Genomic DNA, 112,321 nt, shown 5'->3' with positions numbered 1-112,321 from the left:
GCTATCCGCTCCCGATCATCCAGCAATATGCCATGTCACCGGCCGACATCACGCGGCTGGTGCGCACCGTGAGCCATGTCGACAAGAGCACGCTGAAGACCGTTCCCGGCATTTCGTCGCAGCGCGCGCCGATGCTCAACGACGCCGCGGCGTTGCTCGCGGCGCTGCTCCGCCACTTGCGCAGCGAGCGCACGATTGTGTCGAGCTTCGGCTTGCGCGAAGGGCTGCTCTACCAAGGACTCGACGGCGAAACGCGCAAAGAAGATCCGCTGATCGTCGCGACGCGCGCCGACGGGCAGCGGCTTGGACGGTTCCCGGAACATGGCGACCTGCTCGACGCGTGGATTTCGCCGCTGTTCGAGGATTCGCCGGCGATGGCGCGGTTGCGGCACGCCGCGTGCCTGCTCGCCGATGTGGGCTGGCACGCCAATCCGGAGTTCCGCGCCGAACGCGGAGTCGAGATCGCGCTCCACGGCAATTGGGTCGCGATCGACGCGCGCGGGCGGGCGATCGTCGCGCAGGCATTGTGGACATCGCTTGGCGGCGGGTCGACCGCGCCGGCCGGACTCGAACAACTCGCGGCGCCCGCGGACTTGAAGCGCGCGGTGCAATGGGGCCTCGCGATGCGGCTGGGGCAGCGCCTGTCCGGCGGCGTCGCCGGGCCGCTCGAACGCTCGAAGCTGGGCGAGGACGGTGCGGCGCTGACGCTACACCTCGCGGGCGATGACGTCGCGCTGTACGGCGAAGCGGTGCAGAAGCGCCACGCCGCGCTGTCCGCCGCGTGCGACCGCGACCCGGTGCTGACGAGCTAGCCCGCCGTCGCGGACGCCGCTTCCTCGGTGCGGGTCATCCGCAATTTGCCGTTGATCACCGCGAATGCCAGCCGCCCCTCGACCAGGTCCAGTGCGTCACGGCCGAACTGGTCGAACCGCCAACCCTCGAGGATCGACAGCCCGTCGCGATGCCCGGCGGCGAGCGCTTCGAGCTCCTCCGACCGCGCCAGCAATCGCGACGCGACGTCGATGTCGCGCGACCGGATCTTGAGCAGCAGCTTGAGCAGGTCGGCGACAAGCGACCCGTCCTTGCCCAGCCCGGGCTTGCGGTCGTCACGCGGCGGCATTTCGTCGCCGGTCATCGGCTTCGCGTCGGCAATCGCCGCCATCAGCCGCGCGCCGATATCGTTTCCCGCCCAGGTCGCCGACAGCCCGCGCACGCGCGCCAGATCGGCCTGCTTCTTCGGCGGGTGGCTGGCGAGATCGGCGAGCGTCTCGTCCTTGACGATGCGCCCGCGCGGCAGGTTCTTACCCCGCGCTTCCATCTCGCGCCACCGCGCCAGCGATTTGAGCCGGCCGAGCACGTCGGGCTTGCGCCCCGCGATCCGCACGCGCTTCCATGCCAGATCGGGGTCGTTGGCGTAATTGGCGGGGTCGGCGATCCGCTCCATTTCCTGGTCGAGCCACGCACCGCGCCCGGTGGTCTTGAGCCGCTCGAGCATCTTGGGGAAAATGCGCGCCAGATGCGTCACGTCGCCGATCGCGTAGTCGACTTGCCGATCCTCCAGCGGGCGCCGCGCCCAGTCGGTGAACCGCGCGCCCTTGTCGACCTGAATGCCGAGCCAACTGTCGACCAGGTTCGAATAGCCGATCTGTTCGCCTTGCCCCAGCGCCATCGCCGCGATCTGCGTGTCGAACAGCGGGTGCGGGGTTTTCGACGTCAGATTGTAGATGATCTCGATATCCTGACCGCCGGCGTGGAAGACCTTGAGCACGTCCTCGTTGTTGACCAGCAGGTCGAGCAGCGGCTGCATGTCGATCCCCGGCAGCATCGGGTCGATCGCCGCGGCCTCGTTCGTGTCCGCGATCTGGATCAGGCATAGTTCCGGCCAGAACGTGCTCTCGCGCATGAACTCGGTATCGACGCACACGAACGGCGATTGGGCGAGGCGGGTGCAGAGATTGGCGAGGGCGGCGTTGTCCTCGATCAGGCCATGGATATGCATCTTGACCCCATAGCGGCATGACCGTGCGGGGACAAACGAATGTGCGGTTGATCAGCGGTTGTTGATTATCGTGACCGGCGGCTTGGCCGGCGCCTGGTCCTCGGGTGGGTTGGCGGCCCAGGCGAACAATCCGAATCCGACGATCGCGAGCGGACCGCCGATCCACAGCGCGCGGATCAACGACCGGAACTTCTGCGTGACATGCTGAAATCCGGCTTCCGCCATGAGCTTGGGGAAGAACAACTTGAATTCCGCCAGAAAAAGTTTGTCGGCGTCGGTATGTTTGAGGCGCGCGTCATTCGCTTTTGCGAGCAATTGCTCCACACTCGTCACGTTGCCGGGAAACGTTCCCGCGTAGATCGTGGCCATCTTGTCGCGGACTTGAGCCAGCGTCGCCGTTTCGCCCGCGGCGAGCGCGGGCAGACCGACGCTTTCGACCGTCAGCACCGCGATCGCGCGCGACAATATCAGCGCCAGACCGACAAAACCCGCCACCCCGCCACCTATCGCCATCAGCAAGCGCTCCGCGTTCTGGTGAAGGTCGAGGCTGCCGAGGTGTGTCAATGAACTGCCGGCGAAAATTCCCGCGGCAGTCGCTGCGACGCCGCCGACGAGCCATTTGGCGGTGTCTCGCAGGCTCGCGCTGGCGGCAGCTTTCGCCGCAATGATCGAACGCTCCTCGCCCGAAGGCGTGGTCATCGTTGGCCGCTGTCGTTTGCAGTGCCTCGATCAAAATTCCGCGAAATTGTCATCCTCGACCTCGAAGTCCGGCTGCGGGTCGTTCCAGAAAGGCTCGGGAAGCGTCGGCTCGGTTTCCGGTTCGGTTGTCGGTGACGGAGGTGGCGGCGGCGGTGGCTCGTGATCGGCGTATACTGGTTCGAGATTTACGGACATGCCGATACCTCCTGTCTGCCAGCGTTTGGCCCACGCAGCGCGAAGCGGCAGCAAATCATCAAGTCGCACGCTTGACAACTGTCTAATGATCCGGTGTGGCGGCAACACACGCGCCTTTGCCCGTGCCGGTGGTAGCCGGCATGTCGGGTGAAGAGCGACCAATCCCCGTCATGCCGGTTTCAGCCAGGCCTGGTTCGACGATCGAAAGAATCGAGACATGCACGCCTATCGTACGCACACTTGCGCCGCCTTGACCGCCGCCGAGGTCGGGCAGGACGTCCGCCTGTCGGGCTGGGTGCACCGGAAGCGCGACCATGGCGGCGTGCTGTTCGTTGATCTGCGCGACCATTACGGGATCACGCAGGTGGTAGCGGACAGCGACTCCCCGGCGCTGCCGATCCTCGAGGGTCTGCGCGCGGAGTCGGTCGTGACGATCGACGGCACCGTGAAGGCGCGCGCCGAGGGCACCGCGAACCCGAACCTCACGACCGGCGAGATCGAAGTGTTCGCGCGCGGCGTGACGGTGCAGTCGGCTGCCGCCGAGCTGCCGCTGCCGGTCGCGGGAGAGGCCGAATATCCCGAGGACATCCGTCTCAAGTATCGCTTCCTCGACCTGCGGCGCGAACGGCTCCACGCCAACATCGTGCTGCGCTCGAATGTCATTTCGTCGCTGCGCAAGCGAATGATCGGGCAGGGTTTCACCGAGTTCCAAACGCCGATCCTGACCGCCAGCAGCCCGGAGGGCGCGCGCGACTATCTCGTCCCCAGCCGAGTCCATCCGGGCAAGTTCTACGCGCTCCCGCAGGCGCCGCAGATGTTCAAGCAGCTGCTGATGGTCGCCGGGTTCGACCGCTATTTCCAGATCGCGCCCTGCTTCCGCGACGAGGACGCGCGCGCCGACCGTAGCCCGGGCGAGTTCTACCAGCTCGATTTCGAGATGAGCTATGTGACGCAGGACGACGTGTTCGCCGCGATCGAGCCAGTGCTGCACGGCGTGTTCGAGGAATTCGCCGACTGGCAGGGCAAGGGCCGCACCGTCAGCCCGCTGCCGTTCAAGCGCATCCCGTACAAGGAATCGATGCTGAAGTACGGATCGGACAAGCCCGACCTGCGCAACCCGATCCTGATCACCGACGTGTCGGAACTGTTCAAAGGATCGGGCTTCGGCCGCTTCGCCTCGATGGTCGAGGCGGGCGATGTCGTTCGCGCGCTTCCCGCGCCGAACACCGCGGAGAAGTCGCGCAAGTTCTTCGACGACATGAACAGCTGGGCGCAGGGCGAGGGCTTCCCGGGCCTCGGCTATGCGACCCAGAAGGACGGCGTGTTCGGCGGCCCGATCGCCAACAACCACGGGCAGGAGGGCATGAAGGCGATCGCCGATGCGATGGGCCTCGGTCCGAACGACGGCATCTTCTTCGCGGCGGGCAAGGAAGGCCAGGCGGCCAAGCTCGCCGGCCTCGCGCGCACTCGCGTCGCCGAGCAGCTCGAGCTGATCGACGCCAAGCGCTTCGAATTTTGTTGGATCGTCGACTTCCCGATGTTCGAGTATGACGAGGACGCGAAGAAGGTCGATTTCAGCCACAACCCCTTCTCGATGCCGCAGGGCGAGCTGGAAGCGCTGGAGACCAAGGATCCGCTCGATATCCTGGCGTACCAGTACGACATCGTCTGCAACGGCGTGGAGCTGTCGTCGGGCGCGATCCGGAACCACCGGCCGGAGATCATGTACAAGGCGTTCGAGATCGCCGGCTATTCGCAGGCCGACGTCGACACCAATTTCGCCGGCATGATCAACGCGTTCAAGTTCGGCGCGCCGCCACACGGCGGGTCGGCGCCGGGGGTCGACCGCATCGTCATGCTGCTCGCTGACGAGCCCAACATTCGCGAGGTCATCGTCTTCCCGATGACGCAGAAGGCGGAGGATTTGATGATGGGCGCGCCCAATTTCGCGACCAACAAGCAACTGCGCGAGCTCAACATCCGGCTGGTCGAACAAGCGGGCACGGCGAAGGCCGGCGTTGCGGAAGCGGTCGCGCCCGACGCGGGCTGATCCTTTTCCGTCACCCCGGACTTGATCCGGGGTCTATCCCTCCACAAGCGGGCCGCTTGCGGCTCCATGGATCCCGGATCAAGTCCGGGATGACGGGTAAAACGACGAGGCGGGGCAACGCTCCGTTTACCTCGGCCCGTTAGCACCGGCCTATGTCGCTCGCTTCCGCCATCCGCCTCGGCCTGATCAACGCGATCCTCTCCACTTTGCTGTTCGGGGCCGTGCTGTTCGGGCTGACCGTGCTGTTCGATCCGCGCGCGATTCCGCTGACCTGGCCGTTCCTCGCGACCATCATCCTGACGCTGGTCGGGCCGGGGATGCTGGTCATCGATCTCGTCGCCGCGGCGGTCGCGTCGCTGGCAAAGAAGTCCGCCGCGTCGGCGCACCTCGTCGCGCTGATCGTCGCGACGTGTCTGGGCGTCGGCTATCTCGGCACCGGCCGCGCCGCGATACTGCGCCCCGATATCGTCCTGCTGATCCGCGCCGCCTTCGTCGCGGCGATCGCGTTGCCATGGCTGGCGAGTGCCGGGATCGTGAAGGTCGCGCGCAAGGCCTGAGGTTCACTTCGCGGCCGTCCGGCGCTAGAACGCCGCCATGATCGACCGCCTCTTCCTCCGCCACCCGCGCAGCGTCGGTGAGACCTATGCCCAGCACGCCGGAGTCGCCTTCGGGTTCGGCGCACGCATGATCGTCGGGGGTGTCGCGGCGATGGTCCATGGCGTCGTCCCGGTGCTGTGCACGCGCACCGCGAGCAACACCGTCAAGGCGCTCTACGGCCGGATGAAGTCGCGCCAGCCCAATTTCGCGGAGCAACCGCCCGCCTTTACCGAGCCGAAGTGGCAACTCGAATACGAGATTTAGCCACATGATTCGCCACGTCGCGATCATCGGCGCGGGGTTTTCGGGCACGCTCCAGGCGATCAACCTGCTGCGCCACGACGGCCCTCGCGCGACGCTGATCGAGCGCGCGCCGGAGCCGGGCAAGGGGCTGGCCTATGGCGCGGCGTACGAGGATCACGTCCTCAACGTCCGCGCCGCGAACATGAGCGCACTGCCCGACGACCCCGGGCATTTCGTCCGCTGGCTCGCGACGAAGGGACGCGAGGATGCCGGCGCGGCCTTCGTCCAGCGCGTGACCTATGGGACGTATCTGCGCGATCAGTTGAACGAGGCGTTGGCGCAGTCGAGCGATCGGCTGACGGTCGTGCAGGGCGATGTTGCCGATGTGCAGCAGGCCGGGGAGGGGGCGACGGTAACGCTGGCGGATGGCCGCGCGATCACGGCCGACGCCGCGGTACTAGCGGTCGGCAATTTGCCACCGCACGACCCGCCGGGGTTCGGGCGTGCACTGTCGGCCGAGCGCTACAAGCGCGACCCGTGGGACCGCAGCGTGCCGCTGGGGCTGAGCGACGACGACACCGTGCTGTTGGTCGGCACCGGGCTGACGATGGTCGATATCGCGCTGTTGCTCGAATCGAGCGGGTTCAACGGGCGGATCGTCGCGCTGTCGCGGCGCGGGCTGCTGCCGCACCGGCATGACGCGCCGGGCCCGATGCACGAGAAGCTGGCGGAGCGGCCGGTCGCGACGCCGTCGGCGCTTGTGCACATGGTACGCGAACGCGGCGACTCGATCGGCTGGCGCAACGCGGTCGACGAACTGCGCGCCTATACGCAAGCGATGTGGGCCAACGGCACCGACGCCGAGCGTCAGCGTTTCCTACGGCATCTGCGCCCATGGTGGGACGTCCACCGTCACCGTCTCGCGCCGCAAGTCGCCGACCGGCTCGCAGCGATGCAGGCGAGCGGGCAGCTCGAAGTCGTCGCGGGCAAGACGATCGCCGCCGAGGAAACGCCCGACGGCATCGTGGTGACGTGGCGCCGTCGCGGCAACGACTCGCCCGAAACGCTGGTCGTGCAGCGGATCATCAACTGTACCGGGCCGCAGGGCGACCTGACGCGCACGACCGAACCGTTGCTCGCGACGCTCCAGCAGCGCGGCGTGGTGCGGGCCGACCCGGCGCGGCTGGGCCTCGACGTCGACGGATGCGCGCGGACGATCGCGGCGGACGGCGAGCCCAACGAATGGCTCTACGCGCTCGGCCCGATGACTCGCGGCGCGTTCTGGGAAATCGTCGCGGTGCCCGACATCCGGCAACAGACGTGGAACCTCGCACGGCGCCTGTCGAACGCGCAATGGGTCGGGGGCGAAGGCCTATAAATCTACTGGAAATGTTGGATTTCGTCTGACACACCTGCCAGTGCCGACATCCGCCAGAACCAGCGGCATGCGCCCGACCAAACGACCGCGATAGTGTAAATCTAGTGTCAACTTCCGCCGCTCAGGCCGGCGCGAACTCGCCCGCTTCGTCCATGACGTAGAGCACGCCTTCCGCGATCGCGAAATAAGCGCCTTTCAACTTGAGCTTGCCCGCCGCGACGCGTTTTTCGATCTGCGGGAAGGTGAGCAGATTGCGCAAGGATACGCGTACCGTCTCCAGCTCGAGCGCGCGCACCGCCTCCGGACCTGTCCCTAGGTCGGCGACGATCCGATCGCGCGCTTCATCGAGAATGTCGACCCAATGGCCGATGAACCCGCCATCCCCAGGTGCTGCGCCTTCGAATCGCTTGGATAGCGATGCCGCGACGCCGCCGCACGAGCCATGACCCATCACCACAATCTCGGGCACTTCGAGCTGGTTGACCGCAAATTCAAGCGCCGCCGACACACCGTGCCGCCCGCCGCCGGTCTCGAACGGCGGGACCAGGTTGGCGATGTTGCGCACGGTGAAAATCTCGCCGGGCACGGTGTCGAAGATCTGCGCCGGATCGACCCGGCTGTCCGAGCAGGCGATCACCATGACGCGCGGGCTCTGGCCTTCGCTCAACTCGTCCCAACGCTCGCGGTGGCGGCGATATTCGCTGGTGCGGAAGCGGTGGTAGCCGTCGATCAGGTCGGTGAAGTCGGTCATGGGTTCGTCTCTGCCAAGCACGGGAAGGGGTGGCAACCCAACGCACGGATCGCTATCTGCGCCGCATGAACGAGATTTCGCCCGTCGCTCGCGAGCCGCGCCAGCGCAAGCCCGACTGGATCCGCGTCAAGGCGCCGGGCGGCACCGCGTTCGCCGAGACCAAGGCGCTGATGCGCCGGCTCAACCTGGCGACAGTGTGCGAGGAGGCGGCGTGCCCGAACATCGGCGAATGCTGGACCAAGAAGCACGCCACGGTGATGATCCTGGGCGACACCTGCACGCGCGCCTGCGCGTTCTGCAACGTCAAGACGGGGATGCCGCGTGCGGTCGATCCGCTCGAGCCCGAACATGTAGCGGTCGCCGCGGCGGAACTGGGGCTGGAGCATATCGTGGTGACGTCGGTCGACCGCGACGATCTGCCCGATGGTGGTGCCAGCCAGTTCGTGAAGGTAATCGAGGCGCTCCGCCGCAACACGCCCAACACGACGATCGAGATCCTGACGCCCGATTTCCGCAACAAGGCGCAGGCAGCCGTCGAATCGATCGTCGCCGCGCGGCCCGATGTCTATAACCACAACCTCGAGACGGTGCCGCGGCTTTATCCGACGATCCGCCCCGGCGCGCGATATTACGCGTCGCTGCGGCTGCTGGAGAGCGTCAAAAGCCACGATCCGTCGATCTTCACCAAATCGGGCGTGATGCTCGGGTTGGGCGAGGAGCGGCTTGAAGTGCACCAGGTGATGGACGACATGCGCTCCGCCGACGTCGATTTCCTGACGATGGGGCAGTACCTCCAGCCGACGCCACGCCACACCAAGGTGATGGATTTCGTCAGCCCGCAGGCGTTCGACGCCTATGCCGCGATCGCGCGCGCGAAAGGCTTCCTGCTGGTCGCGAGCTCGCCGTTGACCAGGTCGAGCTATCACGCGGGCGACGATTTCGCGAAGATGAAGGCGGCGCGGGACGCGAAGATTGCCCAGACACGCTGAGACGCGGCGGCTTCCCTATACGCCGGAGCAGATGTTCGATCTGGTGGCCGACGTCGGCAGCTATGCCGATTTCCTGCCCTGGGTTGCCGCGGTTCGCATCCGCGCAAACAGTCCGACCGAAATGGTCGCCGACCTGATCGTCGGGTTCAAGGGATTGCGCGAGACCTTCACGTCGAAGGTGCAGAAAGCCCGGCCGGCCACCATCCATGTCGATTACCTCGACGGCCCGCTCAAATACCTTACCAACGACTGGGCGTTTCGCGCGGCGCCCGGCGGGTGCGACGTCGATTTCGCCGTCGACTTCGCGTTCAAGAATCGCGTGTTCGAGATGATGGCCGGACAGGTCTTCGGTCAGGCGCTCAGGAAGATGATTGGCGCGTTCGAGGAGCGCGCCGCGGCGCTCTACTCGCCGTCCGACTCGCGCGGCATCAGCAGTTCGAGCGCGCACAGCGCTGCCTGAAGCCGCACCCCGCCGCGCCCCAGGTCGCCGAAATCCTTGCGGTCGGCATGCACGTCGGACGGATCGGTATCGCGCTCGGCACGGGCGAACACGACCGTGCCGACCGGTTTCTTGTCGCTGCCCCCGCCGGGCCCCGCGACACCGGTAATTGCCACCGCCACATCGGCGTCGGTCACCGCGAGCGCGCCCTGCGCCATGCTCCACGCGGTCGCGATCGACACCGCCCCGAACGTGTCGAGCACGTCGTGGCTGACCTTGAGCAGGCCGTGCTTCGCGTCGTTCGAATAGGTCACGATCGCGCCGAGCAGCACCTCAGACGATCCCGGAATCTCGGTGATCGCCGCCGCCACCAGTCCGCCAGTGCAGCTTTCGGCGAGCGCGAATCTGCGGCCGAGCGCGCGGTTCGCCTCGACCACGCGCCGCGCGGCGTCGACCAGTTCGGCCGGCAAGACGGTATCGATACTCACCTGGACGCCCTTACACCCTAACCGTTACGACCGCTTGTGCAGCGATCCCCTCGCCACGGCCGGTGAAGCCCAGCCGTTCGGTGGTGGTCGCCTTGACGCTAATTTGGTTCGGCGCAAGCCCCAACAGCGCGGCGATGCGATCCCGGATCGGCTCGCGCGACGGTCCGATCTTCGGCGCTTCGCAAATAATCGTCAGGTCGACGAAATCGATCACGCCGCCATGCGCCGCGACCAGCGACGCGGCGTGCTGGAGGAATTGCCCCGATTCCGCGCCGCGCCATTGCGGGTCGCTCGGCGGGAAATGTGTCCCGATATCGCCCGCCGCGATCGTGCCCAGCACCGCATCGGTGATCGCATGGAGCGCAACATCGGCATCGCTGTGCCCCGACAGCCCCTTGTCGTGCGGGATCAGGACGCCGCCCAGCCACAACTGTTCGCCCGCGACCAGCCGGTGGACGTCGTAGCCGCTTGCCGTCCGGACGCGCATCATTGCCCCCAATCGAGCCTCGGCGAGTGCGATGTCGCCAGGATAGGTGATCTTGTCGAGCATCGGATCGCCCGCGACCATCGCTACATCATGGCCGGCACGGCGAAGGATCTGGGCATCGTCGGTTGCTTCCTCGCCCGCCGGCCATGCCCGGTGCGCGGCGAGGATCGCAGCGAAGTCGAACGCTTGCGGGGTTTGCACACGCACTAGAGCTGAGCGATCAGCGACGTCGCCCAGCGCGTCGCCGGTTGCGGCTAGCGTATCCGTGACTGGAAGGGTAGGGACGGCACCCTTTTGGCGATCGAGTGCGGCCAACAGCCGATCGATCACCGCGCTCGGCACCAGCGGACGCGCCGCATCGTGGATCAGCACGCGCTTCGCATCACCAATTGCCGTCAGCCCATTACGCACTGATTCCCGCCGGGTCGCGCCGCCTGCAACGCTCTCGCCCTCGACCGACCGGTCTTCCGCAATGACGGTGACGACGCGATCGATCTCCGGATGCGTCGCCAACGCCCGACGCGCATGTTCGACCAGCGGCAGCCCGCCGAGTAACTGGAACTGTTTGGGCACATCGCCCCCAGCGCGCTCGCCTTTGCCGGCGGCTACGATCAGCGCAACGGTGTCAGTCGAACCCATGCCGAGCGCCTAGCGCAGGCGCGCAAACCTTGCCAGCCGCAACCCGATCCGCTAGGCGCTGCTCAAATTTTAGGCACATGAGCAAACTCGCCCCCATCCAGGTCGGTCCGGTCCGGATCGAGACCCCCGTGATCCTCGCGCCCATGACCGGTGTGAGCGACTTGCCGTTCCGTCGGCTCGTGCGGCGCTTCGGCTCGGGGCTCAACGTGACGGAAATGATCGCTAGCCAGGCCGCGATCCGCGAGACGCGCCAATCGATCCAGAAGGCGATGTGGGATGCGATCGAGGAGCCGGTGTCGATGCAGCTGGTCGGCTGCACGCCCTACGAAATGGGCGAGGCGGCGAAGCTGGCAGAGGACAAGGGCGCGGCGATCGTCGACATCAACATGGGTTGCCCGGTACGCAAGGTGACCAACGGCGATGCGGGGTCGGCGCTGATGCGCGACCTGAAGCTCGCGCGCGCGATCGTCGAGGCGTGCGTGAAGGCGGTGAAGGTGCCGGTCACGCTCAAGATGCGGATGGGCTGGGATCACGACAGCCTCAACGCGCCCGAGCTCGCGCGGATCGCGCAGGACATCGGGTGCCAGATGGTCACCGTCCACGGCCGCACGCGCAACCAGATGTACAAGGGCGAGGCGGATTGGGCGTTCGTGCGCTCGGTCAAGAATGCGGTCAGCATCCCGGTGATCGTCAACGGCGACATTTGCTCGCCACAGGACGCCGATACCGCGCTCGAACAGTCCGGCGCGGACGGCGTGATGATCGGCCGTGGGTCGTACGGCCGGCCGTGGTTGCTCAACCAGGTGATGGCGCACCTTTCGTCGGGTCGCCGCATCGACGACCCGACGATCGGCGAGCAATATGACGTGATCGCAGGGCATTACGACGAGATGCTGTCGCATTACGGCAACGAAGTCGGCGTCAATATGATGCGCAAGCATATCGGCTGGTACACCAAGGGGCTCGATGGCTCGGCGGCGTTCCGCAACACCGTCAATCAGGAAGCGGACCCCCACCGGGTCAAGGCGATGCTGGCCGAATTCTATGCGCCCTGGCGACACCGCGCCGCCGCCTGAGGCCCCCAGTTATGGGGAACTGTTCGCGGGGTTGCCGATCGCGATCCTGGTGATCGATCCGGCGGGGCACGTGGCCAACGCCAATAGCGAGTGCGAATTGCTGCTGAACTTGTCCGAGCGCGCGATGCGGGGATTGCCGCTCGCTGCCATATTCACGTCGCCGCCCGGAGCGGGGGACGAACAGGGTCGCGCGGTGTCGGCGTTCGATTTCGACATCGGGACGGAGCGCACCGGGCGCTTGCGGGTCGATTATTACGAGACGCCGATCGCCGACCGCCCGGGCTGGCGCGTGATCGCGCTGCACCCGTCGGGCGAGTCGCGCCGCGTCGGGCAGTCGGCCGAGCGCGGCGGTGCGCGCGCGGCGATCGGTGCCGCGGCGATGCTGGCGCACGAGATCAAGAACCCGTTGTCGGGGATTCGCGGCGCGGCGCAATTGCTGGCGGGCGAGGGGGCGGGACCCGAGCTGACCACGCTGATCACCGACGAGGTCGACCGCATCGCCGCGCTGATCGACAAGATGCAGGACTTCACCGATCAGCGGCCGCTCAATCCGCGGGCGAGCAACATCTATCCCTTGCTCGACCATGCCCGGCGCGTCGCGCAGGCCGGTTTCGCACAGGGGATCGCGATCGAGGAAAGCTTCGACCCGTCGCTGCCGCCGGTGCTGGCCGACCGCGATGCGCTGCTCCAGCTCCTGATCAACCTGTTGAAAAACGCAGCAGAAGCGCTCGATGACGTCAAGGCGCCGCGCATTCTGCTCCGTACTGCCTACCGTCACGGGCTAGCGGTCGATGCCGGTCCGGGTCAGGCCCGTCGTCCCTTGCCGATCGAACTGTGCGTGATCGATAACGGGCCGGGCGCACCGGCCGACATCGCCGATCACCTGTTCGATCCCTTCGTGTCGGGCAAGCCGGAGGGGCAGGGGCTTGGCCTGGCGCTGGTCGACAAGCTCGTCCGCGACATGGGCGGGGTGGTGCAATATGCACGCGAAGGGGCGCCCGAAATGACCGTTTTCCGCATCCTGCTGGCGAGGGGTGAATGAGCCGCACGGGCACTATACTGGTCCTCGACGACGATGCCGCGATCCGCACCGTCGTTGCGCACGCGCTGCGCCGGGCGGGGCATGCGGTTACGACCGCCGCCAGCCTGGGCGAGTTCAACCGCGCGCTCGCCGCAAGGATGCCCGATGTCGTGATCAGCGACGTCGTGCTCCCCGACGGCAACGGGCTCGACATGGTCTCGGGGCTGGCCGAGGCTTATCCGCAGCTCGCGGTGATCGTGCTGTCGGCGCAGAACACGTTGACCACCGCGGTGCGAGCGGCCGAGGTGGGCGCGTACGAATATCTGCCCAAGCCGTTCGATCTCGACGATTTGACCCGCGCGGTCGATGGCGCGCTCGCGCGGCAGGGGCCAGGGGATGGCGACACGGTCGATGCAGAGGATCGCGCGCTGCCGCTGATCGGGCGCTCGCCGGCGATGCAGGACGTCTATCGCGTCATCGCGCGGGTGATTTCGACCGACCTGACCGTGCTGATCTCGGGCGAATCGGGGACGGGCAAGGAATTGGTGGCGCGCGCGATCCATGACCTCGGCCCGCGCCGCGACGCGCCGTTCCTCGCGATCAACATGGCGGCGATCCCGCGCGAGCTGATCGAGGCCGAGCTGTTCGGGCACGAACGCGGCGCTTTCACCGGGGCGCAGGCGCGCAGCGCGGGCCGTTTCGAACAGGCGAGCGGCGGCACGCTGTTCCTCGACGAAATCGGCGACATGCCGATCGAGGCGCAAACGCGGCTGTTGCGCGTCCTGCAATCGGGCGAGTTCACCACTGTCGGCGGCACGCGGACGATTAAGGCCGACGTGCGGATCGTCGCGGCGACCAATCGCGACCTCGACTCGCTCGTTCGGTCGGGCCAGTTCCGCGAGGACCTGTTCTATCGCCTGAACGTCGTTCCGGTGGCGCTGCCAGCGTTGCGCGAACGACGCCAGGACATTGCCTTGCTCGCGCGCCATTTCCTCGACCGCGCGGCGGAACATGGGCTGCCGCGCAAGCGCCTCGCCGAGGCCGCGGTGCTGGCGCTCGAAGCGCACGACTGGCCGGGCAACGTCCGCGAACTCGAAAACGTCATGCGCCGGCTCGCGGTGCTAAGCCGCGACGAGGTGATCGGCGCTGCCGAGCTTGGCGTGACCCTCGGCATGCCACCCGGCCCGGCAACGCCCACCAACCTTGGCCTCGACTCTGCGGTGCGCGCGCACATCGAGCGCCTGGCGCGCGACGATCCGCACGGGATCGACGACGGCACGCTCTACGAACGAATCATCGCCGAGGTCGAACGCCCGCTGATCGAAACGATGCTCGCGCGCCACGGCGGGAACCAGTTGCGCGCCGCGCGCGCGATGGGGATCAATCGCAATACGCTGCGCAAGCGGCTCGATACGCTTGGGATCGACCCCGACGGTACGACGGATTGAGGCGGAGCCGCGACGGCTGGCCGCAATTATGTGTTTTCCTCGCCACAATGGCGTTGTAATCCTGCAACGATGAATGGTGAGGCGACCCGCGCCGAGACCCCGCGTTTCTGGGATCGGCGGCCGACGATCAGCCCGGCGATCGAGCTTGGTTTGCTCGCGCTGGCGATTGCCGTCGCGGTCGCAACCTATTTAATTATCCGCAGCGGTCAGGCGCCTCAGCAACTGTTGACGCCTCCACTCGTCGCCGGCCTGCTTGTGGCCAATCTGGCGTGTTGTGGCAGCCTGATCGTGCTGTTCGGTCGCCGGCTGGCCAAACAGCGGGCAGCGCGATCCGAAGCCGGCGGGCGCGCTCAGCTCCACGTTCGCCTGGTCGCGATTTTCTCGATCCTGGCCAGCGTTCCTACCGTCTTGCTGGCGGTCATCGCCTCATTGCTGTTTCAATACGGCGCCGATTTCTGGTCGTCGGGCCGGATGCGCAGCGTCATCGACAATAGCAAGACGCTCGCCGAGGCGTCGTACGATGAGCTGCTCAGCTATGTCGACCGCGAAAATGTCGCCATGGCGAACGACGTTCATAAGATGGTTTTCGATCTCAAGTGGACAGTCGGTAGTCCGGAATTCCACGACACCTATGCGCGGGATGTGCTTGGCCGCAGCCTATCCAATTCCCTGATCTTTTCGGTCGACGCTGATGGCAAGATCGTTTTCCGCGATCGCGTGCTCAATTCGGATTCGTTCGAAGACAGGATTCTGCCGGAAGACATCAAGAAGATTGCCGCCGGACTGCCGGTGCGTGGCACCAACAGCAAGCGAACCTATTCGCTAACTCCGATTCCCGGCACCACGATGTTGCTTTATTCGACGCGAGAGGGCGGCGCAGCGGAGATGGCGCAGCGCCTGACTATCGCCAACCAGACCGTCGCCGATTACAATGGGCTGCGCGCGCGTTCCCGCGCCATCCAGCTCCAGTTCAATGCCGCATTGCTGGCCATATCGTTGCTGATCATCGCGATCGCCGTGTGGATCGCCCTGGTCGTTGCCGACCGCCTCGTGCGGCCAGTCAACGAGTTGGTCGGCGCGGCGCGGCGCGTCGCCGACGGCGACCTGACCGCGCGCGTGCCCGATCCGCGCACCGACGACGAGGTCGGTACGCTCGCCAATGCGTTCAACGCGATGACCGGGCGGCTGGAAGAGCAGACCGGGGCGCTGGAACGCCGCCGCGCGCTGATCGAGGCGGTGATGACCGGGGTCAGCGCGGGCGTCATTTCGGTAGCGAGCGACGGGACGATCCGGCTGATGAATGCTTCGGCCGCCGAGTTGCTGCGCGTCGACGCGGGCGACGCGGTCGGCGCGCCGGTGACGACAATCGCGCCCGAATTGGCCGAGACGCTTGGTGCGGAAACGCGAGAGTCGATCGTCGAGCTGACGGCGGGCGGGGAGAAGCGAACGCTCGCGGTGCGCATCACCGCCGACAATGACGGCCGCGTACTGACCTTCGACGACATCACCCAGCAATTGCTCGATCAGCGCCGCGCCGCCTGGTCCGACGTCGCGCGGCGGATCGCGCACGAGATCAAGAACCCGCTGACGCCGATCCAGCTGGCCGCGGAGCGTCTCCAGCGGCGTTACGGCAAGACGGTCGAGGCGGGCGACACGATCTTCGGGCAACTGACCGACACGATCGTCCGCCAGGTCGGCGACTTGCGCCGGATGGTCGACGAATTTTCGTCGTTCGCACGGATGCCCAAGCCGGTGTTCCACGAGGAATCGCTGATCGACCTCGCGCGTCAGGCGCTCTTCCTACACGAGGTCGCGCATCCGGCGATCCGATTCTCGCTCGACGCGCCCGACGTGGTGCCCTTGGTGTGTGACCGCCGCCAGATCGGGCAGGCGCTGACCAACATCGTCAAGAACGCGGTCGAGGCGATCGAGGCGCGCGGCGAGGGGTTGGCGGGCGAGGTTATCGTGACGCTGACACCGGGCGAGCATCAGACGAATGTGACGATCGCCGACGATGGCATTGGCCTGCCGCTTGAGCGCGACCGCATCGCCGAGCCGTACATGACCACGCGCGCGCGCGGCACCGGCCTCGGCCTCGCGATCGTCAAGAAGATCATCGAGGAACATTGCGGCACGATCGCCTTCGCCGACCGCCCGGGCGGCGGTACGGTCGTCACGATCGCGTTCGACACGGCGGCGCTCGACGCGTTGCTCGATGAGGGTGGGGAACCAACGACGACAAACCAGAGCGAGGGGGGTCTCGCCATGCTGACCAGGACTAAATCATGAGCCTCGACATCCTCGTCGTCGACGACGAACGCGACATCCGCGAACTGGTCGCTGGGGTGCTCCAGGACGAGGGGTACGAGACCCGCGCCGCCGCCGACAGCGATGCCGCGCTCGAGGCAATCTCGGCGCGGCGCCCGAGCCTCGTGCTGCTCGACGTCTGGCTGCAAGGGTCGCGGCTCGACGGGCTCGACCTGCTCGACGAGATCAAGCGGCGCGATTCGTCGATCCCGGTGCTGGTAATCTCGGGTCACGGCAACATCGACACCGCGGTCGCCGCGATCCGGCGCGGCGCGGTCGACTTCATCGAAAAGCCGTTCAATGCCGACCGCCTGCTGCTGATGGTGAGCCGCGCGACCGAGACCGAGCGGCTGCGTCAGGAAGTAGCATCGCTGCGCGCCGCGACCGGCCGCGACACCGACCTGACGGGCAATTCGGGCGCGATCAACGGCGTCCGCGCGACGCTGAAGCGGGTCGCCGGCACGGGCAGCCGCGTGCTGGTGATGGGCGCGGCCGGCGTGGGCAAGGAAGTCGCCGCGCGGCTGCTCCACAGCTGGAGCCAGCGCGCGCAGGGCCCGTTCGTCATTGTCAGCGCCGCGCGCATGACCCCCGAACGCGTCGAGGAGGAATTGTTCGGGATCGAGGAAGGCGGCGACCTGGTCCGTACCGGCCTGCTCGAACAGGCGCACGGCGGGACGCTGTTCCTCGACGAGATCGCCGACATGCCGATCGCGACGCAGGGCCGCATCCTGCGCGTGCTGACCGACCAGAGTTTCACCCGCGTCGGTGGCCAGCGCACCGTAAAGGTCGACGTCCGCGTCGTCTCGGCGACCGCGCGGGACCTGACCGAGGAAATCGCCGAGGGGCGCTTCCGCGAGGACCTCTACTACCGCCTCAACGTCGTCCCCGTCGCGATCCCGCCGCTGACCGAGCGGCGCGAGGACATCCCGTCGCTCGTCGAGCATTTCGTCGCGCATTACGCCAACGAACGCCGCGTGCCGACCCCCGAAGTCGCCAACGACGCCATGGTGGCGCTGCAAAGCTATGAGTGGCCGGGCAACGTCCGCCAGCTCCGCAACGTGGTCGAGCGCACGATCATCCTCGCGCCGGGCGACCGGATCGGGCGGATCGACGTCGACCTGCTGCCCGCCGAAGTGCTTGGCGGGAACGGCGACGGGGCAGGGGCCAGCGCGATGATGGGCGCGCCCTTGCGCGAGGCGCGCGAGACCTTCGAACGCGAGTATCTGCGCGTCCAGATTCGGCGTTTTTCGGGCAATATATCGCGCACCGCGACCTTCATCGGGATGGAGCGGTCGGCGCTGCACCGGAAGCTCAAGCTGCTCGGCATCACCGACAGCCGCGAGGAGTAGGTCCGCGCTGGACGTAACCCCCGCGCTACCATACATTGGCGGCGCGCAGGCCGCGTGGGCGCGCGCTTCAGACGCCGGAAAAACGGCGCCTTGCGGGGGAGGGCCCGCCAAGACCAGGACCGAATAATGGCCGACAAGCAAACCTCGCTGCAGGACCTGTTCCTCAACGCACTGCGCAAATCCAAGACGCCGGTGACGATGTTCCTCGTCAAGGGCGTCAAGCTGCAGGGCATCGTCACGTGGTTCGACAACTTCAGCGTGCTGCTGCGCCGTGACGGGCAAAGCCAGCTGATCTACAAACACGCCATCTCGACGATCATGCCGTCCAACCCGATCGACGTCGCCGCGATCGTCGATGCGGTGGGGGAGGCGCAGAAGAAACAGCCGCTGCTCCAGGAAATCTTCCTCAACGCGGTGCGCAAGTCCGAAGACAGCGTGACGATGTTTCTGGTCAACGGCGTCATGCTGCAGGGACACATTGCCTCGTTCGATCTGTTCTGCATGTTGCTGGAACGCGAAGGGATGGCGCAATTGGTCTACAAACACGCCGTCTCCACCATCCAGCCGGCGCGGCCGCTGAATTTGGCCGAGGATTCAACGGATAACGGCGAAGATTGACCACCGGTTTCGAACGTGATCGCGACGACTTCGCCCGTGGGGCGAGGGCGATCGTCGTGCTGCCCGATCAGGGCAAGGCGAGCCGCGACGCCGAGGCTCGGCTGGCGGAGACGGCTGGCCTGGCGCTGGCGATCGGGGTCGAGGTGGTCGAAAAGATCGCGTTCCGCGTCCGTACGCCCAAGCCCGCCACGCTGATCGGGTCGGGTCAGGTCGAACAACTCGCCGCACAGGTGCGGATGGAGGAGGCGGGGCTGGTCGTGGTCGATGCGTCGCTGACCCCGATCCAGCAACGCAACCTCGAGACCGCGCTCGAGGCCAAGGTGATCGACCGCACGGGACTGATCCTCGAAATCTTCGGCGAGCGCGCCGCGACCGCGGAGGGGCGGTTGCAGGTCGAACTCGCGCACCTCGATTATCAGGCTGGGCGGCTGGTGCGGAGTTGGACTCACCTCGAGCGCCAGCGTGGCGGGTTCGGCTTTCTCGGCGGCCCCGGCGAAACGCAGATCGAGGCCGATCGCCGCCTGATCCGCGACCGCATGGCGCGGCTGCGCAAGGAACTCGACCAGGTGAGCCGCACGCGCGGGCTCCACCGCGACCGGCGCCAGCGCGCGCCGTGGCCGATCATCGCGCTCGTCGGCTATACCAACGCCGGAAAATCGACGCTTTTCAATCGCCTGACAGGCGCTGACGTCATGGCGGAAGATCTTCTGTTCGCGACGCTCGACCCGACGCTGCGGCAGGTGTCGCTACCGGGGATCGACAAGGCGATCCTGTCCGACACCGTCGGGTTCGTATCCGAGCTTCCCACGCAATTGGTCGCGGCATTCAAGGCGACGCTCGAGGAAGTGGTGTCGGCCGACCTGCTGATCCACGTCCGCGACATCGCGCACCCCGACAGCGAGGCGCAGCGCGCCGATGTCGAAACCGTGCTGCGCGAGATCGGCGTCGCCGACACCACGCCGCGGTTCGAGGCGTGGAACAAGCTGGATTTGCTCGACGGAGACGCCCGTTCGACGGCGCTAACAGAGGCGGCGCGCCGCGCCGACGTCGTGGCGATTTCGGCGATAAGCGGGGAAGGGGTCAACGATCTGGTCGACCAGGTGGCGGCCAAGCTTACCGCCGGTCATCGCCGCTATTCGATATCACTCGATGCGGCCGATGGGGCCGGCGCGGCGTGGCTGTACCAACATGGCGAGGTGTTGAGCCAAGTAATCGACGGTGACCGGACTATCTATGACGTACGCATGGCGCCGCGCGACTACGAGCGGTTCGAGACGCGCTAGGCGCCGGCCTTCACGCGCTGCCACAGCGCTTCCTGCTCGTCGAGGCCGCGGGACGAGAATTGGTGGTCCGCCTTCTCCATCGCCTTAAACCGCCGCTCAAACTTCGCATTGGCAGCGCGCAACGCGGTTTCGGGATCGATTCCCAGCTTGCGCGCCCAATTGACCATCGCGAACAGCAGGTCGCCGATCTCTTCCTCGCGCTCGGCCTCGGTGGCGGCTGCTTCGACCTCGGTCAGTTCCTCGTCGATCTTCGCGCGCGCCCCGCTCGGGTCGGGCCAATCGAACCCCGTCTGCGCCGCGCGCTTTTGAAGCTTTTCGGCGCGGAGCAGGGCCGGCAACCCGATCGCCACGCCATCCAGCGCGCTCTCGGCGCCCTTCGCGTTGCGCTCGTCGGCCTTGATCTGTTCCCACAGATGATGGCCGCCATCGGCCGCATCGCCGAAGATATGCGGGTGTCGGCGCTCCATCTTGTCGCAAATCGCGGCCACGACGTCGGCCAGCGCGAAGTCGCCGGCTTCCTCGGCCATGCGCGCGTGGAACACGACCTGGAGCAGCAAGTCGCCGAGTTCGTCCTTCAGATCGGCCATATCCATGCGATCGATCGCGTCGGCGACCTCATAGGCTTCCTCGATCGTGTATGGCGCGATCGTCGCGAAGGTCTGCGCCGTATCCCATTCGCAACCGCGCTCGGGATCACGCAGCCGTGCCATGATCGCGACGAGGCGGTCGATATCGGCGTGATTCACGAGAGAGGGGCCTTCCCGACAACAGCATATGCAAGATTGATAATATACATTATGTAAAACTCATTTGGCGTTGGGGACGAGTACGAGCGTCTTCCCCTCCACCCGCCACGATTCGAGCTTCGACAGGAAGTTCATTCCCAGCAGGTTCATCTCACCGAGTTCGGGCGAAACGTCCACGCTCAGATCGGTCGCGGTTATGCCGCCGACCTTGAGCGACTTCGCCACCGCCGGGTGCGCCTGAACCGTGCCGTTGGCGGTGATTACGGTCATTGGCGGTGCGGACTTATCAACCTCGATGCTGGCGGCGACCGCTGCAGCGCTGGACAAGGCCGTGTCGGTCGCGCCGCTGTCGACCAGCATCATGGTCTCGACGCCGTTGATCGTCGCGCGCGCGTAGAAGTGCCCGTCATCGGCCATCGGGATGCGCACTTCGCTGCCGACCACCGACTGGTCGCGGCCGTAGAACAGCTCGCGCGCGCCCGACACCAGCCAATCGTTGCGGTTGACCAGCGCGACGATAAGCAACCCGGTCGCGAAAATGCCGATCCACGCCAGCGCCATCACCGCCACGCGCCCGAGCGGCAGCCGGCGCGCGAACAGCGCCGACAGCGGCAGCACGAGCAGCAGCACGTAGAAGATCGCGTTGCCACCGTCGCTCATGTACCCACCTCGATTTCCAGCCCGTCATAGCCCGGCTCGACGCCCGGCGGGAGCTCGCCGAGCAACGTTGCATAGTCCATCGACTGGTCGAGATGGGTCAGCAGCGTCCGGCGCGGCGCCAGTTGCGCGATCCACGGGAGTGCTTCGGCGAGATGCGGATGACTGGGGTGCGGCTTGCGGCGCAGGACGTCGACGATCCATGTGTCGAGCCCTTGATATAACGTACACATATCGACAGTCATCACATTGAAATCGGTGGCATATCCGATCGTGCCGCCATCGGCTTCGAACCGTAATCCCGCCGATGCAATCGTGCCGTGCGGCTGATCGGTGACGCCGATCGCGATGTCACCGATCGTCAGCCGGTCGGGCAATTCCTCCAGCTCGACCGTCGGCGGATAACCGTCCAACCCCTCGAAGACGTAGGCGAAACGATCGCGGAGCACGGCGGCGGTCGAGGCCCGCGCGAGCCCCCGCACCGGCTTTCGCATCGCGTGATAAATCTGCCGCAGATCGTCGATGCCGTGGGTGTGGTCGGCATGATCGTGCGTCCAGATCACCGCATCGACGCGATCGACGCCGGCCGTGAGCAATTGTTCGCGCATGTCCGGGCCGGTATCGACGAGGATGCGCGTAGTCGCGGTCTCGATCAGGATCGACGCTCGCATCCGCCGGTTGCGCGGGTTGCCTGGATCGCAGGCGCCCCAATCGTTGCCGATCCGCGGCACTCCCGACGACGTTCCGCAGCCGAGAATGCGGACCTTCATGCCGTGGTTTTGGCGAACAATGTGTGGAAGTTGGCGCGCGTCGTTTCCGCCAACTCTTCGGGATCGTCGCCGCGCAGGTTTGCTAGGAAACGGCATGTGTCGGCGACGAACGCCGGCTCGCCGGTCTTGCCGCGGTTCGGGACGGGGGCAAGGAAAGGCGCGTCGGTTTCGATCAACAGCCGGTCGAGCGGCAACCGCGCGGCAGTTTCCTGCAGATCCTTCGCGTTCTTGAACGTCACGATCCCTGAAATCGAGATATACAGGCCTAGATCCAGCGCCTTGTCGGCGAAATCGCCACTCGCGGTGAAGCAGTGGATGACGCCCGAATAGGCCCCATTCCCCATTTCGTCGCGCAGGATTTGGATCGTGTCGTCCTCGGCGTCGCGCGTGTGGACGACGATCGGCAGCCCGGTGTCGCGGCACGCGGCGATATGCGACCGAAAGCTAGTGCGCTGACGGTCGCGATCGGAATGATCGTAGTAGAAATCGAGCCCCGACTCGCCGATCCCGACGACGCGCGGGTGCCGGGCGCGCTCGACCAGCTTGGCGGTGTCGACGTCCGGATGCTGGTCGGCCTCGTGCGGGTGGATGCCGACGGTCGCCCACACGTCGGGCTGCGCCTCCGCGACGGCGATCACGTCGTCCCATTCGCGCTCGCGGGTCGAGATGTTGAGCATCGCCACCACGCCGCTCGCCCTCGCGCGCGCCAGCACGTCGGCCTGCTGCTCGGCCAGACCCTTGTAATTGAGGTGACAATGGCTGTCGGCGAGCTTCATTCGGCGGCCATTTCAAGCCGCGGGAAGACCCCGCTAGGCGCCGGCAGCAGTGTCCCGGTCACGATCGGTCGGTTGAGTGCATCGAAGTCGCGTACGTCAGCCCCCTGTCCGAGCAAATCGAGCAACTTGTCCGCGCTTTCCGGAATCGCCCAGCGCGCCATGATGGCGATGCGGCGCACCGCCTCCGCGGCATAGTACAGGATCGTATCCGCCCGCGCGGGATCGGTCTTGCGCACGCTCCACGGTGCTTGGTCGGCGAAATATTGGTTGGCATCGCGCGCCGCGCCCCAGATCGCTTCCAGAGCGGTATGGATCGCGAGGTCGCCCATGGCGGCGTGCATCCCCGCCTCAGCCGCGCGCACGCTCTCGACCAGCGCTTCCTCGACCGCCGTCGCTTCGCCCGCCGCCGGCACCGCCGCGCCGTTCTTGGCGATGATCGACAGGCACCGTTGCGCCAGATTGCCGAGATTGTTGGCGAGGTCGGCGTTGCAGCGCGTGACGATCGCGTCTTCCGAATAGCTCCCGTCCTGCCCGAAACTGACCTCACGCAGCAGGAAATAACGCAGCGGATCGACCCCGAAGCGGTCGGCGAGCTCGATTGGATCGGTGACGTTGCCGACCGATTTCGACATCTTCTCCCCGCGGTTGAGCAGGAAGCCATGGCCGAACACCTGTTTGGGCAACGCGATCTTCGCGCTCATCAGGAAAGCTGGCCAGTAAATAGCATGAAAACGCACGATATCCTTGCCGATCAAATGCAGGTCGGCGGGCCAGTAATCGTTCAGCGCATCCGGATAACCAACCCCAGTCAAATAGTTGGTCAGCGCATCCACCCACACATACATCACGTGCCCCTCGCTGCCGGGCACCTTGACCCCCCAGTCGAAGCTGGTGCGCGACACCGACAAGTCGTTCAGCCCGCTCTCGACGAAGCGCAGGATCTCGTTGCGCCGCGCCTCAGGCCGGATGAAATCGGGATTGGCGGCATAATGGTCGAGCAACGGCTGCTGATATTTGGAGAGACGGAAGAACCACGTCTCCTCCGCGGTCCATTCGACCGGCGTGCCTTGCGGGGAGAGCTTGCCCCCCCCCCCGTCGACCAGTTCCTTCTCGTCGTAGAACGCTTCGTCGCGGACCGAATACCAGCCTTCGTAGCGGTCGAGATAGAGGTCGCCAGCCGCCGCCATCGCCTCCCAGATCGCCCGGCTCGCGGCGTGGTGACCGTCCTCCACCGTGCGGATGAAACGATCGTACGAAATGTTGAGGCGATCATCCATCGCCTTGAAATAGCCCGACATCTCGTCGGCCAGCGCGCGCGTTTCTACGCCGCGGTCGCGCGCGGTCTGGACCATCTTCAGTCCGTGCTCGTCGGTCCCGGTCTGAAAGCGCACGTCGCGCCCCGCCTGGCGGTGATAGCGCGCGATCGCATCGGCGGCGATCGCCTCATACGCATGCCCGATATGCGGGCGGCCGTTCGGGTACGAAATCGCAGTGGTGATGTAATAGGGTTCGGCCATGGCCTCCCCGTAGAATAGTCAGCGTCGCTCCGCCAGTGAGGCGACGATCCCGCCCATTTCGAACACCGTGCCCTGCGCGTCGAGCGACAGGCCGAGCGCGCTGGCGGCGAGATTACGCGCGGCGTCGTGCGCGTCGAGCGCGGCGCGCAGCGCTTCCCCGCTCCGCGCGCGCGCCTGGGCGGCGATGAAGCGCGGCGCGCGGTCGAGGAAGGCTTCGTAGCGCGGCTGCGCGGCCTTGAGCGACAGTTTGCTCGCCAGCTCGGAACGGACGGCGTTCGACGGATCCCCCTTGGCGAGCTGCGTCAGCGCGTTATCGAGACCCGCGATATCGAGCCCAGCCATCGCCAGCGCCTGCGCGGGCGACCCCTGTCCCACGCGCACCAGTTCGTCGATCTCGCTCGCCTTCGCGCCGGCGTGGGTCAGCGCCGCGCGCATGTCCGCATCATCGAGCGGCTCGAACCGCAGTAGTCGGCAGCGCGAGCGGATCGTCGGCAGCAACCGCCCCGGCGCGTGGCTGACGAGCAGGAACACCGTGCCCGCCGGCGGCTCTTCCAGATTCTTGAGCAAGGCGTTGGCACCGTTGCGCTCGAGATCGTCGGCCGAATCGATCAGCACGACGCGGCGCTCGGAGAAAGTCGGCTTGACCGAGAAGAAAGGCTCGATCGCACGGACCTGCGCGACGGTGATGCTGCGGGCGAGGCCCTGCTCGGGTTTCTTCTCGTCCTTCGGCAGGCGTTCGAGCTTCTTGAAATCGGGATGCGACCCGGCATCGATCAACTGCTGGGTGCGGTCACCCGGCGGGATCGCGTAATCGTCGGGTTGCCCCGCGCCGGCCAGAATCCGCCGCACCGCCAGCATCGCGAAGCTCGCCTTGCCAATGCCTTCGGGCCCGGCGAGCAACCAGGCGTGGTGCAGCGACCCGCCCTCGAGCGCGGCGGAAAACGCCTGTTTCGCTAGCGCGTTACCATACAGTGACGTCATGGCAGCAGATCAGCGATCTCGGCCAGCAGCGCCGCGGCGACCGTGTCGGCATCCCCGCTCGCATCGACCAAGCGCACGCGCTCCGGGTCGGCCTCGGCGAAGCGGCGGAAGGCCGCGGCGACGTCATCGTGGAACGCGCGTTCGCGGGCCGCGAACCGATCCGCCCCCGCCCCGTCGCGCGCTGACGCGCGATCCGCGCCGATCTCGGGCGGCACTTCGAGCACCAAGGTTCGGTCGGGCAGCAGGCCGCGCGACCCGAAGCCGTGCAATGCCAGCACCGCGGCATCGTCGATCCCGCCCGCCACGCCCTGATACGCGCGCGACGAATCGACATAGCGGTCCGAAATCACCCAGGTACCCACACCGATCGCCGGCTGGATCACCTTTTCGACGTGATCCGCGCGTGCAGCGGCGAATAGCAACGCCTCGGTATGCGCGCTCCATCGGTTCACCGCACCCTGCATCAGCAGATCGCGGATCGCCTCCGCCCCGTCGCTCCCGCCCGGCTCACGCGTGACGATCACCTCGATCCCGCGCGTGCGGAGCGTGTCGGCGAGGCGGCGAACCTGGGTCGACTTGCCGGCACCTTCGCCACCCTCGATCGACAGGAACCGCCCGCGGCTCACCTCAGCCGCCGAACAGCTGCATCAATCCGGCCCAGGCGCGCCCAAAGAACCCGGCCTGGCCGACATCCTTGTCGGCAACGAGCGGGAAGCTCTGGTCGGGCATGCCCGGCGTCTTGACGATCAGGTCGGCGACGTGGTCGCCCGCCTTGATCGGCGCCTTGAGCGGCCCATCATAAACGACGCTGGTGGTCATCGCCGGGTTGCTTCCCGACGGCACCGTGACGGCGAGGTTGTCGGCCGCGACCAGCCCCACGCTGCTCGACGATCCGAGCTGGACATCGGCGGTCGAGACTTGCCTGCCCTTTGCCACGATCGGCTTCGCGCTCCACGCGCCGAAGCCCCAGTTGATGAACTTGATCGATTCTTCCTTGCGGTGGCCGAAGCTGTCGAGTCCCGCGATCACCATGATCAGCCGCCGCCCGTTCTGCATCGCCGACCCGACGAAGCTGTAGCCGGCTTCGTCGGTGTGCCCGGTCTTGAGCCCATCCGCGCCGTTGACGTTGCCGAGCAGCGGGTCGCGGTTTGCCTGGTCGATCGTCGACCCGTTCATCCGCGTACCCCAGGTGAAATTGGGCAGCGCGTAATAGCGTTTGTAGAGATCGGGGAAATTGCGAATCGTCGCCTCGGCCAGCTTCTCCATGTCGCGCGCGGTGACATAGGTGACGCCGCCGTCGGGCCAGCCGTTCGACGTTCCAAAATGGCTGTTGGTCAGGCCGAGCTTCTTCGCCTCGTCGTTCATCCGGTCGGTGAACGCCTGTTCGGTGCCCGAAATCCCTTCCGCGATCACGACACAGGCGTCGTTGCCCGACAGCGTGATGATGCCCTTGAGCAAATTGTCGACGCTGACGCTCTCGTTGACCTTCAGGAACATGGTCGAGCCCTGGTTATTCCACTTCTTCCAGGTCTCGGGACTCATCGTGAACTGCTTGTCGGCGCGCAACTGGCCACTCTTGATCATGTCGAACACGACATAGACCGTCATCATCTTGGCAAGGCTCGCCGGCGGCATGCGGCGGTCGGCGTCCTTCGAATAGAGCACCGCGTTCGACGACAGGTCGACCATATAGGCGACCGGCGCGGGCGTATCGAACTGAGGATTGGCAGCGGCGGGAACGGCCATCGACGCGGCGGCGAGCAGAGCGGCAATCTTCTTCATGGGGAACGCTGATCCGTAACTGAGATTAGTCCTCGCGGACGACACGCGCATCGCCATAGCCGCGCGCCGCGGCGGCGTCACGCGCTTGTGCGGCCGATTTCGCATCGGCGAACGGCCCGGTGCGGACTCGCCACAGCGACTTGAACGGGCCCGCGCTGCCGCCGAGCGCCTTGGCGAGCGCGGCGGCGCGGTCGCGGCTGCTCAGCGTCGCGACCTGGACGTAATAGCTGCCCTTGGCGGGCACGACTGGCGTTGCCTCCGGGACGACGGGTGCGCGAGGCGCCGACCTGGGCGGACGAAGCACAACCGACGGCACGGTTGTGGTGTCGACCGGGGTGACGACGAGCGTGGGCTCGCCGTTAAGCTTCGCCCGCAGCCCCGCGAGCAACGCCGGCGGCGTATCGAGTCGCGGTGAGGCGGGCTGGCCGTTCTTCAGCGCGTTCCGGTCGGCGGGGTCGGGCACGACTCGCCGGACCCGCACGGCCGCGCGGCTCTTCACCCCGATCGCTTGCGCCGCGGCCTGCGACAGGTCGATCAGCAAGCCGGGGGTGAACGGCCCGCGGTCGGTGATCTGCACCAGCACGGTGCGCCCGGTGTCGAGCGCCGTTACTTCGACATAGGATCCCATCGGCAGGCTGCGATGCGCGGCGGTGAACGCCTTGGGGTCGAACGGCGCGCCCGACGCGGTCCGGCTGCCGGCATATTCCGGACCGTACCATGTGGCATAGCCGACCTCGTCGTAGCGGTCGGGCGACCGGTCGGAGGTCGCGCTCGGCCCATCCGATGGCGGCGGCCCGTCCTGTGCCGTTGCACCCGCACTCGCACACAGCGCCGCCGCGACGGCCAGCGCCCTATTGTTCCACCGCATCCGCCAACAGCCCCACGCTCAACGCATAATAATTCGAACAATTGTAATCGAGGATGACCCGGTAATTGCCGGTCAGCAAATACGCCGTCGCGCCCGGCCCATCCGGCTCGATCACTGTCGCCTGCACGTTGTCGGCGGGCCATGGCTTGCCCTGCGACAGCACCCCCAGCGCGCGCCACTCGCCGATCGAGCGCCACGCGCTCTGGCGCGCGAACACGCGCGGACAGCGCGGCGAGATCAGCTTGTTGGTGACCCCGGAGCGGTCGAACCCGGCCGGTAACGATACCGCCAGCCCCCACGGCTGCCCGCGCCGCCACCCGGCGTTGTAGAAATAATTGCCGATCGACGCGAGTGTGTCGGCATCGCTGTTCCAGATGTCGGCGCGGCCATCGCCATCGCCGTCGCGCGCGAGCCGAAGATAGACCGACGGCAGGAACTGCGGCCCGCCCATCGCGCCAGCCCAGCTGCCGACCAGCTGACTGCGGGGCACACCGCGGTCGACCATCTTCATCATCGCGATCAGCTCGCCTTCGAACAAAGTCCGGCGGCGGCCGTCATAGGCGAGCGTCGCGATCGCGCGCGGTAAGTCGAAATTGCCCATCACGCGGCCGTAGCTGGTCTCGTGCCCCCAGATCGCGACCATGATCGATTCGGGCACGCCGGTCTCCGCCTCGATCCGCGCGAGGTGACTGCGCTCGGCAACGTATTTGACGCGGCCCTGCGAAATCCGCGCGGCATCGACATGGCTGCGCAGATACGGCGCGAAGGGCGGGCTGGCGGTGTTGGTCGGATTGGCCGGGTTGCCGCCCGGCTGGGCATGATCGAGGTCGATCACGCGCTGGTTGAAGGTCAGGCCGGCGAGCACCTGGTCGGCCGCCGCGGGGCGCACGCCCTGCGCGATCGCGCGCGCGCGGACATCCTGCAGATAGGCCTGGAAACCTGTGTCGTCCTGCGCGCGCGCGGCGCTGACCGACAGCCAAGACGCGGCCGACAATGCAGCCACCGCTACCAAGATACTGAAAAGTCCCCGACCCCGCATCGGGCGACCGTCGCACAGTCAGAGCGCCGCGTGAATCCCCCTTCGTCGCACGGCTTGCACAAATCGCCGCCCTTCCCCTAAGCGCGTTGGCATGGGGAGAGGTGGCCGAGTGGTTTAAGGCAGCGGTCTTGAAAACCGCCGTGGGTGCAAGCCTACCGTGGGTTCGAATCCCACCCTCTCCGCCACCGCGCAGCGCGGAAACGATTTAGCGACGGCTAAATCGCACACGCGCCAGCGCGGCCGGCGCCGCTCAGCGGCGTCCGACGACGCGGCTTTGCCGCGGCGCGATCGAGCAGGATGAAGAAAGAGCGAAACCCCGGATCAAGTCCGGGGTGACGGGAACGCCTTACCGCCCAGCGGCGAGCAATGCCTCGAACTGTGCCTCGGCAATCGGCTCGTTGAACTGGCACCCGGCCTGGAAATCGTCCGCCCAGCGCACCGTAGCGGCCACCTGCCCCACTCCGGGCAAGGTCAGCCAGATCACCGAATCCTTCTTGAGCGTCGAGTAACTGCTGATCCGCGCGCCCTCGCGCGACAGATCGGTGATGCGGCACAAAGTCCGGTCGAGTCCCCCGCGCCCAAACTTCGCGTCGAGCGACACCGGCGCGCGCGGGCTCTTGCGGCGGCCGAGCACGGCGGGCTCGAATTCGGCGCGGATGTCGGTTTGCCGGGGTTCCATGGCGGGAAACCTAGGCGGGCGATGCCTAACAGCACGTTAAGAAACGCGAAAACGCCGCGCTCCCGGTTGGGGAACGCGGCGTTCGATCGGCGCCGATGGCGCGGCGATTACTTCTTGGTGAGGCTGAGCCCGCCGAAACGCTTGTTGAAGCGCGCGACCTGGCCGCCCGAATCGAGCATTTGCCCGCGGCCACCGGTCCACGCCGGGTGCGACAACGGATCGATTTCGAGGGTCATCGTATCACCTTCCTTGCCCCAGGTGGAGCGAGTCTCGTACACGGTGCCGTCGGTCATCTGGACCTTGATCATGTGGTAATCGGGGTGCGTATCGGCCTTCACGTCGAATTCCTTGAAAGAGAGCCGCCGGTTTCCGACCGGCAGCGAAGGGCGCGCGCCTAGCAGAGGGGCGGCGTCAGCGCAACACTAGGCGGCCCGGCGCAACCACCATTTGCGCACCGCGACGACCGTCCAGACGATTTCGACCACGCCGAACGGCCATGCGCCTTGCAGGAAGCCGTAAACCGAACTGAGCAGGCTCCCGATGGCGAAACCGAGCGTCCAGATCGGGCCACGGCTTTCTAGCGCGTAGCAGACCGCGGTAAAACCGACCGCGCACAAGCCGAAAACGGTCAGCGCGTCGATCGTGAAACCTGCGATGTCAGTCGCTCGGCGGGTCCGCGATCATCGCGGTGAATTCGCATTCGGTCGCGACATCGTCGCCCAGCATCGCCTTGCCGGCGAACTTGCATACGCGGCTGCGCTTCTGGACGAACTCGACCTCGAGCCGGAGGAGGACGCCGGGCTCGACGGGTTTGCGGAACTTCACGCCGTCGATCGACATGAAATAGACCAGCTTGCCCGACCCGGCGAGGCCAAGGCTCTCGACCGCGAGCACCCCCGCCGCCTGTGCCAGCGCCTCGACCTGAAGCACGCCGGGCATGATCGGCCTTCCCGGGAAATGCCCCTGGAAGAACTCCTCGTTCATCGACACGGCCTTGATGGCGGTGATTGACCGGTCGGGGATCAGCGCCTCGACCCGGTCGACCAGCAGCATCGGGTAACGGTGCGGCAGCGCCGCCATCACCCGCTTGATATCAAGCGGGCCGATGGATGTCGCTGCCGCGGCGTCGTCGCTCACCGGCCGCGACGCGGCGGTGTGGTCGGCGCGGGCACCGGCGCGACAGGGCCGGTCGTCGGAGCGGCCGTGCCGGCCGGTTGCGGCATTGGGGTCACGCTGATCGAGGGCAGCTGCGCGTTGATCTGGGCGAGCACGTCGGCCGAGACGTCGACCGCATCGGCATTGGCCAGCGTCGAATTGCGCGCCATCACGATCGACGCGCCGCGCGCCTTCAGGATCGCGTCGGTGATCGGACCGAGCTTCTCGAGGATTTGGCGGTTGATGTTCGCCTGGATCGACTGAAGGTTCTGCTGGCTGTTGGTCAGCTCGGTGTTGGCGTTGTTCTCCTGCGTCTGGAACGCCGTGATGCGCGCCTGCAGCGCGGCGTCGGGTGCCTTGCCGTTGAGCGCGTTGATCGCGGTCTGAAGCGGCGCGCCGGCGGTCTGCAACTGGGTGCGCAGCTGCTGCGCGCGGGCTTGCGCCTGGTTTACCATCGTCTGGAACTGGCCTGCGGCGACCTTGCACGCATTGCATTCGGAGCCGACGCGATCGATGTCGACGACGAGGACGGCCGGGCCAGTCTGCGCGAGCGCGACGGCGGGCGCGGTGATGGCGGTCGCGGCGATTGCCGCGCCGATAAGCTTCTTGGTCATCAGAATTGGGTTCCTACGTTGAAAGTAACAAGTTTGGTGTCGTCGCCCTTCTGGTGAAGGAGCGCCTTCGCGATATCGATGCGCAGCGGCCCGAACGGCGAATTCCAGTTCACGCCGAAGCCGATCGACAGGCGCGGCTTCGGCGAATCGCCCAGGAAGCGTTCGAGAAACGGCTGCGTCCCGGTCAGCGCGACGTTCGGATTGACGCCGTTGCACCCGCCATTGCCGTCGGGCAGGCCGGTGGGGCATGTCGTCTGGCCGCTGGTCCCGTCGGGCAGGACATAGCCGTACAAATTGTGACCCGACGAATCGGTGAGCGGCAGCGGCAATACTCGCCCAGTGACCGGATCGACCGGGAAGGTCGCGGTCGGCAGCGGGCGCTCGACCCCGAACACCGCGCCGACGTCCATGAAGATCGAGGGACGCAACCCGAGCTCGCGCACGCTGCCCGACAGCGGCGGCTCGAGTTCGAAACGGACGAGATAATAGGCCCGCCCGCCCAGCGCGTCGTCGATGATCTGCGCCTTGTCGGTCTGGAGGATCTGCTTGCCGTTGGCATCGTCGATATAGGCAATGCGCTGCACGCGCGGGCCCACGCCGCGGATATCGAAACCGCGGATTTGCGGCTCGCCGAGATAGAAGCGGTCGGTGATCCGGACCGGATCGATCCCCGGACCGCGGCTCTTTTCGAGCGACTTGATATATCCGCCCTCGGCGCTGATCGAGAAGATGAAGCCCTTGCCGAGGTTCATGTATTTGGCCGCCTCGATCCGCGAGCGGATATAGCGAACGTCGCCGCCCAGCCCGGCGAAGTCCTGACTGATCGTCAAGCGCGCGCCACCGGTCGGGCGAAGGCCGCCCCTTAGGCTGCTGTAGATCAATGAATAGCCGATTTGCGACGTGACGCGATTGCCGATCGCCTCGCAAAGATAGCGCCCCGCGACCAGGACATTGCAGGTGCCGTTGGTGAAATAGGTCGCTTGGTCGAGCCCGACCTGGTCGTAGGTCAGGCCATAGCGGCCGGACAGCGACCAATATTCGGTCAGCGGCACGCCGGCGCGCACCTGGAACCCGGTCGAGACCTGCGAATAGGTCGTCTGGCGCGTGTCGCCGAGATAGTTGAACGAATTATAGTCGCGACGGAAGATATCGACGCCCAGCGCGATGTTCTTGTCGAACAGATAGGGGTCGGTGAAGCCCAGCGATACCGATTTCGAATAGATCGAATAGTCGACGTTGGCGCGCAGCTCCTGACCTTTTCCGCGGAAATTGCGCTGCGTGATCCCGGCCTGGACGATGAACCGTTCGAGGCTCGAATAGCCCGCCGACAGCGACAATTCGCCCGTCGGCTTTTCCTCGACGTTCGCGGTCAGCACGACGCGGTCGGGCGCGGAGCCCGGATCCTGCTTGATCTCGAACTTTTCCTGGAAGAAGCCGAGGCTGTTGATCCGGTCCTGCGAGCGCTTGACCTGGAAACTGTTGAACGCGTCGCCTTCGGACAGGCGGATTTCGCGGCGCAGCACCTTGTCCTGCGTGTTGCGGTTGCCGGTCACGTCGATCCGCTCGACATAGGTGCGCTTGGCTTCGGCGATGTGGAAATTAACCCCCATCGTCAGGTTTTCGGCATCGCGCTGATAGTCCGGGCTGACGTCGGTGAAGGCGTAGCCGAACAAACCGGCCGCCTCGTTCAGCGAGGTGACCGAATCCTCGACCTTCTTGGCGTCGAACCACTCGCCTTTCTTGACCTGCAAGGTCTGCGCGAGCTTGTTATTGTCGAAATCGCGAATATCGCTGTCGACGGTAATGTCGCCGAACTTATAGCGCGGGCCTTCCTCCACCACATAGGTGATGATGAAGTTCTTCTTGTCCGGGGTCAGCTCGGCGACCGCCGACGTGACGCGGAAATCGGCGTAGCCCTGCGTCAGGTAGAATTGGCGCAGCTTCTGCTGGTCATACGCCAGCCGGTCCTGGTCGTACGACGTGTTGGACGAGAAGAAGCGGGTGAGTCGTGCCTGCTTCGTCACCATCTGCGCACGCAACTTGCCGTCGGAGAAGACGGTATTGCCGATGATGTTGATCGCCTGGACCTTGCTCTTGGGGCCTTCGTCGATCTCGAACACGACATCGACGCGGTTCTGGTCGAGGCTGACCATCTTGGGCTCGATCCGCGCGGCGAAGCGGCCCTGGCGGCGGTACAGTTCGATGATCCGCGCGACGTCCTGCCGCACCGCGGTGCGCGTGAAGATCTGGCGCGGCGCGAGCTTGATTTCCTTGGTGATCTTGTCCGACTTGAGGGTCTTGTTGCCCTCCAGCAGGACGCGGTTGATGATCGGGTTCTCGCGGACACGGATCGTGATGTCGCCGGTCTCGACCCCGGCGATCGACACGTCGGCGAACAGGTCGCTGGCGTAGAGATCGCGGATCGCCTGATCCAGCAGTTCGTTGGTGTAGGCCTGACCCGTACGCAGCTTGGTGTAGGACAACACCGTCTCGGGCTCGATCCGCTGCGACCCTTCGACGCGCAGCGACTTGATCACGCGTGTCGGCGCGACGGCGGGGGGCAACGGTGCCGCTTGAGGCGCGGCAGCCGGCGTCGCAGGAGCGGTCTGTGCGTTGGCGACGGACACACCCGACAGCATCGTCCCGGCGAGCAGCATGGTCGCGAGGCGCGTTCCGAACTTCGTAACCTTGATAACCTTCACCATTCCACCCCAACAGGAGACATTTGCCGTCGCGTAAAAACAGGCGCGCCCGCCCTGCCCTAACCGTGTCAGCCGATCAACCCGGCGAGATGCTTCCACAAACCCACCGCGCTCAGATCGTTGAACGTCACGACCATGAACAGCAACAGGATCGCCGCCAGTCCGCCGCGGAACGCCCATTCCTGAATCTCCGGGGTTACCGGACGCCGCCGTATCGCCTCGATCGCATAGAACAGCAAATGCCCTCCATCGAGCATGGGGACTGGCAACAGGTTGATGAACCCCAAGTTAATCGAGATGAGCACGGCAAGGCTGACGAACGAAACCCAGCCCAGGCTGAGCTGCTCGCCCGAAACCTTCGCCATGCGGACCACGCCAGCCATATCCTTGACCGAGCGTTGCCCGGTGAGCAGCTGGCCAAGCGTCGTACCTGTCATGGTCAACATATCGCCGATGCCGCGCAACGCGACGCCCGGTGCTTCAAGCACGCCGACCGGAGCGAACGTGATGGCGGCGGGTCCCACGCCCAACAGCCCGACATCCTGCTTGTTGCCGAACTCATCGGTCTGGTGATCGGTGCCGATCACGAGATCGCGTGACAAATGCTGGTCGCCACGGTCCAAATCGACATGGACACTCTGCCCGGCACGGATCCGGATGAAGTAGACGAGGTCTTCGAACCTGGCCATTTCGCGGCCGTTGAGCGCGGTGATGCGGTCGCCGGGCTGCAGGCCGGCGGCCGCCGCGGCGCTCTTGGGCTGGACCGACCCGATCTGGGTCGTGGTGGTGCTCTGCCCGTAGATCAGCGTGAAGCCGAAGATGATCAGGAACGCGAGCAGGAAATTGGCGAATGGCCCCGCGAGTACCACTAAGGCGCGCTTCCATACCGCCTTCGACTGGAAAGTCTTCGCGCGCTCCTCGGGCGGCAGCGCCAGCCAGTCGGGATCGCTCAGCCCGGCGGGGCTCATGTCGCCGGCGAAGCGGACGTAGCCGCCGAGCGGCAACGCGCTGAGCTTCCAGCGCGTCCCGCGCTTGTCGGTCCAGCCGGCGATCTCGCGCCCGAAGCCGATCGAGAACACGTCCGCCTTGATCCCGAACCAGCGCCCGACGAAATAATGCCCGAGCTCGTGGAAGAACACGAGCGGCCCGAGCATCAGAGCGAACGCCACTATGGTCAGAAAAAGGCCGGGGCTTTGAATCAATTCACGCAATCCTCTACTCGCGCCCCCGCGACGCTACGCGCTTCGCCGTCGATGGCCAACACGTCATCCAGCGTGCTCGGCGCCGCCGGATCGTAGCGATCGAGCGTATCGGCGACGATTGCGGCAATTTCGAGGAACCCGATCCGGCGATCGAGAAACGCCGCCACCGCGACTTCGTTGGCGGCGTTGAGGATCGCCGGGCGCGCGCCGCCGGCCTCGAGCGCGCGCCGCGCCAGTCCCAATGCGGGAAAGCGCGTTTCGTCGGGTGCTTCGAAATCCAAGCGCCCGACCGCGACGAGGTCGAGCGGCGCCATCGGCGTTGCCATGCGGTCGGGCCAGGCGAGGCAATGCGCGATCGGCACGCGCATGTCGGGCGGGCCGAGCTGCGCCAGCGTCGACCCGTCCGCATATTCGACCATCGAATGGATCACCGATTGCGGGTGGACGACGATCTCGATGGCGGAGGGCGCGACCGGGAACAGCCGCGCCGCCTCGATCAGTTCGAGTCCCTTGTTCATCAGCGTCGCCGAATCGACCGAAATCTTCGCGCCCATCGACCAATTGGGGTGCGCGACCGCCTGTTCGGGCGTCGCGCCGCGCATCTGGTCGAGACTCCAGTCGCGGAACGGGCCGCCGCTCGCGGTCAGGACGATCCGGCGGACGCGGTCGGTCTGGTCGGGCGCGAGGCACTGAAAGATCGCATTGTGCTCCGAATCGGCGGGGAGCAGCGTCGCGCCGTGCGCCGCAGCGGCGGCGAGGACGACCTCGCCTGCGGACACCAGCGGCTCCTTGTTGGCGATGATGACTGTCTTGCCGCCCTCGATCGCCGCCAGCGTCGGCGCCAGCCCGACACAACCGACGATCGCGCTCATCGTGACGTCGGCGCCCGACCGCGCCGCGTCGCACACGGCCCGCGTACCGCCTGCCGCCCCGATATCGGTACCGCGCAATGCATTCTGCAGCGCAGGCAGGCAGCGCTCGTCCGCTACGACCGCCAGCTCCGCTCCCGTGCGGATGGCCGCCGCCGCGAGGCCCTCGACATCGCAATTGGCGGTCAGCGCCTTGATCCGGAAATCGCCGGGCGCGCGCTCGATCAGGTCGAGCGTCGAGGTGCCGACCGACCCGGTCGCGCCAAGGATGGCGACGCTTTTCATCAGAACAGCGACAAAATCTTGGGTAGAACGACGACCAGCAACGCCGCGACAGGTGCCACCGGTACTAAGCCGTCGAGCCGGTCGAGCGCGCCGCCATGCCCGGGCAGCAACGTCCCGCTATCCTTCGCCCCCGCGCGGCGCTTGAGCCAGCTTTCGAACAGATCGCCGCCCTGCGCGATGACCGCGAGGAACGGCGTTGCCAGCACCGCGGCTTTGCCCAGCCCCCACCCATAATGCAGCGCCACCGCGAACAGGCTGGCCGCCACCATCCCGCCGATCAGTCCGGCCCAGGTCTTGTTGGGGCTGAGCATCGGCGCGAGCTTCGGCCCCCCGATCGCGCGGCCCGCGAAATAGGCCCCAATGTCGCACATCCACACCAGCGCCAGCGTCCAGACCGTATAGAGCAGCCCGATATCCTTCTGCTGCCGGATCAGCAGCAGCGCGAAGACGGGAACCGCGACATAGACCGCCCCCCACGCCAGCCAGGCGCTGCGCGTGGTCGCGCCGATGAAGAAGAACGCCGCGCCGATCAGCCCGGCCGCGATAAACCCCGGACCTGCCGCGAGCACCGGCGCCATGATCGCCAATGGGACGACAAGCGCATACAGCGCCAGCCGCTTATGTCCCGCCGACGCACCGACGAGATCGGCCCATTCGGCGACCATGACGAGCCCGAGCGCCACCGCGACCAGCCAGAAGACCAGCCCGCCGTACCAAAGCGCCACCAGCGCCACCGCGATCAGCCCGGCGGCGGTCACGATGCGTGTCACCAGTTCGGGCGGCTTCTTCTGCGTGGAAGGAACGCTCACAACCCTCCAAAACGGCGCTGCCGCCGTCCGAACGCATCGATCGCTTCCTGCAGCGTCTCCGCGTTGAAATCGGGCCATAGCGTGTCGACGAACAGCAATTCGGCATAGGCCGCCTGCCACAGCAGGAAATTGGACAGGCGTTGCTCGCCCGAGGTGCGGATCAGCAGGTCGAGCGGCGGTAAGTCGCTTGTCTCGAGCAAGCCGTCGATCGCCTCCGTGTCGATCGCTTCCGCCGCCATCTCGCCATCGCGAACACGCCGCGCGAGCTCCTGCGCCGCCGCCGCCAGTTCGGCTTGCGATCCATAGTTGAGCGCGATCACCAGCAACGGCCCGGTGTTGCCCGCCGTGCGCGCCATCGCGTCGTCGATCATCGCCACCGTATCGGCGGAGAATTTGCGATAGTCGCCGATCACGCGAAGCCGGACGTTCTCGCTGACCAGTTCGGCCAAGTCGCTCTTTATGAAGTGGCGCAGCAAACCCATCAGGTCGCCGACTTCCTCTTCCGGACGCCGCCAATTCTCCGACGAGAAGGCGTAGAGCGTCAGCGCCTCGATCCCCAACGCGCGCGCGGCGCGCGTGACGGTCCGGACCGCCTCGACGCCCTTCCGATGTCCGGCGATCCGCGGCAGATGCCGCTTCTTCGCCCAGCGCCCGTTGCCGTCCATAATGATCGCGACGTGGCGCGGCAGCGCCGCCGCCGCGACGGCGTTCGCCGTATCGCTGGCGGCCATGGGCTTCACTGGCCCAGGATTTCCTTTTCCTTGGCGTTCGCCGCGGCGTCGATGTCGGCGATCGTGCTGTCGGTCAGCTTCTGCACCTCGGTCTCGTGGCGCTTGCGCTCGTCTTCGGAATAGACGCCCTTCTTTTCGTCGGTCTTGAGGCTGTCCATCCCGTCGCGGCGCACGTTGCGCGCGGCGACGCGCGCCTTTTCGGCGTACTGCCCGGCGAGCTTCGCCAGTTCCTTGCGGCGCTCCTCGGTCAGGTCGGGGATCGGCAGCCGCAGCGTGTTGCCGTCGTTGATCGGGTTGAGCCCGAGGCCAGCCGAACGGATCGCCTTTTCGACCGGCCCGATGTTCGACTTGTCCCACACCTGCACCGACAGCATCCGCGGCTCGGGCGCCGACACCGTCGCGACTTGGTTGAGCGGCATGTGCGATCCGTAAACCTCGACCGTCACCGGATCGAGCAACGCGGTCGAGGCACGCCCGGTGCGCAGGCCCGCGAGGTCGTGCTTCAGCGCCTCGGTCGCGCCCGCCATCCGGCGTTCCAGGTCGGCCTTGTCGTATGCGGCCATGGCGGCTCTCCTTGTTCTTTTATGCGTTCGTGACGACGGTCGAGACGCCCTCACCGCGCAGCACCGAGGCGAGGTTGCCCGGTTCGCGGATGTTGAACACCACGATCGGAATGTTGTTGTCGCGGCACAGCGCGATGGCACTCGCGTCCATCACCTTCAGATTGTCCGCGAGGACCGTGTCATAAGTCACGGTATCATAGCGCTTCGCGTCCGGGTTCCTCTTGGGGTCGGCGTCGTACACGCCGTCGACCGAAGTCCCCTTGAACAGCGCATCGCACTTCATTTCCGCAGCGCGCAGCGCGGCGCCGCTGTCGGTGGTGAAGAACGGCGAGCCCACGCCCGCAGCGAAGATCACGACGCGGCCCTTTTCCAGATGCCGCTCCGCGCGGCGGCGAATGAAGGGCTCGCACACCGCCGCCATCGGGATCGCCGACTGGACGCGCGTTTCGACGCCGATCTGCTCGAGCGCATTCTGCACCGCCAGCGCGTTCATCACGGTCGCGAGCATGCCCATGTAATCGGCGGTCGCGCGCTCGAAGCCTTTGGCCGCCGCCGACAGCCCGCGAAAGATGTTACCGCCGCCGACCACGACGCAGAGTTCGTGTCCGGCGTCGCGCGCGTCCTTGATCTCGCCCGCGACGCGCGCCGTCACCGCGGGGTCGATCGCGAGCTTGCCCTCACCCATCAGGACTTCGCCCGACAGTTTCAGGAGGATGCGTTTGTAGGCGGGGCTGGTCATCGTCTCTCGGCGGTTCGTGGAGCGGCGCGGACCTTAGGGGCGCGGCTCCGCGATGCCAAGCAAAGATGCCCGCGATTTTCGGCGCAGTTTCGGGCTGGACCTGGCATTTGGCGCGCGCGAGAAGCATGGCGATGACGCCGCCCGACATCGCCACCCTCGTCGCCGATCCGTGCTGGCTCGCCTATCGTTATGATTGGCGGCGCGACGAGGTGCAGTTTGTCCGGCTGCCGCGCGAGGCGCACCGCACAGCGGTGTTCCTGCCGGGGCCGGCGGTGGCAAACGCCCCGCGCCACGCGGTGCCGCGTGCCTCGCTTCCGGGGTATCGCCCGGTGCAGGCGCCGCTTCACCTGATCCTTCATTCCGGGCTGACCGGGTCGACGCTGCTGGCCCAGGCGCTCGACCAGCCCGGCGTTGCGATGACGCTCAGCGAGCCGCCGATCCTGACCGATGTGATGAGCCATCGGTTGAGCGGTGTGACCCCGCAGCAATCCGCGGCGGTGCTTGACGATGTGCTGATGTTGCTCGCGCGCCCATTCGCACCGGGCGAGGCGGTGGTGATCAAGATGGGCAATATCGGCAATGCGCTCGGCGGCGACATCCTCGCGCGGCGGACCGACAGCAAGGCGCTGTGCCTCAACGCGCCGTTGCCGGTCTATCTCGCCTCCGCGGCGCGCAAGGGGCTGATGGGACGGATCTGGGCACGCAAGCTGTTCGTCGCGTTGCGCAGCGCGCGGCTCACCGAGCTCGGCTTTACCGAGGACGAAGTGTTCGAACACACCGACCTGCAGATCGCCGCCGATGCCTGGCTCGCGCTCCATCGCGTGATGGGGCAGACGAGCGCCCAGTTCGGCGCGCGCGTGCGGTCGATCGGCAGCGAAGCGTTGCTCGAGCGGCCATCTGCCGCGCTGACGGCGATCGCGGCGCATTTCGGTCTCGCGCTCGACGTGCCGGCGATTGTCGAGGGCCCGCTGTTCCAGCGTCATGCCAAGAGCGGCCAGCCGTTCGACGCCAATCGACGCGCTGACGAGCTCCGCGATGCCGCCGCGACACACCGCGACGAGATCGACATGGTCGTCCAATGGGCCCGCAGCGTCGCCGATACGCAGCGTATCGCGTGGGAATTGCTCAATTCACTCGCCGCGTGACGCAAAAAAGGCCGCGCTCCCTGACGAGAACGCAGCCTTTTCACGCCCGAAAGCCAAGCCTTACGCCGGCTGCGGCACGCCCGAGGCGGCGGCGACTTCGGCGGCGAAGTCGCTCTCTTCCTTTTCGATGCCTTCGCCGAGCTGGAAGCGGACGTAATCGACCAGCTTGATTTCGGCGCCGGCTTCCTTGCCCGCGTTCGCCACGACCTGCGCGATCGGCGTCTTGCCGTCCATCACGAACAGCTGGCTGACCAGCGCGTTTTCCTTGCGGTACTTGGCGATCCCGCCCTCGACCATCTTGGCGATGATGTCGGCCGGCTTGCCGCTCTCGGCCGCCTTTTCGGTCGCGATCGCACGCTCGCGTTCGATCAAAGTCTGGTCGAGCCCACTTTCGTCGAGCGCCAGCGGGAACGCCGCGGCGATGTGCATCGCCAGTTGCTTGCCGAGTTCCTGGAGCTTGTCGGCCGGCGCGGCGCTTTCCAGCGCGACGAGCACGCCGATCTTGCCCAGACCTGGCGCCTGCTGGTTGTGCATGTACGAGACGACCGCGCCCTGCGGCACTTCGAGCCGCTTCGCGCGGCGCAAATTCTGGTTCTCGCCGATCGTCGCGATGTTGTTGGTCAGCACTTCCTCGACCGTCTTCGGGCCGAGCGAAGCCGCCTTGATCGTCGCGAGATCGTCACCCAGCTCGAGCGCAACCTGAGTCACGTCGCGAACGAAGCCCTGGAACTGATCGTTCTTTGCGACGAAGTCGGTCTCCGAGTTCACCTCGACCGCAGCGCCGCGCGTGCCGCTGACCGCGACGCCCACCAGCCCTTCGGCTGCAGTACGGCTCGACTTCTTGGCGGCGGCCGCGAGACCCTTGGTGCGCAGCCAGTCCATCGCGGCTTCCATGTCGCCGCCATTTTCCTTCAATGCCTTCTGGCAATCGAGCATGCCCGCGCCGCTCTTCTCGCGCAGTTCCTTGACCATTGCTGCCGTGACATCGGCCATTTCATCTATCCTTCTAACAACATCTGTTCGTGCTGAGCCTGTCGAAGCACGTGTCCGGAACACGCCCTTCGACAAGCTCAGGGCGAACGGTGGGGTGGCGATGCGCTACCCCACCGGCATGATGGTTACGCGTCGAGCTGACGCTCGGCCTCGGCTTCCAGCTCGGCAGTTGCCGGAGTTTCCTCCGCCGGCGCCGGATCGGTGCCGACCGCTTCCTCGGTCGCTGCGGCGGGCTCGGCCTTGGCCTTCTTCGCCTTCTTCTCGGGAGCAGCCTCGGCAGCCGGGGCTTCCGGTGCTTCGACAGGCGTTTCCACCGCCGGTGCGACAGCAGCCTCGCTCGGCGCCTCGAACGCCGCCGCCTCGGCAGCGACCTCAGGCGTGGGCTCGGCCGCCGGGGCAGCGTTCAGCGCTTCCTCGCGCGGCGCTTCGACCTGCGCGCCGAGATCGACACCGGACGCTGCCTGACGATCCTGTCCGCCACGCGTCGCGGCGATCGCCACGGCTTCGCAATACAGGCGGATGGCGCGCGCGGCGTCGTCGTTCGCCGGCACCGGGAAAGCGATGCCGTCCGGCGACACGTTCGAATCGAGGATCGCGACGACCGGAATGCCCAGCGTGTTGGCTTCCTTGATCGCCAGCTCTTCCTTGTTCGCGTCGATCACGAACATCACGGACGGAACGCCACCCATGTCGCGGATCCCGCCGAGCGACAGCTCGAGCTTGTCCTTCTCGCGCGTCAGGTTGAGCACTTCCTTCTTGGTCAGCCCGGCGGTGTCGCCCGACAGCTGCTCTTCGAGCGTCTTGAGGCGCCGAATCGAGTTGGAAATGGTCTTCCAGTTGGTGAGCATGCCGCCCAGCCAGCGGTGGTTGACGAAATGCTGGCCAGAGCGGCGTGCGGCGTCGGCGATCGGCTCCTGCGCCTGGCGCTTGGTGCCGACGAACAGTACCTTGCCGCCGGCGGCGACCGACTGGCTGACGAAATCGAGCGCGCGCGCGAACAGCGGCACGGTCTGCGACAAATCGATGATGTGGACGCCGTTGCGATCGCCGAACAGGTACGGTTTCATCTTCGGGTTCCAGCGATGCGTCTGGTGTCCGAAGTGCGCACCAGTCTCGATGAGCTGCTGCATGGTGACGACAGGTGCCGCCATAGGGATAACTCCTTCCGGTTGAGCCTCTGGGAAGCGGGAACCAGACAGCTTGCCTGGCACCGGGTTATGATGCTTCCCATGCGGGTTGAGGGCGGGCCGTTAGCCGAAGCTCCGCGGGAACGCAAGTGCAGCAATCCCGTCAGGACGAAAACGCGCCGCAAGACAGCCGAGAGTTATCCACACAGCGACTTGGTTGCTCGTTTCGTCCGGCCAAACGCACTTTTTATCGTTACCCTGCCGATACATCGTGGCGAACGGCTGGTCGATTGGAGCGAAAATCGGCATTTTATTCCTGCTATGTTCTCGTTTTTCGCTTGACTACTAGAACATCAACAGAACATACAGCGATCATTCACAGGACGGGAACCTTTGGAATCGACGAACCGTTGATTCCATGTCGGTTCGGTCCGGCCAAAGGGGAATAGTCGCGATGATCACGCTGATTGCCATCCTGACCTTCGCCGGTGCGCTGAGCGCCGCGGGCTATGTCATCTACGCCACGGTCGCGCCCGCGCTGCCGAAGATCCAGGCGGCGCTGGCCGGTCAGGGCGGCGTGTCGAGCCTGCCGCCGCTGCCGATGCGCCGCGTGTCGACCTTGCGCGTTACGGTGCGTCCGGCGGCGCAACCGACATATTGGCGCGCAGCCGCCTGACCCGCGCATAGCCGGCGACGCTGAACGGGATCAGCGCCAGGTAGATCGCGCAGATCACGACGAGCGTGGGCCAGGGCGCGGAAATCAGCGCCGCGCCGATACCGACGATGACCACCAATGCCTCGAACCGGATCCGCCGCCGCAGCCGCATCGATGCCCAGCCATAGGTGGCGAGGCTCGATACCATCAGCACCGCGACGAACGCGACCCACGGCGCCACCAGCCAGGGCGAGCGGAACCGGTCCTCGCCGGTGATGAACCACAGGTACATCGGCAGCATCGCCCCGATCGCGCCCGCCGGCGCGGGAATGCCGGTATTGTAGCCCGCCGCCTTGCGTGGCTGATCGGTTGCGTCGATCGCCGCGTTGAACCGCGCAAGCCGCAACGCGCAGAACACCGCGAACAGCAGCGCGCAGATCCAGCCGAACTTGGGCGAGGTGTGCAGCGACCAGAGGTAGAGGATCAGCGCGGGCGCGACCCCGAACGAGATCGCATCGCTCAGCGAATCGAGCTCCGCCCCGAACCGGCTGGTCCCGCGCAGCATCCGCGCGACCTGTCCGTCCACGCCGTCGAGCGCGCTCGCGACCAGGATCATCACCACCGCAAGCTGCCAGTTCGGTCCGTTTACGTCGCCGATCGCGAACCGCACGCCCGTAAGCCCCGAGCAGAGCGCGAGCGCGGTCAGCGCGTTGGGCGTGATCGCGCGCAGCGGCAGGCCCTGTGGTGCGCGGTCGCGCAAGCGGCGCGGTGGCCTCATATTCCCTCTCCTACCGGAAGAGGGAGGGAGCGCCGGAGGCGCGGAAGGGTGAGGGCAGGTCGAAGCGGTTCGACCCTGCCCCCACCCCTCGCAGCTATGCTGCTCGACCCTCTCCCGATGGGAGAGGGTTGAAGGGCGCGACCTCTCACTGCGTAATCCCGTTCATCGCCTCGCCGCCGACCTTGCCCAGGATCGTCTCGCCAGCGATCGAGCGTTGGCCGAGGATCACTTGTGGCACGGTGTCGGCGGGCAGGAACACGTCGACGCGACTGCCGAACCGAATCAGCCCGACGCGCTGCCCGGCGGCGATCATGTCGCCTTCCTTGACGAACGCGACGATCCGCCGCGCGACGAGCCCGGCGATTTGCGTGAAGCCGATCAACCGGCCGTCTTTCCCCTCGACCACGATATGCTGGCGCTCATTCTCCTCGCTCGCCTTGTCGAGGTCGGCGCTGAGGAACTTGCCCGAAATATAGACGACCTGGCGGATCGTCCCCGCGATCGGGGTGCGGTTCACGTGCACATCGAACACGCTCATGAAGATCGAAACGCGGATCAGCGGCGCGGTGCCGAGGATCGCGAGCTCGGCCGGCGGCACCACCGGCTGGATCATCGTAATGAGGCCATCGGCGGGCGCCACGACCAGCCCGTCGCCCTTCGGCGTCACGCGGATCGGGTCGCGAAAGAACGCCGCGACGCCGAGTGTCAGGAACACCAGCGGCCAAAACAGGAAGCGCAAGGGCGAGAAGATCAGCGCGATCAGCACCGCCACCGCGACGATGATGACGTAACGCTGCCCCTCCGGATGCATGGCGGGAAAGCGCCACTTGATGGTGGGCGTGCCGATTTCCGGCGGGTCGATCGAAGGCATAGCGCGCCTCTAGGCCTTGCCGATGCACGCGGCAATGGCCGCCCGCAACATGCCGCTTTCCTACACGCAAACGTTTTTGATATGTTCCGATGATGGCATTCTACCTGGCCCGGCCCAACAGTTGCCAGTCAAAGGCCGCGTGCCGTACGTGCGCGGCCAGTCCATGGGCACTGCGAACATTGGGAACATTCGGCGAAGGCGGCCCCTGCTTGACCCCCTTCCCCGCTTCCTCCTAGAGCGCCCGCCAAACCTCCCATTCAGGAAACGAGCATGGCCAAGATCAAGGTGAAGAATCCCGTCGTGGAAATCGACGGCGACGAAATGACGCGGATCATCTGGGAATGGATCCGCGAGCGCCTGATCAAGCCGTATCTCGACATCGATCTCGATTATTACGACTTGGGCATCGAATATCGCGACCAGACCGACGACCAGGTGACGATCGACGCCGCGCACGCGACGCAGAAGTACGGCGTCGCGGTGAAGTGTGCGACGATCACCCCCGACGAGGCGCGGGTCGAGGAATTCGGCCTGAAGCATATGTGGAAGTCGCCCAACGGCACGATCCGCAACATCCTGGGCGGCACGATCTTTCGCGAGCCGATCGTGATTTCGAACGTCCCCCGCCTGATCCCGGGCTGGACCAAGCCGATCGTCGTCGGGCGTCATGCGTTCGGCGACCAATATCGCGCGACCGACTTCCGCGTGCCCGGCCCCGGCAAGCTGAAGATCAGCTGGGAGGGCGCGAACGGCGAGAAGATCGAGAAGGACGTGTTCGACTTCCCGTCGTCGGGCGTCGCGATGGCGATGTACAACCTCGACGATTCGATCCGCGACTTCGCGCGCGCGTCGATGCATTACGGCCTCAACCTGAAGTGGCCGGTGTATTTGTCGACCAAGAACACCATCCTCAAGGCGTATGACGGCCGCTTCAAGGACCTGTTCCAGGAAGTGTTCGACGCCGAGTTCGCCGACCGCTTCAAGGAAGCCGGCATCGTCTACGAACACCGCCTGATCGACGACATGGTGGCGAGCGCGCTCAAATGGTCGGGCGAGTTCGTCTGGGCCTGCAAAAATTACGACGGCGACGTCCAGTCGGACCAGGTCGCGCAAGGCTTCGGGTCGCTCGGGCTGATGACCTCGGTGCTGCTCTCGCCCGACGGCAAGACGGTGGAGGCCGAGGCCGCGCACGGCACCGTCACGCGCCACTATCGCCAGCACCAGCAGGGCAAGGCGACCTCGACCAACCCGATCGCGTCGATCTTCGCTTGGACCGGCGGCCTCAAGTATCGCGGCAAGTTCGACGGCACGCCCGACGTGACCCGCTTCGCCGAGGAGCTCGAGAAGGTCTGCGTCGAGACCGTCGAGAGCGGGAAGATGACCAAGGACCTCGCGCTGCTGATCGGCCCCGATCAGGCGTGGATGACGACCGAGCAGTTCTTCGAGGCGGTGCGCGAAAACCTCGAAACGCGGATGGCGAGTTGGGCCTAGTCCGGCCGGGCGTTCGGCGACCAGACATGCTCGCGCCGGACGCCCAGCCCGATCATCCGGCCGGGAATGCGGCGCAGGATCGGGAAGCGATTCAACAGCCGCAGGAGTAAGGGCGTGCGGCGCGGGGCGCGGTGCTGGTCGATCAGCCGCGACAGCAGATTGTCCTGCGCGAGCCGTTGCGCGCCCTGGATCACGCGCGTCGGGAACATCCGACGTGCCCGCACGCGATCAAGCAGCGCATCGATATCGCGGCCACGGGTCAGCGGTTCCGCCAGGATGTTGGCCGCGGCGACCGCATCCTGGATCGCCAGGTTGATCCCGATCCCGCCGATCGGGCTCATCGTGTGCGCGGCGTCGCCGATGACCAGCAAACCCGGGCGGCTCCATCGGTCGAGCCGGTCGAGCCCGACCGACAGCAATTTGATCGCGCCCCAGTCGGGCAGAATCTCGGCGAGCGAGCCGAGCTCGGGCGCCGCTGCCTCTACTTCGGCACGCAACGGCGCAATGCCGCGCGCTTCCAGATCCACCGCCGCGCCCTTGGCCACGACCATCGCGCATTGCCAGTAATCGAGCCGATCGATGAACACGAGCACGCGGCCCGGGCTGACGACCGCCCGCAGCCCCGGCTCGCTGTCGGGGTCGCGCGGCACGCGAAACCACAGCACATCGATCGGCGATCCTAGATCACGCAGCGGCAAGCCCGTCCGGGCGATCGACGTGCGGCCGTCAGCGGCGATCACCAGATTGCGCGCGGCGATATGCGATCCATCCGCCAGCGTCACGCCCGTCACGCGGCCCGCGCTTTCGACGAAGCCCTTCACCTCGGCCTCGCGGCGCAGGGTGAAGTTCGGCAGCTTTTCGGCATGATCGTCCAGAAAATCGAGGAAATCCCATTGCGGCATCATCGCGATGAACGGCGCCGCGACGGGCAAATGGCTGAGGTCGCCGATCACCAGATCCTGGCCGAACCAGTTGATCGTCGCGCGGTCGATCCGGTTGTGCGCCCGCGCCAGAAAGTCGTTCAGCAACCCAAGCTCGTCGAGGATTTCCATCGTCGAGGGGTGGACCGTATCGCCGCGGAAATCGCGGAAGAAGTCCTTGTGCTTTTCCAGCACGGTCACGCCGATCCCGGCGCGCCCCAGCAGGAAGCCGCACATCATTCCGGCCGGCCCGCCGCCGACGATCACGACATCGCTCGCTCCGCCATCCATGCCGTGACAAGTGCGCGGCCCGCCGCCAAGATGCAACCATGGCGATGGGGCTCGACAATACCGGATTCAGCGACGCGCTGGTGATATTGGGTGCGGCGGGAATCGTGATCCCGGCGTTCGCGCGGTTCCGGATCAGCCCTGTGATCGGGTTCATCCTGGTCGGGATGCTGGTCGGCCCGGCCGGGCTGGGCGCCCTGGTGGGCAAGCATCCCTGGCTCTACCACGTCACGATATCCGACGCGCACGCGATCGAGCCGTTCGCCGAGTTCGGCATCACCTTGCTGCTGTTCTCGATCGGGCTCGAACTGTCGCTGAAGCGATTGTGGGGCATGCGCGGCGCCGTGTTCGGGGTCGGCGCGGCGGAGCTGTTCGGATGCGCCGCCGTGATCGGCGGAGCATTGCTGGCGTTCGGCGATGGCTGGTCGGCAGGACTGGGGCTCGGCCTGGCGCTCGCGCTGTCGTCGACCGCGTTGGTCTTGCCGATCGCCGGGACCGAAACGGCGGTGGGGCGCAGCGCGTTCGCGATGCTATTGTTCGAGGATCTCGCGCTGGTGCCGATCATCTTCGTGCTCGCGGCGCTTGGCGGCGGTGCGGCGAGCGGCGTGCTCACCACATTGCTGTGGGGTGCGGTCAGCATCGCGGCGATCTTCCTGGTCGGGCGTTTCGTCTTGCCGCGCCTGTTCGCGCAAGCTGCCCGGACCAAGAGCCCCGAACTCTTTCTCGCAATCTCGTTGCTGGTCGTGATCGCCGCGAGTCTCGCCACATCGGCCGCCGGCCTGTCGCCGATCGTCGGCGCCTTGCTCGCGGGGCTGCTGATCGCCGAGACCGAATATCACAGCGAGGTCGAGGTCATCACCGCGCCGTTCAAGGGCCTCGCGCTCGGCGTGTTCCTGATCACGGTCGGCATGAGTCTCAACCTCGAGACGTTGCTCGCCAACTGGAGCGAGTTCGTGCTGGCGCTGGCGGGCGTCGTCGCGGCCAAGTCGCTCGTCACGTTCGGCCTGCTCCGCCTGTCGGGCGCGCGCAGCGGGACGGCGGCGGAAACCAGCCTGCTGATGTCGAGTCCATCCGAGACGACGCTGATCGTACTGGGAACGGCCGCGTCGGCGGGGCTGATCGCGGCGGGCGATGCCGCGTTCTGGCAGACGGTGACCGCGCTCGGCCTGACGATCACGCCCGCGCTCGCCGAGATCGGCCGGATGGTCGCGCGGCGGATCGAGGCGCGCGAGAAGCTGGCGCCCGACCTTCAGCTCGACGCGGAGGGACCGGGAACCGTCGTCATCGGCTTTGGCCGCGTCGGGCGCATGGTCGCCGACATGCTCAAGGAACACGGCCAGCCCTATATCGCGGTCGAGGCCGATATCGACGCCGCCAACGCCGCGCGGCGCGAGGGCTATCCGGTGATTTTCGGCGATGTCGCGCGCAGCGAACTGGTCGACCGCCTCAACCTTGGCCGGGCCAGGGCGCTCGTGCTGACGATGGACGACCCTGTGCTGACCGTTCGGATGACCAAGCGCGTGCGCGGCTGGGTGCCCGACCTGACGATCGTCGCCCGCGCCCGCGACGCGGCCCACGCCGCCGAATTGTACAAGGCCGGGGTCACCGACGCGGTGCCCGAAACGCTCGAAAGTTCGCTGCAATTGTCCGAAGCCGTGCTGGTCGACCTGGGCATCGCGATGGGCCCGGTGATCGCGTCGATCCACGAAAAGCGCGACGAATTGCGGAAAGCGATCCGGGACGCGGCAAAGCTCGACCGCGAACCGCGGATCAGGCGCGTGCGGCGCGCACCGTCATGACGGATGGAGAATACGCGACATGCTGACGATGATCGCCGCGATCCTGGCGGCAGCCACGGTCGGCCATGACGCGACCGGGCCCGACCCGATGGCCGCGATCCGGCAGGGCAAGCTCCGCTGCGGCTGGCCCGATGCCGCGCTCAAGACATGCAGGTCGATCGCACGCTACACCGCGCTGTCCGACGACACGTTCGACGTCTCGGTCGACGGATTGCCAAGCGAGGACGGGCTGGTGCTGCATTACACGTCGCGCGGGCGGGTCGCGCGCAACCAATTGTGCATCAGGATAACCGCTGACGACATCGCGCGGTCGACCTTCACCAAGGGCGGCGTGACCATGATCGGCACCGCGCTGGAAAACGCCCGCAACGCGACGCGCGCAGACTTCGCCCCGCTGTTCGGTCGCGAAATCTGCGACCGCGACGATCCGCCGGGCACCGACGGCGTTTCGGCGTCGGTGTCGTTCGTCGACGGGGTGCTGGCCCCCGCGCTCGACCGGACGGTGAAGTGGGTGGACGTCCGCGACGGCTATGCGCTCGGACCGTTGCCGGGCGGGATGATCTGACGCGACGTCGCGTCAGGCGGCTGCCAACGCCGCCCTGACCGCCGCAACCGCTTCCTCACCCTTGCCCCCCTCCGGCCCGCCGCCCTGCGCCATGTCGGGGCGGCCACCGCCACCCTGCCCGCCGAGCACTTCGACCGCCTTCTTCAGCAGGTCGACCGCGTTGAGCTTGTCCGTCAGTTCGTCGGTTACGCCGACCGCGACCGACGCGCGGCCATCGTTGACCGCGACGATCATCGCGACGCCCGACCCGATCCGTTGCTTGGCCTCGTCGACCGCGCCGCGCAGGCCCTTGGCTTCCAGCCCGTCGACCACCTGGCCGACGAAATTGACCCCGCCGACCTGTTCCGGACCGGCCGGCGCCGTACCGCCCCCGGCACCGAGCGCCAGCGCCTTCTTCGCCTCGGCCAGTTCGCGTTCGAGCCGGCGGCGATCCTCGACGAGCTGCGCGACACGCGCCGGCACTTCGTCGGGCGACGACTTGAGCGCCGCGGCCGCCTCGCGCAGTTTCTCGTCACGCCCGGCGAGATAGGCCCGCGCCGCCTCACCGGTCAGCGCCTCGACGCGCCGCACGCCCGACGACACGGCGCCTTCGCTCACGACCTTGAACAGCCCGATATCGCCAGTCGCGTTGACGTGGGTGCCACCGCACAACTCGAGGCTGTAGATGCCGTCGTCGCGTCGGCCCATCGACACGACACGGACTTCGTCGCCATATTTCTCCCCGAACAGCGCCATAGCGCCCTCGGCGATCGCTTCGTCGGGGGTCATCAGGCGCGTGGAAACCGGATCGTTCTGGCGGATGTAGGCGTTGACGTCGGCCTCGACCGCGGCAAGCGCCTCGGCCTCGATGGCGACGGGTTGCGAGAAGTCGAAGCGCAGCCGGTCGGGCGCGACCAAGCTGCCTTTCTGCGCGACATGCGTGCCGAGCCGCTCGCGCAGCGCCGCATGGAGCAAGTGCGTCGCCGAATGGTTCGCGCGGATCGCGTTGCGGCGTTCGCTGTCGACCACCATATGAACGGCGTCTCCGACCGCAAGGTCACCCGCCTCAATCGTCGTGCGGTGCGACCACAATCGCCCGAGATGCTTGGCGGTATCCGTAACGCGTCCCTTGAACCCCTTGTCGTTGCTCGCAAGGCCAGCATCGCCGACCTGCCCGCCGCTCTCGGCATAGAACGGCGTCTGGTTCAGCACGATCTCGACTTCGTCGCCCACGCCCGCGCGATCGACCCGCGCGCCATCCTTGATCAGCGCGACCACTTCGCCCTCGCCTTCCTCGGACGCATAGCCGGTGAACTCGGTCCCGCCCTTCTCCTCGGCGAGGTCGAACCACAATTCGTCCGATCCCTTGTCGCCGGACCCCTTCCAGGCGGCGCGCGCGGCGCGCTTCTGTTCGGCCATCGCCGCGTCGAAGCCTGCGCGGTCGACCTGCAACCCCTGCGCACGCAACGCATCCTCGGTCAGGTCGTAAGGGAAACCATAGGTGTCGTAGAGCTTGAACGCGGTTTCGCCCGCCAGCGTCGCCCCTGACGCCATCCCCGCCGTCGCTTCGTCGAGGAGCTTCAGCCCCTTGTCGAGCGTCTTGCGAAACTGCGTCTCTTCCTGCTGCAACGTCGCCTCGATCAGCGATTGCGCGCGGATCAGTTCGGGATAGGCCGCGCCCATTTCGGCAACCAGCGCCGGCACAAGGCGGTGCATCAACGGCTCCTTCGCGCCGAGCAGATGCGCGTGCCGCATCGCGCGGCGCATGATGCGGCGGAGCACGTAACCGCGTCCCTCGTTCGCCGGCAGCACGCCGTCGGAAACCAGGAAGCCCGAGGTGCGCAAATGATCCGCTATCACGCGGTGGCTCGCCTGGTTCGCGCCCGTCGTCGCCGTGTGCGTCAGCGCACCCGACGCGGCGATCAGCGCCTTGAACGTGTCCGTGTCGTAATTGTCGTGGACGCCCTGCATCACCGCGGCAATGCGCTCCAGCCCCATGCCCGTGTCGATCTGCGGCTTGGGCAGGCCGGCGACCTGGACGTCGTTTTCCTGCAGGAATTGCATGAAGACGAGGTTCCAGATTTCGACGAAGCGATCGCCGTCCTCATCGGGACCGCCCGGCGGTCCACCGGGGATATGGTCGCCATGGTCGTAGAAGATTTCCGAGCACGGCCCGCACGGCCCGTCGCTGCCCATCGCCCAGAAATTGTCCTTGGTGGCGATGCGGATGATCCGCTCCTCGGGCAGGCCGCTGATCTTGCGCCACAGGTCGAATGCCTGATCGTCGGTATGATAGACGGTCGCGGTCAGCCGGTCCGCCGGCAGCCCCCATTCCCTCGTCAGCAGCGTCCAGGCGTGAAGGATCGCCTGCTCCTTGAAATACTCGCCGAATGAGAAATTGCCGAGCATTTCGAAGAAGGTGTGGTGCCGCGCGGTGTACCCGACATTGTCGAGGTCGTTGTGCTTGCCCCCGGCGCGCACGCACTTCTGCGAGCTGGTAGCGTTGGCATAAGGCCGCGATTCCAGCCCCAGAAACACGTTCTTGAACGGGACCATCCCCGCATTGACGAACATCAGCGTCGGGTCGTTCTGCGGCACCAAAGGCGCCGAGGGCACGATCGTGTGGCCGGCACGCGCGAAATAATCGAGGAAACCGCGGCGGATGTCGTTGGTCGATGTCATGGTGGCGACTTAGGCGAGCGTCCTCCGCGGATCAACCGAACGGCTGGTCGATCGACGGTGGCGGCGTGCTGAACCACTTGGGTCCGGCTTCCGTCATGTGGAAGCAATCCTCCAGCCGAACGCCGAACTTACCGGGGATGTAGATGCCCGGTTCGTTGGAGAAGCACATGCCCGGCGCAAGCTTGGTCGTCTCGCCGCGCACCAGATTGACCGGTTCGTGCCCGTCGAGTCCGATCCCGTGCCCGGTGCGGTGCGAGCAACCGGGCAGCTTGTAGCCGGGGCCATACCCGAAACTCTCGTAGAGTTTGCGGATCGCGACGTCGACGCTGCCCGCCGGCACGCCGATCCGCGCGGCGGCGAGCGCGGTCTGCTGGCCTTGATGGACCTGCTCCCACACCGTCCGCTGGTCCTTGCTTGCCCTACCGAACACGAAGGTCCGCGAGATGTCGGACTGATACCCCTGCACCGTGCAGCCGCAGTCCATCAGCACGATCTCGCCGTCCCCCACGCGGTGCACCGCCTGGGTGCCGTGCGGATAAGCGGCCGCCTCGCCGATCAGGACCAGGCTGAATTCGGGGCTCCCGCCCAGCTTCGTCGTCGCGGCGTCCATCAGCGCGCCGATGTCGCGCCCGGTCATGCCCTTTTCGACGCGCGGATAGGTCCAGCGGTAGGCGGCAATGGTGATGTCGGTCGCGCGCTGCATCAGCGCGAGCTCGGCCACCGTCTTGATCATCCGGCACCCGCGCACCACCGGGTTGGCGGTGACGATCTTCGCAGCGGGCAAGGCATGCGCGAGCATGTCGGGGACGAAAAACCGCACCGTCTCCTCGATCCCGACCGGCCGCGCGGCGAGCTTGCGGTCGCGCAGGAACCCGGCGACTAGCTTGAGCGGATCCTCATCCTCCTGCCACACGCGCACCTCGGCGGAAATCGCGAGGCTCTCGCGCATCCGTGGTTCCTCGAAATAGGGCGAGACGATGCACGGCTCGCCCTCGACCGGGAGCACGGCAAGCATCGCGCGCTCGCTGCGGCCCCAGCGGATGCCGGTGAAATAGACGAGGCTCGACCCCGGCTCGATCAGCACCGCACCGATCCCGCTCGTGCGCATCAGCGCCTGCGCCCTGTCGAGCCGACGACGGCGCTCGTCGGCGCCGATCGGCACCACGCCAGCGGTCATGTCCTTGAGGCCGGAGAGATCGGACTCCGCCGCCCGCGCTGCAACCGAGGCCAAGGCGGGTCCCGCAGCCATCGCACCCAGCACGTTTCGCCGCGACAGCCGGGTCATTTGAGCATGTCGCGGCAAGACTGGTCCGCGACGCTCGCCGATACGCGGCCGGACGAGACATCGTCGTTGGTCACCGTTTGCATGTTCTCCGCGGTGATCTGATATTGGCCGGGTGCGACGCGGTACACCATCAGCATCCCGCAATAGGCGCGCATCCCGCTATATTGGCCGAGAAAGCCGAACATGGCGTAGGCGCCCGGGTGCGCCGCCTCGGTGGGGTTGAGGCGCCAGATCGGCCCTGCCAACCTGCGCGTGCCCCTCCCCAATCGGCCTTTGACATGATTGGGCTGGCCGACCCATTCTGTGATGGTCATCTCCAGCATCGGCTCGAACATCGTAACCGCCCGAACGTCGCCCGTCTGAAATCGATCGAGATAGCCGTTGGCGAATGCCGTCGCTTCCTTGGCATCGGCCTCGCTTGCTATCCAGTCGGCGGGGGCAGGCTTGAACGGGTCGTTCGCCGGATCGTAGCAGGTGAGCGCCTGGCGATAACCGATCACCCATGCCCCCCCGGCCGCACCGTTCGGATAGCCGGTCTTGAAAGAAAACCGCCCCCAGCGCGGCTTGAGCGCACCGCATTTCGCGATGCCTTTCTCGATCATCCTGGCGCTGACCTGCGGCTTGTCCTTCGCGGGAAACGATTCGATCGAAATACTGTAACCCTTGCCCGGGACGGGCGTAATCGTCATCGTCGGGTCATCCATCCCGCCGACTGCCAACATGATCGCAACCGTACCCAGCATACCCCTCTCCTACACCACTCCCGGGCTTCGATACGGCGCTTGACCCGGCGGCGACAATCCCCTTCCCTGTCCGCCGATTTGGGGAGAGTGATCTTGGCGAAGCGGCTGACGACCTTCATTCTGATCGGGCTGGTGCTCGGCATTGCAATCGGCTGGGCGATCAACGCGCATTTCGACGACGGCACGCCGGCGGCGGCGGACACGCTGAAGCATATCGCCGGCTATATTTCGATCATCACCACGATCTTCCTCCAGCTGATCAAGATGATCATCGCACCATTGGTCTTTTCGACGCTCGTCGTCGGGATCGCGCACATGGGGGACACCGGGGCGCTCGGGCGAGTCGGGCTGAAGTCGATCCTGTGGTTCCTCGGCGCCAGCCTGATGTCGCTGACGCTGGGCCTCGCGCTGGTCCACCTGCTGCAACCCGGCGTCGGGCTCAACCTCCCCCTTCCGCCAGTCACCGAGAAATCGGGGATCGACACCGCGGGGTTCGATCCGGCGAAGATCGTCAAGCACATCTTCCCCGCCTCGATCGTCGACGTCATGGCGACCAACGAAATCCTGCCGATCGTCATTTTCTCGTGCTTCTTCGGCGTCGCGATCACCGCGGTCGGCGAGAAGGCCAAGCCGATCGTGCGCGCGCTGGAAGGCGTGGTCGCCGTAATGCTGCAGATCACCGATTACGTCATGCGTTTCGCACCGTTCGCGGTATTCTCGGCAATGGCGGCCGCACTGATCGAGCACGGTCCCAACGTGATCGCCAAGCTCGCCTACTTCATGGGTAGCGTTTACGTCGGGCTGGGCACGTTGTGGCTGCTGCTGATCGGCCTTGCTTTCCTGATCATCGGGCGGCGCGTGATCAGTCTGCTACGTCACGTCCGCGATCCGGCGCTGCTTGCTTTCTCGACCGCTTCGTCGGAGGCAGCTTTGCCCCGGACGCTGGAAGCGCTCGAACGGTTCGGCGTGCCGCCGCGTATCGCAAGCTTCGTGCTGCCGCTGGGCTATTCGTTCAACCTCGACGGATCGATGATGTACATGACGTTCGCATCGCTGTTCATCGCTCAGGCATACAACATTCCGATGTCGATCGGCGCGCAGATCGGCATGCTGCTGATGCTGATGGTGACGTCGAAGGGCATTGCCGGGGTACCGCGCGCCAGCCTGGTCGTGATCGCCGCGAACCTCGACATGTTCCACTTGCCGGGCGCCGGCTTGCTGCTGGTGCTGGCGGTCGACAACTTCCTAGACATGGGGCGGTCGGCGACCAACGTGCTGGGCAATGCGATCGCATCGAGCGTCGTCGCCAAATGGGAAGGCGCGCTCGGCGCCGAGCAACCAGTGGTGATCGAGCCAGCGCATGCGCCCAGCCATGGGCTGAGCGGCAAGGACTAGCGCTCAGGCGTAAGCGTAGGGGCCGCCCTTCGCGAGCGCAGTCCGGTACGCCGGGCGCGCATGGACCTTTTCGACCCACGCGACGGTCGCGGGGCGCGAGGCGTCGAGCCCGGCGCGGCTCATCGCGGCTTCGAGCGGGAAGCTCATCATGATATCCGCCGCGGTCATCTCGTCGCCGGCGAACCACGGGCGCTGCGCGAGTTCGCTTTCGACATAGTCGAGATGGACGTCGATCATCGGCTGGATCCGCTTGGCGGCGGTCTTGCCCAGCAGCGGGATGCGGTTGACGACTAGCATCACCAGGAGCGGCGGCATCATCGACCCCTCGGCGTAGTGCAGCCATTGGCGATAGCGCAACGCAGCGTCGCGGTGCGCCGGCGGACCGAGCTTGCCGTCGGCCTTTTCGACCAAATATTCGCAGATCGCGCCGGTTTCGATGACGATCCGTCCGTCATCCTCGAGCATCGGCGACTTGCCGAGCGGGTGGACTCGCTTGAGTTCGGGTGGCGCGAGCATCGTCTTTGCATCGCGCTGATAGTGCTTGATCTCGTACGGGAGCCCGAGTTCCTCAAGCATCCACAGGATTCGTTGCGAGCGCGAATTGTTGAGGTGGTGGACGATCAGCGTCATGCGGTGTCTCCGGCGCGCGCGGTCCAGATCCAGGCAGCCGCGGGGAATTTGATCTGGCCCTCGCTTTCGTGGGCGGCAAGCGCCGTGTCCAGTCGGTCGAACAGGACCGCGCGCTGGTCGGGCGCCACGTCGGCCAGCGCGCGCGCGGCGGGGCCGATGTGCGAGAAGAATAGCCGGGCATCGTCGACCGGATTGTCACCCGCGCCGGCGATATAGGTGTAGTCGACCGGCACGGCTTCGGCATCGACCCAGCCGGCGCGGGTGAGGATACCGGCGGTCAGGTCGCGATCGGCGAACCCGAACGGGCCCGGGGCATAGACAGGGGATGCGGCTGGAGCAGGCGCGCCGGGGTCGTCGAGCAGGTGCGACCAAGGGTTGAGACCGGGATCGCGGAAACAGGAAAACACCAGCCGCGCGTCGGGCGTGCCGGCCCGGCGGATCGCCGAGAGCGCGGCAACCGGGTCGTCGAAGAACATGACGCCGTGACGCGACAGGAACAGATCGACAGCTGAAGCAGGCTTGAGCGCCGCCGTGTCGCCGACTCGGAAGGTCAAATTGGCGTGCCCCGCGCCGCGCCAGCGCGCGATCGTGATCAGGTCGGCCGACAGATCGACACCTGCAACCTCAAGCTTCGGCCGCGCCGACGCCAGCGCGATCGTGGTTTCGCCCGCCCCGCACCCGAGGTCGATCGCCTTCCCCTTCTCAGGCGCCAACGCCAAGGCGGCGCCGATCAGATGCGGCGTGAGCCCAGCGAAGCTGCGGTCGGTGCGTTGCCATTCGCGCGCCCAGACGTCGCCGACACGGCCAGCCCATTCCAAATTGCTCGTCATCGCCGCCGATCCCCCGTCCTGGAAGGTCACACTAAGGTCACAGCAAACGCAATGTCAGCAAACCCCAAATATGAAAGGCCCGCCGACGCGGGCGGGCCTTTCCGGGAAGTGCGGCGGAGGGGGGATCGCCGCGGGGGTAAAGCGTTAACGTGGATCAAGCGAATTGGTTGCAGCGCAGCAAAAATTATTTTTCGCGGCGATGGAACCTCAGAGATCGTCCTCTTCCGACGGACCCGCCATCATCTCCTCGGCGACAGCGTCGGTGCGGTTGCGGATCGCCCTTTCGAGGCGGTCGGCCATTTCCGGGTTATCCTTGAGGAACAGCTTGGCGTTCTCGCGGCCCTGCCCGATGCGGACACTGTCGTAGCTGAACCACGCGCCCGATTTCTCGACCAGCCCGGCCTTGACGCCGAGGTCGAGCACTTCGCCGATCTTCGAGATGCCCTCGCCGTACATGATGTCGAACTCGACCTGCTTGAACGGCGGCGCGACCTTGTTCTTGACGACCTTCACGCGAGTCGAGTTGCCGACCACGTCGTCGCGGTCCTTGATCGCGCCGGTGCGGCGAATGTCGAGACGAACCGACGCGTAGAACTTCAGCGCATTGCCCCCGGTCGTGGTTTCCGGATTGCCGTACATCACGCCGATCTTCATGCGCAGCTGGTTGATGAAGATCACCATGCAGCGCGAGCGGCTGATCGAACCGGTCAGCTTGCGCAGCGATTGCGACATCAGCCTGGCCTGCAGGCCGACATGGCTGTCGCCCATCTCGCCCTCGATCTCGGCGCGCGGGACGAGCGCGGCCACCGAATCGACCACCAGCACGTCGATCGCGTTCGACCGCACCAGCGTATCGACGATCTCGAGCGCCTGCTCGCCGGTATCGGGCTGCGACACGATCAGCTCGTCGATATCGACCCCGAGCTTCTTGGCATAGACCGGGTCGAGCGCGTGTTCGGCGTCGACGAACGCGGCGGTGCCGCCGTTCTTCTGCGCTTCGGCAATGACGTGCAAAGCGAGCGTGGTCTTGCCCGAACTTTCCGGCCCGTACACTTCGATCACGCGGCCGCGCGGCAACCCGCCGACGCCGAGCGCGATATCGAGCCCGAGCGAACCCGTCGAGATCGCCTCGACCTGCATCGCCTCCTTCGAGCCCAGCTTCATCGCCGAGCCCTTGCCGAACGCGCGGTCGATCTGCGCGAGAGCCGCTTCGAGCGCCTTCGCGCGTTCGCCGGAAGACTTGTCGTTGCTCAATGCCATGGGATTGTCGATGACCTTCAAAGATGCCGCCATTGGAGCCTCCATCGCGTAATGCGAACCACGTCCGCGTCAATCTGTGATCGAGCGTGTATCGTGTTTGTTCTCATGGAACAAGAGAGGAACAGAAATTATTTTGGCGCCGCCGAGTCGCCGCTCAGCGCGGCTCGATCAGCCCCGCCCGCTGGAGCAGTTCGATTAGCCCAGCCAGCGCGGGTTCGCCGAGTTGCGGGTAATGCGCCACAAGTTGCTGCGATGACACGATGCTCTGGCCGAGGAACCAGCGCGCGGCCGGCTCCGTCAACCCGAGCGCCGCCTCGCCGCCGTCCCATTGCAGCAAGGCGCCCCGCTCGTCGTCGACGATGCGCCACGGCCGGTCGCGCCGCACGAACATCGCCGGGCGAGGTCGTTGCGGCAGCGACAGCGCCCGAAACGGCTTGGCCAGTTCCAGCTGCTTGCCCAGCAAAGCGTGCGCGAACGCGGTTGTCCGCATCAGTTCGGCTGCGCGTACTGACAGCGCTTCGATCCGTTCGGCGAGCTGGCCCCCCTCTTCCGCGCGCCCGTCGGGAAGATAGGCGCGGAACTGCGGATCGCGCATTGCCAGTTGCTCGAGAACGCGAAACACGATTTGCCCGGTATGCCGCGCGACCGAAAAGGTGACGTGGAGCGATGCCGCCGACGACGCCAGCGCGTCGTGATAATAGCCGCGCGGAATGTACAGCAGGTCGCCGGGCCGCATGCGGACTTCCATCAGCACCGGCCCCTTGGCGCGATCGATCTCCGCCTGTGCGTCCGGTCCGGCATGCTGCTCGACCGGGTCGGGCGCCCGGTCGCGATAGATCCGCCAAACCTTCTCGCCCTCGCAATGAACCGCGAACACGTCGTGCAAGTCGCAATGGCTGCGGAACGCCTGAATGCCCTGAAACGAGCAATAGGCGTTCGCGCCCGACGTGCCGAGGAATTGCGCGCTCAGCATGGTCGTGATCTGCTTGAGGTCGGGAGATGCGTTCTCGACCGCATCGGCGACCAGGCTCGCGCCGAGTGCCAGCAGCGATTCGATCTTGCCCGGATCGGCGCGCCATACCGGTCCCGCCGATGTGGCGGTCTCGTCGAGATAATGATCGGGCGGCAACGGCGCGCCGTTCAGCAACAGCTTGACGTTCTCCTCGCGCCAATGGCCGGCGACGCCGAGCAGATCGTTCAGCCTGGACCAGGAAAGCAGCTTCCGGCGGCGTTCCGATGCCTCGCCCGGCGCCACGATGTGAAGCGGTGCCCGATCGTAGGTATCGCTCAGGAACGACTGGATGGGGAAAGGCGCGATGAAGTCTGCAAAATCCATGCAGCCGAGCTTACCCGCGCCCGACCTAGTGTCGAGTCTGGGACTGTCGCGGTGGTCATTGCGGCTTGCAGCCTTTCGGCGAAGCGGCGATGCTGCGCGCCATGACGACCGATCTCGCCACGTTCATCGCCGGCCTGCCCAAGGCCGAGCTTCATCTTCATATCGAGGGCAGCCTCGAGCCCGAACTGATGTTCGCGCTGGCCGAGCGCAACGGCGTGGCGATCCCGTTCAGAACCGTCGACGAGGTCCGCGCGGCGTATCAATTCTCCAACCTGCAGGACTTTCTCGACATCTATTATGCCGGCGCGAGTGTGCTCATCACCGAGGCGGATTTTCGCGACATGGCGCTCGCCTATTTCGACCGCGCGGCGGCGGACGGGGTGGTGCATGCCGAAATCTTCTTCGACCCGCAGACGCACACCGACCGCGGAATCGCTTTCGACACGGTGATGCGGGGGCTGCTCGCCGGGATGGCCGATGCCGAGGCGAAGCACGGGATGACGTCGAAGCTGATCCTGTGCTTCCTGCGCCACCTGAGCGAGGAAGCCGCGTTCGAGACGCTCGCGGCGGCCGAACCGTGGCTCGACCGGATTGCCGGGGTCGGGCTCGATTCGTCGGAGGTCGGGCATCCCCCCGAAAAGTTCGCGCGCGTTTTCGCGGCGGCGCGGGGCAAGGGGCTCAAGCTGGTCGCGCACGCGGGCGAGGAAGGACCGCCCGATTACGTCTATCAGGCGCTCGACCTGCTCGACATCGACCGGCTCGATCATGGCAACCGCAGTCTCGAAGACCCGGTGCTGACCGCGCGGCTGGCGCGTACCGGGATGACGCTGACGGTGTGCCCGCTGTCCAACGTCAAACTGTGCAATGTCGCCTCGATCGAGGAGCATCCGATCGACCGGATGCTGCGCGAAGGGCTGCGCGCGACGGTCAATTCGGACGATCCGGCCTATTTCGGCGGCTATATCGGCGCGAACTACCAGGCGGCGGTGGATGGGCGCGGGCTCGGCAAGGCGGAACTGGCGACGCTGGCGCGCAATTCGTTCCTCGGCTCGTTCCTGAGCGACGACGAGGTCGCGGGGCATCTCGCGCGGCTGGACGCTTATGTCGAGGAGCATGTCTGATGCCGGTCTTCACCCCGATCCCGCACGAGGAGTTCGTCGAACAGGTACATGTTCTCGCCGCCGAACTGGCGAAGAGCGACTGGACGCCGAGCTTCATCATCGGGATCGGGCGCGGAGGGCTCGCACCGGCGGTCTATCTGAGCCATGCCACGGGACTACCGATGCTGTCCGTCGATCACTCGAGCCAGGTCGAGGATTTCTCCGACGCGCCGCTGGTCCGGCTGGCGGCGCGCACGCGCGATGGCGAACGCTTGCTGTTCGTCGACGACATCAACGACACCGGGGCCACGATCGGCAAGCTGCGCGCGGCATTGGCGACGGCGGGCGCGGCGCGCGACCATGTGCGCTTCGCGACCTTGCTCGACAACAGCCAGTCGAAGGAACGCGTCGAGTACCGCGCCGAAACGATCGACCGGCGGACGCGCAAGGACTGGTTCGTGTTCCCGTGGGAAGCCGTCGCACCGCAGACCTCGCTCGACGCGGACGCGGCGGCGGTGCCTGAGCGGATCGCTTAAACCGTCTCCCATCGGGAGAGGGTCGAGCGGCGAGTGCCGCGAGGGGTGAGGGCCAGGTAGAAACGTTTTCGACCTGGCCCTCACCCCTCGGCGCTACGCGCCTTGTCCCTCTCCCGAATGGGAGAGGGAGTTGAGCGCCTTTTCGACGCCATCCATCGTATACGGCTTGTCCAGCCGCGGTCGGCCGGCATGGCCCTCCGCCACTTCGTCGCCGCCACTCGACAGCACGAACGGAATGTCCTTCTCGGCGAGCGCGTCGGCGACGGGCCAGCTCTTTTCCCCACCCGACAGGTTGATGTCGAGAATCGCTGCGTCGATCGGCTGCTGCGCGATTACCGCTAGTGCGGACTGGACGCTGTCGCAGGTTTCAACCGGCTGCTTGCCCAAGGCGTCGAGGAAATCCTCGAGCATCATGGCGATTAAAGGCTCGTCCTCGACGATCAGGATACGCTGGATACTCATGACGCGCCTTTGTCAGGCCGGGGCGGCGGCGGCAAGTACGTCGCGCGCGGCTTCCGCCAGCTGCTGGACCGAAAACGGCTTGGGCAGGAACGCGACGTTGTCGAGGTCGATCGACTTGCGCAATTGCTCCTCGGCATAGCCCGACATGAACAGGATCGGGAGATCGGGATAGCGCTCGCGCGCGTGGCGGACCATCGTCGGGCCGTCCATCGTCGGCATGACGACGTCCGAAATGAGCAGGTCGGGGCGCTCGCCCGCCGCGAGCAGTTCCAGCGCCGCCTCGCCATGTTCGGCGGTCAGCACGGTATAGCCCTGCCGCGTCAGCGCGCGCTCGGCCACGACGCGGACCATGTCCTCGTCCTCGACCAGCAGGATCGTGCCGGTGCCCCACAGGTCGGCGGGCTTGTCGCGCGCTTCCGCACGGCGCGTGGCGGCGGGAGATTCCGCCGTATGCACCGGGAAATAGATCGAGAAGGTCGCCCCCTGCCCCGGCCGGCTGTCGGCAAAGATGTACCCGCCCGATTGCTTGACGATGCCGTACACTGTCGAGAGGCCGAGCCCGGTGCCCTTCCCCACTTCCTTGGTCGTGAAGAATGGCTCGAAGATCTTGCCGACAATGTCGGGCGGGATGCCGACTCCGGTGTCGGCGATTTCGAGCAGCGCATAATCTGCGACTGGCAGGATATCGTTGCCGAGCTTGCGCACGTCGGTGGCGGTGACGGCGCGGCTGGTAATGGTGAGTGTGCCCCCGCTGCCATCCTTTGCCAGCATCGCATCGCGCGCATTGACCGCGAGGTTGACGACGACTTGTTCGAGCTGGCCTGGATCGGCGCGGACCGGACCGAGATTGCGCCCGTGACGAACCTTGAGCGTCACCGTCTCGCCCATCAGCCGCTTAAGTAGTTGCGATACTTCGGAGATCACGTCGGGCAGCTGGAGCACTTGCGGGCGCAGCGTCTGCTGCCGGCTGAACGCGAGCAATTGCCGCGTCAGGCTCGCCGCACGGTTCGAGTTCGCCTTGACCTGCTGGATGTCGTCATAGTCGCTGTCGCCGGGCGAATGGCGCATCAGCATCAGGTCGCAATGGCCGATGATCGCGGTCAGGATGTTGTTGAAATCGTGCGCGACCCCGCCCGCGAGCTGGCCCACGGCCTGCATCTTGGTGGCCTGTGCGACTTCGCGCTTGAGCCGTGTCTCCTCGCCATTGTCTTTCAGGCTGAGCAGCACCGATGCGTCCCCCAGCCCGCGGGCACCCGCGATGGTCAGCGCGACCGGCTCGTCGGGATGATCCTTCAGCCGGATCGCCATGTCGGTCGAATGCGTCGCGCCGTTGGCGAACTTGCGGATCGCGTCGGCAACCGCGGCCTTGTCCTCGCGCACGACGAGATCGCCAGGGTAGAGCGGGGGGTGCGCGGCATCGACTTGCGCCGCGCGGACGAACGGGTCGTTCATCTGGACGAAGCGCCCGTCGCGATCGACCAGCGCGAGCCCGACCGGGAGCAACGAGATCAGGCTCTTGACGTGCGCGGCCGCGCTCGCGCCGATCGCGGGCTGGCCGCTTTCCTCCTCGTCGAGCAACGCGACTAGGATCGGCGCGTCTTCGCCGTCGAGGAAGGGGATTTGCAGGATGCGCAGGGGATTGCCCTTGGCGCCCTCACGCTCGAACCGCGCCCGGCCGGTGCTATCGACCGACAGGAAACGCGCGAAGTCGCGGCCGACCACCACGCTTTCCTCGTGCCCCATCGACCGCTCGCGCAATACGCGGTTGGCGGCGAGCAGCTTGCCGTCGGGCGCGATCAGCGCCGCCATGATCCCGGCGGCGGCGAGCCGGTCGCCGGTCGGTCCGGCGATCAGCGATTGCACGTTGGTCGCGAGGTCGAGCCCCTGCGCTTCGTGGAAGCGCCAGACCAGCATGTCCTCGGCCTCGCCGGCGCGCTCGATCTGCACCGCGAGCGGGTTCCCCCGCGTCGTAATCCGGTCGAGTTGCGCCGACCCGTCGCGCCACGCGGTGCGGCCCGCGTTGGCAAGGTCGGCCGCGCCGCTGCCGTCGAGCGGGAGGCCCGGCGGGGTCGGATAGCCGCCGAAGCGCGCCTTGTAGCGTTCGTTAGCGCAGATCAGCCGCCCGGCGCGGTCGGTCACCGCCAGCGCATCGTCGCTCGCCGCGGCAAGCGTGCGCGCGACGCTCCAGTCGGTCTCGGCGCTCTCCGCGGCGGTTGCGGGGGCGAGGCGCGACCAGACGAACACCGTCCCCGCAAGCACCAGCATCGCGGCAGCGAATCCGCCCGCGATCGCCGCGCTCTTGAGCACCAGCAGCGCGATCGCTGCCGCACCGATCCCGCACGCCGCGGCGACGAGCAGCGCCTGACGTTGGCCGGGGGTCGCAGCGGCGAAGGGAGCGGGTCGCGAGGCCATCGGAACCCTTGTGGCGGGTCGGCGGAGCGCGTCAAGCGGGATCACGGGTCGGCCGGGGCGAGGGTGAATCGCGCCCCGTCGGACGCGGCGTCGCCGCGCCGGTCGGCCGTTCGCGTTCGTTGCGCGAAGCGGCGATTAGCGCGCGCTAATCGCCTCGCTTCGGCTTACCAAATACGAACCCGCTGCGCCGGCGTCAGGTACAGTTTCTGCCCCGGCACCGGGTTGAACGCCGCGTACCACGGGTCCATGTTGCGAACGATCCAGGCACGCTGCTGGCTCGGGCTGTGCGGATCGGTCAGCAATCGCTGGCGCAGGTTCGCCTCGCGGTAATTGCGCCGCCACACTTGCGCCCAGCCGAGGTAGAAGCGCTGATCGCCGGTATAGCCGCCGATCACCGGTGCGGGCCGCCCGCCGAGCGAGCGATGATACGCGTCGTATGCCGCGCTCAGCCCCGCCAGATCGGCGCTGTTCTCGCCGAGCGTCAGCGCGCCCTTGACGTGCATCCCCGGCAGCGGCTCGTATTTGTCGTATTCCGCGACAAGGTCGCCACTCAACTTCTTGAAATTGGCGATATCCGCATCAGTCCACCATTGCGTCAGCTTGCCGTGCAGGTCGAACTTCGCGCCCTGATCGTCGAAATGGTGGCTCATCTCATGGCCGATCACCGCGCCGATCCCGCCATAGTTGACCGCCGGGTCGGCATTGGGGTCGAAGAACGGCGGCTGCAGGATCGCCGCCGGAAAGGTGATCGCGACGAGCGTCGGGTTGGCCTGCGCGTTCACCGTCATCGGGGTCATCCCCCATTCCCAGCGATAGATCGCCTTGCCCAGCTTCGCGCGGTTGTAATCATAGCCCCATTGGTTGGCGCGAAGCTCGTTGCCGAACGCATCCCCCTTGACGATATTCAGCGCCGCATAATCGCGCCACGTCGTCGGATAGCCGATGCGGGGCGTAAAGGCGGCGAGCTTGGCGTGCGCCTTCACCTTGGTCTCGGGCGCCATCCACGTCAGCCGGTCGATACGCGCGTTCATCGCGGCGATCAGGTTCTTGACGAGGCTGTCGGCCGCTGCCTTGGTCGCCGGCGGGAAGTATTTGGCGACATAGACTTTCGACACGTCGTCGGTCAGCGCGGCGCTCGTGAACTGCACCGCGCGCTTCCAGCGCTCCTGCTGCTGCGGCGTGCCCGACAGGACGGTGCCGTAGAATGCGAACTGCTCCTGGTCGAACGCCCTGGGCAGGACGTCGGCATATCCGTCGAGGCTGCGGATCAGCAATTGGTCCTTGAGCACCTGGAGCGGGGTGGAATCGATCAATGCCGCGATCCCGGTGATCGCGCTCGGCTGGCCGACGATGACCTCGGTAGCGCCCGTATTCTTGAAATAGGTGACGAAATCGAAGCCCGGCGCCGACTTGGCCAGGTCGGCGACGCTCATCTTGTTATATGTCTTGTCGGCGTCGCGGCTCTCGATCCGGGTCCAGCTCGCCTTGGCGATCGCGGTCTCGAAATCGACGATCGCCTGCGCCCGCGGGCCAGCGTTCGCCTCGCCCGCCAGCGTCAGCATCTTGGCGATATGCGCGACATAGGCCGTCTTGGCCTCGGCGAGCTTGGGGTCCGCGCTCAGGTAATAATCGCGGTCGGGCATGCCGAGCCCCGACTGGCGCAGCGCGACGGCGTAGACGTCCGGGTTCTTCGCGTCCTGCGTCACGCCGCTCGCGAACGGCGTGCCCACGCCGGCGCGGCTCGCCTCGACCAGCAGCGCGGCATAATCGTTTTTCGATGACAGCCCGGCGATCCGGTCGAGCCACGGCTTGATCGGCGCCAAACCCTTGGCTTCGATCGTCGCGGTGTCGAGATAGGTCGCGTAGGTCCGCCCGATCTTCGAATTCGGGTTCGTCGCCGCCGTCTCGAGCAGCCCGCGGGTGCGCTTGTCGGACAGATCCTGCAGCACCTCGAACGCGCCGAAGCTCGATTTGTCGGGCGGGATCGGCGTGTTGCGAGTCCAGGCACCGTTGGCGAAGCTGTAGAAATCGTCGCCCGGCGCGACCGATTTGTCCATCCCGGCCTCATCGAAGCCGAACGTGCCGAACGCCGGCTTGGCCTTGGCGGTGACGGCGGCAGGCGCGGCGGATTGCACGACGGCGACGCTGCCCAGCGCAGTCGCGGCGAGCAAGGCAAAGACTACAGGCTTCATCCCGGGTGTCCCTCTCCTGATATGGGAAGCGGTCGCGGTGTCATGGTACGCGCCGCCCCTTCTGGCGTCGCGTGTTCTACGCCAGTGATACGCCCAGTCAATCGCCCGAAACCAACGCTTCGTCGCCGGCGACGGTGGAGTGTCAGCCGCGCTCGCGCATGATGCGCCCGGCTTCCTTCTTCCAGTCGCGTTCCTTGATATGGTCGCGCTTGTCGTGCGCTTTGCGCCCCTTGGCGAGCGCCAGTTCGAGCTTCGCGCGACCGCGCGAATTGAAATAGATCATCAGCGGGACCAGCGTCATGCCGTCGCGCGCGACCGCACCGTGTAGCTTGTTGATCTCGCGCTCGTGCATCAGCAGCTTGCGCCGCCGCTTGGGCTCGTGGTTGAAACGGTTGCCGTGGCTGAACTCGGGGATGTTCGAATTGACCAGCCACACGCCACCGTCGGGCGTCACCTCGGCATAACTCTCCGCAATAGAACCTTCGCCGAAACGCAGCGACTTCACCTCGGTCCCGGTCAGCGCGATCCCCGCCTCGTACGTCGTGTCGATCATGTAATCGAACCGCGCGCGCCGGTTCTCGGCGACGATCTTCTTCTTGTCGAACGTGGCGGGCTTGGGACGCGGCATGGGAGCGGCGATGTAGGCGCGCGTTCACGCGAACGCCAGCGGATCCTCGCCATAGCGGTTCACGCCCTGCGTCCCGGGCAGACACAGGAACACGATCAGCACGATCATCATCAGGAAGCTGACCATCCCGAGCAGCCACAGCCAGCCGAACGAGTGCATCATCGGCAGCATCTGCGCGTTGACCTGGTCGGGCGTCATCCCAGGCCGGATCGTGCCGAACGTTTCGAAGAACCTGGGCATGACGCTGACGTAGAACAGAGGCATCACGACGTGGCACGCGAACACCGGCGCCGCCCACCATCCGGACCGGTTGCCGTCGTGTAGCCGCCGCACCACCGCCGCGCCGATCAGCACCAGCCAGACGACCGCCATGATCGCGGCGAACACCATGATGTTGCTCATCATCGGCGTCATCATCTGCATGACTAGCTCAGGATGGTCGTCGAAGCGATGCGGATCGCCCTGCATCAACGGCGCCATACGCTCGATCATCCCCATCATGATCGGGATCATCACGATCATCCCGACGACCATCTGCACCGCATAGACGATCAGGATCCACAGCCAGAACGGCTGACGGTTTTCGCGTCCGGAGAAACTGGCAAGTCCGGTGAGGTGGCGCCCGAGTAAGTTCATGATCCAATCCCCGCTGTTTTCATCGCCGCATCGATCGCCGCACGCGCACCCTCCCCCGCCTCGGTCATCGGCAGGCGGAGGTGGAGCGGCCAGTCGGGCTTGATCTTGCCAAGCGCATATTTGACCGGGCCCGGCGACGCGTCAGTGAACATCGCAATGTGGAGCGGATAGAGCTTGTCGTGCAGCGCGCGCGCCTTGGCAAAGTCACCCGCCGCCCATGCTGCCTGGAAATCGGCGCAGAGCCGCGGCGCGACGTTGGCGGTGACGGAGATGCACCCCACGCCCCCCATCGCGTTGAACGCCAGGGCGGTTTCGTCGTTGCCCGACAGCTGGACGAAGTCCGCGCCGCAACCGAGCCGCTGCTCGGTCACGCGGCCGAGCGATCCGGTCGCGTCCTTCACGCCGATGAAGATATCCGGAAACGCTTGGACGATCCGCGCCATCGCCGCTGGCTGGATGTCGGTCACGGTGCGGCCGGGGACGTTGTAGAGCACGATCGGCAGCGGCGTCGCGTGCGCGATCGCTTCGAAATGGCGGAAGATGCCCTCCTGGCTCGGGCGGTTGTAATAGGGCGGCACCATCAGCGCGGCGTCGGCGCCGGCGGCCTTCGCCGCGTGGACGTTGGCGATCGCGACGCGGGTGTCGTTCGATCCCGCGCCGGCCAGAATCGGCACCCTGCCCTTCGCTTGATCGACGCAGACGCGGACTACGTCGAAATGCTCGTCATAGCTCAGCGTCGCCGCTTCGCCAGTGGTGCCGACCGGCACCAATCCTGCCGATCCCTCCGCGATCTGCCATTCGACCAGCGCGCGAAACGCTTCCTCGGCAAAGCTGCCATCCGCCGCGAACGGCGTGACCAACGCCGGGATCGATCCCGAAAACATGCCTAAAAGCTCCCTACGCGCGCCCAAATCGCGGTTTATTCACCTGACAGATAGGGCGACGGCTTATATGCTGTCCATATGATCGCGTCGTGGATCAAGACCGGAGTGCTCGCCACCGCCTTGTCGGGGATGGCGGCAACGGGCTTTGCGTTTCAGGATCAGTTCGATCGCGCGAAGGCGTTGCTGACCGGCAGCATCGCCGATCCGACCAACACGTCGCTGTCGGCGGCGATTACCGAATGGCGCTCGCTGAGCACCACGAACAACGCGCCGTTCGACAGCTATGCGCGTTTCATGCTCGCGCATCCCGGCTGGCCGGGCGAGACGCAGATGCGGCGCAATGCCGAAGCGGCGCTGGGCAAGGGCAATTTCTCGGCTTCGACTGCGGTTGCGTTCTTCCGCCGCTTCCCGCCGCAGAACGCCACTGCCTGGACGCGATTCGCACAGGCACTCAACGGCACCGGTTTCCGCGACGAAGCGAAGAGCGCGGCGCGTAATGGCTGGATCATGGGGCTGCTGTCGAATGCCGACGAAGCGTTCATCCTCGCGACTTTCCCCGATGCGCTAACCACTGCCGATCACGACGCGCGGATGGACCAGTTGCTGTGGCAGGGGCAAACCGCTGCGGCGGGCCGCCAGATCCTGCTGACCAGCGCAGCCAGGCGCCCGCTTTTCCAGGCGCGGCTCGATCTGCGCACCGGCGTGCCGGGCGCGGGCAGCGCTGATGTGCTCGGCGCGGGCGATCCGGGTTATCTCGCCGACAAGGCGATCTGGCTGGCCAATTCGGGCGCCGGATCGTCGGCGCGCGCGTTGCTGGCGCGGCCGCACGGTTTCACCGCGCTGCCGACCGACGTCGACCGCTGGTACGACTTGCTGCTCAAGAACGCCCGCGCGGCACTGGGGGCGGGCGAGGCGAGCAATGCCTACGCCATCGCGAGCCAGGTCGACGATGCCTACCCGGCCGGCACCGACGTGTCGTTGCGCCCGCTCGGCGAGCGTGACCCTTACACCGATCTCGTCTGGCTAGCCGGGCAGACCGCGATGAAGCGGCTCGGGCGGCCTGCCGACGCGATACCGATGTTCGTGCGCTACACCGGCGGGTCGCGCTCGACGGCGCTCAAATCGAAGGGGTTCTATTGGGCGGGCCGCGCCGCCGAAGCCGCCGGGCGGCCCGACGACGCGCGCGCCTATCTCGGCCGCGCCGCGCAATATCGCGACCAATTCTACGGCCAGCTCGCGACCGAGCGCCTCGGCCTCGCGATGGTCGCGCCGACCGATGCGATCGATCGTCCGGTCGATCCCGCTGTCCGCGCCGCCTTCTACCAAAGCGAGATCGTCCGCGCCGCGCAGTTCCTCGGCACGATCGGGCAGCACGAGGATCAAACGGCGTTCGTGCGCCAGATCGCGAACGCCGCGACCAGTGAGGCCGACCACGCCCTCGCCGCCGAACTCGCGCGGACGCTCCAGCGTCCCGACCTCGCGGTGATGGTGGGCCGGAGCGCGCTGCTCAACGGCGTCAGCGACTATACGCTGACCGGCTTCCCGACCGTCAACATCCCCGCGTCGGCGACCGGCAGCTGGAGCATCGCGCACGGCATCATGCGCCAGGAAAGTCAGTTCGACCGCGCCCTCATCAGCCGCGCCGGCGCGCGCGGCGTGATGCAGCTGATGCCGGGGACGGGGCGCGAACAGGCCGGCAAGCTCGGTATCGCGTGGGATTCGGGGATGTTGCTGTCGAGTACCGACTATAACATCCAGCTCGGCACCGCCTATTTCGGGCGACTCTACGCGATCTACGGCAGCTATCCGCTGGCGATCGCGGCGTACAATGCGGGCGGCGGCAACGTGAACAAATGGCTTGCCGCGAACGGCGACCCGCGCAGCGGCAGCGTCGACTGGGTCGATTGGATCGAGGCGATCCCGTTCGACGAGACCAAGCGCTACGTCCAGCACGTGCTCGAGAACGCAGTGGTCTACGACCTGATCAACCCGCAACGCGCGACGTCGATCGGCAGTGCGCGGCTGAGCTGGTACCTCGGCAACAAGCGGCCGGGCTGAAATGCCCGCCCCGACTGCAAAGGATGAGCGATATTATCAGTCCATGCTCAATGGCTTGCGGGGCTTGCATGACGACCTGCTGGCTAACAACGCTCCGCAAGAAGCCTGGACGCTGATGCGCGAAATTATCGAGATTTGCGAAAGCGATTATCGCGTTACCTTCGGCCACAACGAGTAGTGGATCGCCCCAATTACATCACGCCCGCCGGTTTCGCGGTGCTGCGCGCCGAATATGAGCAACTCCTGTCCGACGAACGGCCCAAGCTGGTCGAGGTGATTTCCTGGGCGGCGGGCAACGGCGACCGGTCGGAGAATGGCGATTACATCTATGGCCGCCTGCGGTTGCGGCAGATCGACCGGCGGCTCGACTGGCTCGCCAAGCGGATGAAGGCGGCGAAGGTGGTCGACCCCGCCGCCGCGCCGGACCGGACGCGCGTGTTCTTCGGCGCGACCGTCACGATCGCCGACCAGGACGACAATCACCGCACGCTCACTTTGGTGGGGGACGACGAAGCGGATGCCGGGCAAGCCCGGGTCGGCTGGGGCTCGCCCTTCGCGCGCGCGCTGCGCGGCGCCGCCGTCGGCGACCTGCGCCGCGTGGCGTTGCCCGCCGGCGAGAAGGAATATGAGGTGATCGCGATCGCCTACCCCGACGCTTAACGGAGCGTTTCCATCGCTTGTCTGGTTATCCAAGCGATCCCGCCATAGACGGCCAAACGAAACGAACAGGAGGTCCCATGCCCATTCCCGCCAGTTGGTCGCCGCGCTTGCTCTCGCTACTGCGGATCGTCGCCGGTCTCGGTTTCCTGCAACACGGCGTGTCGAAATATTTCGGCGTCCCGCCCTTCCCCGCGCCGCTCACGCCATTGCTCTACGTCGCCGGCGCACTCGAGCTGGTCGGCGGCGCGCTGATCCTGATCGGGCTGTTCACGCGGCCCGTGGCGTTCGTCCTGTCGGGCATGTCGGCGGTCGCCTATTTCATGGTCCACGCGCCGAAGAGCTTCTTCCCCGCGCAGAACATGGGCGAGGCCGCGATGCTCTATTGCTTCGTTTTCCTCTACCTCGCCGCCGCGGGCGCCGGGCCGTGGAGCATCGATGCGATGCGCGCGAGGTCCTAGGCCGGACAACCGCCCGCCTCGGCGATCATACCGCCCAGCTCTCGGTCGATTTCCGCGCGGGCGGCGGCGTGGCCCATATGGTCGATCTGCGCCAGGCTGTGGCGCTTGCCGACGCGCTGCATCAGGCGATAGCCGACATAATAGCCCCAGCGCTTTGGGAATGCCTGCTCGCCGCCGCCGCCCATGAAATAGCTGGCATAGGTCGCCTGATCGCCCTTATCGAGATCGCGGCGCAGCGTGCACAGCGCGGCCTGCCATTTTGCGTCGACCGCGGGACGGATCGGTTTGGGCAGGTCGAGCATCAGCGTGTGATCGTCCGCCCCCGGGTTCATCACCGACGCGGCATAAGTCGCGCCGCCCTCCTGCCACAGCGAGCACCACACCGTCGTGTCGGGCTGGCAGTCCTTGAACCATTGCCCGTTTTCGACGTGGAACAGCTCGTGATCGAGGAACGGGCCGATCGTGCCATCGCCGTGGATTTGCGCGATCACGTCCGCGCCGAAAACCATGTAGGTCTTGCCGCCGTAGGTCCGCGTGCCGCCGTCCATCCGCCCGAGCGAGTGGACGAACCACACCGGCAGCACCGGCTTGAACCCAGGGAATTGCGCGCGGAAATGGCGCAGGCCCGCGGCATAGGCGCGCGGGAAGTCGCGCTCGGTCTGTTCGTAGCGCGCACGCAGTGCGGGAAAGTTACGAAGCGACGCGGCGATATTACGATTGAACTGTTCATCGCTCTGCCCGTCGGCAGGAGCATAGAAGCCGGGGAAGCGCGCCGCGAAGCGCTGGCGGAACAAGGCGACGCGTGCCGCTTCGGGCATCGCCACGGTGCTGTCGTAGAATTGCGCGAACTCGCGAGTCAGCGAATGGTAGGGCGCCGGCGGTTGCTTCGCCGCGCCGGTCAGCATCGCCGCATCCAGCACGATCAGTGCCGCCGCCGTTAACCGTCTCATCGCCTAACCTCCCTGAAATCCAGCAAGTTTCCGCTGCAACCATTCGCTTCGGCGCGCTTCCCGCTCCGCTCCCGCCGAACCGCGCCGCGCGTGCGGCGAACCGTCGGGCAGGACCGATACGGTCGCGCCCGAACGCTGATAGCATCCATGGCCACGGGCGGGATCAACTCGCCGCGCACAAGGGGTTGAGTTCTATGGGTGTGATGCAGCGGGTCGTTGTGTCGGGCAAGGTCCACCAGGTCGGTTTCCGCGACTTCACCATCCGCAAGGCGCAGGCACTGGGAGTTACCGGCTGGGTGCGCAACCGTCAGGACGGCACGGTCGAGGTCATGGTGTCCGGGGAGGACGAGGCGGTCGCGGCGCTGGTCGAGGCTTGCCGCGAAGGCCCGCCGCTGTCGCGGGTCGACCATGTCGAGGCCTATGTCGAGGACGGCCAGCCGGTGAAGGGGTTCACCAAGCGCTTCACCGCCTGACGCGCGCGCCGGATCGCCCGGCCGGCTTGACGAATTTCAAGGCGTACTGGTCGGTCTGGCCCTGCACCTTCTTGTCGAAGATCGGCAGCGTGTGATCGTCCGACGGGCGGCGCAGGAACGTGCCTTCGTCGGCGAGCTTGAACCCGACCGAGGTCACTTCCCTGATCACCTGCGCGCGTTCGATGCGGTGGAGCCTCGCAATCCCCGCGAGGTCGGTGCCTGGTGGAGCTTCGTGGTCAAGCACGAAGAAGGTCCCGCCCGGCTTCAGCGCGTTGAACACCCCGCGGTCGAACGCGACCGTATCGACCACGCCGTACTGCGCGATCTTGAGGTCGTGATAATTCTGGGTGACCCAGGCGAGGTCGAGCGGCTTGGCGAAGCGGACCGTCCCGAACGCCGCGGCTTCCATCGACACGTTGGGATATTTGCCCCCGGCGACCAGCGCGTCGTTCGCCTTGACCGAGCCCTTCCACCGCACATTCTCCATGCCGTAGACATGCCCGCGCGGGCCCACGACGCGGCTCAGCATCCGCGTGTAATAACCGCCGCCGGGGTAGAACTCGCCGACCGTCATCCCGGGCTTCACGCCGGCGAAGGCGATCGTCTCGGCAGGCTTGCGATTGGCGTCGGTGTCACGGTCGCCCTGCGGCCGGTCGGGATCGGCGACGGCAGCGGCCACGTATGAGGGCATGGCCGGCGCCGCATAAAGCGCGATTGGCGCTGCGGTCAGGGCGATCAGGACGAGCGACGGGCGAAGCATGATTCTTTACCTCATGGTGTACTATCAAGGCATCACACTTCGGAACGCTTGTCAAAGCTGGCGTTGAAACGACCTTTCGCGCTTGCGTTTGATCATGCCGCGGTTGCCTACCGGCGTTCAGCGACGATCCAATCTTTGAAAGGATCATTCGGTGAAGGGGAGCGAACAAGTCGGCGGATTAATCCCCCCGCATGCTCATCGTGCACCGTCGAAGATATTCGAACGCAGCGTTCGTGTCGCTTCCGGTCAATGGCGTGTCGACGATTACCTTGCCGTCCATCGTGATGCGTATCGATGTGCTCACTTCGAGACGATCGATATAGCCGTCGCCCAATTCGTTGAGAAAGATTCCAACCCCAGGAGGGAGCAAGCTGGTTCGACTCGACCCATATGCGGTCTTCGTCTCATCAATCGACCCAAATTGTACACGCAGAACGTATGTCGAACCGTCAGTGACCGACGCCCATGATTCATTCCGGAGCTTGATGAACAGATCGGTATACGTCTGCGCTGTGGAGAATGCGAGGCTGGTACCGTTAGCCAGATCTTTCCTCATCCAGCAGTCATCATCGTGCCGATAGACGACCCATTCTCCGATCTTCTTTTTGAGCGTAAAGTCCTGCGCGGCGGCAGGTACCATCGACGACCAGGCAGCTACGACCGCGATAACTCCCCGACCAATCATACCGCCCCCTTGTTTGCCCAATATTACCGCGTCAGCTTCTTATACGCCAACCTGGTCGGCCGATCCGCCGCATCGCCCAACCGCCGCCGCTTATCCTCTTCGTAGCTCTCGAAATTCCCCTCGAACCATTCGACATGGCTGTCGCCCTCGAACGCCAGGATGTGCGTGCACAGGCGGTCGAGGAAGAAGCGGTCGTGGCTGATGACCACGGCGCAGCCCGCGAAATTCTCGATCGCCTCTTCCAGCGCGCCCAAGGTCTCGACGTCGAGGTCGTTGGTCGGTTCGTCGAGCAGCAGCACGTTGCCGCCGCGCTTGAGCATTTTCGCGATATTGACGCGGTTGCGCTCGCCGCCCGACAGTTTGCCGACGTTCTTCTGCTGGTCCGAACCCTTGAAGTTGAACGCGCCCACATAGGCGCGCGTCGACTGGTCGTGGCCGTTGACCTTCATATAATCGAGCCCGTCGGAGATTTCCTCCCACACGTTCTTCGAATTATCGAGGTGATCGCGGCTCTGGTCGACATAGCCGAGCCGCACCGTGGTGCCGACCTCGATCGTCCCGGCATCCGGCTGCTCCTGGCCGGTGATCAGCTTGAACAAGGTCGACTTGCCCGCGCCGTTGGGCCCGATCACGCCGACGATCCCGCCCGCGGGAAGCGTGAACGACAGGTTCTCGAACAGCAATTTGTCGCCATACGCCTTGGACAGGTTCTCGACCTCGATCACCTTTCCGCCGAGCCGCTCGGGCACCTGGATGACGATCTGCGCCTTGCCGGGCGTGCGATTCTGCTGCGCCTCGACCAGCGCCTCGAACTTCGCGATACGCGCCTTGGACTTGGTCTGGCGCGCCTTGGCGCCCTGCCGGATCCATTCGAGCTCGTCCTTGATCGCCTTGGCGCGGCCCGATTCCTCGCGCTCTTCCTGCTCGAGGCGTTTCGCCTTCTTCTCGAGATAGGTCGAGTAATTGCCCTCGTACGGGAAGTACTTGCCGCGGTCGATTTCGAGGATCCAGCCGACGACGTTGTCGAGGAAATAGCGGTCGTGGGTGATCATCAGCACCGCGCCGGCATATTCCTTGAGATGGTTTTCGAGCCATTCGACGCTTTCGGCGTCGAGGTGGTTGGTCGGCTCGTCGAGCAGCAGGATCGACGGTTTCTGGATGAGTAGCCGCGTCAGCGCGACCCGGCGCTTCTCACCGCCCGACAGGTTGGCGACGGAGCTGTCCCCCGGCGGGCAGCGTAGCGCTTCCATCGCCAATTCGAGTTGGCTGTCGAGGCTCCAGCCGTCGACCGCATCGATCTTCGTCTGGAGGTCGCCCATTTCGGCACCGAGCGCGTCGAAATCGGCGTCGGGCTCGGCCATCAACATGCCGATCTCGTTGAAGCGCGCGACCAGGTCCGCGGTCTCGCGCGCGCCGTCCTTGACGTTTTCCAGCACGGTCTTGGTCGGGTCGAGCTCGGGCTCCTGCTCGAGATAGCCGACCGTGACGTTCTCGCCCGGCCAGGCCTCGCCGCTGAAATCCTTGTCGACCCCCGCCATGATCTTCATCAGCGTCGACTTGCCTGCGCCGTTGGGGCCGACGATCCCGATCTTCGCGCCGTGATAGAATTGCAGGTTGATGTTGTTGAGCACCGGCTTGGGCGCGCCGGGGAAGGTCTTGGTCATGTCCTTCATGACATAAGCGTATTGGCCGGCCATGGTGGCGCGTTGCTCCGTGATTGAATTGGCGGGAATTTCGAGGGCGGGAGATAGCGATTGGGCGGGCATTAGGGAAGGCCTGCCGCTCATTGGCGCAATACGGACTTCAAATGTTGGATTTCATCTGCCAGCATCCCGCGATGCACGCCGCCATACCCCCGGGACCACGCCGATAGCCGAGGGGATCGCGACCGGCCGAAACCGACGCCGATAGTGTCAACCTAGTGTCAACTTAGCATCCCTGTGACGGCGACGATGGCCCTTCCCGCGCCCGCCCCGCCGCTCTAAGTCCGACCGCAGACTCGACCCCAGGGAGAACAACATGCGGATCGCCCCCCTCGCGCTTGCCGGCATCGCCGCCGTCGCCGTTCCCGCCATCGCGCAACGCGCGGCACCGCCCGCGCCGGTCAAGGTCGACCCCGCGGTCGCCAAAGCACGCGATGCCGCGCTGAAGGACGATGTCGCCTACGATATCGTCGAGGGGCTGACGACCGAAGTCGGCCAGCGGCTCGCGGCGACCGAGGCGGAGGCGCGCGCGCGGGCCTGGGCGGTGGTCAAGCTCAAGGCGCTGGGGTTCAAGAACGTCCATATCGAGACGTACATGATGCCGGTGTGGGTGCGCGGCGAGGAAAAGGCCGAGATCGTCGGGCCGTACCCGCAGAAGCTCGTGCTAGCCGCGCTCGGACGCTCGGGCGCGACCCCGCCCGAAGGGATCACCGCGCCGGTGGTCTATTTCCCGACCTTCAACGACCTGCTCGCCGCGCCCGACGGCAGCCTCACGGGCAAGATCGCGTTCGTCTCCAACCAGATGAAGGCGGCGCAGGACGGCAGCGGATACGGCGCGTACGGCGCGGCGCGCTTCGTCGGGCCGAACATCGCCGCCAAGAAGGGCGCCGCCGCGATCATCATCCGCTCGATCGGCAGCGACCACGGGCGCTGGCCGCACACCGGCGGGACCAACTGGGCACCCGGCGTGACGCCGATCCCCGCCGCCGCGCTGTCGGTCGCCGACGCGGAACAGCTCGAGCGCATTTTCACCCGCACCGACAAGGTGACGCTGCACCTGACGCTGACCCCGCGCACCCTGCCCGACGCCGAATCGGGCAATGTCATCGGCGAAGTGCCGGGCACCGACCCCAAGGCCGGGACGATCGTAATCGGCGGGCACCTCGACAGCTGGGACCTCGCGACCGGCGCGATCGACGACGGTGCCGGGGTCGCGATCACGACCGCGGCGGCCAAGTGGCTGCTCGACGGCCCACGCCCGCGCCGTACGATCCGCATCGTGTGGTTCGGCGCGGAGGAACCGGGCGGGTTCGGCGGCGAGGCCTATGCCAAGGCGCACGCGACCGAAAAGTTCGCGCTGGCCGCCGAATCCGATTTCGGCGCGGACAACGTCTGGCGCTTTTCGACCAATTTCCCCGACAGCGCGAAGGCGATAGGCGACCGGCTCGGCGTAGCGCTCGCCCCGCTCGGGATCGTGCGCAGCCGTGAGGTCGCGGGCGATGGCACCGATGTCGGCCCGCTGTTCAAGCTCGGCACGGCGGCGGTCGACCTCAACCAGAACGGCATCCGCTATTTCGACTGGCACCACACGCCCGAGGACACGCTCGACAAGATCGATATCGAGCAGATGCGCCAGAACGTCGCGGCGTGGACGGCGATGCTGTGGATCGTCGCCAACGCACCCGAGGATTGGGACAGGACCACGCCCAAGGGCGGCTGATCGTCGCCCCGCATCACGATTTGAACAGGAGAATCTCCGATGAAAAAGATCGCCGCCGTCCTCGCCGCCGCCGGGCTGGTATTGCTGGCCGCCTGTCACAAGCCCGAGCCGACCACGGAAAACGTGGCGAACGCGATGGAATCGGACCTGGTGAACAACGCCGCGGCGATGCAGGCCGAAGCCGATGCGAACGCCAACGCCGCCGCGGCGAATGCGATGAACAGCGCGAGCGCGACCTACAGTGCCAGCATGAACGCAACGGACGCGGCGAACAGCCAGTAGGACACGCGGGCAGGCGGGGTTCGGCCTTGCCGCCCCCGGTTTTGCTGCCTAGAGGGTCGCTCCGCGTCGGGGAGTGGCGCAGTCTGGTAGCGCGCCTGCTTTGGGAGCAGGATGTCGCAGGTTCGAATCCTGTCTCCCCGACCACTTTGCGGGTGGGGCCTGTAGCTCAACTGGTTAGAGCTGGCCGCTCATAACGGCTAGGTTGCGGGTTCGAGTCCTGCCGGGCCCACCAACGCCACCTCACACCGCCGCTGCGATCAGTTCCGCCAGCCCGCACGGGGTCACACCCAGCCGGTCGAGTTCCGCGAACATCCGGTCCCACCAGTGCCAGAACGCGCGCAGGTCGTCGGCGTAACGCACGTAGGGCGTATGCCCCGGCACCAGCGACGGCGAGTGGAACGCGAAGCTCAGCACACGAATGCCGTCGCCGACCGCGGCGCGCACGGCTTCCAGCGCCTCGGCAATTGGGATACCCTCGGGGGTCAGCGGAATGCGCTGGAGCAGTCGCGTGCGGGCAAGCAACGCCCGTCCCTTCGGCACAGACCCTCCCGCGCGGTACAGTCCCATGCCGCCGCCCCGCGCCAAGCCGGTGAACACGGTGGTCGACGGTAACTCGATCAGCCCGCCGATATGGAATGCCTGGTTGCCGATGGCACCATAGTCCGGGCCGCCTTGCGGCGCATAATCGAACCCCGGCCGCATCGAGCTGTCGAGCCGGTAGCCGCGTCCGGCGAGCAACTCGAATGTTTGGGGACCGAGCCCATAGCGGCCGGCACGATAAGCGGTCGGCCGCGCACCGAACGCGGTAGCGATGGCGTCGGTCAGCGCGTCGAGCTTCGCCGCTTCCAGCGCGCGTGGCAGGTTTCCGGCGAAGCTGTTGCGCGGCACCAGCGCCTCGTCCAACGGCGGCGTGACCCAGGGATGGAGCTGTGCGCCGACCAGGCTGCCGCCCGTCAGCAAGGGGCCGATCCAATCGGCCGCGCGCGCATCGCTCGCCACTGGGTGGTCGAGCATCAGCGCCAGCGGCACTCCCGCCGCGGCGAAGCGCGCGTGCGCGTCGGGCAAGGCCGCGACCGCTTCGACCGAGCGGTTGTCGCGCGACAGCGGCAGGTCCCAGTCGAACTCCTCTTCGACATCGACGAACACGACGAAGCGCGTGCCGAAATCGGCGGGCCAGGCGATCAGGTCGGCGGGTGCAGGCGCGGACGGGCGGAAGCCGGGTTCCGGAAGAGGCTCGCTCATCACGTCAGTTAGAAGAAAGCTGCCCCACATCCCGATTCAACGCCGCGGGCAGGCGCAATGTCAAGCGATCCTCGCCGATCGTCAGCCCGCCGCCCAGCTCGGCCGCGAGCCGGCGCGCCAGCCGCAGCGCGAACCCGACGCCGAGCAAGGTCGCACCCTCCCCCTGATCCTCGCTGTCGAGCGCGAACAACGCCTCGCCCGGATGCGCCGCGAACGCGCGCGGGCGATCGATCGTCAGCGCGACCATCTCGCCTTCCGCGCTCGCGCCGACGGTCAGCCGCTCGCCCTGCCCGCTGGCTGCGACTGCCAACCCCATCAGTCGGCTAATGATTCGCCCAACCGCGACCTCGTCGCCGGCAATGTCCGGGACGCCCTGCCCCGTATCGACATCGACCACCGATTGGCGCAGCCGCATCAGCGGCTCGAGGTCGGCAGCGGCGCGCGACAGCAGCGAAGCGACCACGACGAGGCCGGGGCGCAGCACCAGCGCCTGTTGGTCAAGCCGCGCGGCGGTGTCGACGTCGTCGATCGCGTCGAGCAGTTCGCGCGTGCTGCCGCGGATCGCAACGGCGCGCTCGCGATAGATATCGGGCGCCGGTCCCAGCACCTGTGCCTCGATCATCTCGGCAAAGCCCGAAATCGCGTTGGTTGGCGTGCGCAGTTCGTGGACCAGCGCGCGGAAGGCTTCGGCGGTGGGACGGCCGGCGCGGATCGGTTCGGCACGCTCGTCGGCGCGCGGGCGGCGGGCGACGCCGCGATAGCCGGTGAAACGGCCGTTCGCCGGGTCGAATGCCGGCGTCGCCGACATTTGCCAGTCGCCGCCCACCGCCGAATCGCCCGTCACCACCAGCCGCGCGTTGGTGAACGGCGCGCGGCGACGGAACGCGCCGGTCACTACGCCGTCGACCTGCGCGGAGCGGGCGCCGAGCAGCACGCCGATCAGCGGCTCGCGCGGGACGCCATCGACCCAGCGGATCGTGCCGCTCGCGTCGGTCTCGAAGCAGAAATGGTCGGCCGGCGCCTCGGCAGTGCCGACGATCGGCCGGGGCGGACGATTGAGATCGCCGTGATCGCGCTGATACGCGTCGAGCCGCGCGACCAGTTCGGCGATCGCGAACGGACCGGTCGGATCGAGCGGTGCGGGATCGTTTGCCGGCATAGGCGAAATCGGCGGCAAGTTCTCGAGCTCGACGTCGATGATGAGTTCGTCGGGCTGCGGCAGCGCGAAGTCCGCCGCGCCATAGCTGTCGAGCGCGCGCACCGCGCGCACTGGCAAGTCACGGCGATGGCGCAGCAGTGAGCGCGAGGCGGGTGGCAATTCCGGGATTATCGCCAGCCAGTCGCTGGCGTCGAGCCGCGCGGTTGACAGCACTGGTGCAGCGATCGCCGGATCGTCCTCGCCGAACAGCCGCACCAGGCTCGCCGGCGGGGTCGCGAAAGCCAGGCTCCGCGCGCTTGCGCCGCGCACCGCGGGCGGCACCAGCGAACGGATCGCACGGAGCCGCTCGAGGGCTTCCGGCGTCGCGTCTACACGCCGTCGCCCGATCAGGTCGGTCAACTGCCGCCACGCCGATTGTACGCCGAACGGCGTCGCCATGTCGGCGCCAAGGACCGTGTCGAGGCTGTCGTCGAAGCGCAAGGAACCCCGCCTGTTGGCCGGCGCGCGAAAGACGCGCCGTAACGATTCCTTAACCGCCCGAACGCCCGCTTCAAATGCTCCATTTTGGCGCGTCGCAATGTGGGACGATTGCGTAAGTTCGCAATTATATTATGCTGGCCGACGGCGACGCACGCCGAAAAAATCCGGAGAGTTGACGATGGCGTTGGATCGGATCGACCGGCAGATATTGTCGCTGCTCCAGGCCGATGGACGGATGACCAATGTCGAGCTCGCCGACCGCGTCGGGCTGACCGCGCCACCCTGCCTGCGCCGAGTCCGCGCGCTCGAGGAAGGAGGCGCGATCCAGGGCTATCACGCCGAACTTGATGCCGCGACGCTGGGCTATCCGATTACCGTGTTCGCGATGGTCAGCCTGCGCAGCCAGGCCGAGCGCGATCTGGCGGCATTCGAGGGCCATGTCGCGACGATTCCCGAAATCCGCGAATGCCATATGCTCAACGGCGAGATCGACTTCATCCTGAAGATCGTTGCGAGCGACCTGAAGGCGTTTCAGGATATTCTCACCACGCACCTGACGCCCGCGCCCAACGTCGCTAGCGTCAAGACCTCGCTGACGATTCGCACTTCGAAGCACCAGCCGGGCATCCCGGTCGGCGACGAATAGCAAATAAAAAGGGGCGACCATCGCTGGCCGCCCCTGCCACCTTCCTGTTGCCCGCTCAGCTCGTCGGCGGATGGTCGAGATAGATCATCCAGAACCCGGCAATGTCGCTGCGCGGCGCGGTGGTGACCGCGCTGAAGGCGGTCTTGGCGCCGGCTTTGTCGCCGCTCATCGCCAACGCGATGCCCAGATGCGTATTGACCTCGTCGGTGTTGACCCCGCCCTTGGCGAGCGCCTGGCGATACAGCGCGATCGCCTTGGCGTAGTTGGAGCGGCCGAGATACGCGTCGCCGGTTTGCGCCGACAACGGGCCGGTCGGCGACGCGGCCGCCTTGCGCTCGAGCCCGTCAAACGAGCCCTCGGCGGCAATCGCAGTCGCGGCGTCGGTAGCCAATGCCCGGACGAGCGAACTCGGCACGGCAGGAATTTTACCCGCCGCCTTGCCTTCGTCGATCACCATCTTGGCTTCGTCGGGCAACCCGATGTCGCTCGTGTACTGGGCGTATTGCTCGAAATCGTACTGGTCGGCCAAGGCCCTGGTCTGGCGCATCAACCGGAACAGATCGATCTGCTGGCGCTTGTCGACCTTGACCAGCGGCTTCGCGCTGATCCCATAGAACTGGATGGCGTTTCGCCACGTCGCGGCGGTCGGATAGGCGCTCACCCAGCGTTGCAGCCACTTGAACGTGTCGGCCTTCAATCCCGCGCGGCTCGATTGGTCGATCGCGTAGCGATAGAAATCGTCGGTCTGCGGCTTGCCGCTGGCGTACAGCTTGTCGAGATCGGCGACGCCGCCCGCCACGTCGCCCGCCTGGATCTTGGTCTTCGCCAGATACAACGGCAAATTGGCCTCGGTCGAGCCATGCGCCGCGGCATCGGTGAACATCTTGGTCGCGAGCGCCCAGTTCTTCTGGTCATATGCGATCGTCGCGCGGCTATACTCGAACTTGGGCCGCATGTCCGCCGGAGTAGTCGGGTTGGCGATCAGCGCGTCGAGCGGCGCGATCATCGGCGTCGGATCGAATACGCCGTTGGTGCCGGTCGAGGCTTGCGAGATCTTTTCGGACACCAGGGCGTAGCGCAGATAGGACGCCAGATACTTTTCGTAGTCGGTCTTCGCTGCGGCCTCGACCTCGACCACCGCCGCCTCTAGCCCCGCGATGTCCTTGGCCGCGCTGGCCGCCTTCGCTCTCTGGACGGCAGCACCCACCGCAGGGCTGACCGTCGGCCCCGCCGGCGCTTCGTCCTTCTTCTTGGCAAATGCCGCGGGCGCGAACGCCACGCCGACCATCCCGGTCAAGAACGCCGCGCTCAGCACGGCGGTCGAAATCCTCTTCATCGAACTCTCCTCAAGGGGCGCCGGGCCCGTCGTTACCGCTCTAGTCAGCGGGCGACGCGGGTTCAAGGCGCATGGCGGGCGATTGGCCGATCGTGGCTGAATGCGGATTGAATGGCGGGCTGGTGAAACTGCCTCGCGCGCGCTCACGCGTACGCGCGCGTGACATCGGCTGCGGCAGCGCCTATACCGTCATCCAACCGCAACATCACCTGAAAGCACCGCCCACTTGACCGACGAGACGATCCTCGCCGACCCTTCGGACATTACCCCCATCTCGATCGTCGACGAGATGAAGACGAGTTACCTGGACTACGCGATGAGTGTGATCGTCGCGCGCGCGCTGCCCGATGTGCGCGACGGGTTGAAGCCGGTCCACCGCCGCATCCTGTTCTCCGCGCAGGAAAGTGGGTTCTTCTACAACCGCCCATACCGCAAGTCGGCGCGCATCGTCGGCGACGTGATCGGTAAGTATCACCCGCACGGCGACAGTTCGATCTACGAAGCGCTGGCGCGGATGACCCAGGACTGGGCGATGCGGCTCCCGTTGATCGACGGTCAGGGCAATTTCGGGTCGATGGACCCCGATCCCGCCGCCGCGATGCGCTATACCGAAGCGCGCCTCGCCAAGTCCGCCGGGTTCCTGATGGAGGATCTCGACAAGGACACGGTCGATTTCGTCCCGAACTACGACGGCTCCGAGAACGAGCCGTCGGTGCTGCCCGCGCGCTTCCCCAACCTGCTGGTCAACGGCGCGGGCGGGATCGCGGTGGGCATGGCGACCAACATCCCGCCGCACAATCTGGGCGAAGTGATCGACGCGTGCCTCGCGTACATGGACAATGGTGCCATCACGACCGAGGAATTGATGGAGATCGTCCCCGGCCCGGACTTCCCGACCGGCGCGACGATCCTGGGCCGCAGCGGCTGCCGCGCGGCATACGAAAGCGGGCGCGGATCGATCGTCCTGCGATCGCGCTACGAGATCGAGGAGGGGCGCGGGGACCGGCGTTCGATCGTGCTCACCGAAATTCCCTACCAGCAGGGCAAGAATGCGCTGGTCGAAAAGATCGCCGAGGCCGCCAAGGACAAGCGGATCGAAGGGATCAGCGACATTCGCGACGAATCGAACCGCGAGGGCGTGCGGATCGTTATCGACCTGAAGCGCGACGCCACTGCGGAAGTCGTGCTCAACCAATTGTGGCGCCACACGCCGGCGCAGGGGTCGTTCCCGGCGAACATGCTGGCGATCCGCGGCGGGCGGCCCGAGCTGCTCAACCTGCGCGATTTCATTCAGGCGTTCATCCAGTTTCGCGAACAGGTCATCACGCGCCGCGCGAAGTTCGAGCTGGCGAAGGCGCGCGACCGGGCGCATCTCTTGCTCGGCCTCGTCATCGCGGTCACCAACCTCGACGAGGTGGTCCGCATCATCCGCGGCTCGGCGAGCCCGGCGGAGGCGCGCAACGCGCTGCTGATGCGCGAATGGCCGATCGCCGAGATCGCGCAGTACATCAAGCTGGTCGAAGCGGTCGAAACCGAGGTGACCGGCGACACTTATCGCCTGTCGGACCTGCAGGTTCGCGCGATCCTCGATCTGCGTCTCCATCGCCTGACCGCGCTGGGGCGCGATGAGATCGGCGACGAACTCAAGACGCTGGCCGATTCGATCGCCGAGTTGCTCGCGATCCTCGCCGACCGCGTGAAGCTCTACGCTGTGATGCGCGAGGAGCTCGTCGAGGTGCGCGAGTTGTTCGCGACTCCGCGCCGCACCGAGATCGCCGCCGCTGCCGACGGAATCGAAGACGAGGACCTGATCGAGCGCGAGGAGATGGTCGTCACCGTCACGGTGCAGGGTTATATCAAGCGCACCAGCCTTGACACGTTCCGCGCGCAGCATCGCGGCGGCAAGGGCCGCGCCGGCATGGCGACCAAGGACGAGGATGCGGTCACCGAATTGTTCGTGACCAGCACGCACACGCCCGTTCTGTTCTTCTCGACGCTCGGCCGCGTGTACCGGATGAAGGTGTGGCGCTTGCCCGAGGGTGGGCCGGCCACCCGCGGCCGGCCGATGATCAACCTGCTCCCGCTGGCCGAGGGCGAGACGATCTCCACCGTCCTGCCGCTCCCCGAGGATGAGAACGAGTGGGGCAAACTCCACGTCATGTTCGCCACCGCCAAGGGCAGCGTGCGGCGTAATTCGATGGACGCGTTCGCCAACGTACCGTCGAACGGCAAGATCGCGATGAAGTTCGAAGGCCAGGATGAGGACGACCGGCTGATCGGCGTCGCATTGCTCGACGCGGGCGACGACGTGCTGCTCGCAACGCGCCAGGGCAAGGCGATCCGCTTCGCCGGCGACGAGGTGCGCGAGTTCCAGAGCCGCAATTCGACCGGCGTGCGCGGGATGAAGCTCGGCCAAGATAAAAAGGGGGGCGGCGACGAAGTGATCTCGCTGTCGATCCTGCACAAGGTCGGCGTGGCGGATCAGGAAGAGCGCGAGGACTATTTGCGGTTCGCGCCGTGGAAAGCCGAGCGCGAAGGCGAGCGCGAACGGCAGATGAGCGACGAGCGCTATGCTGAATTGGCCGCCAAGGAGCAGTTCGTGCTGACCGTCTGCGCCAATGGTTACGGCAAGATCAGTTCGGCGTACGAATATCGCCGCACCGGGCGCGGCGGCCAAGGCATCACCAATATCGACAATATCGCACGAAACGGTCCGGTCGTGGCGAGCTTCCCGGCCAAGACCGGCGAGCAGATCATGCTCGTCACCGATCAGGCCAAGCTGATTCGTCTCCCGATCGAGATTCGCGACCCCAGCGAGCCGGTCGAGGAAGGAAAGCGCGACGCCCGGCTGCGGGTCATCGGGCGCAATTCGGCCGGGTTGCGGCTGTTCGACGTCGCCGACGACGAGCATGTCGTGTCCGCCGCGAAGATCGAAGAAAGCGATGAGGAAGAGACGCCCGACGGTGAGACGGCAGCAGAGGGCGAGAGCGAAGCATGAGCGAGCGCCCACTCGTCGCGTACAAGGTGCTGACGGCAGATCAGGTGCGCGCGCTTGAGACCAACAGTTTCGCGGGCGCTCCGGTCGATATCGCCGACGGTTTCATCCACCTGTCGAGCGCGGCGCAGCTGACCGAGACGGTCGATCACCATTTCGCCGGGCAGCATGATCTGTGGATCGCCGCGGTCGACCTCGAAGCGCTGGGCGATGCGGTGAAGTGGGAGCCGTCGCGCGGCGGCGCGCTATTCCCGCACATCTACGGCGCGATGCCTCTCGAGGTCGTGGTCGCCTACAGCCCGCTTGAGCGCCACGAGGATGGCAGTGTCCGCCTTCCCGTGGCGGGTTAGTCTCGTCGCGCTCGCGCTGCTTGGTGCGAGCACCCGGCCAGCCATGCCCGCTCGCCAGATCGCGATGCCCAATGGCTGCCCGACGGACGGCAAATGGGCGCGCGAGGGCGATTGGGCATGGGAGTGCCGCTACCGCGCCGAAAACCAGCGGCTAATCGCTTCGCGGGCCAAGATCGACATCGTGTTCATCGGCGATTCGATCACCGAAGGCTGGGCGATCGCCGACCCCGCGTTCTTCGCGCCGGGGCGGATCGATCGCGGGATCAGCGGGCAGACCAGCCCGCAAATGCTCGACCGCTTCACCCCCGACGTGCTGGAGCTCAAGCCCCGCGTGGTTCACATCATGGCGGGCACCAACGATATCGCCGGCAACAGCGGTGCGATGTCGCTCGAATGGACGGAGAACGTCATCCGCCACATGGCGGAATATGCCCGCGCCCACGGCATCCGCGTGGTGATCGGGTCGGTGTTGCCAGCGCGCGCTTTCGGCTGGCGGAAGGAACAACGCCCGGCCGTCGCGATCGCTGCGCTCAACCGCTGGCTACGCAATTATGCCAACCGCCGCGGGTTCGCCTATGCCGATTACTATTCGGCGATGGCCGAGAGCGACGGCGGACTCCCCGCACGGCTGTCGCGCGACGGGGTTCATCCCAACAAGGCTGGGTACGCGATCATGCGGCCGATCGCCGAAGCCGCGATCGCCAAGGCTCTGGCGCGCTAGGGTATCAGGTCGACCACCTCGGCCCCCTCGCCCTCCTCGCGCAACAACATCGTGCGGTGGCAGTGGTGCGCGTCGCGTTCGAAACACAGCAGCGCCGAGCGTTTTTCGGCAGCCAGGTCGCGCATCTTCGCGGCTTCCGCCTGCGCCTCGGGCAGCTCGAGCTGACCAGCGTAGACCGCTTCCATCGTCTGCCAGTCGCCCTTCTTGGCGGCATCGCGCCCCGGCTTGGGCGTGCCGAGCGCCTTGAGATGCACATAGCCGATGCCGTTTTCCTTGAGGGTCGCGGCGAGCGAATTCTTCGAAAATCCCGGCCGGCGCGACAGCGGCAACGCGCGGACGTCGATGACCTGTTCGACCCCTGCATTCTTCAGCGCAGTCAGGAAGGCATCCATCGTCGTGCCTTCGTACCCGATGGTGAAAATCGTCATGGCTCCTTCTCCGACCGTATCTTCGCGAATGCCGGTCCGATGATCGCGCGGTTCGCGGTCATGCTCGGATGGTTACGATCGACGAACAGCCGCCATGGTTCCGGATAGGCACAAAAGGGCGTCGACAGATCGACCAGGGTCACCCCCGTGATCGGTACGCGCGCGGGTGGGCAGTCGAAGCGTAGCGGCGGTCGGCCCCATTGCTCGCGCATTGCGCTGTCGGTCGGCACGTCGACGCCAGGATAGGGCACACCGGCTAGGACGATGACGCGCTTGCCGCCCAGCGCGTCGATGGTCGGCTGCATGCCGCGCCAGAACGCTCCGCGATCGCGCTTTTCGTAAGTGCGCCACAATGCCGCGAAGACGATGGTGGTGATCGCCGGGCGTCGCCCGAGCCACGCGAGGATCGCCCGATTGCGTTTGAGGCAGCCCGCGGTCATCCCGGATCGCGGATCGATCGCCGGCGGGCAACCGCCGTTGCCGATCACGACCGCGGTCTGCCCCAGTCCTGCAGCGATTCCCGCCGAGTCGGACGCCGAATGACTGTCCCCCCAAATCAGCATGGTGGGCGTCCCCTTTCCGACCACGCACGACCGCTCGACATCCGATAGCGGCATGTTCAGGCATGTCAGGCCGAGCGGCGCGTGGTCGTCACCTTCCGCGATCATCGCCCGCGCACGCGGTGTGAACCGCTCCGGCAACCCCGCCGAGGTTATCGCGGAGAGGGACCCGGCCAGCACGATCGCCGCACCGACGGCGACGGGCGCGGCGACCAAGCCGAACCGGACGGTGCTGCGGCGCGCCGGCTGCTCGACCCGGCGATAGGTGATCCAGGCCAGCATGATCGACAGACCGATCCCCGCCAGCGACCAGACAGCCGGGAGCTGGTCGTCGATCCACCACCGCTGCAGAAACGCGAAGATCGGCCAGTGCCACAGGTACAGCGAGTAGCTGATCCGCCCGATCCATACGAACGGCGCGAACGCCAGGACGCGATTCACCGGCGCGTTTGGTCCGCTGCCGATCAACAGCATTGCCCCGAACGCCGGGATCGAGACCGCCCATAACGGTGAAATGCCCTGCCCCTCCAACAACGCGATACTGGCGGCAATCATCGCGATGCCGATCGCCGACGTGGCAGCGCGCCAGCGCGCGGGAATGGCGACCGCGTCGACCGCCAACATCGCGCCCAGCGCCAATTCCCACGCCCGACTGGGCAGCAGGTAGAAGGCGGCGACCGGCGCGTGTTTCGCGCCGACAACGCACAAGGCGAAGGACGCGACGGCGGCCAGCACGATCGCGGGCCGCGCGACGCGAAAGCGCGTGGCGATCATCAGGAAGAACGGGAAGAACAGGTAAAACTGCTCCTCGATGCCGAGCGACCAGATATGCAGCAGCGGTGGCTGCGCGCGCTTGGCGATCGCGAAATAGTCCCCGCCGCCGACATACGAGAAATAGATATTCGGTATCATCACCACCGCAGCGACGGCCGAGCGGCATAGCCGGACCAAATCGTCGGGCACGAGCATCAGATATCCGACCGCCAGCGTCGCGATCAGCACGACGGCGAGCGCCGGCGCGATCCGGCGGAACCGGCGGCGGTAGAAATGGCCGAAGCTGAACGTCCCCGCGGCCAGATCGTCGCGAACGATCCGCGTGATGAGATAGCCCGAGATGACGAAGAAGACATCGACCCCGACGAACCCGCCCGGTGCGCCCGGCAGGCCGCTGTGGAACCACACGACCGGCAGGATGGCGAGCGCGCGCAAGCCGTCGATATCGGCGCGATATGTCTGCTTGCTGGTCACTGCCCCCGACGCCCGTTCATAACCGATGGTGAAGATCCTCGTCCGCCTGCCAGCGAAGCAAGGTCGTGACCACGCCCCAGGCGATCAGCGATTGGCCAAGGAAATAGAGCGGCCAGATCAGCGCACCCGGCACGGACGACGCGGCGAGCGGGCCGAGCTTGGCGAAGATCAGCAGGTCGGACGCGGCGAACATCACCGCACCGATCCCGAGGCGATAGCGCGGGAAGGTGCTCGCCCAGGCGCTGCCCGTCATTACCCCAAGACCGAGCGCGTAGACCGCGATCAGCGGCGCGGCCGTGCGATCGCTCGGGAGCAGAAAAGCGATCAGCGGGATGACGACCACCAGCAATATCGCGAGCGCCGTCTGGCTCGGCGAGCGCTTCATCCGGCGATGCCGCCAATAGAGTGCAGCGGCGACGATATGCCCGGCGAGGAACGCCCCACCTCCGCCCGCTTGGCTATGTTCGAGCACGACGTCGCCCAGCGCGCCCAATGCCAACGCCGCGGCGATCTGCCATCCGTCGCGGTTGCGCGCATTGAGCGCGGCCCACAGCGCGAGGAACGCGACGCAACCGCCCTTCCACGCGACCCATAGCGGCGTCGGATCGACGTGGCCGCGACCGATCCAGAAGCTAACCCCCGCGACCAGCGCGGCGGCGAACAGCAGGTTGAACTTGGGACCGGTCGGCGACATCGGCGCACGATGGCGCGGTGCGAAGGGCGCTGCAAGCACCGATTGGCACGCTTGACCTACCGCCCTCGATCGTTATTTCTGAAAATACAGAAAGAAACGACATGACCGCGATCGACCATCCCGATGCCAAGGCGTTCATCCTCCACTGGGGAGAGATGGGGACGCATTGGGGGGTCAACCGGTCGGTCGCGCAAGTCCACGCGCTGCTCTACCTGTCCGACCGCCCGCTCGACGCCGACACGATCGTCAACGCGCTCGGGCTTGCGCGCTCGAACGTGTCGACCGCGCTCAAGGAACTGCAGGCCTACGCCATCGTCCGCAGAGTCCATGTCGAGGGCGACCGGCGCGACCATTTCGCCGCCGAGACCGACCTGTGGGAAATGCTCCTTCGTATCGCCGCCGAGCGCAAGCGGCGCGAGGTCGACCCGACGATCGCACTGCTCGCCGAACTGTCCGAACGGCTCGCCGCCGACAAGAAAGCGCCTGAGCATGTCCGTCAGCGCGTCGGGCGGATGTACGAGTTCATTTGGACGCTGTCGTCCTGGTACGACCAGGTCCGCGTGCTGCCCAAACCGACGCTCATCACGCTGATGAAGCTCGGCGGCCGCGTCGCCAAACTGATCCCCGGTAAGCGCAAGGGTTGAGAGCGATGGACCGCACCCATCCCCCGCCGCATCGCCACGTCCGATAGTTTCTGGATTTCCTGAAATGTTCGAAAGTGGAGATTATAATGATCGAGACCATCTATAGCGCGTACCTGCTGATCACCATCGCGATCACTATCTGGGTGGCACACACGCTGTCGAAGAACGGCATCGTGTTCCTGATGCAATGCTTCGGCCAGAACGAGACGCTGGCGAAATCGACCAACCATCTGCTCGTTGTCGGTTTCTACCTCGTCAACATCGGCTTCATCACGCTGACGCTGAGCCTGGGCGACGAGCCGACCACGGTGGGCGGCGCGATCCGTTTCCTGTCGAGCAAGGTCGGGCTCGCGGTGCTCGTGCTCGGCGCGATGCACTTCTTCAACATGGGCGCGATCGCGCAGTTCGGGCGCAAGGTGAACAGCTGGCTCGACGACCGCAACATGGCCCACCTCCGTGCTGCCGCGGTGCGGGGCGAGGTCGCCGCGTGATGGATCGGCCGATGCCGGACGTCACGACAGGCATCGGGGCCGCCGCGCTAAAAGCGTCGGCGGCCGCCGGCCCGATCGCGATCTTCGTCTTGCTTGTGGGGCAAATGCTATCGGGCGAAACGCTAGCGATACGGGTCGGGCCGACCGAAGTGGGGAATGCCATGGGAATGGCGGTCTGGTTTTCCATCGGGGCCATGATCATTGCCCTGATCCCGAACATCCTGGGCGCGATGCTGATGGGTTGGGCATCGGCGCGTAACCTCGGGCTGCGGCACCCGGCCGCCTGGGGCCTCGTCGGCGCCGCCGTCATGGGATTGCCGGCAATAGCGATCGACGGCGCTGGCAGCGCGGACACCGCCGCCCTCGCCGCCATGGGGGCGCTGAACGCGCTGGTCTGCCGCATGGGCGTCAGATGGGCCAGCGCGTCGCCAACTGTCTGATCACTTAACACTTTGTTGGTCGTCGCACGGCAAAGAACGGTGCAACGGGAGCGCGTGGATGGACAGCGTCGAACTGGAAGCTGCGGTCAAATCGGGCGTGATCTCGCCCGAAACCGCGCAGGACCTGCGCAACTTCAGCGCCGCGCAGCACCACGCGCCGCTCGCCGATGAGGAGCGCTTCGGACTGGTCGGTGGGCTCGCCGATGTCATGACCGCGGCGGGGCTTTTGCTGTTGCTCGGCGGTGTCGCGTTCGCCTTTGCGTTCCTGCCGTTGCTCGCCATCCTCATCGTGCTGGGCGCGAGCTGGGCGTTCGCGGAGCATTTCACGCGCCAGCGGCGGATGACGCTGACCAGCTTCGTCCTGTTCGGCACGTTCGTCTTCGCCGCAATCTTCGCGCTCCTCGCGGTCGTCAGCACGTTTCCGGCGTGGCGCGGCGGCGGCGGGACGATGCCGTGGAGCGCGTTGTCGCCGCTCGCCGGACTGGTCGTGGCGTTCGGCACCACAATGGTTTGCGGCCTCTACTGGCTGCGGTTCAAACTGCCGTTTGCCTATATGGCGGCGGCGGTCGCGGGCGTGAACACCATCGTACACCTGCTGCAACTCGTCGCACCGAACATGCCGGCCGGGATCGTCAGCTTCCTGCTCCTCCTGATTGGGCTGCTCCTGTTCGCGGTCGCCATGTGGTGGGACATGTCCGACGTGCGGCGCGAGACCCGGCGCGCCGATATCGCGTTCTGGATGCATTGGGCGGCGGGCTATCAGGTCGCGGGCGCCAGTTTCCGGCTGCTGCTCGGCGTCAGCGGCGGGCCGGTCGGCTGGGACCGGCTCTATGCCTTCGCGACTCAGCCTGCGGACGGCGGGGCGGCGATCGCGGTGCTGTGCCTGTTCGCCTTCTTCTGCTTCGTCGCGCTGGTGATCGATCGCCGCTCCTTGCTGATGTCGAGCCTGATCTACGTCGTGCCCGCGACCGCTACGCTGATGGGCGCGCTGCAATCGACCACGATGACGTTGACGGCGATGCTGACCGGCGGGTTCCTGGTCGTGCTTGCCGCCTATTGGCGCGGCGCGCGCGAATTGCTGCTCGCGCGGTTGCCGGAGCATATCCGCGCGCAATTGCCGCGCACCGATTTGTCGTTCGCGAAACCCCGCCCGGTCGCCTAGCGGATATCCTTATAGCCCTTGGTCGCCGGCTTGCCGCGGAACACGATCGAGAAATAATTGACGAAATAGAGCCCGGCCATCTTCACGAAGCCCTGCTTCTTCATTCGTCGGCCCGAGGTGGGCATGACGAAGTGCGGCGAGAACAGCACCTTGCCATGCTTCTGCGCGCGCTTGGCGATGTCGACGTCCTCGCCGTAGAATTCGATCGAGGCGTCGAACCCACCCATCTTCTCCAGCACGTCGCGGCGGATCGCGAAATTGCCGCCGACCAGCATGTAGCCGATGATCCCGTAGAGCGGCCGCGCCGCGACGAACCAGCCCGACGACACCGCGTTGCGCAGGCCGCTGAGGTCGTAAAAGCTGTACGGCCCGGACAGGCTGGCGAGATCGGACCGCTTGCCGAACTGCTCCCAGATCTGCTCGATCCAGCCCGCGGGCGGGTGCGTATCGGCATCGACATAGGCCAGGATGTCGCCGCTCGCGCTCAGGAACCCGCGCTGACGCGCGCGCGTGATGCCCTTTTCGCCCTCGAACACATAGGTCACCGCCGGATAGCGCTCGACCACGGACTTCGTGCCATCGGTGCTGTTGTTGTCGACGACGATGATCTCCATCGCCTTGTCCGCCACGTTCGCCATCACCGCATCGAGGCAGGCGGGGAGATAATCCTCCTCGTTATAGGCGGGGATGATCAGGCTGATCGTCGGCCGTTGCACTTCACTCGCGGCGGTCATGGGGCGTCCTAGTGCAGCAATATGGCGCTTCAGGCCAGCGCAGAAAGAAAGCGCGGCGGGACAGCCCTTTGCGCGAGCGGCGCGGGCGACTATCGCACGGCGTCATGGCGTATGACATTCACATCATCGGCGGCGGGCTCGCCGGATCGGAAGCCGCGTGGCAGCTCGCCGAGGCGGGCGCGCGAGTCAGGCTGTCCGAGATGCGCGGGTCGGGCGACATCACCCCGGCGCACCAGACCGACGGGCTCGCCGAGCTGGTCTGCTCGAACAGCTTTCGCTCGGACGACGCGGAGAACAACGCGGTCGGCTTGCTCCATGCCGAGTTGCGCGCGCTCGATTCGATCATCATGCGCGAGGGCGACAGGCACAAGGTGCCGGCGGGGTCGGCGCTGGCGGTCGATCGCGACGGCTTTTCCGACGGTGTGACGGCACGGTTGGCGGCGCACCCCAACATCGAGATCGTGCGGGAGCGGATCGACGTTCTGCCCGACGGCCCCGCGATCATCGCCACCGGCCCGCTCACCGCGCCTGGCCTCGCCGCGAGCATCGGCGCCGCGACGGGGAGCGATGCACTCGCCTTCTTCGATGCGATCGCGCCCATCGTCCACCGCGACAGCATCGACATGGACCAGGCGTGGTTCCAGTCGCGCTGGAACAAAGGCCAAGGCCACGACTACATCAACTGTGCGATGGACGAGGACCAGTATCACGCCTTCGTCCAGGGTCTGATCGACGGCGAAAAGGGCGAGTTCCGCGAGTGGGAAAAGGACACGCCGTATTTCGAAGGCTGCATGCCGATCGAGGTGATGGCAGAGCGCGGGCCGGAGACGTTGCGGTTCGGGCCGATGAAGGGGGTCGGACTCGACGACCCGCGCACCGGACGCTGGCCCTATGCCGTGGTGCAGCTGCGTCAGGACAACGCCAGCGGGACGTTGTGGAACATCGTCGGGTTCCAGACCAAGCTGAAGCATGCCGAGCAGGTGCGGCTGTTCCGCACGATCCCGGGGCTCGAGAATGCCGAGTTCGCACGGCTTGGCGGACTGCACCGCAACACCTTCATTCGCTCGCCCGAATTGCTCGACCCGACGCTGCGGCTCAAGTCGAAGCCCAACATCCGCTTCGCTGGCCAGATCACGGGGTGCGAAGGCTATGTCGAAAGCGCGGCGATCGGGCTGCTCGCGGGGCGCTTTGCCGCGGCGGAATTGGGCGGTGACGTCATGACGCCGCCGCCGGTCGAGACCGCGCTCGGCGCGCTGCTCCACCACATCACCGGCGCGGCGGAGGCCGCGACCTATCAGCCGATGAACGTCAATTTCGGGCTGATGCCGCCGATCCCCGGCCGCACCAGGAAAGCCGACCGCAAGAAGATGTACACCGACCGCGCCCGCGCCGCGCTGGCCGAGTGGATGGCGGCCTAAGTTCATAAAATTGACACCCGGCCGCCCGTTCGGGCGAGTTGCGCCGGGTTTGCGCCGGCGTAACATCCGCGACGCGGCACCAGCGCGCCACGGATGCGCCACGCGCGCATCCTCGACGCCGCGATAACGCGCCCGCCTGGCGACGGCGACGCCTTCTCGAATGAACAGGTGTACGCCGGGATTTTGCGAACGGCTCACCGATCAGGGTAGATCAGACGAAATCCTACATTGACAGCGATTTCCGGCGCGGCAGCGCCTCAAGGCCGATCCGCGGCTAGCTTTCCTCGGACGTCTCTTCCGTAGTGGGCGGAGCGGCCGGCTTGTCCGGGCATTTGGCGCGCGGGTGCGTCTTGCGCTTGACGGCGGTGGTGAGGAATTCGGCGGGCGACATGGCGCCCGATTTGTCCTTGTCGGCCATGGCGAACTTGGTCTCGGTCTTTATTGCCCATTCGTCGAACGACAGCATGCCGTCGTGGTTGGTATCGAGCTTCGCGAACGCCTTGGTACGCGGCAGCAAATATTCGCCGCGGGTTATCGATCCGTCGCGATCCTTGTCGTAGCGGTCGAAGCGTTTCTGCTCGCGGGTCTTGTCGGTCGCCTCGGGCACCGCGACCGCCACTCCCTGCCCCTGCGGCGCGTTCGCGACCGCCGGCATCATCGGCAGCGGCGCGACCGCCGTAGGCCGCATCGCCTGAAGCATCATTCCCGAGACCACCAACAACGCCCCTGCTCCCGCGCCCGCCAGATACCGCCACATCGCGCCGCCTCCCTGCCGAAGGCTGCAGCCTAACGCGATTTTCCGCTTCGCAAAAGACTAACGCCCGGTCAGCCGGTGCCACCCCAACCGCGCGACTCGCCATGGCGCCGCCGGGCCGGAAAGGTCCATCCGCGCGGCATGCGCCAGCGCACCTAATGCGCGGGCGTTACGGCTCCACCGCCGCCTCGTCGCCTGGGCCAACAATGGCGCCGCCATGTCGCGCGCGCGGGCCGCCAAGGCTGGATCGCTGAGATGTGCCGCGAGGTCTCCCAGCGCCCAGCCCCGACCGGCATCGTCGAACGCGTCCCGTGCGCCCGCCCCCAGCACCGCGCTCGCTTGCGCAAACAGGATTCCGCCACGCAACCGTGCGTGATCCGCGAGCGCCGCGTCGTCGATCGTTCCCAGCAGCGGCTCCCACCCGTCGACCATTCCCGCCAGCACGCGACCGCTGGCGCCCCGCGGCAGCGCGTCGGCCGCCAGCGCCTGCAACACGGGCTCGCCCGGTGCCGGCGCACCGTCGAGCCGCACCAGCGCCTCGCGCCACCAGGCCAGCCGCATCTGCCCGACCATCGGCTCGCGCGTCGTCCGCAGCACCTGGCCGAGCGCAGCGTCGAGTGCGAACAGCGCCTCCAGCGCCGCACGCCGATCGGCTGGTGCGTAGCTTAATGCCAAGGTGCGCGTCGGGTCTTCGACCGCCGTCACCGTAACATTAACCTTTCCGCTTTAGGGGCGGTTATCCCTTCGGACGCCATAGCGCAGGCTCGAAGGACTTTATCGGGCGGAACGGGGCAGATGATCGCACCACTCAGTCGCAAGCCAGTGGCGCCGACCTTCATGGGACGGCTGCGCGACGACAAGCGCGGGTCGACGCTGGCGATGCTGGCGATCGCCCTCATCCCGCTGTCGCTCATGGTCGGATCGGGTATCGACACCGCGCGACTCTACGTCGTCAAGGTGCGGCTGCAACAGGCATGTGACGCCGGTGTGCTCGCGGGGCGCAAAGCGCTGGTGTCGTCGTCGTCGACCACGCTCGATTCCAACGCCGATGCCCAGGCGCGGACGTTCTTCGGCAACAACTTCAAGGCCGGCTGGATGAAGACCAACACGGTCAGCTTCACGCCGTCGAAGACCAGTGACCAGCAGGTATCGGGTGTCGCATCCGCCGTCGTGCCGATGACGATCACGGGGTTCTTCGCGCCGCCGGTGACCATCAACGTCGCGTGCGAGGCACGCTACGACGTCGCCGACACCGACATCATGTTCGTGCTCGACACCACCGGGTCGATGGCGTGCACCGCCGCGGGTTCTTGCAGCGGTACGGTGGATACCTATACGCGGCCCGACGGCACCACGGGCTACCATGCGCACGAGGTTTCGGGATCGAAGATTTCCGGGCTGCGCACCGCGGTACTCAATTTCTACGACACCGTCGCGGCCAACGCCGACCCGACGACGCACATCCGCTATGGTTTCGTCACTTATACATCGACGGTCAATGCGGGGTACGCGCTGCCGCAGAGCGCGATCGTCGACAGCTGGACCTATCAGTCGCGCAGCATCGTGGGCGACGCCAACAACGGGTCGTCATCGAACAACACGCAGACCGGCGTGGGACAGACGAACTGCAACAACATGGCTGGCCGATCCCCCGCCTCCGGGTTCAATACCGATGGTACGGCGACGCGTGTCACGACATCGTGGAGTAGCGGCAGCGGCGGCACGTGCGTGATCACCACGCAACCGCTCAAGCCGACCTGGCGCTATCAACCAGTTACGTACAACACGAGCCAGTACAAGACCGGCGCAACGGTCGACGACCCGAGCAAGGTCGACGGCACGACGAGCAAGTGGCAGGGCTGCGTCGAGGAACGCGATACGACCGCGACGGCGACGTTCGACGTCAACAACCTGCCGCCCGACCTCGACCCCGATCTGGCAGCAAGCAGCGATTCGACCAAATGGCGGCCGATGTGGCCCGAGGTCGAATATTATCGCGGAAACAACACGACCTATGATTATTCGGGCAACGTCAGCAAGCCGTCGACGCCCCCGGCGCCGTTCGTCTATGGCGACTATACGGGCAGTGGCGCGACACAGTCGCTGACCTCGGCCGGGGCGCCGGCCAATCTCTCCAGCGGTTATGTGTCGTGCGGCAAGCCGGTTTCGCGGCTGGCGGTGATGGCCCGGTCCGACGTCAGCAATTACGTCAATGCCAGCGACTTCGTGCCGCAGGGCGGCACCTACCACGACACCGGGATGATCTGGGGCACGCGAATGATCGCGCCGAACGGTGTCTTCGCGTCCGACACCGCGGCATGGCCGGGGCGCAACGAGCCCAACCGCTACATCGTCTTCATGACCGACGGCGACATGGCGCCGAACTACAACATCTACGGCATGTACGGGATGGAATATTACGATAAGCGAGTCACGGGGTCGAGCGGTCTCGGCAACGATACCGATTATCACAATGCGCGTTTCCTCGCGGAATGCGCCGCGGCCAAGGCACGCAACATCAAGGTGTTCGTGATCGGTTTCGGCCAGACGCTGACGACCCAGCTGACCCAGTGCGCCTCGCCCGGCAAGGCCTATTACGCGAGCGACAACGCATCGCTCAACCAGGCTTTCCAGGATATCGCCAAGCAGGTCGCGCTGCTCCGGATTTCGCAGTGATGCGCCGGCTCGGTTCCCTTCGGCGCGACACGCGCGGCGCGGCGATCGTCGAATTCGCCATCGTCGCGCCGGTCCTGATGACGATGGTCCTCGGGCTGTGCGACCTGTCGTACCAGGTCTACGCCAAAGCGATCCTGAACGGCGCGATGCAAAAAGCAGCGCGCGATTCGGCGATCCAGGGTGGGGCCAACAACACCGCGGCGCTCGACGCCAAGGTCACAGCGATGGTCCAGAACATCGCCAAGAACGCGACCATCGTGTTCACGCGCAAGAATTATGATTCGTTCAGCGTGATCAAGCCCGAGCCGTTCACCGACACCAACGGCAACGGCGTGCGCGACGCCGGCGAATGCTACACCGACATCAACGGCAACAGCCAGTGGGATGCCGACCCGGGGGTCAACGGTCAGGGCGGCGCGAACGACGTGACGCTCTATACCGCGACGGTCACCTATCCACGGCTGTTTCCGCTGTTCGGCGCGACCCAGACGATCACCGCGAACACGCTGCTGAAGAACCAGCCCTATGCGTCGCAGACCACGACAACCCCGACGACGGTGTGCACGTAATGGCGATGCTCTCCACCCTCTCGCGGCTCGGCCGCACCCCGCGGCGCCTGGCGCGCGACAACAGCGGCGTCGCGCTGCTCGAATTCGCATTCGGCGCGCCACTCGTGCTCATGCTCGGGCTGTATGGCATCGAGCTCGCCAACCAGGCGCTGATCAACCTGAAGGTCAGCCAGATCGCACTCAACCTCGCCGACAATGCGTCGCGCGTCGGTTTGATCAACAACGCCAATATCGAGCAATTGCGCGAAGTCGACATGAACGACGTGCTTCAGGCGGCGCGCAACCAGGGCGCGGGGATCAACCTGACCACCAACGGCCGCGTGATCGTGTCGAGCCTCGAAAAGGACTCCTCGGGCACGCAGCGTATTCATTGGCAGCGCTGCATCGGGCAGAAATCGGGGACGAATTACGATTCGACCTATGGCACGACGACGACCACCGCGGGCACCGACACGACGCCGGCCAATGCCGGCACGCTCGCGCCGAGCGGCATGGGCGACGCCGGCCAGCAGGTCAGCGCGCCGACCAACGGCGGCGTGATGTTCGTCGAGATCAACTACGACTACAAGCCAGTCGTCGGCCAATGGCTGATGTCGCTGATCGGATCGAGCTCGTTGCGCATTCACTACATCGCGTCGTTCATCGTCCGCGACAACCGCGACTTCGCGCAGATCTACAACCCCTCACCCACCGCGACGCGATCGACGTGTAACCTCTATCCGGCCTGAGCTGACGATAAGCGCGGGCACTTCCCCTGCTCCCGTTACAAGCCAGAAGGGCGCCGTCGAATATTCGACGGCGCCCTTCCCGTTTTTCGGCCGGCAGGTCAGAACTTGACCGAGACCCCTGCCCGGTAGAACCGGCCCAAGGCACCGCGGAAATACACATCAGTCGCGCCGCTCGACGGGAACGGCGGCTGCTGGTCGAGCAGATTGTCCACGTTGAGGCGGAACTGGAACCGCTTTGCGACCATGAAGGACATCCCCGCGTTCAGGAAGACCACCTGGTTGTAGTGGTTGATCTGATAGTTCGACGCATAATAATTGCTGACCTTCGCCGGCCCGATATAGGAGGCCTGCAGGAACGTTTCGAGCCAGTCGTTGCTGTACGTCAGGGTCGCGACACCCTTGTCCTTCGAATAGCCTGCCGTACCTTCGCTACGGGTTTTCGTCCCGCCCGAGATGCTCGATAGCTCGAACAGGTGCTGGTAGCTCACGCCGAGTCCGATATTGCTCGAGGCCCCGAGGAATGGCGTCGGGATGGTGTATTCGCCCTGGCCGACGATACCGCGATACCGCAGCTGATCACCATTGATGTAGCCGGCTATAACGTTCGACAGCTGCCCGCTGCTGTCGCGCTGGACGCGCGGGCAGTAGGCGTTGTTCGGATAGGTGGTCGAATCGTAGCATGCATTCAGCACGTCATCCGCGCCGAAGCTCGAGATGACGCCCTTGACCTTGATGTCGACATAGTCGGCCGAAATCGTCAGGCGGCGGATGAAGGTCGGCTGGATAATCGCACCGACGGTCCACGAATCGGCCGTTTCGTTCTTGAGCGTGTTATCGCCAGCGACGCCCTGGCGGAACGAGCGCTGCGAGGCCAGCGAGGTGTAGGCCGCCAAATCTGCCGCGGTCAGGCCCTTGGCCTGGAAAGCCGCGAGGCAATTCGCGGCCCGGCCCGACGGATTCGGTCCTTGCGTGATCAGCGTCGAGTCGCAGGGATCGTCGGCAAAGCCGAATGAACTCTGCGCCGGGTTGGCGAATTCGGTGATCGACGGCGACCGGATCGAATGGGTGAAGTTGCCGCGGAACGTGATGTCGCGGACGGGCTGCCAGCGGCCGCCCGCCGTCCAGGTGAACGCGCGCCCGTTGAACGAGTTGTCGACGTAACGCCCGGCCAGCTGGAGATTCAACGAGCGGATCGCGGGAATGTTGTTGCTCGGGCCGATCAGGTCGGCCTGAAGCTCCCCGAACGCTTCGTCGGTATTATAGCCGGCATCGATCGCTGCGATCGGAACCAACTGGCCATACGACAGGTACTGGCCCGGATTCGTCGGGTCTGGCTTGCCGAGGAACGCCGCGCTGGGATCAAACTTCGAATGTTCGTCGCGGTGCTCGTAGCCGATGGCGAACGACAGGTCGCCGCCGGGCAGCTTGGCAAACGGTCCGGACAAGGACGCAACGAAATCATATTGCTCGTTGGTCGACTTCGGCGTCGCCAGCATGGTGATGTAATTCAACGCCGCCTGGCTCGCCTGTCCCGTTCCGAACAGGTTCAACGGCGCGCAGACGTTGCTGATGGTGGGGCCGGTCGAACTGACCACACCCGGCCGGCACGTCGCCGTCGCAGGGCTGCTACCGATTGCGTCGACCGCGTTTGCCAGGTTCTGGGAATTCAGCACCGGTTGAACACTCTTGGTGTCCGACCGGCCGTAGTTCGCGCTGATCTCCCAGTGCCACTTCTTCCCGCCGATCCCCGTGAAGTCGCCGTCAAGCCCGACAACCGCGCGATAGGTGTTGATCCAGCCGCGCACCCGCCCGGTAATCAGATCGGTGTTGGCACGGTCGAGGAAGAAATAGTTTTGGACACCCACCAGCCCGACGTTCTGGTCGCTGAGCGGATTGTTGTTGATCGCGTTCTGGATGATCGTGCGCGACGCCGCCGACAGGAACGGGTTATTGATACTGATCTTATACGCGCCGGCATTGGGCAGGTCGCCCGGCGCCCCGAACAGGCCGCTGTTATATTCTGGCTGATCGCGCAGGTTCGTCCCTTCGCTGTGCGTGTACCACAGTTCCGCGAAGGCATGGATGCCGCTGGTTAGCTGATAGTTCGCTTGGAGAATGCCGCTGTAGCGCTTGGTGTTGGTCAGCAGGTTCGACAGGTCGGTCAAGCTGTACCCGTTCCCGCCCGACGCATTGGTGAAGCTGGTCGTCTTGCCGAAATTGATCGGAACAAGATTGCCCGACGCATCGAACTTGAGCGACTGATAGGGCACGCCACCGTCGACCCCTACGCCGTATGGGCCACCGAACAGCAAATTTTCGTAGGACGGCGGGAGCACAACGTTGGGGAAAGCGAACAAGCTCAAATACTGGCCCACCAGCGGGATGCCGGTGTCGGCAATCGAAGGGAGACGGCGGTCCGTATAAAGCTCACGCTGATACGGATACGCTGGATCGACGCGCGCATCGTAATACCGGCCGAGCGACGTCAGGTAGCGGTCATTATACAACAGGCCCTTCGACTCGTTATATTCACCGGCGAAGGTGATGTTGCCCTTGCCGCCGCCGAAATTCATGCCGGCGAGGACGCGGAACCGGTAATCCGGCGCATCGCCGCGATCCGAAATGCCGTATTGCGCGTCGAGGTCGAGACCCGAATACGACTTCTTCAGGATGACGTTGATCGTGCCGGCGATCGCGTCCGACCCATAAATCGGCGCGCCGCCCACCGCGACCGTTTCGACGCGGTCGATCAGCTTGGTCGGAATGAGGTTGAGGTCGACCTGCGAGCCGCCGGACCCGGTCGGGCCGAAAATGGTCGAGGTGTTCGAGCCGACAAAGCGACGGCCGTTGACCAGGGTCAGCGTGCGCTGCGAGCCGAGACCGAAGAAGTTCACGAAGCTCTGGCCGGGGCCGAACGACGATTGAGCACCCACCGGCGACGAATCGGCGATGCCGAATGCCGGCTGTTCGCTCAGCGCCTGCCCCAGCGTGCTGAAGCCGCGCGATTCGATCGCTTTGCTGTCGAGGACCAGCACCGGCTCGACCGTGTCGGTCGCGCGCCGTGCGATGCGCGAACCGGTGATGATGATATCGGGACCATCATCGCTGTTGGCCTGCGGCGTGTCGGCAGGCGGCGTGGGAGTCGGCGCCGTTTGCGCCGCGGCATTGGTCGCCGTCATCGCAACGGCGATTGCGATCGAAGAAACGGCCAGATTCATGGCGCGCGCGCGGGAGAGATTCATTATAGGCCCCTTTTTTGCCTCCGGACCGTCCCCACGGTCCCCGTATGCCGCCCCTCCGCGACGGTCAGACTAAGACACGCAAGCTGACCTATTGGCAATCTCTCTCGCGGCAAAATCTCAAAGCGTTGCAAACGAGCAACAAAAAAACCGCGCCCGGTTGACCCGGACGCGGCATTTTTCGGCAGCCGTGCGCTGCGATCAGTAGCGGTAGTGGTCCGGCTTGAACGGCCCTTCGACCGGCACGCCGATATAGTCCGCCTGTTTCTGCGAGAGCTTGGTCAGCTTCACGCCTAGCTTTTCGAGGTGCAGCTCGGCGACCTTCTCGTCGAGATGCTTCGGGAGGACGTACACGTCATTATTGTATTGGTCCGCCTTGGTGAACAACTCGATCTGCGCCAGCGTCTGGTTGGTGAAGCTCGACGACATCACGAACGACGGGTGGCCGGTTGCGTTGCCAAGGTTCACCAGTCGGCCCTTTGACAGGATGATGATCTGCTTGCCATCGGGGAACTCGACCAGGTCGACCTGCGGCTTCACCTCGGTCCACTTGTAGTTCGACAGGCCCGAAATCTGGATCTCGCTGTCGAAGTGGCCGATGTTGCAGACGATCGCCATGTTCTTCATGCCAGCCATGTGCTCGGCGGTGATGACGTCGGCATTGCCCGTCGCGGTGCAGAAGATGTCGGCGCGCTGCACCGCCTCTTCCATCGTCACGACCTCGTAACCCTCCATCGCCGCTTGCAGCGCGCAGATCGGGTCGATCTCGGTCACCAGCACGCGCGCGCCGCCGTTGCGTAAGCTAGCCGCCGAGCCTTTGCCGACGTCGCCGAAGCCAGCGACGCACGCGACCTTGCCCGCGAGCATCACGTCGGTGCCGCGGCGGATCGCGTCGACGAGGCTCTCCTTGCAGCCGTAGAGGTTATCGAACTTCGACTTGGTCACGCTGTCGTTGACGTTGATCGCCGGGAATGGCAGCTCACCCTTCTTGGCGATCGCGTACAGGCGATGGACGCCCGTGGTGGTCTCCTCCGACACGCCCTTGATGTTCTTGACCGTCTCGGTGAGGTAACCGGGCTTGCGCTTGATGAATTCCTTCACCGCGCGCTGCATCTCGACCTCTTCATCGTTCTCGGGCTCGGCGAACGACTGGCCGGCCTCGAGCTTGGCGCCCCACAAAGCGAACATCGTCGCGTCGCCGCCGTCGTCGAGGATCATGTTGCAGGTCTCGTCACCCCAATCGAAGATCGAGCCGACATAGTCCCAGTACTCGGCCAGGCTCTCACCCTTGATCGCGAACACCGGTACGCCGGTCGCGGCGATCGCGGCGGCGGCGTGGTCCTGGGTCGAGAAGATGTTGCACGTCGCCCAGCGCACCTTGGCGCCGAGCGCGGTCAGCGTCTCGATCAGCACGGCGGTCTGGATCGTCATGTGGAGCGAACCCGTGATCCGCGCGCCCTTGAGCGGCTGGGCGCTCCCGAATTCCTCGCGCAGCGCCATCAGGCCGGGCATTTCGGTCTCGGCGATGTTGATCTCCGCGCGGCCGAAATCGGCGAGGGAAATGTCTTTCACGACATAATCGGTCGTACGGTCGAGCACGGTGGCCACGTCAAAATTCTCCGCAAATGGATCGATGCCGCGCGCCCTACAGGCTGGCGCGGTCGATTGCAACACGGATATAAAGATTTCTTTATATGTCTCGGACGAGGACGGTCGCGGTCATGTCGGCGCGGTGGCGGAAACCGAGCGACCCGTAGAGTGCGATCGCCCCGGCGTTGGTCGCATACGAAGTCAGCCACGGCGTCTCGCCCCGCGCAATCATCCGCGCCGCGACCGTCCGCATCAACCCCCCGGCATAGCCGCGCCCGCGATGATCGGGGTGTGTGCAGACCGCGCTGACTTCGGTCCAGCCCGGGAGTTTCATCCGCTCGCCCGCCATCGCGATCAACGCACCGTCACGCCGCACGCCGACGAAATGCCCGAGGCGATTGGTGTGGCGGACATAGGGGCCGGGCTTGGTCAAGGTCGCCAGCGCGAGCATCTCATCCGCGTCGTCCTCTGTCAGATTGACGATGTCGAAATCCGGCGGCGATGCGCGCGTCAGCTGCTCGCAAACCATCTGCACCAGCCCGGCGGCGCGTTCCACGTGGAGACCGGGCGGCGCGGGCCAATCGGCACGCTCCACCATCCACAATTCGCCGTCGTCCGGAACGAGCGCCGCCAGCGCCGCGAGGCTGTCCGCCGACCGGTCCGCCGCCGCACCGAACACGCCATGCCCACGATCCAGCCGCCACGCCCGGTCGTCGCCCTCGGCGAGATGCGCCCACCCAGTCGTCAGCGCATTCCATACCGGGCGGTCGAGCGGATGGCTCACGCCGTCCCCGTCTCCGGTGCGAGCAGCCGCGGGTCGATCCCCGCGCTGGCGAATCCTTTCGCCCAGCGCTCGTCCGCGCCGGTGTCGTAGAGCAGCCCGGTATCGGCGGCGACGTTGAACCAGCCATGACGCAGCATCTCGCCGTCTAGCTGCCCCGCGCCCCAGCCGGCATAGCCGAGCGCGACGATCCACCGCGCCGGCCCTGCCCCCTCGGCAATCGCGCGCAGCACGTCGATCGTGCCTGACAGCGACCAGCGGCCCGCGACGTCGATCGTGTCCTGCCCGCCCCAATCGTTCGAGTGGATCACGAAGCCGCGCTGCGGCTCGACCGGCCCGCCGAAATGCACCGGAGCGTCGGGCGCGGCGCCATGATCGATATCGAACTGGTCGAGCACATCGTGCAGCCCGAGCCCCGCGATCCGCGCGCCGATCCCGATGCCGATCGCACCCTGTTCATCATGCCCGCACATCGCGATCACCGCCTGTTCGAACCGCGGGTCGCCGATCCCCGGCATCGCGAGAAGAAACTGCCCGACCAGAAAGCGCGTGGACTCCATCATTTGCACTGTAACGACCGTCACCCCGTTTCGTCACCGCTTGAAATTACGTCCCGGCATGCCAAGTGCGCTCACGATACTCTCTGGGAGAAGATGACATGACCGTTTCCGTCGGCGACAAATTGCCCTCGACCACCATCGTCAAGGCCACCGACAACGGGCCGGAAGCGCTCAGTTCCGACGAATTCTTCGCCGGTCGCAAGGTCGCGCTCGTCGCGGTGCCGGGCGCGTTCACGCCGACCTGCTCGGCGCGGCACCTCCCCGGCTTTCTCGACAAGGCCGACGAGTTGAAGGCCAAGGGCATCGACGAGGTCGCTTTCACTTCCGTCAACGACGCGTTCGTGATGAATGCCTGGGCCAAGGCGAACGAGTCTGACGGCAAGGTGACGATGCTCGCCGATGGCAACGGCGAGTTCGCTAAGGCGGTCGGGCTGACGATGGACGGCAGCAAGTTCGGACTCGGCGAGCGCAGTCAGCGCTATTCGATGATCGTCGACAATGGCGTGGTGACCGAGCTCAACGTCGAAGCGCCGGGCGAATTCAAGGTCAGTTCGGCCGAGCATCTGCTCGAACAGCTCTGAGTCGTCGCGTATCCGAAACAAAATGGTCCCGGTCCGGGAACGCTTGGTGTAATCTTGGCGTTTCCGTGACCATGACCGTTTCACTATCGGAGATGTAAGATGGCCGCCGCCAAGAAGCCGACCACCCCCGCCCGCGCCAAGCCCGCCGCGAAACCGGCCGCGGGCAAGCACTGGATCGATGCCGAAAAGCTCCTCGCCCGCGCGCAGAAGGAGGCCACTGCGCTGCTCGACCGTGCGCAGAAGGAGGCGGCCGCGCTGCTCGCCAAGGCGCAGGGCGCGATCGGCGACGGGGTGACCAAGACCGTCAAGGCAGCGAAGAACAACCCGAAAGTCGCCGCAGGTGTCGCGGTCGGGGCGGCCGCGACGATCGCCGGTGGCGCCTATGCCGCGAGCAAGATCAAGTCGGGCAAGAAGGCGGCGGCGAAGCCCAGGACCGCTACCGCCGCGCGCAAACCGGCGGCCCGCAAACCAGCCGCGCGCAAGCCCGCGCCCAAGAAGTCGTAACGCCTCCGACTTGCCAGCGTCACTCTCCTGCTTTAGCCGCAGGAGATGACGCAGGCTTCCGATATCGTCGCCGAGCTCAATCGGCTCTACACCGCTTCCGTTGGCCGCCTGCAACAGGCGCTGACCGACTATCTCACCACCGGCAAAACGCCCGACCCGGCAATGCGCACCGACGGGTCGTTCGCCTATCCCGAAATCCGGCTCACCTATAACGGCGAAAGCGGTCGTCCCACGCCGCTGCGCTCGTTCGGGCGGCTGAGCGAGGCCGGCGATTACCGCATCAGCGTGACCAAGCCGGCGATCTTCGCCGATTACCTCACCGATCAGCTGACGCTGTTGATGGAGGATTACGAGGTCACCGTGACAGCGGTGCCGGGCCGGCAGGAAATCCCCTTCCCCTACGTGCTCGATCCCGGCCACGCGCTGAGCCTCGACGAAGTGTCCGCGCTCGAACTGGCGCGCTGGTTCCCGGCGACCGAACTGGCGCATATCGGCGACGAGATCGCCGATGGCATGCCGACCCCGAACGAAGCGCGCCCGCTCGCCTTGTTCGACGGGCTGCGCACCGATTTCAGCCTCGCGCGGCTGCGGCACTATACCGGCACCCCGCCCGAGCACGTCCAGCGCTACGTCCTGTTCACCAACTACCACCGCTACGTCGATGAATTCGTCCGCTGGGCGTTCGACCAGCTCAGCCCCGGCCAGGACGGCACGCCGAGCCGCTTCACCGCGCTGTCGGGGGCGGGCGGCGTGCTGCTGCGTGCGGGCGACGATATCGAGGCGGCGCTGGCGGACACCGGCGCATGGCGGCGGCACCAGATGCCGGCCTATCACCTGATGGCCGACGACCACACCGGCATCACCCTGGTCAATATCGGCGTCGGCCCGTCCAATGCGAAGACGATCTGCGACCACCTCGCGGTGCTCCGCCCCGAGGCATGGCTGATGATCGGACATTGCGGCGGGCTGCGCCCTAGCCAGCGGATCGGCGACTACGTCCTGGCGCACGCCTATCTGCGCGACGACCATGTCCTGGACGACGTGCTGCCGCCCGAAATCCCGGTGCCCGCGATCGCCGAAGTGCAGGTCGCGATGGCACGCGCGGCGGAAGTGATCAGCGGCCAGTCGGGCGAGGATCTCAAGCGCCGCCTGCGCACCGGCACGATCGTCACCACCGACGACCGTAACTGGGAGCTGCGCTACACCCAATCGGCGCTGCGCTTTTCGCTCAGCCGCGCGGTCGGGATCGACATGGAAAGCGCCACCATCGCCGCGCAGGGATACCGCTTCCGCGTGCCCTACGGCACTCTACTCTGTGTGTCGGACAAGCCGCTGCACGGCGAGCTCAAGCTTCCCGGCCAGGCCAACCGGTTCTACGAGCGCGCGATCAACGAGCATATGCGGATCGGCATCCAGACCTGCGAGGAACTCCGCCTCGAAGGCGCCAAGCTGCATAGTCGCAAGCTCCGCGCATTCAACGAGCCTCCGTTCCGGTAAGGGCTGGCACGGCAACGAAACGATCTGTTATGCGTTGGCCGGTGAAATACTTGGCGTGACGTAGAACAGGGAACGACCGATGGCGACGACTCCGAAGAAGACGACCACCAAGCCCAAAACGAAAACCGCTGCGGCGAAGCCGGCAGCCGCGAAGGCGCCCGCGAAGCGCAAGGCCGCGGCCAAGCCCGTCGCCAAGGCCACCGGCGCGGCTGCCGCGACGACCCCGAAGACCAAAGCCGCTCCCAAGGCCAAGGCACCCGCAAAGTCGGCGGCCGCGAAACCGGCGGCGGCCACCGCTGCCAAGGCGGAATCGTCAGCCAAACCGAAGGCCACGGCCAAGCCCAAGACGGCGGCAAAGCCGAAATCGGCCGCACCAAAGGCCGCGCCTAAGCCGAAGCCTGCGCCGAAACCGGCCGCCGCTCCTGCTGCTCCGGCGGCACCCGCAGCGCCGACCCCCGCCCCGGCTCCCGCACCGACGCCGGCTCCGGCCGCATCCAAGCCCAGTGCACCGCCGCAACGCGAGAAGCCGCGCGGATTGCTCGCCAGCATCGCGGCGTTCTTCTCGGGGAACAGCAACTAGAGCGGCGCCGGGGTCCGCCCCGGCGCCCTCAGGCGATCATTTCCGGCCGTCGAGGCGGAACGTCACCGTCACGGCGACGTCGATCGGCACGGTGTCGCCGCGCGACGGCTCGAAGATGCTCTTGGGGCCGCGTGCCGCCATCGACATGCCGAACGTGAACAAGGTGCCGATATCGCCGCGTTCGCTCACGCTGACGACGGTCGCGCCCGAATAGCCCAGTTCGTCGGCATAGTTCTGCGCATCGAGCTTGGCCTTGGCGATCGCATCGCGCTTGGCCGCGCGCGCCGCGACCGACGTGTCGCCGATCGAGCTGAGCGGCGGCTGGTCGGCGCTGGCGCCCTCGGTCTTGCCGACGATGGCTTGCGCGGCGGTGATCGCGGCGCGGGTCGGCGCCTGGACCGAGAAGTTTTCCGACGCGCTCGGTTTCTCCTCGGTCGACTTCGTCTTGTCGTCGGCGGTCATCATGTCGGATAGCACGACGGGCGCGGTCTTCACCGTGCCCGGCTCTTCGGGCACCAACGTCGCGCCCGCCGCGGTCAGTTGCTGGAGCAACGCCGCCTTGCGCTTGGCCAGCGCGTCCTTGGCCTTGTCTTCGGTATCGCCGCTCGCGGTCAGGTCGATCGCCAGCACGAACTTTGTCGCGGGCGCGTCGACATGCCCGACTGCGACGACTTCGACCGTTACCGGACCGTTCGCCGGGCTCGCCAGCGCGAGCGCCAGCCACATAGGTGCCATTACCATCCGCTCGGTTTCCCCTTGTTCTGTTGATCGAGCCACGTTTTGAGCGGCGCGAAATAATCCACCAGTGCCTGCCCCGAAATCTCGCGGCTGCCGGTGAATGCTTGCAGCGCGTCGGGCCATGGCTTCGACTGGCCCATTTCGAGCATCTTCTGAAGATTCGCGCCCACCTGCTTGTTTCCATAGAAGGAACAGCGGTGCAGCGGCCCGGTCCAGCCGGCCTGCTTGCACGCCGCCTGATAGAATTGGAACTGGAGCAGACGTGCGAGGAAATAACGCATGTACGGCGTGTTGGCGGGGATATGGTATTTTGCGCCCGCGTCGAACCGCGTCGCGTCGCGCGCCACCGGCGGCTTGATCCCTTGATATTGCAGCCTGAGCGCGTCCCACGCGCCCTGATAATTGTCGGGCTTGATCGCGCCCGAGAACACGCCCCAACGCCATTTGTCGACGAGCAGCCCGAACGGCAGGAACGCGACCTTGTCCATCGCCTGGCGCAGCAACAGCCCGGTGTCCTTGTCCGCGCTCGGCACCTTCGCCGGATCGAGCAGCCCGATCTGGACGAGATAATTGGGCGTGATAGACAGCGCTACGAAATCGCCGATCGCCTCGTGGAATCCGTCGTTCGCGCCATTCTCGTACAGGAACGGCTGGTTCATATACGCGCGCTGATAATAGTTATGCCCCAGTTCGTGGTGGATCGTCACGAAATCGTCGGCGTTGACTTTCAGGCACGTCTTGACCCGGATATCCTGCTTGTTGTCGATGTCCCAAGCCGAGGCATGGCACACCACCTCGCGGTCGGCGGGCTTGGTGAATTGCGAGCGCGTCCAGAACGTCGGCGGCAGCTGCGCGAAGCCAAGCGAGGAATAGAAACCCTCGGCCGCCTTCACCATCTTGATCGCGTCGTAATTCTTCGCCTGGAGCAATGCACCGGTGTCGTACCCGATATCGCCCGCCCCCCTCGGCGCGACGATATCGTAGACGTTGCCCCATTCCTGCGCCCACATGTTGCCGAGCAGGTCGGCGCGGATCGGGCCGGTCTTGGGCTGAACCGCGTCGCCGTATTTCTCGTTGAGCTTCCAGCGGACATAAGTGTGAAGCGACAGGTAGAGCGGCTCGACCTGCTTCCACAGCCGGTCGGTCATCTTCGCGAATTCCTCGGGCGACATGTCGTAGCCCGAGCGCCACATCGCGCCGACGTCCGAATAGCCGAGTTCCTTCGCGCCCTCGTTGGCGATGCCGACCATCTTCGCGTAGCTGTCCTTCGACGGCGCGCCGACATTGTCGTTCCAGCTCGTCCACATCTCCTGCAGCCTGGCGGGATCGCGCACCGTGCCCATCGCGGCCTCGATGTCCGACCCGTTGATCGGCTTGCCATCGAGCGTGCCCTTACCCTTGCCGTAATCCGACTGGAGCTTGGTCGCGATCTGCGACAGCTCGTCCGCGGCGCCCGGGCGCGCCGGCGCGGGGAGCGTGACGCCGTTGCGCAGGATATCGAGCTTGCGCTTCGTATCGGGCGAGAGGCCCGGAACGTTCTGGTACTTCGCCGCCTCGCTCGCATATTTGACCCCGAGCAGGGTCAGCTTGGCGCCGATTTGCGCCGCCAACGCATCCGTGTCGTCGGTGATGTAGGTCGCGTTGACCCAGCCTATCTGGTTGCCCTCGACCGAGGCGTCGGCGAGCGTTTTCTCCGCATCGGCGACGAACTTGTCGGCATCGGCGGCGGTGGCGGAGGTCGGGGCGGCTGGCTTGCCGGCGAGCGCGACGGCGCCCGACAGGACCAGGGCGATCGCGAGGCTCGACGCCACGGCGGTGCGGATCATGTGTACGACTCCCCCAAATACGATGGGCGGACAGTGAGG

Annotated in this window: 109 protein-coding genes, 3 tRNA genes and 1 pseudogene (1 of these 113 cut by a window edge); 47 read left to right on the top strand and 66 right to left on the bottom strand. The window is 66.1% G+C overall.

The window, feature by feature from the left end:
- Nucleotides 1-812 carry the 3' portion of a Ppx/GppA family phosphatase gene (locus E7773_RS06375; protein ID WP_293989592.1) on the top strand. 685 nt of this gene lie to the left of the window's left edge, so 812 of the gene's 1,497 nt are visible here — the last part of the coding sequence; its start codon lies off the left edge, out of view; it ends in the stop codon at nt 810-812.
- Here the strand turns inward: E7773_RS06375 and rnd are convergent.
- From rnd to E7773_RS06360, 3 genes are read right to left on the bottom strand one after another with little or no spacing between them, the layout of a single operon-like run.
- Nucleotides 809-1,999, bottom strand: a complete 1,191-nt coding sequence (gene rnd / locus E7773_RS06370) for a ribonuclease D (protein WP_293989588.1) — start codon at nt 1,997-1,999, stop codon at nt 809-811. The two genes, E7773_RS06375 and rnd, sit on opposite strands and share 4 nt — an antisense overlap.
- 51 nt (nt 2,000-2,050) lie before the next feature.
- On the bottom strand, nt 2,051-2,698 hold the full coding sequence (locus E7773_RS06365; RefSeq protein WP_293989585.1) for a hypothetical protein: 648 nt from the start codon (nt 2,696-2,698) through the stop codon (nt 2,051-2,053).
- Between the two features lie 30 nt (nt 2,699-2,728).
- Entirely contained in the window at nt 2,729-2,893 is a 165-nt protein-coding gene (locus E7773_RS06360; protein WP_293989582.1) for a hypothetical protein, read from the bottom strand.
- 217 nt (nt 2,894-3,110) lie between these two features.
- Between E7773_RS06360 and aspS the strand changes: the two genes are divergently transcribed.
- The 4 genes from aspS (at nt 3,111) to E7773_RS06340 (ending at nt 7,161) form a co-directional block, all read left to right on the top strand.
- Nucleotides 3,111-4,943 carry an aspartate--tRNA ligase gene (gene aspS, locus E7773_RS06355; protein ID WP_293989580.1) on the top strand — a complete coding sequence of 611 codons (1,833 nt, stop codon included), beginning with the start codon at nt 3,111-3,113 and terminating at the stop codon, nt 4,941-4,943.
- Between the two features lie 152 nt (nt 4,944-5,095).
- Entirely contained in the window at nt 5,096-5,500 is a 405-nt protein-coding gene (locus tag E7773_RS06350; RefSeq protein ID WP_293989577.1) for a hypothetical protein, read from the top strand.
- Between the two features lie 37 nt (nt 5,501-5,537).
- On the top strand, nt 5,538-5,804 hold the full coding sequence (locus E7773_RS06345; RefSeq protein WP_293989576.1) for a DUF6356 family protein: 267 nt from the start codon (nt 5,538-5,540) through the stop codon (nt 5,802-5,804).
- 4 nt (nt 5,805-5,808) lie between these two features.
- Entirely contained in the window at nt 5,809-7,161 is a 1,353-nt protein-coding gene (locus tag E7773_RS06340; protein ID WP_293989575.1) for an FAD/NAD(P)-binding protein, read from the top strand.
- 121 nt (nt 7,162-7,282) lie between these two features.
- On the opposite strand, the gene E7773_RS06335 is transcribed toward E7773_RS06340, so the two are convergent.
- Nucleotides 7,283-7,912: a carbonic anhydrase gene (locus tag E7773_RS06335; RefSeq protein WP_293989572.1), complete on the bottom strand. Its 630-nt coding sequence runs from the start codon at nt 7,910-7,912 to the stop codon at nt 7,283-7,285.
- A gap of 65 nt (nt 7,913-7,977) precedes the next feature.
- Between E7773_RS06335 and lipA the strand changes: the two genes are divergently transcribed.
- Nucleotides 7,978-8,901, top strand: a complete 924-nt coding sequence (lipA, locus tag E7773_RS06330; RefSeq protein WP_293989569.1) for a lipoyl synthase — start codon at nt 7,978-7,980, stop codon at nt 8,899-8,901.
- A complete protein-coding gene (locus E7773_RS06325; protein ID WP_293989566.1) occupies nt 8,885-9,361 on the top strand; it encodes a type II toxin-antitoxin system RatA family toxin in 477 nt (158 codons plus the stop codon). The genes lipA and E7773_RS06325 overlap by 17 nt, the downstream gene beginning before the upstream one ends.
- Here E7773_RS06325 and E7773_RS06320 read toward each other — a convergent pair.
- Complete coding sequence (locus E7773_RS06320) at nt 9,304-9,828, bottom strand: CinA family protein (RefSeq protein WP_293989563.1); 525 nt, start codon at nt 9,826-9,828, stop codon at nt 9,304-9,306. The genes E7773_RS06325 and E7773_RS06320 overlap by 58 nt on opposite strands.
- Nucleotides 9,829-9,838: 10 nt before the next feature.
- A complete protein-coding gene (locus tag E7773_RS06315) occupies nt 9,839-10,954 on the bottom strand; it encodes a bifunctional 2-C-methyl-D-erythritol 4-phosphate cytidylyltransferase/2-C-methyl-D-erythritol 2,4-cyclodiphosphate synthase (protein WP_293989560.1) in 1,116 nt (371 codons plus the stop codon).
- A gap of 77 nt (nt 10,955-11,031) precedes the next feature.
- On the opposite strand from E7773_RS06315, the gene dusB reads away from it, so the two are divergent.
- From dusB to hflX, 7 genes are all read left to right on the top strand, one after another.
- The gene (gene dusB, locus E7773_RS06310) at nt 11,032-12,030 is read left to right on the top strand and encodes a tRNA dihydrouridine synthase DusB (protein ID WP_293989557.1); all 999 of its coding nucleotides are present in this window, start codon (nt 11,032-11,034) and stop codon (nt 12,028-12,030) included.
- Nucleotides 11,999-13,072, top strand: a complete 1,074-nt coding sequence (locus E7773_RS06305; RefSeq protein ID WP_293989554.1) for an ATP-binding protein — start codon at nt 11,999-12,001, stop codon at nt 13,070-13,072. Before dusB ends, E7773_RS06305 begins: the two co-directional genes overlap by 32 nt.
- Nucleotides 13,069-14,499 carry a nitrogen regulation protein NR(I) gene (ntrC, locus tag E7773_RS06300; RefSeq protein WP_293989551.1) on the top strand — a complete coding sequence of 477 codons (1,431 nt, stop codon included), beginning with the start codon at nt 13,069-13,071 and terminating at the stop codon, nt 14,497-14,499. Before E7773_RS06305 ends, ntrC begins: the two co-directional genes overlap by 4 nt.
- A gap of 69 nt (nt 14,500-14,568) precedes the next feature.
- Nucleotides 14,569-16,788 (top strand): ATP-binding protein, encoded by a 2,220-nt coding sequence (locus E7773_RS06295; protein ID WP_293989549.1) that lies wholly within the window; start codon nt 14,569-14,571, stop codon nt 16,786-16,788.
- Nucleotides 16,785-18,155: a sigma-54 dependent transcriptional regulator gene (locus tag E7773_RS06290; protein ID WP_293989546.1), complete on the top strand. Its 1,371-nt coding sequence runs from the start codon at nt 16,785-16,787 to the stop codon at nt 18,153-18,155. The genes E7773_RS06295 and E7773_RS06290 overlap by 4 nt, the downstream gene beginning before the upstream one ends.
- Before the next feature lie 90 nt (nt 18,156-18,245).
- The gene (gene hfq, locus E7773_RS06285) at nt 18,246-18,773 is read left to right on the top strand and encodes an RNA chaperone Hfq (RefSeq protein ID WP_293990001.1); all 528 of its coding nucleotides are present in this window, start codon (nt 18,246-18,248) and stop codon (nt 18,771-18,773) included.
- The gene (gene hflX / locus E7773_RS06280) at nt 18,770-20,056 is read left to right on the top strand and encodes a GTPase HflX (protein ID WP_293989543.1); all 1,287 of its coding nucleotides are present in this window, start codon (nt 18,770-18,772) and stop codon (nt 20,054-20,056) included. The genes hfq and hflX overlap by 4 nt, the downstream gene beginning before the upstream one ends.
- Here hflX and mazG read toward each other — a convergent pair.
- From mazG to E7773_RS06230, 10 genes are read right to left on the bottom strand one after another with little or no spacing between them, the layout of a single operon-like run.
- Nucleotides 20,053-20,802: a nucleoside triphosphate pyrophosphohydrolase gene (gene mazG, locus E7773_RS06275; protein WP_293989540.1), complete on the bottom strand. Its 750-nt coding sequence runs from the start codon at nt 20,800-20,802 to the stop codon at nt 20,053-20,055. The two genes, hflX and mazG, sit on opposite strands and share 4 nt — an antisense overlap.
- A 60-nt stretch (nt 20,803-20,862) precedes the next feature.
- Nucleotides 20,863-21,462, bottom strand: a complete 600-nt coding sequence (locus E7773_RS06270) for a TIGR02281 family clan AA aspartic protease (protein ID WP_293989537.1) — start codon at nt 21,460-21,462, stop codon at nt 20,863-20,865.
- The gene (locus E7773_RS06265) at nt 21,459-22,229 is read right to left on the bottom strand and encodes an MBL fold metallo-hydrolase (protein WP_293989534.1); all 771 of its coding nucleotides are present in this window, start codon (nt 22,227-22,229) and stop codon (nt 21,459-21,461) included. Before E7773_RS06265 ends, E7773_RS06270 begins: the two co-directional genes overlap by 4 nt.
- Entirely contained in the window at nt 22,226-23,005 is a 780-nt protein-coding gene (locus tag E7773_RS06260) for a TatD family hydrolase (protein ID WP_293989531.1), read from the bottom strand. Before E7773_RS06260 ends, E7773_RS06265 begins: the two co-directional genes overlap by 4 nt.
- Nucleotides 23,002-24,522, bottom strand: a complete 1,521-nt coding sequence (gene metG / locus E7773_RS06255) for a methionine--tRNA ligase (protein ID WP_293989528.1) — start codon at nt 24,520-24,522, stop codon at nt 23,002-23,004. Before metG ends, E7773_RS06260 begins: the two co-directional genes overlap by 4 nt.
- An 18-nt stretch (nt 24,523-24,540) precedes the next feature.
- Nucleotides 24,541-25,503, bottom strand: coding sequence for a DNA polymerase III subunit delta' (locus tag E7773_RS06250; protein WP_293989525.1), 963 nt, complete (start codon nt 25,501-25,503; stop codon nt 24,541-24,543).
- The gene (gene tmk, locus E7773_RS06245; RefSeq protein WP_293989522.1) at nt 25,500-26,129 is read right to left on the bottom strand and encodes a dTMP kinase; all 630 of its coding nucleotides are present in this window, start codon (nt 26,127-26,129) and stop codon (nt 25,500-25,502) included. Before tmk ends, E7773_RS06250 begins: the two co-directional genes overlap by 4 nt.
- Nucleotide 26,130: 1 nt before the next feature.
- The gene (locus tag E7773_RS06240; protein ID WP_293989520.1) at nt 26,131-27,285 is read right to left on the bottom strand and encodes a D-alanyl-D-alanine carboxypeptidase family protein; all 1,155 of its coding nucleotides are present in this window, start codon (nt 27,283-27,285) and stop codon (nt 26,131-26,133) included.
- Nucleotides 27,286-27,310: 25 nt separating this feature from the next.
- On the bottom strand, nt 27,311-28,153 hold the full coding sequence (locus E7773_RS06235; protein ID WP_293989518.1) for a septal ring lytic transglycosylase RlpA family protein: 843 nt from the start codon (nt 28,151-28,153) through the stop codon (nt 27,311-27,313).
- Complete coding sequence (locus tag E7773_RS06230; protein WP_293989516.1) at nt 28,137-29,192, bottom strand: lytic murein transglycosylase; 1,056 nt, start codon at nt 29,190-29,192, stop codon at nt 28,137-28,139. Before E7773_RS06230 ends, E7773_RS06235 begins: the two co-directional genes overlap by 17 nt.
- A gap of 95 nt (nt 29,193-29,287) precedes the next feature.
- Between E7773_RS06230 and E7773_RS06225 the strand changes: the two genes are divergently transcribed.
- Nucleotides 29,288-29,377 (top strand) — tRNA-Ser (locus tag E7773_RS06225).
- Between the two features lie 161 nt (nt 29,378-29,538).
- Here the strand turns inward: E7773_RS06225 and E7773_RS06220 are convergent.
- The 12 genes from E7773_RS06220 to pyrH form a co-directional block, all read right to left on the bottom strand.
- On the bottom strand, nt 29,539-29,871 hold the full coding sequence (locus E7773_RS06220; RefSeq protein WP_293989514.1) for a PilZ domain-containing protein: 333 nt from the start codon (nt 29,869-29,871) through the stop codon (nt 29,539-29,541).
- Nucleotides 29,872-29,978: 107 nt separating this feature from the next.
- Entirely contained in the window at nt 29,979-30,209 is a 231-nt protein-coding gene (gene rpmE / locus E7773_RS06215) for a 50S ribosomal protein L31 (RefSeq protein WP_293989512.1), read from the bottom strand.
- 84 nt (nt 30,210-30,293) lie between these two features.
- A complete protein-coding gene (locus tag E7773_RS06210; RefSeq protein WP_363129979.1) occupies nt 30,294-30,488 on the bottom strand; it encodes a hypothetical protein in 195 nt (64 codons plus the stop codon).
- 40 nt (nt 30,489-30,528) lie between these two features.
- Entirely contained in the window at nt 30,529-31,008 is a 480-nt protein-coding gene (gene fabZ / locus E7773_RS06205; RefSeq protein ID WP_293989510.1) for a 3-hydroxyacyl-ACP dehydratase FabZ, read from the bottom strand.
- Nucleotides 31,005-31,640 (bottom strand): OmpH family outer membrane protein, encoded by a 636-nt coding sequence (locus E7773_RS06200; protein WP_293989508.1) that lies wholly within the window; start codon nt 31,638-31,640, stop codon nt 31,005-31,007. The genes fabZ and E7773_RS06200 overlap by 4 nt, the downstream gene beginning before the upstream one ends.
- Nucleotides 31,640-34,345, bottom strand: coding sequence for an outer membrane protein assembly factor BamA (gene bamA / locus E7773_RS06195; RefSeq protein ID WP_293989505.1), 2,706 nt, complete (start codon nt 34,343-34,345; stop codon nt 31,640-31,642). The genes E7773_RS06200 and bamA overlap by 1 nt, the downstream gene beginning before the upstream one ends.
- 65 nt (nt 34,346-34,410) lie before the next feature.
- Nucleotides 34,411-35,544: an RIP metalloprotease RseP gene (gene rseP, locus E7773_RS06190; RefSeq protein ID WP_293989502.1), complete on the bottom strand. Its 1,134-nt coding sequence runs from the start codon at nt 35,542-35,544 to the stop codon at nt 34,411-34,413.
- A complete protein-coding gene (locus tag E7773_RS06185) occupies nt 35,541-36,698 on the bottom strand; it encodes a 1-deoxy-D-xylulose-5-phosphate reductoisomerase (RefSeq protein ID WP_293989501.1) in 1,158 nt (385 codons plus the stop codon). Before E7773_RS06185 ends, rseP begins: the two co-directional genes overlap by 4 nt.
- Nucleotides 36,698-37,471: a phosphatidate cytidylyltransferase gene (locus E7773_RS06180; protein ID WP_293989999.1), complete on the bottom strand. Its 774-nt coding sequence runs from the start codon at nt 37,469-37,471 to the stop codon at nt 36,698-36,700. Before E7773_RS06180 ends, E7773_RS06185 begins: the two co-directional genes overlap by 1 nt.
- A 32-nt stretch (nt 37,472-37,503) precedes the next feature.
- Nucleotides 37,504-38,238, bottom strand: coding sequence for an isoprenyl transferase (locus E7773_RS06175; RefSeq protein ID WP_293989998.1), 735 nt, complete (start codon nt 38,236-38,238; stop codon nt 37,504-37,506).
- Nucleotides 38,239-38,243: 5 nt separating this feature from the next.
- Nucleotides 38,244-38,801, bottom strand: a complete 558-nt coding sequence (frr, locus tag E7773_RS06170; RefSeq protein ID WP_293989499.1) for a ribosome recycling factor — start codon at nt 38,799-38,801, stop codon at nt 38,244-38,246.
- A 19-nt stretch (nt 38,802-38,820) separates the two neighbouring features.
- On the bottom strand, nt 38,821-39,540 hold the full coding sequence (gene pyrH, locus E7773_RS06165; protein WP_293989498.1) for a UMP kinase: 720 nt from the start codon (nt 39,538-39,540) through the stop codon (nt 38,821-38,823).
- 65 nt (nt 39,541-39,605) lie between these two features.
- Here pyrH and E7773_RS06160 point away from each other — a divergent pair, with 65 nt between their 5' ends.
- Complete coding sequence (locus E7773_RS06160; RefSeq protein WP_293989497.1) at nt 39,606-40,685, top strand: hypothetical protein; 1,080 nt, start codon at nt 39,606-39,608, stop codon at nt 40,683-40,685.
- Between the two features lie 60 nt (nt 40,686-40,745).
- Here the strand turns inward: E7773_RS06160 and tsf are convergent, their stop codons facing one another.
- Both tsf and rpsB read right to left on the bottom strand, forming a co-directional pair.
- Nucleotides 40,746-41,678: a translation elongation factor Ts gene (tsf, locus tag E7773_RS06155; protein ID WP_293989496.1), complete on the bottom strand. Its 933-nt coding sequence runs from the start codon at nt 41,676-41,678 to the stop codon at nt 40,746-40,748.
- Nucleotides 41,679-42,082: 404 nt separating this feature from the next.
- Nucleotides 42,083-42,829: pseudogene (gene rpsB, locus E7773_RS06150) on the bottom strand (30S ribosomal protein S2); the annotation flags it as partial.
- 430 nt (nt 42,830-43,259) lie between these two features.
- Between rpsB and E7773_RS06145 the strand changes: the two are divergent.
- Complete coding sequence (locus E7773_RS06145; RefSeq protein ID WP_293989494.1) at nt 43,260-43,481, top strand: hypothetical protein; 222 nt, start codon at nt 43,260-43,262, stop codon at nt 43,479-43,481.
- On the opposite strand, the gene E7773_RS06140 is transcribed toward E7773_RS06145, so the two are convergent.
- Nucleotides 43,432-44,238, bottom strand: coding sequence for a phosphatidylcholine/phosphatidylserine synthase (locus E7773_RS06140; RefSeq protein WP_293989492.1), 807 nt, complete (start codon nt 44,236-44,238; stop codon nt 43,432-43,434). The genes E7773_RS06145 and E7773_RS06140 overlap by 50 nt on opposite strands.
- Before the next feature lie 145 nt (nt 44,239-44,383).
- Nucleotides 44,384-45,109, bottom strand: a complete 726-nt coding sequence (locus E7773_RS06135) for a phosphatidylserine decarboxylase (RefSeq protein ID WP_293989491.1) — start codon at nt 45,107-45,109, stop codon at nt 44,384-44,386.
- 270 nt (nt 45,110-45,379) lie between these two features.
- On the opposite strand from E7773_RS06135, the gene E7773_RS06130 reads away from it, so the two are divergent.
- Nucleotides 45,380-46,600 (top strand): NADP-dependent isocitrate dehydrogenase, encoded by a 1,221-nt coding sequence (locus E7773_RS06130; RefSeq protein WP_293989490.1) that lies wholly within the window; start codon nt 45,380-45,382, stop codon nt 46,598-46,600.
- Here the strand turns inward: E7773_RS06130 and E7773_RS06125 are convergent.
- Entirely contained in the window at nt 46,597-47,811 is a 1,215-nt protein-coding gene (locus E7773_RS06125; protein WP_293989489.1) for an FAD-dependent oxidoreductase, read from the bottom strand. The genes E7773_RS06130 and E7773_RS06125 overlap by 4 nt on opposite strands.
- 38 nt (nt 47,812-47,849) lie before the next feature.
- On the opposite strand from E7773_RS06125, the gene E7773_RS06120 reads away from it, so the two are divergent.
- Nucleotides 47,850-49,607 (top strand): cation:proton antiporter, encoded by a 1,758-nt coding sequence (locus E7773_RS06120; RefSeq protein WP_293989487.1) that lies wholly within the window; start codon nt 47,850-47,852, stop codon nt 49,605-49,607.
- A 19-nt stretch (nt 49,608-49,626) separates the two neighbouring features.
- Nucleotides 49,627-50,172 (top strand): hypothetical protein, encoded by a 546-nt coding sequence (locus E7773_RS06115; protein WP_293989485.1) that lies wholly within the window; start codon nt 49,627-49,629, stop codon nt 50,170-50,172.
- 12 nt (nt 50,173-50,184) lie between these two features.
- On the opposite strand, the gene alaS is transcribed toward E7773_RS06115, so the two are convergent.
- Genes alaS through E7773_RS06100 form a run of 3 tightly spaced genes read right to left on the bottom strand, consistent with a single transcriptional unit; the run spans nt 50,185 to nt 54,861 of the window.
- The gene (gene alaS, locus E7773_RS06110) at nt 50,185-52,833 is read right to left on the bottom strand and encodes an alanine--tRNA ligase (protein ID WP_293989484.1); all 2,649 of its coding nucleotides are present in this window, start codon (nt 52,831-52,833) and stop codon (nt 50,185-50,187) included.
- 31 nt (nt 52,834-52,864) lie between these two features.
- On the bottom strand, nt 52,865-54,082 hold the full coding sequence (locus E7773_RS06105) for a Xaa-Pro peptidase family protein (protein WP_293989482.1): 1,218 nt from the start codon (nt 54,080-54,082) through the stop codon (nt 52,865-52,867).
- A 32-nt stretch (nt 54,083-54,114) separates the two neighbouring features.
- Nucleotides 54,115-54,861 (bottom strand): hypothetical protein, encoded by a 747-nt coding sequence (locus tag E7773_RS06100; RefSeq protein ID WP_293989480.1) that lies wholly within the window; start codon nt 54,859-54,861, stop codon nt 54,115-54,117.
- Between the two features lie 93 nt (nt 54,862-54,954).
- Here E7773_RS06100 and E7773_RS06095 point away from each other — a divergent pair, with 93 nt between their 5' ends.
- A complete protein-coding gene (locus E7773_RS06095) occupies nt 54,955-56,256 on the top strand; it encodes a dicarboxylate/amino acid:cation symporter (protein ID WP_293989997.1) in 1,302 nt (433 codons plus the stop codon).
- Nucleotides 56,257-56,259: 3 nt separating this feature from the next.
- On the opposite strand, the gene E7773_RS06090 is transcribed toward E7773_RS06095, so the two are convergent.
- The 4 genes from E7773_RS06090 to E7773_RS06075 all read right to left on the bottom strand — a co-directional run bounded on the left by E7773_RS06090 (nt 56,260) and on the right by E7773_RS06075 (nt 60,312).
- Entirely contained in the window at nt 56,260-56,886 is a 627-nt protein-coding gene (locus tag E7773_RS06090; protein WP_293989479.1) for a glutathione S-transferase, read from the bottom strand.
- The gene (locus tag E7773_RS06085; RefSeq protein ID WP_293989478.1) at nt 56,883-57,716 is read right to left on the bottom strand and encodes a class I SAM-dependent methyltransferase; all 834 of its coding nucleotides are present in this window, start codon (nt 57,714-57,716) and stop codon (nt 56,883-56,885) included. The genes E7773_RS06090 and E7773_RS06085 overlap by 4 nt, the downstream gene beginning before the upstream one ends.
- Nucleotides 57,717-57,923: 207 nt before the next feature.
- Complete coding sequence (recA, locus tag E7773_RS06080; RefSeq protein WP_293989477.1) at nt 57,924-59,009, bottom strand: recombinase RecA; 1,086 nt, start codon at nt 59,007-59,009, stop codon at nt 57,924-57,926.
- A gap of 121 nt (nt 59,010-59,130) precedes the next feature.
- On the bottom strand, nt 59,131-60,312 hold the full coding sequence (locus tag E7773_RS06075; RefSeq protein ID WP_293989475.1) for a cupin domain-containing protein: 1,182 nt from the start codon (nt 60,310-60,312) through the stop codon (nt 59,131-59,133).
- Between the two features lie 101 nt (nt 60,313-60,413).
- On the opposite strand from E7773_RS06075, the gene E7773_RS06070 reads away from it, so the two are divergent.
- Both E7773_RS06070 and E7773_RS06065 read left to right on the top strand, forming a co-directional pair.
- Nucleotides 60,414-61,433: an adenosine deaminase gene (locus tag E7773_RS06070; RefSeq protein ID WP_293989473.1), complete on the top strand. Its 1,020-nt coding sequence runs from the start codon at nt 60,414-60,416 to the stop codon at nt 61,431-61,433.
- Nucleotides 61,433-61,948: a phosphoribosyltransferase family protein gene (locus E7773_RS06065; protein ID WP_293989471.1), complete on the top strand. Its 516-nt coding sequence runs from the start codon at nt 61,433-61,435 to the stop codon at nt 61,946-61,948. The genes E7773_RS06070 and E7773_RS06065 overlap by 1 nt, the downstream gene beginning before the upstream one ends.
- Before the next feature lie 93 nt (nt 61,949-62,041).
- Here the strand turns inward: E7773_RS06065 and E7773_RS06060 are convergent, their stop codons facing one another.
- The 6 genes from E7773_RS06060 to dapA all read right to left on the bottom strand — a co-directional run bounded on the left by E7773_RS06060 (nt 62,042) and on the right by dapA (nt 69,162).
- Nucleotides 62,042-62,410, bottom strand: a complete 369-nt coding sequence (locus E7773_RS06060) for a response regulator (protein WP_293989469.1) — start codon at nt 62,408-62,410, stop codon at nt 62,042-62,044.
- 12 nt (nt 62,411-62,422) lie between these two features.
- On the bottom strand, nt 62,423-64,822 hold the full coding sequence (locus E7773_RS06055) for a response regulator (RefSeq protein ID WP_293989467.1): 2,400 nt from the start codon (nt 64,820-64,822) through the stop codon (nt 62,423-62,425).
- Between the two features lie 164 nt (nt 64,823-64,986).
- Nucleotides 64,987-67,014 (bottom strand): M13 family metallopeptidase, encoded by a 2,028-nt coding sequence (locus tag E7773_RS06050; RefSeq protein ID WP_293989465.1) that lies wholly within the window; start codon nt 67,012-67,014, stop codon nt 64,987-64,989.
- A gap of 142 nt (nt 67,015-67,156) precedes the next feature.
- Entirely contained in the window at nt 67,157-67,642 is a 486-nt protein-coding gene (gene smpB, locus E7773_RS06045) for an SsrA-binding protein SmpB (protein ID WP_293989463.1), read from the bottom strand.
- A 24-nt stretch (nt 67,643-67,666) separates the two neighbouring features.
- Nucleotides 67,667-68,278 (bottom strand): DUF805 domain-containing protein, encoded by a 612-nt coding sequence (locus E7773_RS06040; RefSeq protein WP_293989461.1) that lies wholly within the window; start codon nt 68,276-68,278, stop codon nt 67,667-67,669.
- Complete coding sequence (gene dapA / locus E7773_RS06035; protein WP_293989459.1) at nt 68,275-69,162, bottom strand: 4-hydroxy-tetrahydrodipicolinate synthase; 888 nt, start codon at nt 69,160-69,162, stop codon at nt 68,275-68,277. The genes E7773_RS06040 and dapA overlap by 4 nt, the downstream gene beginning before the upstream one ends.
- A gap of 78 nt (nt 69,163-69,240) precedes the next feature.
- On the opposite strand from dapA, the gene E7773_RS06030 reads away from it, so the two are divergent.
- The 4 genes from E7773_RS06030 to E7773_RS06015 all read left to right on the top strand — a co-directional run bounded on the left by E7773_RS06030 (nt 69,241) and on the right by E7773_RS06015 (nt 72,338).
- Complete coding sequence (locus E7773_RS06030; RefSeq protein ID WP_293989457.1) at nt 69,241-71,220, top strand: lytic transglycosylase domain-containing protein; 1,980 nt, start codon at nt 69,241-69,243, stop codon at nt 71,218-71,220.
- A gap of 43 nt (nt 71,221-71,263) precedes the next feature.
- On the top strand, nt 71,264-71,398 hold the full coding sequence (locus E7773_RS06025; protein ID WP_293989455.1) for a hypothetical protein: 135 nt from the start codon (nt 71,264-71,266) through the stop codon (nt 71,396-71,398).
- Nucleotides 71,398-71,880 (top strand): transcription elongation factor GreB, encoded by a 483-nt coding sequence (greB, locus tag E7773_RS06020; RefSeq protein WP_293989453.1) that lies wholly within the window; start codon nt 71,398-71,400, stop codon nt 71,878-71,880. The genes E7773_RS06025 and greB overlap by 1 nt, the downstream gene beginning before the upstream one ends.
- Before the next feature lie 77 nt (nt 71,881-71,957).
- Nucleotides 71,958-72,338, top strand: a complete 381-nt coding sequence (locus E7773_RS06015; protein WP_293989452.1) for a DoxX family protein — start codon at nt 71,958-71,960, stop codon at nt 72,336-72,338.
- On the opposite strand, the gene E7773_RS06010 is transcribed toward E7773_RS06015, so the two are convergent.
- Nucleotides 72,335-73,288, bottom strand: a complete 954-nt coding sequence (locus tag E7773_RS06010; RefSeq protein ID WP_293989451.1) for a DUF2268 domain-containing putative Zn-dependent protease — start codon at nt 73,286-73,288, stop codon at nt 72,335-72,337. The genes E7773_RS06015 and E7773_RS06010 overlap by 4 nt on opposite strands.
- Before the next feature lie 203 nt (nt 73,289-73,491).
- On the opposite strand from E7773_RS06010, the gene E7773_RS06005 reads away from it, so the two are divergent.
- Nucleotides 73,492-73,761 (top strand): acylphosphatase, encoded by a 270-nt coding sequence (locus tag E7773_RS06005; protein ID WP_293989449.1) that lies wholly within the window; start codon nt 73,492-73,494, stop codon nt 73,759-73,761.
- Here the strand turns inward: E7773_RS06005 and E7773_RS06000 are convergent.
- The 3 genes from E7773_RS06000 to ettA form a co-directional block, all read right to left on the bottom strand.
- Nucleotides 73,751-74,521, bottom strand: coding sequence for a methyltransferase (locus E7773_RS06000; RefSeq protein WP_293989448.1), 771 nt, complete (start codon nt 74,519-74,521; stop codon nt 73,751-73,753). The genes E7773_RS06005 and E7773_RS06000 overlap by 11 nt on opposite strands.
- Nucleotides 74,522-74,699: 178 nt before the next feature.
- Nucleotides 74,700-75,206, bottom strand: a complete 507-nt coding sequence (locus tag E7773_RS05995; RefSeq protein WP_293989447.1) for a hypothetical protein — start codon at nt 75,204-75,206, stop codon at nt 74,700-74,702.
- Nucleotides 75,207-75,229: 23 nt separating this feature from the next.
- Nucleotides 75,230-76,903: an energy-dependent translational throttle protein EttA gene (gene ettA, locus E7773_RS05990; protein WP_293989446.1), complete on the bottom strand. Its 1,674-nt coding sequence runs from the start codon at nt 76,901-76,903 to the stop codon at nt 75,230-75,232.
- Nucleotides 76,904-77,225: 322 nt separating this feature from the next.
- Here ettA and E7773_RS05985 point away from each other — a divergent pair, with 322 nt between their 5' ends.
- The 4 genes from E7773_RS05985 to E7773_RS05970 all read left to right on the top strand — a co-directional run bounded on the left by E7773_RS05985 (nt 77,226) and on the right by E7773_RS05970 (nt 79,143).
- Nucleotides 77,226-78,629 (top strand): M28 family peptidase, encoded by a 1,404-nt coding sequence (locus tag E7773_RS05985; protein ID WP_293989445.1) that lies wholly within the window; start codon nt 77,226-77,228, stop codon nt 78,627-78,629.
- A gap of 39 nt (nt 78,630-78,668) precedes the next feature.
- Entirely contained in the window at nt 78,669-78,911 is a 243-nt protein-coding gene (locus tag E7773_RS05980; protein ID WP_293989444.1) for a hypothetical protein, read from the top strand.
- Nucleotides 78,912-78,978: 67 nt separating this feature from the next.
- A tRNA-Pro gene (locus E7773_RS05975) sits at nt 78,979-79,055 on the top strand.
- An 11-nt stretch (nt 79,056-79,066) separates the two neighbouring features.
- A tRNA-Ile gene (locus E7773_RS05970) sits at nt 79,067-79,143 on the top strand.
- A gap of 8 nt (nt 79,144-79,151) precedes the next feature.
- Here the strand turns inward: E7773_RS05970 and E7773_RS05965 are convergent.
- Nucleotides 79,152-80,153 (bottom strand): polysaccharide deacetylase family protein, encoded by a 1,002-nt coding sequence (locus E7773_RS05965; RefSeq protein ID WP_293989442.1) that lies wholly within the window; start codon nt 80,151-80,153, stop codon nt 79,152-79,154.
- Between the two features lie 4 nt (nt 80,154-80,157).
- The gene (locus E7773_RS05960) at nt 80,158-81,792 is read right to left on the bottom strand and encodes a HAMP domain-containing sensor histidine kinase (protein WP_363129965.1); all 1,635 of its coding nucleotides are present in this window, start codon (nt 81,790-81,792) and stop codon (nt 80,158-80,160) included.
- A gap of 178 nt (nt 81,793-81,970) precedes the next feature.
- Here E7773_RS05960 and E7773_RS05955 point away from each other — a divergent pair, with 178 nt between their 5' ends.
- Complete coding sequence (locus E7773_RS05955) at nt 81,971-82,438, top strand: Lrp/AsnC family transcriptional regulator (protein ID WP_293989440.1); 468 nt, start codon at nt 81,971-81,973, stop codon at nt 82,436-82,438.
- 55 nt (nt 82,439-82,493) lie between these two features.
- Here the strand turns inward: E7773_RS05955 and E7773_RS05950 are convergent, their stop codons facing one another.
- Entirely contained in the window at nt 82,494-83,774 is a 1,281-nt protein-coding gene (locus tag E7773_RS05950; protein ID WP_293989438.1) for a hypothetical protein, read from the bottom strand.
- 226 nt (nt 83,775-84,000) lie between these two features.
- Here E7773_RS05950 and gyrA point away from each other — a divergent pair, with 226 nt between their 5' ends.
- From gyrA to E7773_RS05935, 3 genes are read left to right on the top strand one after another with little or no spacing between them, the layout of a single operon-like run.
- The gene (gyrA, locus tag E7773_RS05945) at nt 84,001-86,772 is read left to right on the top strand and encodes a DNA gyrase subunit A (protein ID WP_293989436.1); all 2,772 of its coding nucleotides are present in this window, start codon (nt 84,001-84,003) and stop codon (nt 86,770-86,772) included.
- Nucleotides 86,769-87,119 carry a DUF952 domain-containing protein gene (locus tag E7773_RS05940; protein WP_293989434.1) on the top strand — a complete coding sequence of 117 codons (351 nt, stop codon included), beginning with the start codon at nt 86,769-86,771 and terminating at the stop codon, nt 87,117-87,119. The genes gyrA and E7773_RS05940 overlap by 4 nt, the downstream gene beginning before the upstream one ends.
- Nucleotides 87,088-87,840, top strand: coding sequence for a GDSL-type esterase/lipase family protein (locus E7773_RS05935; protein WP_293989432.1), 753 nt, complete (start codon nt 87,088-87,090; stop codon nt 87,838-87,840). The genes E7773_RS05940 and E7773_RS05935 overlap by 32 nt, the downstream gene beginning before the upstream one ends.
- On the opposite strand, the gene E7773_RS05930 is transcribed toward E7773_RS05935, so the two are convergent.
- Genes E7773_RS05930 through E7773_RS05920 form a run of 3 tightly spaced genes read right to left on the bottom strand, consistent with a single transcriptional unit; the run spans nt 87,837 to nt 90,770 of the window.
- The gene (locus E7773_RS05930) at nt 87,837-88,268 is read right to left on the bottom strand and encodes a DUF488 domain-containing protein (RefSeq protein WP_293989430.1); all 432 of its coding nucleotides are present in this window, start codon (nt 88,266-88,268) and stop codon (nt 87,837-87,839) included. The two genes, E7773_RS05935 and E7773_RS05930, sit on opposite strands and share 4 nt — an antisense overlap.
- Entirely contained in the window at nt 88,265-90,076 is a 1,812-nt protein-coding gene (locus tag E7773_RS05925) for an acyltransferase family protein (RefSeq protein ID WP_293989428.1), read from the bottom strand. The genes E7773_RS05930 and E7773_RS05925 overlap by 4 nt, the downstream gene beginning before the upstream one ends.
- A gap of 16 nt (nt 90,077-90,092) precedes the next feature.
- Nucleotides 90,093-90,770, bottom strand: a complete 678-nt coding sequence (locus E7773_RS05920; protein WP_293989426.1) for a lysoplasmalogenase family protein — start codon at nt 90,768-90,770, stop codon at nt 90,093-90,095.
- Nucleotides 90,771-90,871: 101 nt separating this feature from the next.
- On the opposite strand from E7773_RS05920, the gene E7773_RS05915 reads away from it, so the two are divergent.
- From E7773_RS05915 to E7773_RS05900, 4 genes are all read left to right on the top strand, one after another.
- Nucleotides 90,872-91,414: a MarR family transcriptional regulator gene (locus tag E7773_RS05915; protein ID WP_293989424.1), complete on the top strand. Its 543-nt coding sequence runs from the start codon at nt 90,872-90,874 to the stop codon at nt 91,412-91,414.
- Between the two features lie 86 nt (nt 91,415-91,500).
- Nucleotides 91,501-91,905 (top strand): hypothetical protein, encoded by a 405-nt coding sequence (locus E7773_RS05910; RefSeq protein WP_293989422.1) that lies wholly within the window; start codon nt 91,501-91,503, stop codon nt 91,903-91,905.
- A gap of 11 nt (nt 91,906-91,916) precedes the next feature.
- Complete coding sequence (locus E7773_RS05905; protein ID WP_293989420.1) at nt 91,917-92,345, top strand: hypothetical protein; 429 nt, start codon at nt 91,917-91,919, stop codon at nt 92,343-92,345.
- Between the two features lie 58 nt (nt 92,346-92,403).
- Complete coding sequence (locus tag E7773_RS05900; protein ID WP_293989418.1) at nt 92,404-93,507, top strand: hypothetical protein; 1,104 nt, start codon at nt 92,404-92,406, stop codon at nt 93,505-93,507.
- Here the strand turns inward: E7773_RS05900 and E7773_RS05895 are convergent.
- Nucleotides 93,504-94,241: a glycosyltransferase gene (locus E7773_RS05895; protein ID WP_293989416.1), complete on the bottom strand. Its 738-nt coding sequence runs from the start codon at nt 94,239-94,241 to the stop codon at nt 93,504-93,506. The genes E7773_RS05900 and E7773_RS05895 overlap by 4 nt on opposite strands.
- 104 nt (nt 94,242-94,345) lie before the next feature.
- Between E7773_RS05895 and trmFO the strand changes: the two genes are divergently transcribed.
- Nucleotides 94,346-95,659, top strand: coding sequence for a methylenetetrahydrofolate--tRNA-(uracil(54)-C(5))-methyltransferase (FADH(2)-oxidizing) TrmFO (gene trmFO, locus E7773_RS05890; protein WP_293989415.1), 1,314 nt, complete (start codon nt 94,346-94,348; stop codon nt 95,657-95,659).
- Between the two features lie 274 nt (nt 95,660-95,933).
- On the opposite strand, the gene E7773_RS05885 is transcribed toward trmFO, so the two are convergent.
- The gene (locus E7773_RS05885) at nt 95,934-96,416 is read right to left on the bottom strand and encodes an EF-hand domain-containing protein (RefSeq protein WP_293989413.1); all 483 of its coding nucleotides are present in this window, start codon (nt 96,414-96,416) and stop codon (nt 95,934-95,936) included.
- Between the two features lie 57 nt (nt 96,417-96,473).
- Entirely contained in the window at nt 96,474-97,118 is a 645-nt protein-coding gene (locus tag E7773_RS05880; protein ID WP_293989411.1) for a squalene/phytoene synthase family protein, read from the bottom strand.
- A gap of 90 nt (nt 97,119-97,208) precedes the next feature.
- On the opposite strand from E7773_RS05880, the gene E7773_RS05875 reads away from it, so the two are divergent.
- From E7773_RS05875 to E7773_RS05865, 3 genes are read left to right on the top strand one after another with little or no spacing between them, the layout of a single operon-like run.
- Nucleotides 97,209-99,089, top strand: coding sequence for a TadE/TadG family type IV pilus assembly protein (locus E7773_RS05875; protein ID WP_293989409.1), 1,881 nt, complete (start codon nt 97,209-97,211; stop codon nt 99,087-99,089).
- The gene (locus tag E7773_RS05870) at nt 99,089-99,658 is read left to right on the top strand and encodes a TadE family protein (RefSeq protein WP_293989407.1); all 570 of its coding nucleotides are present in this window, start codon (nt 99,089-99,091) and stop codon (nt 99,656-99,658) included. The genes E7773_RS05875 and E7773_RS05870 overlap by 1 nt, the downstream gene beginning before the upstream one ends.
- Nucleotides 99,658-100,386, top strand: a complete 729-nt coding sequence (locus E7773_RS05865) for a hypothetical protein (protein ID WP_293989405.1) — start codon at nt 99,658-99,660, stop codon at nt 100,384-100,386. The genes E7773_RS05870 and E7773_RS05865 overlap by 1 nt, the downstream gene beginning before the upstream one ends.
- 98 nt (nt 100,387-100,484) lie before the next feature.
- Here the strand turns inward: E7773_RS05865 and E7773_RS05860 are convergent, their stop codons facing one another.
- The 4 genes from E7773_RS05860 to E7773_RS05845 all read right to left on the bottom strand — a co-directional run bounded on the left by E7773_RS05860 (nt 100,485) and on the right by E7773_RS05845 (nt 106,556).
- Nucleotides 100,485-103,565 carry a TonB-dependent receptor gene (locus tag E7773_RS05860; protein WP_293989403.1) on the bottom strand — a complete coding sequence of 1,027 codons (3,081 nt, stop codon included), beginning with the start codon at nt 103,563-103,565 and terminating at the stop codon, nt 100,485-100,487.
- 261 nt (nt 103,566-103,826) lie between these two features.
- Nucleotides 103,827-105,233: an adenosylhomocysteinase gene (gene ahcY / locus E7773_RS05855; protein WP_293989401.1), complete on the bottom strand. Its 1,407-nt coding sequence runs from the start codon at nt 105,231-105,233 to the stop codon at nt 103,827-103,829.
- A gap of 82 nt (nt 105,234-105,315) precedes the next feature.
- Nucleotides 105,316-105,999, bottom strand: coding sequence for a GNAT family N-acetyltransferase (locus E7773_RS05850; RefSeq protein ID WP_293989399.1), 684 nt, complete (start codon nt 105,997-105,999; stop codon nt 105,316-105,318).
- Nucleotides 105,996-106,556 carry a YqgE/AlgH family protein gene (locus E7773_RS05845; RefSeq protein WP_293989995.1) on the bottom strand — a complete coding sequence of 187 codons (561 nt, stop codon included), beginning with the start codon at nt 106,554-106,556 and terminating at the stop codon, nt 105,996-105,998. The genes E7773_RS05850 and E7773_RS05845 overlap by 4 nt, the downstream gene beginning before the upstream one ends.
- A gap of 98 nt (nt 106,557-106,654) precedes the next feature.
- Between E7773_RS05845 and E7773_RS05840 the strand changes: the two genes are divergently transcribed.
- The 3 genes from E7773_RS05840 to E7773_RS05830 all read left to right on the top strand — a co-directional run bounded on the left by E7773_RS05840 (nt 106,655) and on the right by E7773_RS05830 (nt 109,138).
- Nucleotides 106,655-107,137: a peroxiredoxin gene (locus tag E7773_RS05840; protein WP_293989396.1), complete on the top strand. Its 483-nt coding sequence runs from the start codon at nt 106,655-106,657 to the stop codon at nt 107,135-107,137.
- 99 nt (nt 107,138-107,236) lie between these two features.
- Nucleotides 107,237-107,641, top strand: a complete 405-nt coding sequence (locus E7773_RS05835) for a hypothetical protein (RefSeq protein WP_293989393.1) — start codon at nt 107,237-107,239, stop codon at nt 107,639-107,641.
- Between the two features lie 45 nt (nt 107,642-107,686).
- Nucleotides 107,687-109,138: an AMP nucleosidase gene (locus E7773_RS05830; RefSeq protein ID WP_293989390.1), complete on the top strand. Its 1,452-nt coding sequence runs from the start codon at nt 107,687-107,689 to the stop codon at nt 109,136-109,138.
- Between the two features lie 27 nt (nt 109,139-109,165).
- On the opposite strand, the gene E7773_RS05825 is transcribed toward E7773_RS05830, so the two are convergent.
- The 3 genes from E7773_RS05825 to E7773_RS05815 are packed head-to-tail and all read right to left on the bottom strand — an operon-like array spanning nt 109,166 to nt 112,282.
- Nucleotides 109,166-109,714 carry a hypothetical protein gene (locus E7773_RS05825; protein ID WP_293989387.1) on the bottom strand — a complete coding sequence of 183 codons (549 nt, stop codon included), beginning with the start codon at nt 109,712-109,714 and terminating at the stop codon, nt 109,166-109,168.
- A gap of 40 nt (nt 109,715-109,754) precedes the next feature.
- A complete protein-coding gene (locus tag E7773_RS05820; RefSeq protein WP_293989385.1) occupies nt 109,755-110,453 on the bottom strand; it encodes an SIMPL domain-containing protein in 699 nt (232 codons plus the stop codon).
- Nucleotides 110,453-112,282 (bottom strand): M2 family metallopeptidase, encoded by a 1,830-nt coding sequence (locus E7773_RS05815; RefSeq protein WP_293989383.1) that lies wholly within the window; start codon nt 112,280-112,282, stop codon nt 110,453-110,455. Before E7773_RS05815 ends, E7773_RS05820 begins: the two co-directional genes overlap by 1 nt.
- Nucleotides 112,283-112,321: the final 39 nt, after the last annotated feature.

Source organism: Sphingomonas sp. (genome assembly GCF_004799495.1).
Classification (GTDB): domain Bacteria; phylum Pseudomonadota; class Alphaproteobacteria; order Sphingomonadales; family Sphingomonadaceae; genus Sphingomonas.
The sequence above is the reverse complement of the archived record's forward strand: the minus strand, read 5'-3'. Positions and strand labels throughout refer to the sequence as shown.

What these genes read in the sequence shown, in the direction of transcription:
- alaS (WP_293989484.1), bottom strand. Translation starts at nt 52,833, where the DNA reads ATGACATCGACCAACGACATCCGCCGCGGTTTCCTCGATTATTTCGCG.
- E7773_RS06025 (WP_293989455.1), top strand. Translation starts at nt 71,264, where the DNA reads ATGCTCAATGGCTTGCGGGGCTTGCATGACGACCTGCTGGCTAACAAC.
- E7773_RS05885 (WP_293989413.1), bottom strand. Translation starts at nt 96,416, where the DNA reads ATGTGGCGGTATCTGGCGGGCGCGGGAGCAGGGGCGTTGTTGGTGGTC.
- E7773_RS06340 (WP_293989575.1), top strand. Translation starts at nt 5,809, where the DNA reads ATGATTCGCCACGTCGCGATCATCGGCGCGGGGTTTTCGGGCACGCTC.
- E7773_RS06010 (WP_293989451.1), bottom strand. Translation starts at nt 73,288, where the DNA reads ATGAGACGGTTAACGGCGGCGGCACTGATCGTGCTGGATGCGGCGATG.
- E7773_RS06185 (WP_293989501.1), bottom strand. Translation starts at nt 36,698, where the DNA reads ATGAAAAGCGTCGCCATCCTTGGCGCGACCGGGTCGGTCGGCACCTCG.
- E7773_RS06305 (WP_293989554.1), top strand. Translation starts at nt 11,999, where the DNA reads ATGCGCCCTGGCGACACCGCGCCGCCGCCTGAGGCCCCCAGTTATGGG.
- E7773_RS06060 (WP_293989469.1), bottom strand. Translation starts at nt 62,410, where the DNA reads ATGAGTATCCAGCGTATCCTGATCGTCGAGGACGAGCCTTTAATCGCC.
- E7773_RS05940 (WP_293989434.1), top strand. Translation starts at nt 86,769, where the DNA reads ATGAGCGAGCGCCCACTCGTCGCGTACAAGGTGCTGACGGCAGATCAG.
- E7773_RS05900 (WP_293989418.1), top strand. Translation starts at nt 92,404, where the DNA reads ATGGACAGCGTCGAACTGGAAGCTGCGGTCAAATCGGGCGTGATCTCG.
- E7773_RS06030 (WP_293989457.1), top strand. Translation starts at nt 69,241, where the DNA reads ATGATCGCGTCGTGGATCAAGACCGGAGTGCTCGCCACCGCCTTGTCG.
- E7773_RS05955 (WP_293989440.1), top strand. Translation starts at nt 81,971, where the DNA reads ATGGCGTTGGATCGGATCGACCGGCAGATATTGTCGCTGCTCCAGGCC.
- aspS (WP_293989580.1), top strand. Translation starts at nt 3,111, where the DNA reads ATGCACGCCTATCGTACGCACACTTGCGCCGCCTTGACCGCCGCCGAG.
- E7773_RS05835 (WP_293989393.1), top strand. Translation starts at nt 107,237, where the DNA reads ATGGCCGCCGCCAAGAAGCCGACCACCCCCGCCCGCGCCAAGCCCGCC.
- E7773_RS06295 (WP_293989549.1), top strand. Translation starts at nt 14,569, where the DNA reads ATGAATGGTGAGGCGACCCGCGCCGAGACCCCGCGTTTCTGGGATCGG.
- E7773_RS06130 (WP_293989490.1), top strand. Translation starts at nt 45,380, where the DNA reads ATGGCCAAGATCAAGGTGAAGAATCCCGTCGTGGAAATCGACGGCGAC.
- E7773_RS06200 (WP_293989508.1), bottom strand. Translation starts at nt 31,640, where the DNA reads ATGACCAAGAAGCTTATCGGCGCGGCAATCGCCGCGACCGCCATCACC.
- pyrH (WP_293989498.1), bottom strand. Translation starts at nt 39,540, where the DNA reads ATGACCAGCCCCGCCTACAAACGCATCCTCCTGAAACTGTCGGGCGAA.
- E7773_RS06265 (WP_293989534.1), bottom strand. Translation starts at nt 22,229, where the DNA reads ATGAAGGTCCGCATTCTCGGCTGCGGAACGTCGTCGGGAGTGCCGCGG.
- E7773_RS06175 (WP_293989998.1), bottom strand. Translation starts at nt 38,238, where the DNA reads ATGGCCGCCAGCGATACGGCGAACGCCGTCGCGGCGGCGGCGCTGCCG.
- E7773_RS06065 (WP_293989471.1), top strand. Translation starts at nt 61,433, where the DNA reads ATGCCGGTCTTCACCCCGATCCCGCACGAGGAGTTCGTCGAACAGGTA.
- E7773_RS06360 (WP_293989582.1), bottom strand. Translation starts at nt 2,893, where the DNA reads ATGTCCGTAAATCTCGAACCAGTATACGCCGATCACGAGCCACCGCCG.
- E7773_RS06135 (WP_293989491.1), bottom strand. Translation starts at nt 45,109, where the DNA reads ATGCCTTCGATCGACCCGCCGGAAATCGGCACGCCCACCATCAAGTGG.
- E7773_RS06230 (WP_293989516.1), bottom strand. Translation starts at nt 29,192, where the DNA reads ATGCGGGGTCGGGGACTTTTCAGTATCTTGGTAGCGGTGGCTGCATTG.
- E7773_RS06040 (WP_293989461.1), bottom strand. Translation starts at nt 68,278, where the DNA reads ATGAACTTACTCGGGCGCCACCTCACCGGACTTGCCAGTTTCTCCGGA.
- E7773_RS06085 (WP_293989478.1), bottom strand. Translation starts at nt 57,716, where the DNA reads ATGACGAGCAATTTGGAATGGGCTGGCCGTGTCGGCGACGTCTGGGCG.
- E7773_RS06345 (WP_293989576.1), top strand. Translation starts at nt 5,538, where the DNA reads ATGATCGACCGCCTCTTCCTCCGCCACCCGCGCAGCGTCGGTGAGACC.
- E7773_RS06250 (WP_293989525.1), bottom strand. Translation starts at nt 25,503, where the DNA reads ATGACGTCACTGTATGGTAACGCGCTAGCGAAACAGGCGTTTTCCGCC.
- E7773_RS06350 (WP_293989577.1), top strand. Translation starts at nt 5,096, where the DNA reads ATGTCGCTCGCTTCCGCCATCCGCCTCGGCCTGATCAACGCGATCCTC.
- E7773_RS05845 (WP_293989995.1), bottom strand. Translation starts at nt 106,556, where the DNA reads ATGGAGTCCACGCGCTTTCTGGTCGGGCAGTTTCTTCTCGCGATGCCG.
- E7773_RS05815 (WP_293989383.1), bottom strand. Translation starts at nt 112,282, where the DNA reads ATGATCCGCACCGCCGTGGCGTCGAGCCTCGCGATCGCCCTGGTCCTG.
- E7773_RS05995 (WP_293989447.1), bottom strand. Translation starts at nt 75,206, where the DNA reads ATGATTGGTCGGGGAGTTATCGCGGTCGTAGCTGCCTGGTCGTCGATG.
- E7773_RS06365 (WP_293989585.1), bottom strand. Translation starts at nt 2,698, where the DNA reads ATGACCACGCCTTCGGGCGAGGAGCGTTCGATCATTGCGGCGAAAGCT.
- tsf (WP_293989496.1), bottom strand. Translation starts at nt 41,678, where the DNA reads ATGGCCGATGTCACGGCAGCAATGGTCAAGGAACTGCGCGAGAAGAGC.
- E7773_RS05910 (WP_293989422.1), top strand. Translation starts at nt 91,501, where the DNA reads ATGATCGAGACCATCTATAGCGCGTACCTGCTGATCACCATCGCGATC.
- E7773_RS06000 (WP_293989448.1), bottom strand. Translation starts at nt 74,521, where the DNA reads ATGCTTCGCCCGTCGCTCGTCCTGATCGCCCTGACCGCAGCGCCAATC.
- E7773_RS06105 (WP_293989482.1), bottom strand. Translation starts at nt 54,082, where the DNA reads ATGGCTGCGGGACCCGCCTTGGCCTCGGTTGCAGCGCGGGCGGCGGAG.
- E7773_RS06050 (WP_293989465.1), bottom strand. Translation starts at nt 67,014, where the DNA reads ATGAAGCCTGTAGTCTTTGCCTTGCTCGCCGCGACTGCGCTGGGCAGC.
- bamA (WP_293989505.1), bottom strand. Translation starts at nt 34,345, where the DNA reads ATGGTGAAGGTTATCAAGGTTACGAAGTTCGGAACGCGCCTCGCGACC.
- E7773_RS05870 (WP_293989407.1), top strand. Translation starts at nt 99,089, where the DNA reads ATGCGCCGGCTCGGTTCCCTTCGGCGCGACACGCGCGGCGCGGCGATC.
- E7773_RS06145 (WP_293989494.1), top strand. Translation starts at nt 43,260, where the DNA reads ATGATCACGCTGATTGCCATCCTGACCTTCGCCGGTGCGCTGAGCGCC.
- trmFO (WP_293989415.1), top strand. Translation starts at nt 94,346, where the DNA reads ATGGCGTATGACATTCACATCATCGGCGGCGGGCTCGCCGGATCGGAA.
- E7773_RS05860 (WP_293989403.1), bottom strand. Translation starts at nt 103,565, where the DNA reads ATGACGGCGACCAATGCCGCGGCGCAAACGGCGCCGACTCCCACGCCG.
- E7773_RS06120 (WP_293989487.1), top strand. Translation starts at nt 47,850, where the DNA reads ATGGCGATGGGGCTCGACAATACCGGATTCAGCGACGCGCTGGTGATA.
- E7773_RS06090 (WP_293989479.1), bottom strand. Translation starts at nt 56,886, where the DNA reads ATGACGCTGATCGTCCACCACCTCAACAATTCGCGCTCGCAACGAATC.
- E7773_RS06125 (WP_293989489.1), bottom strand. Translation starts at nt 47,811, where the DNA reads ATGGATGGCGGAGCGAGCGATGTCGTGATCGTCGGCGGCGGGCCGGCC.
- E7773_RS06140 (WP_293989492.1), bottom strand. Translation starts at nt 44,238, where the DNA reads ATGAGGCCACCGCGCCGCTTGCGCGACCGCGCACCACAGGGCCTGCCG.
- E7773_RS05930 (WP_293989430.1), bottom strand. Translation starts at nt 88,268, where the DNA reads ATGACGATTTTCACCATCGGGTACGAAGGCACGACGATGGATGCCTTC.
- frr (WP_293989499.1), bottom strand. Translation starts at nt 38,801, where the DNA reads ATGGCCGCATACGACAAGGCCGACCTGGAACGCCGGATGGCGGGCGCG.
- E7773_RS06070 (WP_293989473.1), top strand. Translation starts at nt 60,414, where the DNA reads ATGACGACCGATCTCGCCACGTTCATCGCCGGCCTGCCCAAGGCCGAG.
- E7773_RS05985 (WP_293989445.1), top strand. Translation starts at nt 77,226, where the DNA reads ATGCGGATCGCCCCCCTCGCGCTTGCCGGCATCGCCGCCGTCGCCGTT.
- E7773_RS05895 (WP_293989416.1), bottom strand. Translation starts at nt 94,241, where the DNA reads ATGACCGCCGCGAGTGAAGTGCAACGGCCGACGATCAGCCTGATCATC.
- E7773_RS05915 (WP_293989424.1), top strand. Translation starts at nt 90,872, where the DNA reads ATGACCGCGATCGACCATCCCGATGCCAAGGCGTTCATCCTCCACTGG.
- E7773_RS06160 (WP_293989497.1), top strand. Translation starts at nt 39,606, where the DNA reads ATGCCCGCGATTTTCGGCGCAGTTTCGGGCTGGACCTGGCATTTGGCG.
- E7773_RS05980 (WP_293989444.1), top strand. Translation starts at nt 78,669, where the DNA reads ATGAAAAAGATCGCCGCCGTCCTCGCCGCCGCCGGGCTGGTATTGCTG.
- ettA (WP_293989446.1), bottom strand. Translation starts at nt 76,903, where the DNA reads ATGGCCGGCCAATACGCTTATGTCATGAAGGACATGACCAAGACCTTC.
- dusB (WP_293989557.1), top strand. Translation starts at nt 11,032, where the DNA reads ATGAGCAAACTCGCCCCCATCCAGGTCGGTCCGGTCCGGATCGAGACC.
- E7773_RS05965 (WP_293989442.1), bottom strand. Translation starts at nt 80,153, where the DNA reads ATGAGCGAGCCTCTTCCGGAACCCGGCTTCCGCCCGTCCGCGCCTGCA.
- rnd (WP_293989588.1), bottom strand. Translation starts at nt 1,999, where the DNA reads ATGCATATCCATGGCCTGATCGAGGACAACGCCGCCCTCGCCAATCTC.
- E7773_RS06260 (WP_293989531.1), bottom strand. Translation starts at nt 23,005, where the DNA reads ATGAAGCTCGCCGACAGCCATTGTCACCTCAATTACAAGGGTCTGGCC.
- E7773_RS05830 (WP_293989390.1), top strand. Translation starts at nt 107,687, where the DNA reads ATGACGCAGGCTTCCGATATCGTCGCCGAGCTCAATCGGCTCTACACC.
- E7773_RS06290 (WP_293989546.1), top strand. Translation starts at nt 16,785, where the DNA reads ATGAGCCTCGACATCCTCGTCGTCGACGACGAACGCGACATCCGCGAA.
- E7773_RS05875 (WP_293989409.1), top strand. Translation starts at nt 97,209, where the DNA reads ATGATCGCACCACTCAGTCGCAAGCCAGTGGCGCCGACCTTCATGGGA.
- smpB (WP_293989463.1), bottom strand. Translation starts at nt 67,642, where the DNA reads ATGCCGCGTCCCAAGCCCGCCACGTTCGACAAGAAGAAGATCGTCGCC.
- E7773_RS06335 (WP_293989572.1), bottom strand. Translation starts at nt 7,912, where the DNA reads ATGACCGACTTCACCGACCTGATCGACGGCTACCACCGCTTCCGCACC.
- E7773_RS06235 (WP_293989518.1), bottom strand. Translation starts at nt 28,153, where the DNA reads ATGCGGTGGAACAATAGGGCGCTGGCCGTCGCGGCGGCGCTGTGTGCG.
- E7773_RS05950 (WP_293989438.1), bottom strand. Translation starts at nt 83,774, where the DNA reads ATGAAGAGGATTTCGACCGCCGTGCTGAGCGCGGCGTTCTTGACCGGG.
- E7773_RS06015 (WP_293989452.1), top strand. Translation starts at nt 71,958, where the DNA reads ATGCCCATTCCCGCCAGTTGGTCGCCGCGCTTGCTCTCGCTACTGCGG.
- E7773_RS06220 (WP_293989514.1), bottom strand. Translation starts at nt 29,871, where the DNA reads ATGGAACCCCGGCAAACCGACATCCGCGCCGAATTCGAGCCCGCCGTG.
- E7773_RS06055 (WP_293989467.1), bottom strand. Translation starts at nt 64,822, where the DNA reads ATGGCCTCGCGACCCGCTCCCTTCGCCGCTGCGACCCCCGGCCAACGT.
- E7773_RS06075 (WP_293989475.1), bottom strand. Translation starts at nt 60,312, where the DNA reads ATGGATTTTGCAGACTTCATCGCGCCTTTCCCCATCCAGTCGTTCCTG.
- E7773_RS06270 (WP_293989537.1), bottom strand. Translation starts at nt 21,462, where the DNA reads ATGAGCGACGGTGGCAACGCGATCTTCTACGTGCTGCTGCTCGTGCTG.
- E7773_RS05840 (WP_293989396.1), top strand. Translation starts at nt 106,655, where the DNA reads ATGACCGTTTCCGTCGGCGACAAATTGCCCTCGACCACCATCGTCAAG.
- ntrC (WP_293989551.1), top strand. Translation starts at nt 13,069, where the DNA reads ATGAGCCGCACGGGCACTATACTGGTCCTCGACGACGATGCCGCGATC.
- metG (WP_293989528.1), bottom strand. Translation starts at nt 24,522, where the DNA reads ATGGCCGAACCCTATTACATCACCACTGCGATTTCGTACCCGAACGGC.
- recA (WP_293989477.1), bottom strand. Translation starts at nt 59,009, where the DNA reads ATGGCGGCATCTTTGAAGGTCATCGACAATCCCATGGCATTGAGCAAC.
- E7773_RS06005 (WP_293989449.1), top strand. Translation starts at nt 73,492, where the DNA reads ATGCAGCGGGTCGTTGTGTCGGGCAAGGTCCACCAGGTCGGTTTCCGC.
- E7773_RS05920 (WP_293989426.1), bottom strand. Translation starts at nt 90,770, where the DNA reads ATGTCGCCGACCGGTCCCAAGTTCAACCTGCTGTTCGCCGCCGCGCTG.
- E7773_RS06240 (WP_293989520.1), bottom strand. Translation starts at nt 27,285, where the DNA reads ATGAAGAAGATTGCCGCTCTGCTCGCCGCCGCGTCGATGGCCGTTCCC.
- E7773_RS06115 (WP_293989485.1), top strand. Translation starts at nt 49,627, where the DNA reads ATGCTGACGATGATCGCCGCGATCCTGGCGGCAGCCACGGTCGGCCAT.
- E7773_RS06315 (WP_293989560.1), bottom strand. Translation starts at nt 10,954, where the DNA reads ATGGGTTCGACTGACACCGTTGCGCTGATCGTAGCCGCCGGCAAAGGC.
- lipA (WP_293989569.1), top strand. Translation starts at nt 7,978, where the DNA reads ATGAACGAGATTTCGCCCGTCGCTCGCGAGCCGCGCCAGCGCAAGCCC.
- E7773_RS06100 (WP_293989480.1), bottom strand. Translation starts at nt 54,861, where the DNA reads ATGCTGGGTACGGTTGCGATCATGTTGGCAGTCGGCGGGATGGATGAC.
- E7773_RS05865 (WP_293989405.1), top strand. Translation starts at nt 99,658, where the DNA reads ATGGCGATGCTCTCCACCCTCTCGCGGCTCGGCCGCACCCCGCGGCGC.
- E7773_RS05820 (WP_293989385.1), bottom strand. Translation starts at nt 110,453, where the DNA reads ATGGCACCTATGTGGCTGGCGCTCGCGCTGGCGAGCCCGGCGAACGGT.
- E7773_RS05905 (WP_293989420.1), top strand. Translation starts at nt 91,917, where the DNA reads ATGCCGGACGTCACGACAGGCATCGGGGCCGCCGCGCTAAAAGCGTCG.
- dapA (WP_293989459.1), bottom strand. Translation starts at nt 69,162, where the DNA reads ATGTTTTCGGGATCGATCCCGGCGTTGGTCACGCCGTTCGCGGCGGAT.
- E7773_RS05935 (WP_293989432.1), top strand. Translation starts at nt 87,088, where the DNA reads ATGGCAGTGTCCGCCTTCCCGTGGCGGGTTAGTCTCGTCGCGCTCGCG.